We start from the raw sequence: 115,343 nt of genomic DNA, 5'->3' as shown, positions 1-115,343 counted from the left end.
AACCCGCTTCTTCAAGCCGTTTTGGTAACGCACGTTGTCCGCCTAATACCAGAACTGAAGATTCGCCCATTAACAGCCGAATGGCGGTCGCGGGGACGCGCATAATCGCCGGGCGATGCAGTGCATGGCCGAGCGCATGGGAAAATTGTTCATTGCGTACTGGGTAGGGGGCAACCATATTAAATGGCCCGCGCAGATCGTTATCCAGCAGCCAGAGAATCCCGTTGACCATATCATCGATATGAATCCAGGCCAGATACTGCCGACCAGAACCAATCGGGCCACCCAGGCCAAGACGAAACGGCGGCAGCATTTTGCCGAGAATACCGCCATCTGGTGCCAGTACCACACCGGTACGCAGCAGGCACACTCGTGTTCTGTCACTTTGCGCCCGACAGGCAATTTCTTCCCAACGAGCGCAGAGTTTATGGGTAAATTCGTTATGTGGAGGCTCTTCTTCGGTAACCACCACTTCACCTAAATCACCGTAATATCCCGTCGCTGAACCTGAAATAAGGACCGACGGCGGCGTGTCGCTGGCGTTAATTAAATCCACCAGTTTTTGCGTAATATTCCAGCGACTTTGGCACAGTCGGTCTTTTTGCTCGCGAGTCCAGCGTTTGTCGGCAATCGGTTCGCCAGCCAGGTTGATTACCGTGTCAACGCCGTTAAGGTTGCTTTGATTGGCAAGCCCTTGCCATAGTGTCACTTGGGGGCCGAGGATTGAACTGGCTTTCTGCGGGGTACGCGTCACTACGGTGACCTGATGGCCCAACTCCAGCAAACGCGGGATTAAATGGCGACCAATTAATCCTGTCCCTCCGGTGATCACTATATTCATGCAGCCTCCCGATATGGCGGTTAACGCTGCCAGCTCAAGGTCATTGATACCGAATCGGCATAGCGCAGCGCGTGCAGTTTATCGATCTCCACTTCAGCATAGGTTACCCAGTGATGTTCACGTGCGATATCGAGCACATCCTGAGTTAATTTTTCCAGCAAAGAGAAACGGTTATTCTCTACGTGTTGAATGATGTTTTTGGTGATGGTGCGATAGTTCAGCGCGTCATTAATATCTTCACTGGTACGCGCTTTATCGGCGGGGTAGTGGATCGTGACATTGATAACGATGTCCTGACGGTTGTTAATCTCTTCGTCCTTAATTCCGATAAATGTACGTAAACGAAGGTTCTTTATACGAATAATAGCGGCAGGTTGTGACATTGCAGGTTCCCTGTTGTTTTACTTAGACTGGAATAATACACGAGAACCTTTCTCAGTTAACTATCTGAGAGCTCATCATTCAATTGGGCCTTTAATAGTGATTGCCCGGTGGCAGGGCGCGAACGGATCCGCTCATGCCAGTTCTTCGCTGCCGGGTACATAGCAAGGTCAATCCGCTGGCGAGCATATGCATTTACCCACGGCCAACAGGCAATATCCGCAATGCTGTAATCTTCGCCGCCAAGCCAGGGGGAGTTTTCCAGTCGCTTGTTCAGTACATGGTACAGACGCTGAGATTCAACCTGATAGCGTTCAATAGCGTAAGGAATGGTTTGGGGGGCTGCGTGATTAAAATGATGATTTTGCCCAAGCATCGGCCCCAGGCCGCCAACCTGCCAGAATAACCACTGTAAGGTGGTGGCGCGCTCACGCGGGTCGTGACTTAAAAATAGTCCCGTTTTCTCCGCCAGATACAACAAAATTGCACCTGACTCAAAGAGGCTTAACGGTTCGCCGCCATCAGTCGGTGAATGATCAACAATTGCCGGAATTTTATTGTTCGGCGAAATACGCAAAAACTCCGGGCGAAACTGACAGCCTTTCCCCAGGTCAACCTTGATTAAACGATAATCCAGGCCAGCCTCTTCGAGAAACAGCGTAATTTTGTGGCCATTTGGGGTAGGGGCGTAATAGAGATCGATCATTGCAGCTCCGGTTGTCTAATAATCTGAACATCTCAAGTATAGAAACCCCGGAGACTTGCGTGAGTTTTCATCAAGTAACAGTGGCAAAAAGGCTCTATAGTTTGAGAGCAAGCCCCTTTATCGCCGAGGATATAATGAGTAAACCCGCTATCACGCTTTGGTCAGATGCCCATTTTTTCTCCCCCTACGTGTTATCCGCCTGGGTGGCGTTGCAGGAAAAAGGACTACCTTTTCATATAAAGACTATCGACCTTGGCAGCGGTGAACATTTACAGCCGACGTGGCAAGGTTACGGGCAGACACGCCGCGTGCCTTTGTTACAGATTGATGATTTTGAGTTGAGCGAATCCTCTGCCATAGCGGAATATCTGGAAGACCGTTTTGCGCCGCCAACCTGGGAACGCATTTATCCATTGGATCTGCAAAATCGGGCGCGTGCCCGGCAGATTCAGGCATGGCTGAGAAGCGACCTGATGCCTCTGCGTGAAGAGCGTTCGACGGATGTCGTTTTTGCTGGTGCAAAAAAAGCACCGCTAACGGCGGAGGGAAAAGCCAGCGCGGAGAAACTGTTCGCTATGACAGAACATTTATTGATCCATAACCAGCCTAATTTGTTTGGCGAGTGGTGCATTGCTGATACTGATTTAGCGCTAATGATTAATCGTCTGGTGCTGCACGGCGATGATGTGCCGGAGCGTCTGGTGGATTATGCGGCATTCCAGTGGCAGCGGGCTTCAGTTCAGCGCTTTATTGCACTTTCAGCAAAGCAATCTGGCTGATAGCGGTGACAGAATCCAGTATCATAGCTAACGTTTTTTCGACGAGGAGTGAGTGATGAAACTGATGTTTGCATCGGACATTCATGGGTCGTTACCGGCGACGGAACGTGTACTGGAGTTGTTTGCCCAAAGCGGCGCTCAATGGCTGGTGATTCTTGGCGACGTGCTGAATCACGGCCCACGCAATGCTTTACCGGAGGGCTATGCGCCGGCAAAGGTGGCAGAACGGTTGAACGAAGTGGCGCATAAAGTTATCGCAGTACGTGGTAACTGCGACAGTGAAGTGGACCAAATGCTGCTGCATTTCCCAATGACCGCGCCATGGCAACAGGTGTTGCTGGAAAAACAGCGCCTGTTTCTGACACATGGTCATCTGTTTGGTCCGGATAATCTGCCGGCGTTAAACCAGAATGACGTGCTGGTGTATGGTCATACCCATCTGCCGGTGGCGGAGCAGCGGGGGGAGATTTTCCACTTCAACCCCGGTTCGGTTAGCATTCCGAAAGGCGGCAATCTGGCGAGCTACGGCATGCTCGAAGATGACGTACTAAGCGTAATCGCACTCAATGATCAAAGTATCATTGCGCAGGTCGCGATTAATCCGTAATTTACCCAACAACTCAAAATGCGCCGTAAGAGCGCCAGAAAAAGAAGGTTTCCTGATAATGGAACAGCGTCGTTTGGCAAGTACTGAATGGGTGGATATTGTCAATGAAGATAACGAAGTCATTGCACAAGCCAGCCGGGAACAAATGCGGGCACAGTGTCTGCGTCATCGTGCAACTTACATCGTCGTGCATGATGGTATGGGCAAAATTCTGGTCCAGCGTCGTACCGAGACAAAAGACTTTTTACCCGGCATGTTAGATGCGACCGCGGGTGGTGTGGTCCAGGCCGATGAGCAACTGCTGGAATCCGCACGTCGCGAAGCGGAAGAAGAGTTGGGCATTGCCGGTGTCCCCTTTGCCGAGCACGGGCAGTTCTATTTCGAAGACAAAAATTGCCGTGTCTGGGGCGCGTTGTTCAGCTGTGTTTCTCACGGTCCCTTCGCCCTTCAGGAAGATGAAGTCAGTGAGGTTTGCTGGCTGACGCCTGAAGAAATCACCGCTCGTTGCGATGAGTTCACACCAGACTCGCTGAAAGCTCTTGCACTGTGGATGAAGCGCAATGCCAGGAATGAAGTAGAAACTAAAGAAGATCCAGAAGAGGCTTAATAAGTTTCAGCAGCTTTCACGTAAACATAAACTGGGAGCGATGAGTATCTGATCGCTCCAGTTACCTTCTTTAATTCGTTCCAGCAAAGCCTTTCCTGCTTCCAGACCAATTTTCCTGTGAGGAACGGCCATTGTTGTTAATGGCGGTTGGCAAACTTTGCTAACGTCACTGTCACCAAATCCCACTACGGCGAGATCGTCTGGTACTTTGATGCGTCTTCGTTGACATTCGTACAGGACACCGCAAGCCAACTCATCTGACACACATACCAGGACATCCAGTTCCGGCCATGCGAGTAAAAATTCCGGCAATTGTGATGCTCCGGTGGAAAAGACCGGTGGCAGAGCAGCATTAATAACACGGTTGGGAGACATATGATGGCGTAACATGGCTTTATACCATCCCTGTAAATGCTGCTGAAAGATCCACTGTTCCTGGTTGGCGCATAGCAAACCGATATTCTGATAACCACGTTGTACCAGCATATCCGTCAGTTCGAACATTGCTGCGACATTATCAATACCAATGTTCATATCAATCGGATCGGTACGAATGGCACCGATTTCCATAACGGGAATCGAGGCATTTTTGAGCCAGTTACGCACGGTATTATTATGCTCAACACTGAGCAAAATTGCTGCGGCGATATTCGAAGCCAGCAGGGTTTCCAGCAGTTTTTCTTCTTGTTCCAGACGATGGCGTGACTCGGCCAGGATTATCTGATATCCCGCTGGTTGTAGCACATGTTGCAGTCCGGCAAACATTTCCGTGCATCCCGCTTCAGCCAGGTTTGGTACGACCATTGCAATCGTGTGTGACGATGCCGATGCCAGCGCACTTGCAGTGAGGTTGGGCATGTACCCTAATTCATTAACTGCGGCTTCAATCTTCTCCCGCAGTTTATCGGAAACTTGTTCGGGAGTGCGTAACGCTCTGGATACTGTCATTGTGCCAACTCCCGCGAGTTGCGCGACATCGGCGATAGTGACTTTACCTGTACTACGACGTTTTCGGGTTATTGCCATACAAAATCCTGCTCAGCGACTACATATGGAGATCTTTTTTTACTTAACATCAACGGCTTCCTGTTGGTAGCAGAGTATACCTCTTAATTTCTGATAGAAGTTTGGATTTCATCAGTGAAATCCGTTTTGATAGCGCTATCACAAATATGAATGATACATACTGATAGCGCTATCTTTGTGAGATTGATCTCAGATATACCGCCGTTGCTTGCTTAAAGTCTGCTCATTGACACGGAAAATGAGGAGGACAAGTGCTTAATACCTGGCTTTCTGATTCAACAATCGCATTACGAAAGAATGTCGCAACCTGGCAGCAGGCATTAGATATTTGTGCCAGACCGTTACTGGAGGCGGAGATAATTACCACGGATTATCTCAGTGCGATAAAAACACAACATGAAAAACTGGGGCCTTATTATGTCCTGGCGCCTGGGCTGGCCATGCCGCATGCCAGACCAGAAGAAGGAGCAAAAGGATTAGGGTTATCATTATTAAAACTTGAAGAAGGTGTCAGTTTTAATGCAGAGGAATTTGATCCTGTAGATATCATCATTTTACTTGCCGCACCAGACAAACACAGTCATATCGAAATGATATCTGCACTGGCTGAGTTGTTCTCCAGTGAGAAGGATTTACAGGAATTGCATCAGGCTCGCAACCTGGAGGAAATAAAAACGATAATTTCACGATTCTAATTACATTCCAAATTCAGTTTTATCACAACATTACGCCGTTGCGTGATGAGAACTTCTACAACTTAACATGGTGAATATAATGAAAATTATGGCTATTTGTGGCTCCGGGCTTGGTAGTAGTTTTATGGTCGAAATGAATATTAAAAAAGTTCTGAAAAAAATGGAGATAGAAGCGGAAGTGGAACATTCCGATCTCTCATCAGCAACGCCTGGGGCTGCTGATTTATTTGTGATGGCTAAAGATATTGCCGCCAGTGCCAGCGTACCGGAAAGTCAGTTGGTGGTTATCAACAACATCATTGATATTAATGAACTCGAAACGCAACTGCGTAACTGGTTCGCAAAACAATAACCTTAATTGAAGCGAGGTGGATATGTTTATCCTTGAAACGCTGAATTTTGTTGTTGATATACTCAAAGTACCCTCGGTACTGGTCGGTTTGATTGCCTTAATCGGTCTGGTTGCGCAGAAAAAAAACTTTTCAGATGTTGTTAAAGGCACAATTAAAACCATCCTCGGCTTTATTGTACTGGGCGGTGGTGCCACTGTTTTAGTTGGTTCTTTAAATCCGCTGGGGAGTATGTTTGAACATGCCTTTAATATTCAGGGTATCATTCCTAATAATGAGGCTATTGTTTCTATTGCGTTAGAAAAATATGGCGCATCGACGGCGCTTATTATGGCATTTGGTATGGTGGCGAATATTATTGTTGCCCGCTTTACCCGCCTGAAATATATCTTCCTGACCGGGCACCACACATTTTACATGGCCTGCATGATTGGTGTGATTCTGACAGTGGCTGGTTTTGACGGTATATCACTGGTATTTACCGGTTCTCTTATTCTGGGACTGGTGATGGCATTTTTCCCGGCACTAGCACAACGCTATATGAGGCGTATTACCGGGAATGATGACATCGCATTTGGTCACTTTGGCACCCTGGGATATGTACTCTCTGGCTGGATTGGCAGCGTGTGCGGTAAAGGTTCCCGTTCCACCGAAGAGATGAATTTGCCCAAAAATCTGAGCTTCCTGCGCGACAGTTCCATCTCTATTTCCCTGACGATGATGGTGATTTATCTGATCATGGCGATCAGTGCGGGTCGTGAGTACGTTGAAAGCCAGTTCAGTGGCGGTCAAAACTACCTTGTCTACGCCATCATTATGGCCATCACCTTCGCTGCTGGCGTATTTATCATTCTGCAAGGTGTGCGTTTAATCCTTGCTGAAATAGTTCCGGCATTTACCGGGTTCTCAGAAAAGCTGGTGCCGAATGCCCGTCCAGCCCTCGATTGCCCGGTTGTGTATCCGTATGCGCCAAACGCAGTGCTAGTTGGCTTCTTGTTTAGCTTTCTTGGCGGTTTGGTGGGGCTATTTTTGTTGGGGCAGATGAAGCTGGTGCTGATCCTTCCTGGTGTCGTTCCTCACTTCTTCACCGGGGCGACTGCGGGGGTATTTGGTAACGCTACAGGTGGACGCCGCGGCGCGATGATAGGTGCTTTTGCGAATGGCTTATTGATTACCTTCCTGCCAGTGCTGTTATTGCCAGTTCTGGGGGCGATAGGCTTTGCGAATACGACCTTTTCCGATGCAGATTTTGGTGTTGTCGGCATCATTCTCGGAAACCTGGCACGTTATCTCTCACCTTTTGCCATCACCGGACTTGTAGTAGCGCTATTTGTGCTGCTGGTTGCCTGGAACATTTTCGCCAATAACAAACTCGCTGCCAAAGCGCAGGAGAGGAGCGGAGCCAAATCATGAATGTTAAAGAAGTGACGCAATTTGCACGGGATATTCGTATCCAGACGCTGAAATCATTAACCCATCTTGGCTTCGGTCATTATGGTGGCAGCATGTCGGTTGTGGAGACGCTGGCAGTTCTTTATGGCGCGGTAATGAAAATTGATCCTGCTGATCCCGACTGGCCTGAGCGTGACTATTTTGTCTTGTCAAAAGGGCATGCCGGACCTGCGCTCTACAGTACTCTGGCACTGAAAGGTTATTTTCCACTGGAAGAATTAAGCACCTTAAATCAGAACGGAACTCGCTTACCAAGTCATCCGGATCGGCTAAAGACGCGTGGTGTTGATGCCACCACAGGATCGCTGGGGCAGGGGATATCCATTGCCGGAGGGATGGCGCTGTCGCATAAACTGGCGGGGCGCAAGAATCGGGTTTTTTGTATTGTCGGTGACGGTGAACTTAATGAAGGCCAATGTTGGGAAGCCTTCCAGTTTATCGCACATCATCGTTTGAATAATCTCACTGTTTTTGTTGACTGGAACAAACAGCAGCTTGATGGCGAACTGGATGAAATTATTAATCCGTTTGATTTAGAAGGTAAATTCCGCGCTTTCGGTTTTGATGTCGTGACAGTGAAGGGAGATGATATTGAGGGCTTGTTGAATGTAGTTAAACCTGTCCTGCCAGCAGAGGCCAGACCGAGAGTGGTCATTCTCGATAGCATTAAAGGGCAGGGGGTACCGTGTCTCGAGCAACTCAGTAATTCCCATCACTTACGCCTCACGGAAGAAATGAAGGAGACGCTAAACGAAACAATTCGCCAACTGGAGGCCATGCATGATTAAGCTCGCACCGGCAGGACAAAAAGACAGTATCGAAATGCGCAAAGTTTATGCAGGTTTTATCGCGCAACAGAGTGAAAACGGTAATTCTGTCATTGCCCTTGAGGCTGATTTAATGAGTTCTATGGCAATGGACAGCGTGGCGCGGGATTATCCACAGCACGTCATCAATTGCGGCATTATGGAAGCCAATGTTATCGGCACAGCAGCAGGGCTGGCCTTAACCGGGCGCAAGCCATTCGTGCATACCTTTACCGCATTTGCCAGCCGTCGCTGTTTTGATCAGCTCTTTATGTCGCTTGATTACCAGCGTGCTAACGTCAAAGTTATCGCTTCTGATGCGGGTGTTACCGCTTGCCACAATGGCGGAACACATATGTCATTTGAAGATATGGGGATTGTGCGCGGGCTGGCGCATTCGGTGGTGATGGAGATGACCGATGCAGTGATGTTTAGTGATATTTTACGCCAGCTTGTGGTGCTTGATGGGTTTTACTGGGTTCGTACCATCCGTAAGCAAGCAGCGAGTATTTACGCACCAGGTACGACCTTTACGATTGGTAAAGGGCAGGTATTACGTGAAGGTACGGATATCACCTTGATTGCTAATGGCATTATGGTGGCGGAAGCGCTTGAGGCTGCTCGTCAACTTGAGCAGGCTGGGGTAAGTGCAGCGGTCATTGATATGTTTACTCTCAAACCTATTGATCGGATGTTAATTAAAAATTATGCCGAAAAAACAGGGCGGATCGTGACATGTGAAAACCATAGTATTCACAATGGATTAGGTTCAGCAGTTGCTGAAGTACTTGTAGAAACTTGTCCTGTGCCCATGCGTCGGGTGGGGGTTAAAGAGCGTTATGGCCAGGTTGGAACTCAGGACTTTTTACAACGGGAATATGGTTTAACGGCACATGATATTGTGGCAGCCGCCAGAGAGCTATTGTAATCAGTTCCCCTTGCCAGAAAGACTGGCAAGGGGATCCTTGACTTAATGGTAGCCCATCAACTGGGCACCTATCACCACCACGCTGGACATAATAAACAGTAGTCCAAGCAGTGTTGCACCCACTTTTATCCAGTTACGGAAGTCCACACGGCAAACACCGAGCGTTGCCATTAACGAAGCCGAAGTCGGGTAAATGATATGGCTGAAGCCATCGCCAAACTGGAAGGCCAGCACGGTAACCTGACGGTTAACGCCGACCAGATCGCCAAGCGGTGCCAGTAACGGCATGGTTAACGCTGCCTGACCAGACCCGGATGTCACAAAGAAATTGAATACTGCCTGGAAGAGCAGCATAAACCAGGCCGCAACTGCGTTATCCAGACCGCTAATGGCATTGGCAATGCTGTTGAGGATGGTATTCAGCACGCTGGCATCTCCCGCTTCACCATTACCGACCAGCAGCAAAATCCCTTTGGCGAAACCCACCAGCAGGGCGGGGGCTATCATCATTCGCGCGCCTTCGGTAAAGGACGAAGCCATGGTATTTACCGTCATGCCGTTAAGACGGAAAACAACGCCGATGATGCCAATCACCAGACCCATCGTGAAGAACTGGCTGGCAATTTCTGGAATAAACCAGGCATTGACGATAACGCCCCAAATCACCCAGATCATGACGGCGGTTAAAACAATCAATACCAGCCAGTCACCAAAGGTAAACGGACGTTGTTCAACGTCAGCCTGTTTTTCACGGAAGAAGCGATCGGAATCATGCACGCGTGATAACAGAGGATTCTTTTTCACCCGCGAGGCGTACACCATGGTGAAGACCAGGCCAATCAGAGTAGCGATCACCCACACCACAATGCGCAGGCCGGAGCCGGAAAGCACCGGAACGCCAGCAATCCCCTGGGCGACGACCACGCAGAACGGGTTCATCCATGAGCTGGCAAAACCGATTTGCGTAGCGATATAGGTTACCAGGACGGTGGTGATACTGTCATAACCCAGCCGTACCATGAGTGGTGCGATAATGATGGCAAAGGCGACAGCCTCTTCCCCCATGCCAAATACCGCACCGCCGAGTGAAAAGAGAATAAATAACGCCGGAATGAAAAGAATCTCATTCCCTCGTGTGTGGCGGATAAGCGCCAGGATGCCGTTATCAATAGTTCCTGTGCGCATCACGATGCCAAACGCGCCGCCAATTACCAGCATAAACATGATGATGCCAACGGCTGTCCCGTATTTCGAGCCAGAGGTTAGCCCTTCAAATGGGAAGTTCATCAGGCCGGGGCGTTCATCTCCCGTCGTGAACAGTTGTACGCGGTGATACTCTGGTTCGCCCGCCTCGTTGGTCAGAATGCGAAATGAGTGAGGGTCTACAACCTTGCGTGTTTTTGTCTGACCATCAACCTGATACTGCACTTCCTGACTGTCAAACATCCCCACCGGAACTACCCAGGTGGCGAGGCTGGTTAAAATAGCAACAAAAAAGATAATCACCAGCGTATCGGGCATTGCCCATCTTCTGGTTGGTTTGGATTCAGTTATTGCGGACATAGCGCAAATTTTCCCTTGCACAAGACAAAGTGGTAAGTATGCAAAGTGAGATGACGCAATTCATTGATGCAGCGCAGTTAAGCAAGATAATCAGAAAGGAGTAATGCAAATTAAGAGAATAAAAAACCGGAAATAGTGACTATTTCCGGTTCTGATATCCGTAGCAGTAAGGCTGCGGATTATGACGAGATTACTGCTGCTGTGCAGACTGAATCGCAGTCAGCGCGATGGTGTAGACGATATCGTCAACCAGTGCGCCACGGGACAGGTCGTTAACCGGCTTGCGCATACCCTGGAGCATCGGCCCGATGGAGATCAGGTCGGCAGAACGCTGTACCGCTTTGTAGGTGGTGTTACCGGTGTTCAGATCCGGGAAGATGAACACGGTAGCGCGACCTGCAACCGGAGAGTTCGGCGCTTTAGATTTCGCAACGTCAGCCATTACCGCAGCATCGTACTGCAGCGGGCCGTCGATCATCAGGTCAGGACGTTTTTCCTGCGCCAGACGAGTTGCTTCGCGAACTTTCTCTACGTCACTACCTGCACCAGAAGTACCGGTGGAGTAGGAGAGCATAGCCACGCGCGGTTCGATACCGAAGGCTGCAGCGGAATCTGCGGACTGAATCGCGATTTCTGCCAGCTGTTCAGCGGTCGGATCCGGGTTGATCGCACAGTCACCGTAAACATAAACCTGTTCTGGCAGCAGCATGAAGAACACAGAAGATACCAGAGAGCTGCCCGGAGCAGTTTTGATTAACTGCAGCGGCGGACGGATGGTGTTTGCGGTAGTGTGGACAGCACCGGAAACCAGGCCATCAACTTCATCCTGCTCCAGCATCAGCGTACCGAGAACTACGTTGTCTTCCAGCTGTTCGCGGGCAACGGTTTCGGTCATGCCTTTGTTCTTACGCAGTTCGACCAGACGTGCAACATAATTTTCGCGAACCACTTCTGGATCAACGATTTCAATGCCTGCACCCAGTTCTACGCCCTGAGACGCTGCAACGCGGTTGATCTCTGCCGGGTTACCCAGCAGTACGCAAGTTGCGATGCCACGTTCAGCACAGATAGCGGCGGCTTTAACGGTACGCGGTTCGTCGCCTTCCGGCAGAACGATACGTTTGCCCGCTTTGCGCGCCAGTTCGGTCAGCTGATAACGGAACGCTGGCGGAGACAGACGACGGCTGCGCTCGGAAGTGGCAGTCAGAGAGTCAATCCAGTCAGCGTTGATGTAGTTAGCAACATATTCCTGAACTTTCTCGATACGCTCGTGATCGTCAACCGGAACTTCCAGATTGAAGCTCTGCAGGCTCAGAGAAGTCTGCCAGGTGTTAGTATTCACCATGAATACCGGCAGGCCGGTAGCGAAAGCGCGTTCGCACAGTTTAGAAATGCGTGCGTCCATTTCGTAGCCGCCAGTCAGCAGCAGGGCGCCGATTTCTACGCCGTTCATTGCAGCCAGGCAAGCAGCAACCAGTACGTCAGGACGGTCTGCGGAAGTGACCAGCAGAGAACCTGCACGGAAGTGCTCCAGCATGTGCGGAATGCTGCGTGCGCAGAAAGTGACTGATTTCACGCGGCGAGTGTTGATGTCGCCTTCGTTGATGATGGTGGCGTTCAGGTGGCGAGCCATATCGATCGCTCGGGTCGCGATCAGATCAAAGCTCCACGGCACAGCGCCGAGAACCGGCAGCGGGCTGGATTCTTGCAGCTTCGCCGGATCAACATTGTTCACTTTAGCTTTGGTAGAGTCGTCGAAAATCTCGGACAGATCCGGGCGAGTACGACCTTGCTCATCAACCGGAGCGTTCAGTTTGTTAACGATAACGCCAGTGATGTTGGTGTTTTTTTCGCCGCCGAAGCTGTTGCGGGTCAGTTCGATACGCTCTTTCAACTGTTCCGGGGTATCAGTACCCTGAGACATAACGAAGACGATTTCCGCGTTCAGCGTTTTGGCGATTTCGTAGTTCAGGGACTGGGCAAACTGGTGCTTACGTGTCGGGACCAGACCTTCAACCAGAACCACTTCAGCGTCTTTGGTGTTGGCGTGGTAGTTCGCGACGATCTCTTCCATCAGCACATCTTTCTTATTGCTGGAAAGCAGACCTTCAACGTAACTCATTTTCAGCGGTTCAGCGGCTGTCGTGGTGGAAGAGTTCGCACGCACGATAGTCGTTGTCTGATCGGGCGCATCGCCACCGGTACGCGGCTGAGCGATAGGTTTGAAAACGCTCAGACGAACGCCTTTGCGTTCCATTGCACGGATCACGCCAAGGCTGACGCTGGTCAGACCGACGCTGGTTCCGGTAGGGATCAGCATAATAATACGGGACACGGTTTATCCTCTTTCGTTACCGCCGGTTTGGCGGGTTACAAAACAGCACCGCCAGCTGTGCTGGCGGTGTGAAATCAGGCAGTCAGGCGGCTCGCGTCTTGCGCGATAACCAGTTCTTCGTTGGTTGGGATAACCACCGCAGGACGGGTACCTTCTTTGTTGATGAAACCAGATTTGCCGAAACGTGCAGCCAGGTTGCGTTCGTGATCAACTTCAAAGCCCAGCACGCCCAGTTTGCCCAGAGACAGTTCACGAACCATCGCGGCATTTTCACCAATACCACCGGTAAATACAACAGCGTCCAGACGACCATCCATCAGCGCGGTGTATGCACCGATGTATTTTGCCAGGCGGTGGCAGTAAACGTCCATTGCGCGCTTCGCGTCTTCTTTCGTCGCGTAGTTGTCTTCAACATAGCGGCAGTCGCTGGTGACTTCGGTCAGACCCAGCAGGCCAGACTCTTTGGTCAGCATTTTGTTGATTGCGTCAACGCTCATGCCCAGGGTGTCGTGCAGGTGGAAGATGATAGCCGGGTCGATATCGCCAGAGCGAGTACCCATTACCAGACCTTCCAGCGGGGTCAGACCCATAGAGGTATCAACGCATTTACCGTTGCGGATAGCAGAAACGGAACCACCGTTGCCCAGGTGGCAGGTGATGATGTTCAGTTCTTCTACCGGTTTGTTCAGCATTTTTGCCGCTTCCTGGGTTACATAGAAGTGGCTGGTGCCGTGCGCGCCGTAACGACGGATGCCGTGCTCTTTGTACAGGTTGTACGGCAGGGCATAGAGGTAAGACTCTTCCGGCATAGTCTGGTGGAATGCGGTGTCGAACACTGCAACGTTTTTATCTTTCAACTGCGGGAAAGATTTCAGAGCTTCTTCGATACCGATCAGGTGAGCCGGGTTGTGCAGAGGTGCAAAAGAAGCTGCATCTTTGATACCCTGAATAACAGACTCGTCGATCACTACGGAGCTGGTATACTTCTCGCCGCCGTGTACGATACGGTGGCCGATAGCGGTCAGCTGTGCAGAAAGTTCTGGTTTTTGTGCCAGAATAGTATTAACGATAAAGTTGAGCGCTTCGCTGTGAGCGGCGCCTGCACCTAAATCCGCTTCTTGTTTATTGCCGTCCATTTTCCATTTGATACGTGCTTCGGGCAGGTGGAAACATTCGGCTAAACCAGAAAGGTACTCTTCACCATTTACTGCATCGATGATTGCAAATTTCAGTGAAGAACTACCGCAGTTCAGAACCAGTACTAACTTACTCGACATGGAAGTACCTATAATTGATACGTGGCTAAAAAAACGTCAGGGAGCCATAGAGCGTAGCGCATGATGACACCGACATTTATGATTAACATCATGCACTGCAAATTTTTTTTGCATGATGGAAGAAATATCTTGAGTCTATGCCATTTTGCGTAATTTTCAGCCAATGGCATAATGTTTATGAATTTGACGACTCAATGAATATGTACTACTCGGCCATTTCAGGCTGCTAAAGGATACCTGATTGTGGGTATGGAAGACAAAATGTTTTGAACGTTGTCCCGCTGAGTTGTGAATTTGCACAAATTTTTGAATCTTTATATGTGAAGTTGAGGTGAAGCATGTCAACGCCGGATAATCGTTCTGTTAATTTTTTTAGCTTGTTTCGCCGGGGACAGCATTACTCAAAGACGTGGCCGCTGGAAAAACGCCTTGCCCCGGTCTTTGTTGAGAATCGTGTCATTAAGATGACGCGCTATGCGATCCGCTTTATGCCGCCGATCGCCGTGTTTACTCTCTGCTGGCAGATTGCACTGGGCGGTCAGCTTGGTCCGGCAGTCGCCACTGCGTTGTTCGCTCTAAGCTTACCCATGCAGGGACTGTGGTGGCTGGGCAAGCGTTCTGTAACGCCATTACCACCTGCAATCCTCAACTGGTTTTATGAAGTTCGCGGTAAATTGCAGGAGTCTGGACAGGTGCTGGCACCTGTTGAAGGCAAGCCTGATTACCAGGCATTAGCTGACACGCTTAAGCGTGCCTTCAAACAACTGGATAAAACTTTCCTTGATGATTTGTAATTGACCCCTGATTACGCATATAAAAGAAGGCAGACATCGGCCTTCTTTTTTTTCACCGTAGTAGAGTGATACAGGAGTCAACAATGGAAATGACCAACGCGCAACGTCTTATTTTGTCTAACCAGTACAAAATGATGACTATGCTCGATCCGGCAAATGCTGAACGTTACCGTCGCCTGCAAACAATCATTGAACGTGGTTATGGTTTGCAAATGCGCGAGTTGGATCGCGAGTTTGGCGAGCTGAAAGAAGAAACCTGCCGCACTATCATCGACATTATGGAGATGTATCACGCGCTGCATGTTTCCTGGTCTAATTTACAGGACCAGCAATCCATCGATGAACGTCGTGTCACCTTCCTCGGCTTTGACGCCGCCACCGAAGCACGTTATCTCGGTTATGTACGCTTTATGGTTAACGTTGAAGGGCGTTACACCCATTTTGATGCCGGAACTCACGGCTTTAATGCACAGACGCCAATGTGGGAGAAATATCTGCGCATGTTGAATGTCTGGCATGCCTGCCCGCGTCAGTATCACCTGAGCGCTAACGAAATTAACCAAATTATTAACGCCTGAGGAGGCCGCGTGCGGTGTAAAGGTTTTCTGTTTGATCTGGATGGCACGCTGGTGGATTCTCTGCCCGCGGTAGAGCGGGCGTGGAGCAACTGGGCCAGACGTCATGGGTTAGCACCGGAAGATGTGCTGGCTTTCATTCATGGTAAACAGGCGATTACGTCTCTGCGCCATTTTATGGTGGGCAAATCGGAGAAGGAAATTGCCGCCGAGTTTACCCGTCTGGAACAGATTGAGGCCACGGAAACCGAAGGTATTACCGCACTTCCTGGGGCGATAGCTTTGCTCAATCATTTGAATAAAGCGGGGATCCCGTGGGCCATTGTCACTTCTGGTTCCATGCCTGTTGCGCGAGCACGCCACAAAGTCGCCGGACTTCCCGCGCCGGAAGTGTTTGTTACCGCAGAGCGGGTTAAACGTGGAAAACCAGAGCCGGATGCCTATCTGTTAGGTGCACAACTGTTGGGCCTTGCACCGCAGGAATGTGTGGTGGTGGAGGATGCTCCCGCAGGTGTGCTTTCAGGCCTGGCCGCAGGGTGTCATGTCATTGCGGTTAACGCACCGGCTGATACCCCGCGTTTGAATGAGGTGGATTTGGCCCTCCATAGTCTGGAACAAATTACTGTGATCAAACAGCCAAATGGTGACGTTATTATTGCGTGAAACGCCTGATCATGATTTAGCCCCGTCCCGTCGGGGCTTTTTTATGGCAGAATCAGGCCATCCCCCTCAATTAACAAGGATACGTTGTGAACGGTGAATTGATCTGGGTTCTTTCATTACTGGCGGTTGCTATCGTCTTGTTTGCGACGGGCAGAGTGCGTATGGATGCGGTCGCTTTGTTTGTTATTGTTGCGTTTGCATTAAGCGGTACGCTGACCGTCCCTGAAGTGTTTTCCGGCTTTTCCGATCCTAACGTGGTACTGATCGCCGCCTTGTTTATTATTGGTGATGGTTTAGTCCGCACGGGTGTCGCCACCGTAATGGGGACATGGCTGGTTAAAGTGGCAGGCAGCAGTGAGATCAAAATGTTGGTTTTGTTGATGCTGACCGTTGCGGGCCTTGGCGCGTTTATGAGTTCAACCGGCGTCGTCGCTATCTTTATCCCTGTGGTGTTAAGCGTTGCTATGCGCATGCAAACGTCGCCGTCGCGCCTGATGATGCCGTTGAGTTTTGCCGGGCTGATCAGCGGCATGATGACGCTGGTGGCGACGCCACCTAACCTGGTGATTAACAGTGAATTGCTGCGTGAAGGCTATCATGGTTTTAGTTTCTTTAGCGTAACCCCCATCGGCCTGGTTGTATTGGTACTCGGTATCTTATATATGCTGGTGATGCGTTTTATGCTGAAAGGGGATTCCCAGACCCCGCAGCGTGAAGGCTGGACGCGTCGTACCTTCCGCGATCTTATCCGTGAATACCGACTTACCGGGCGCGCGCGCCGCCTGGCTATTCGTCCCGGTTCGCCGATGATTGGCCAGCGACTGGACGATCTCAAATTACGTGAACGTTATGGCGCTAACGTCATCGGTGTTGAACGCTGGCGGCGTTTTCGTCGCGTTATTGTGAACGTGAACGGGGTTTCTGAATTCCGTGCGCGTGACGTTTTGCTTATTGATATGTCTGCGGCTGATGTCGATCTCCGACAATTTTGCAGTGAACAATTGCTGGAGCCAATGGTACTGCGCGGCGAGTATTTTTCCGATCAGGCCCTTGATGTCGGCATGGCGGAGATTTCATTAATTCCTGAATCTGAGTTGATTGGTAAATCGGTGCGCGAAATTGGCTTTCGTACGCGCTACGGACTGAATGTGGTGGGCCTGAAACGCAATGGCGTGGCGCTGGATGGTTCGCTGGCGGATGAGCCTCTGCTGCTGGGCGATATCATCCTGGTTGTCGGTAACTGGAAGCTTATCGGTATGCTGGCAAAACAGGGCCGCGATTTCGTGGCGCTGAACTTACCGGAAGAGGTGAGTGAAGCATCGCCTGCGCACAGCCAGGCACCCCATGCCATTTTCTGTCTGGTGTTGATGGTGGCGTTAATGCTGACCGATGAAATTCCTAATCCTGTTGCGGCCATCATTGCCTGCCTGCTGATGGGGAAATTCCGCTGTATCGATGCCGAAAGCGCTTATAAATCCATTCACTGGCCGAGCATTATTTTGATCGTTGGGATGATGCCGTTCGCAGTGGCGCTACAGAAAACAGGCGGTGTCGCACTGGCGGTAAAAGGGTTAATGGACATCGGCGGCGGTTACGGGCCACATATGATGCTTGGCTGTTTGTTTGTCTTGTCGGCGGTGATTGGTTTGTTTATTTCGAATACGGCAACGGCAGTGCTGATGGCGCCGATTGCGCTGGCTGCGGCCAAAACAATGGGCGTTTCGCCGTATCCATTTGCCATGGTGGTGGCGATGGCAGCATCTGCCGCCTTTATGACGCCAGTTTCCTCACCGGTTAACACGTTGGTTTTAGGGCCAGGAAATTACAGCTTTAGTGATTTTGTGAAGCTGGGAGTACCGTTTACCGTTATTGTGATGGCGGTTTGCGTGGTGATGATTCCGATGCTGTTTCCGTTTTGACGAGAGCCTGATGTCGCATCTGGCGCTTATTGCCAGATGCGGCGCTGGCTCCGGCAACTTACAGCGGTGAATCCTGGCTAATCTCATCGAGCGATAGTTGGAAGCTGGGAACAAAGACTTCCATGAAGTAGTCCATCTCCTGACTGCGGCGCGCTTCAAGCGTCGCTTCCAGTCGCGTCTTTGCAAGTAAAAATTCATTATTACCCGCAGCGAGCTCTTCCAGACATTTCAGATAGGCACAAAGTGCATCAGCCTGTTTCACCAGCGATTTTTCCTCATCGCTATACGCATGCTCATCAATGAGTGGTGCAAAGATATCCCTTAGCTCTTCCGGAACCATATCGACCAGCTTTTGTTGGGCGATTTTTTCAATAGCTTTGTATTCCTGAGCGATTTGCGAATTGAAATATTTCACTGGGGTAGGGAGATCGCCGGTGAGCACTTCAGAGGCATCGTGGTACATCGCCAGCAGAGCGATGCGTTCAGCGTTGACATTTCCGCCAAACTTACGGTTTTTAATGGCAGCCAGCGCATGGGCGACCATCGCCACCTGCAAACTGTGCTCAGACACATTTTCTGTCCGTACGTTGCGCATTAACGGCCAGCGGTTAATTAGTTTCAGACGGGAGAGATGGGCAAAAAAATGGCTCTGCTTCATAACGACCTTGCGTGTGATGACTTCATGAGATCATTGTGGGGGGATAACACTGCCGGATGCAATCTCCGGCAGTGAATTTAAGATTACAGCTGATGATAGCCAGAAAGGAAACGAGCGAATTTACTTAATGACAGTTCGATATCATCAACGCGCGGCAGCGTAACAATGCGGAAGTGATCCGGCCACGGCCAGTTAAAAGCCGTCCCCTGAACCAGCAGAACTTTTTCCTGTAACAGGAAGTCCAGCACCATCTTCTGGTCGTCGTGAATATTAAAACGTTTAGCGTCGATTTTCGGGAACATGTACAGCGCGCCGCGTGGCTTCACGCAGGAAACGCCTGGAATGTCGTTAATCAACTCCCATGCGCGATTACGCTGCTCGTAAAGACGCCCGCCAGGTAAGATAAATTCACTGATACTCTGATAGCCACCCAATGCGGTCTGAATCGCGTGTTGTGCGGGAACGTTGGCGCAAAGTCGCATTGAGGCCAGCATCTCCAGACCTTCGATGTAGCCTTTGGCGTGTTTTTTCGGCCCGTTCAGTACCATCCAGCCTTGACGGAAGCCTGCCACTCGATACGTTTTCGACAGACCGTTAAAGGTAATGGTCAGCAGGTCAGGCGCCATCGCCGCAATCGAGTGATGCTCGGCGTCGTCGTAGAGAATTTTGTCGTAAATTTCATCGGCGAAAATAATGAGATTATGCTGACGCGCAATCTCCACAATTTCCATTAAAAGCTCTTTGGAATAAACCGCGCCGGTTGGGTTGTTCGGGTTGATAATAACGATACCGCGCGTACGAGGCGTAATTTTAGCGCGAATATCATCGAGGTCCGGGAACCAGTCAGAGGACTCGTCGCAAAGGTAGTGCACCGCTTTACCGCTGGAGAGCGAAACCGCCGCGGTCCATAGTGGATAATCAGGTGCAGGAACCAACATTTCATCCCCGCTGTTCAGCAATGCCTGCATTGCCTGAACGATAAGCTCCGATACCCCATTGCCGATGTAAATGTCTTCCACGGTAACATCACGCATGCCTCGCGCCTGATAGTGCTGCATGATGGCCTTACGCGCAGAGTAGAGGCCTTTTGAATCACAATAGCCCTGAGCTGTCGGGAGGTTGCGTATCACATCAACCAGGATCTCATCAGGAGCGTCAAAACCGAACGGGGCTGGGTTGCCGATGTTCAGTTTCAATACTTTGTTACCTTCTTCTTCCAGGCGTTTTGCTTCTTTCAGCACCGGACCACGGATGTCATAACAGACATTCTCTAACTTGCTGGATTTTTCAATGGGTGACATGACTCTTGACCTTTTTTGCTGTTATCGCCACTCCCTGCCGTGGAAGTCAGCTTAGAACAATGTACTCCCCCGAGGCGGTGTTTTGAAGTTCTGCAGAACAAGATTTTGCGAGAGTAAAAAGAGGGAATGTGCTGTTAATAACTTAATAATCATTAAATATTGAGATGCATATGCTTAATGATTTGTGTTTTGTAGTGATTTATTCTATGTATTAATCTAATGCATGGTTTTTTGTCTGGTAGATAAATGTGCGAATTTTCTTTGATTTAAGAAATCACGAACATAACATATTCATGATATTTTCATTATAAGTGAAACATTAACAGAGTACTGATCACCGAAGTGTTGTATAGGTGATGACGTGCGAAATTATTGTTAAGCGGAATTAATGAATGCAAGGTGTGCTAATTAATTATTATTTAATATTCAAAAAGGTTTTGTTGTGCTTATTAATAATAGAAGATTACTTTGCCTAACATAACATAACTTTGCATCAGATAATTCGCAATGGCCCTTATAAATAAATGGGTTTTAGGGTAAAATGTTAGCTTAAATGACGGACCCCCACTGGTGACGCAGACAAATCATCGCCGATTATGCGTGTTTACGCCGGGTTGGCGCCGCTTTGCTAGTAGTGGAACAAGGATCAACATTTACATTTACACAAACACTCGCATGTCATAAATAGAAAAGAGTGAGTAACTTAATAGATATGCGATTCCTGAAGATATATTCTGTGAACTACTTCAGGCATTATAACGGAACAATGTGAGTCGTTCTTATTAGTGCAACTCATATGCATTTTAACTTTCATCCAGACTTCCGGATGAAACTGCCAGGGAGGCACATTACAAATGGAATTGCTTGTTTGTGTGTGCACAGCATTAACCAGCTCAGTATGAGCCGCCAGTAAGTGATAATATATGATAAGTGCAAATCGTCCGATAATTAACCTCGACCTCGATCTGCTGAGAACATTTGTTGCTGTTGCCGATCTGAACACTTTTGCTGCCGCAGCTGCCGCTGTGTGTCGTACTCAGTCCGCTGTTAGTCAGCAAATGCAACGTCTTGAACAACTCGTTGGGAAAGAACTGTTCGCTCGGCATGGTCGTAACAAACTGTTAACTGAACATGGCATTCAGCTTCTTGGCTATGCCAGGAAGATCCTGCGTTTTAATGATGAGGCTTGCTCATCATTGATGTTCAGTAATCTTCAGGGCGTGTTAACAATCGGCGCTTCAGATGAATCTGCTGATACGATCTTACCTTTCCTGCTTAATCGCGTTAGTTCGGTTTATCCGAAACTTGCGCTGGATGTCCGCGTTAAGCGTAATGCCTATATGGCAGATATGCTGAAGTCCCAGGAAGTGGATTTAATGGTTACCACAAATCGTCCTGATACCTTTAAGGCGTTGAACCTGAGAACTTCTCCAACGCACTGGTATTGCGCTGCGGAATACGTATTGCAAAAAGGCGAGCCGATCCCTCTGGTGTTGCTGGATGATCCTAGTCCGTTCCGTGATTTGGTTCTGGCAACACTCAATAAAGCGGATATTCCATGGCGTCTGGCTTATGTCGCCTCCACGTTGCCGGCGGTCCGTGCTGCCGTGAAAGCGGGGTTAGGTGTAACGGCAAGGCCGGTTGAGATGATGAGTCCGGACCTGCGCGTCTTGAGCGCTGTGGACGGTTTACCACCACTGCCAGATACCGAATATTTGCTGTGCTATGATCCGTCCAGCGGTAATGAGCTGGCTCAGGTGATATACCAGGCAATGGAGAGTTATCAGAACCCATGGCAGTTCAGCACGATAGGCGCCCATGAAGGGGATGATTCTCTGTTAATTGAAGGCGATTACGAATAATTGTCTGGTAATAGATAACCACATTTGTAAAAACAAGCCACTGATGTTTTTTTGAACGTCAGTGGCTTTTTTTTACAATAAATGATGACAACGTTTCCTGATATTGAACAAAAGTGTTCATTTTTCAATCGACAGCCCTTCTCTAAACGTGCGAACAAAAAATCGCCTGATAAAAATCTCCTGCTACAATGATGTTAAAAAATACGTGAACTTGTTGCTGTATTTTTGTTATGGATTAACAAAAGCGTGTCACAGATCAAGAAAATACTCTCTTTTGGGGGGAGGAATCGGTACAAATTCCTGTCAAAATAGACCCGTATTTTTTCCATTGCTTCACAACGGACACGATTCAACAACATCTAATTTTCCTGGAGTCGTCAATGATCTGGGATGAAGAGCATTAAATGCAAAAGTTGTTGGTATTATGTAAATTAATGTGAAGAAACTTTTGTTAAAGTTGACAAAAGGTTATAGAAAGGGGTAAAAGACCACATCAATTCACTGTATAAAATTGTTACTACAGTAGTTGTAAGGTTTTTTTTATTCCTCCCCATGAATCGATGTGGCGTCCATCTGCCGTGAAGAGCAGAGAATCAGGCGCTACTTTTGATGAGTAAGCAATGAGTATGTCAACATCCACTGAAGTCATCGCTCATCACTGGGCATTCGCTATCTTTCTTATCGTTGCCATTGGCCTGTGTTGCCTGATGCTGGTAGGCGGTTGGTTTTTAGGCGGTCGCGCGCGCGCGCGGTCGAAAAACGTGCCGTTTGAATCAGGTATCGACTCGGTCGGCTCCGCCCGCTTACGCCTGTCCGCCAAGTTTTATCTGGTGGCCATGTTCTTCGTTATCTTCGACGTTGAAGCGCTGTATCTGTTCGCATGGTCAACCTCTATCCGCGAAAGCGGCTGGGTAGGCTTTGTGGAAGCTGCAATTTTTATTTTTGTGTTACTGGCAGGTCTGGTTTATCTGGTGCGTATTGGCGCGCTGGACTGGACGCCCGCGCGTTCACGCCGCGAGCGTATGAACCCGGAAACGAACAGTATCGCTAATCGTCAACGCTAACCGCGAGGCATTAAGATGGATTATACGCTCACCCGCATAGATCCCAACGGTGAGAACGACCGTTACCCCCTGCAAAAGCAGGAGATCGTAACCGACCCTCTGGAGCAAGAAGTTAACAAAAACGTGTTTATGGGCAAGCTCAATGACATGGTTAACTGGGGTCGTAAAAACTCAATTTGGCCGTATAACTTCGGTCTTTCCTGCTGTTACGTTGAGATGGTGACTTCGTTTACCGCGGTGCATGACGTGGCGCGTTTTGGCGCAGAAGTATTGCGTGCTTCGCCGCGTCAGGCTGACCTGATGGTGGTTGCAGGAACCTGCTTTACCAAAATGGCACCGGTTATTCAGCGTCTGTATGACCAGATGCTGGAACCCAAATGGGTTATCTCAATGGGTGCATGTGCCAACTCCGGCGGTATGTACGATATTTATTCCGTTGTGCAGGGCGTCGATAAATTCATCCCGGTTGATGTGTATATCCCGGGCTGCCCGCCGCGCCCTGAAGCGTACATGCAGGCACTGATGCTGTTGCAGGAATCTATCGGCAAAGAACGCCGTCCGCTCTCCTGGGTGGTTGGCGATCAGGGCGTTTATCGCGCCAATATGCAATCAGAGCGCGAACGCAAGCGCGGTGAACGCATTGCTGTTACCAACCTGCGCACCCCTGACGAGATTTAATTTGCGCCTGTCGGCAAAGGTATTTTTCTTCGCTTATTCTTAAATCTATTGCGCGAAGCCATGCCGACAGTCACCACGGACCATATGCAATGGTGAACAATATGACCGACTTAACCGCGCAAGAACCCGCCTGGCAGACCCGCGATCATCTGGATGATCCGGTTATTGGCGAACTGCGCAACCGTTTTGGGCCGGATGCCTTTACTGTTCAGGCGACTCGCACCGGGGTACCCGTTGTGTGGATCAAGCGTGAACAATTACTGGAAGTAGCCGATTTCTTAAAGAAACTGCCGAAACCTTACGTCATGCTGTTTGATTTACACGGCATGGACGAACGTCTGCGCACCCACCGCGAAGGGCTACCCGCCGCGGATTTTTCCGTTTTCTACCATCTGATTTCTATCGATCGTAACCGCGACATCATGCTGAAGGTGGCGCTGGCAGAAAACGACCTGCACGTACCGACTTTCACCAAACTGTTCCCGAACGCTAACTGGTATGAGCGTGAAACCTGGGATTTGTTTGGCATTACTTTCGACGGCCACCCTAATTTGCGTCGCATCATGATGCCGCAAACCTGGAAAGGTCACCCTCTGCGTAAAGATTACCCGGCGCGCGCTACCGAATTCTCGCCGTTTGAGCTGACCAAAGCCAAACAGGATCTGGAGATGGAAGCCCTGACTTTCAAACCGGAAGAGTGGGGGATGAAGCGCGGCACCGAAAACGAGGACTTTATGTTCCTCAACCTCGGTCCGAACCACCCGTCGGCGCACGGGGCTTTCCGTATCGTACTGCAGCTCGATGGCGAAGAGATTGTCGACTGCGTACCAGACATTGGTTACCACCACCGTGGTGCGGAGAAAATGGGCGAACGCCAGTCCTGGCACAGCTACATTCCGTATACCGATCGTATCGAATACCTCGGCGGCTGCGTTAACGAAATGCCGTACGTACTGGCGGTAGAGAAACTGGCCGGGATCACTGTACCGGATCGCGTTAACGTGATTCGCGTAATGCTTTCCGAACTGTTCCGCATCAACAGCCACCTGCTGTATATCTCGACCTTTATTCAGGACGTCGGCGCGATGACGCCCGTGTTCTTCGCCTTTACCGATCGTCAGAAAATTTACGATCTGGTGGAAGCGATTACTGGTTTCCGTATGCACCCGGCATGGTTCCGTATCGGCGGCGTAGCGCATGACCTGCCGCGTGGCTGGGATCGCCTGCTGCGTGAGTTCCTTGACTGGATGCCGAAACGTCTGGCTTCTTACGAGAAAGCCGCGCTGCGTAACACCATCCTGATTGGCCGTTCCAAAGGCGTTGCCGCCTACGGCGCGAAAGAGGCGCTGGAGTGGGGGACTACTGGTGCTGGCCTGCGTGCCACCGGGATCGACTTCGACGTGCGTAAGGCGCGTCCTTATTCTGGCTATGAAAACTTCGACTTTGAAATTCCGGTTGGCGGTGGAGTTTCTGACTGCTACACCCGCGTAATGCTGAAAGTGGAAGAGCTGCGCCAGAGTCTGCGCATTCTTGAGCAGTGCCTCAACAACATGCCGGAAGGCCCGTTCAAAGCGGATCACCCGCTGACCACGCCGCCGCCGAAAGAGCGCACGCTGCAACATATCGAAACCCTGATCACCCACTTCCTGCAAGTGTCGTGGGGGCCAGTGATGCCTGCCAATGAATCCTTCCAGATGATTGAGGCGACCAAAGGGATCAACAGTTACTACCTGACCAGCGACGGCAGCACCATGAGTTATCGCACCCGTATTCGCACGCCGAGTTATGCGCATTTGCAGCAAATTCCGGCGGCGATCCGCGGCAGCCTGGTGTCTGACCTGATTGTTTATCTGGGCAGTATCGATTTTGTTATGTCAGATGTGGACCGCTAATTATGCACGAGAATCAACAACCACAAACCGAGGCTTTTGAGCTGAGTGCGGCAGAGCGTGAAGCGATTGAGCACGAGATGCACCACTACGAAGACCCGCGTGCGGCGTCCATTGAAGCGCTGAAAATCGTTCAGAAGCAGCGTGGCTGGGTACCGGACGGCGCGATCCACGCGATCGCCGATGTGTTGGGTATTCCGGCGAGCGATGTCGAAGGCGTGGCAACGTTCTACAGCCAGATCTTCCGCCAGCCAGTTGGTCGCCATGTGATCCGTTATTGCGACAGCGTGGTCTGTCACATCAATGGTTACCAGGGCATTCAGGCGGCGCTGGAGAAAAAGCTGAACATCAAACCAGGGCAAACGACATTTGATGGCCGCTTTACGCTGCTGCCAACCTGCTGCCTGGGGAATTGTGATAAAGGGCCAAACATGATGATCGATGAGGATACTCACGCGCATCTGACCCCGGAAGCGATCCCTGAACTGCTGGAGCGGTATAAATGAAAAACATTATCCGTACTCCCGAAACGCATCCGCTGACCTGGCGTCTGCGTGATGACAAACAGCCAGTGTGGCTGGACGAATATCGCAGCAAAAACGGTTACGAAGGGGCGCGTAAGGCGCTGACCGGGCTGTCTCCGGACGAAATCGTTAATCAGGTAAAAGACTCTGGTCTGAAAGGGCGCGGCGGTGCGGGCTTCTCGACTGGCCTGAAGTGGAGCCTGATGCCGAAAGACGAATCCATGAACATCCGTTACCTGCTGTGTAACGCCGATGAAATGGAGCCTGGTACCTATAAAGACCGTCTGCTGATGGAGCAACTGCCGCACCTGCTGGTGGAAGGCATGCTCATCTCCGCGTTTGCGCTGAAAGCGTATCGCGGCTACATCTTCCTGCGTGGCGAATATATTGAAGCGGCAGTGAATCTGCGCCGTGCCATTGCCGAAGCGATCGAAGCAGGTCTGCTTGGCAAAAACATTATGGGAACAGGTTTTGACTTCGAACTGTTTGTCCATACCGGGGCAGGGCGCTACATCTGCGGTGAAGAAACAGCGTTAATCAACTCCCTGGAAGGACGTCGCGCTAACCCACGCTCGAAACCGCCATTCCCGGCAACCTCAGGCGCATGGGGTAAACCGACCTGCGTCAACAACGTCGAAACCCTGTGTAACGTTCCGGCGATCCTCGCTAACGGCGTGGAGTGGTATCAGAACATCTCGAAAAGCAAAGATGCTGGCACCAAGCTGATGGGCTTCTCCGGTCGGGTGAAAAATCCGGGCCTGTGGGAACTGCCGTTCGGTACTACCGCGCGCGAGATACTCGAAGATTATGCCGGTGGTATGCGTGACGGTCTGAAATTCAAAGCCTGGCAGCCAGGCGGCGCGGGTACTGACTTCCTCACCGAAGCGCACCTTGACCTGCCGATGGAGTTCGAAAGCATCGGTAAAGCGGGCAGCCGTCTGGGTACGGCGCTGGCGATGGCGGTTGACCATGAGATCAACATGGTGTCACTGGTGCGTAACCTGGAAGAGTTTTTCGCCCGTGAGTCCTGCGGCTGGTGTACGCCGTGCCGCGACGGCCTGCCGTGGAGCGTGAAAATTCTGCGTGCGCTGGAGCGTGGAGAAGGTCAGCCGGGCGATATCGAAACACTTGAGCAACTGTGTCGATTCTTAGGGCCGGGTAAAACTTTCTGTGCCCACGCACCTGGTGCAGTGGAGCCGTTACAGAGCGCTATCAAATATTTCCGTGAAGAATTTGAGGCGGGAATCAAACAGCCGTTCAGCAATACCCATTTGATTAATGGGATTCAGCCGAACCTGCTGAAAGAGCGCTGGTAACCGAATTTCGATTAACGCTCGGTCCCTGACCGAGAAAACTGGAAGCATGCTAATGGCTACAATTCATGTAGACGGCAAAGAATACGAGGTCAACGGAGCGGACAACCTGCTGGAAGCTTGTCTGTCTCTGGGCCTTGATATTCCTTACTTTTGCTGGCATCCGGCGCTGGGAAGCGTCGGTGCTTGCCGCCAGTGTGCGGTGAAGCAATACCAAAACGCGGAAGACACGCGTGGTCGCCTGGTGATGTCCTGTATGACACCGGCTTCCGATGGCACCTTTATTTCCATTGACGACGAAGAAGCGAAACAGTTCCGTGAAAGCGTAGTCGAGTGGTTAATGACCAACCACCCGCACGACTGTCCGGTGTGTGAAGAAGGCGGTAACTGCCACCTTCAGGATATGACCGTGATGACCGGGCATACCTTCCGTCGCTACCGTTTCACCAAACGTACCCACCGCAATCAGGATTTGGGGCCGTTCATCTCTCACGAAATGAACCGCTGCATCGCCTGCTACCGCTGTGTGCGTTACTACAAAGATTACGCGGACGGCACGGACCTGGGCGTTTATGGCGCGCACGACAACGTCTACTTCGGTCGCCCGGAAGACGGCACTCTGGAAAGCGAATTTTCCGGTAACCTGGTCGAAATTTGCCCGACTGGCGTATTTACCGACAAAACGCACTCCGAGCGTTACAACCGTAAATGGGATATGCAGTTTGCACCGAGCATCTGCCAGCAATGTTCCATCGGCTGTAACATCAGCCCCGGCGAGCGTTATGGCGAACTGCGTCGTATCGAAAACCGTTACAACGGTACGGTAAACCACTACTTCCTCTGCGACCGTGGTCGTTTCGGTTACGGCTACGTCAACCTGAAAGATCGTCCGCGTCAGCCGGTACAGCGTCGTGGCGATGATTTCATTACCCTCAACGCCGAACAGGCAATGCAGGGCGCGGCAGATATTCTGCGTCAGTCGAAGAAAGTCATCGGCATCGGTTCTCCGCGCGCCAGCGTGGAAAGCAACTTTGCGCTGCGTGAATTGGTGGGCGAAGAAAACTTCTATACCGGTATCGCTCACGGTGAGCAGGAACGTCTGCAACTGGCGTTGAAAGTGCTGCGTGAAGGCGGCATTTATACTCCGGCACTGCGCGAAATTGAATCTTACGATGCAGTACTGGTGCTGGGCGAAGATGTTACCCAGACCGGCGCGCGCGTCGCGCTGGCAGTACGTCAGGCGGTAAAAGGCAAAGCTCGCGAAATGGCGGCAGCACAGAAAGTGGCTGACTGGCAGATTGCGGCAATCCTCAACATTGGCCAACGTGCGAAGCATCCGCTGTTTGTCACCAACGTTGATGACACCCGTCTGGATGATATCGCGGCGTGGACTTACCGCGCACCGGTTGAAGATCAGGCGCGTTTAGGTTTTGCCATCGCCCATGCGCTGGATAACTCCGCGCCAGCGGTTGACGGTATCGAGCCTGAGCTGCAAAGCAAAATCGACGTCATCGTGCAGGCACTGGCGGGTGCGAAGAAACCGTTGATTATCTCCGGGACAAACGCTGGTAGCTTAGAGGTGATTCAGGCTGCGGCTAACGTGGCGAAAGCCCTGAAAGGTCGCGGTGCTGACGTAGGTATCACCATGATTGCCCGTTCCGTCAACAGCATGGGGCTGGGCATTATGGGCGGCGGTTCGCTTGAAGAAGCGTTGACCGAACTGGAAACCGGACGCGCCGACGCGGTGGTGGTGCTGGAAAACGATCTGCATCGTCATGCTTCTGCTACCCGCGTGAATGCTGCGCTGGCAAAAGCGCCGCTGGTGATGGTAGTTGATCATCAGCGTACGGCGATCATGGAAAACGCCCATCTGGTACTTTCCGCCGCCAGCTTTGCTGAAAGCGACGGTACGGTAATTAATAACGAAGGCCGCGCCCAACGTTTCTTCCAGGTTTACGACCCGTCCTATTACGACAGCAAAACCGTGATGCTGGAAAGCTGGCGCTGGCTGCACTCGCTGCACAGCACGCTGCTGAGTCGAGAAGTTGACTGGACGCAGCTCGACCACGTGATTGACGCCGTTGTGGCGAAAATCCCGGAACTGGCGGGTATCAAAGATGCCGCGCCGGACGCAACATTCCGCATTCGTGGGCAGAAACTGGCCCGTGAGCCGCACCGTTACAGCGGTCGTACCGCCATGCGCGCCAACATCAGCGTTCATGAGCCACGTCAGCCGCAGGATATTGACACCATGTTCACCTTCTCGATGGAAGGTAACAACCAGCCGACCGCGCACCGTTCACAAGTGCCGTTTGCCTGGGCACCGGGCTGGAACTCCCCGCAGGCGTGGAACAAATTCCAGGACGAAGTGGGCGGAAAACTGCGCTTTGGCGATCCAGGCGTGCGTCTGTTTGAAACCAGCGAAAACGGTCTGGATTACTTCACCAGCGTACCGGCACGCTTCCAGCCGCAGGAAGGGAAATGGCGTATCGCGCCGTACTACCACCTGTTTGGCAGCGATGAATTGTCACAACGTGCTCCGGTCTTCCAGAGCCGTATGCCGCAACCGTACATCAAACTTAACCCGGCAGATGCCGCGAAGTTGGGCGTGAATGCGGGTACACGCGTCTCCTTTAGTTACGATGGCAACACGGTCACGCTGCCGGTTGAAATCGCCGAAGGGCTGACGGCAGGGCAGGTGGGCTTGCCGATGGGTATGTCCGGCATTGCTCCGGTGCTGGCTGGCGCGCATCTTGAGGATCTCAAGGAGGCACAACAATGAGTTGGTTATCACCGGAACTGATTGAGATCCTGCTGACCATCCTCAAAGCGGTGGTGATCCTGCTGGTGGTTGTCACCTGCGGGGCATTCATGAGCTTTGGCGAACGTCGCCTGCTGGGTCTGTTCCAGAACCGTTACGGACCTAACCGTGTTGGCTGGGGCGGTTCGTTCCAGCTGGTCGCGGACATGATCAAAATGTTCTTTAAAGAAGACTGGATCCCGAAATTCTCGGATCGCGTCATCTTTACCCTGGCGCCGATGATCGCCTTTACCTCGCTGCTGCTGGCTTTTGCGATTGTGCCAGTCAGCCCGGGGTGGGTGGTTGCCGACCTGAACATCGGGATTTTGTTCTTCCTGATGATGGCAGGTCTGGCGGTTTATGCGGTGCTGTTTGCGGGCTGGTCAAGTAACAACAAATACTCGCTGCTGGGTGCGATGCGTGCTTCCGCGCAGACCCTGAGCTACGAAGTGTTCCTCGGGCTTTCCCTGATGGGCGTGGTGGCGCAGGCCGGTTCATTCAACATGACCGACATCGTCAACAGCCAGGCGCATGTGTGGAACGTCATCCCGCAATTCTTTGGTTTTATTACCTTTGCCATCGCGGGCGTGGCGGTGTGTCACCGTCATCCGTTTGACCAGCCGGAAGCCGAGCAGGAACTGGCGGATGGTTACCACATTGAATATTCCGGCATGAAGTTCGGTCTGTTCTTCGTGGGCGAATACATCGGGATTGTGACCATCTCTGCACTGATGGTGACGCTGTTCTTCGGTGGCTGGCAAGGCCCGTTGTTACCGCCATTCATCTGGTTCGCGCTGAAAACCGCGTTCTTTATGATGATGTTCATTTTGATTCGTGCGTCGTTACCGCGTCCGCGTTATGACCAGGTAATGTCCTTCGGCTGGAAAATCTGTCTGCCGCTGACGCTGATCAACTTGCTGGTAACGGCGGCTGTCATTCTCTGGCAGGCGCAATAAGGGGCAATAAGACCATGACCTTAAAAGAATTGTTAGTAGGTTTCGGCACCCAGGTTCGTAGTATCTGGATGATCGGCCTGCACGCGTTCGCCAAACGCGAAACGCGAATGTACCCGGAAGAGCCGGTCTATCTGCCGCCCCGTTATCGTGGTCGTATCGTTCTGACCCGCGACCCGGATGGCGAAGAGCGTTGCGTAGCCTGTAACCTCTGCGCGGTAGCCTGCCCGGTCGGCTGTATCTCACTGCAAAAAGCAGAAACCAAAGACGGTCGCTGGTATCCGGAATTTTTCCGCATCAACTTCTCACGCTGCATTTTCTGTGGTCTGTGCGAAGAAGCCTGTCCGACCACGGCGATTCAGTTAACCCCGGATTTCGAGATGGGGGAATACAAGCGCCAGGATCTGGTTTACGAGAAAGAGGATCTGCTGATCTCCGGTCCGGGCAAATACCCGGAATATAACTTCTACCGGATGGCAGGTATGGCAATCGACGGCAAAGATAAGGGCGAAGCAGAGAACGAAGCCAAGCCTATCGACGTCAAGAGCCTGTTACCGTAAGGAGAGGGGCAATGGAGTTCGCTTTTTATATCTGTGGCCTGATAGCCATACTTGCGACCTTGCGAGTGATCACCCATACCAATCCGGTACACGCACTGCTGTACCTGATTATTTCGCTGCTGGCGATTTCCGGGGTGTTCTTCTCACTGGGCGCTTACTTTGCCGGTGCGCTGGAAATTATCGTCTACGCGGGTGCCATTATGGTGCTGTTCGTGTTTGTGGTGATGATGCTCAACCTGGGCGGTTCGGAAATCGAACAGGAACGCCAGTGGCTGAAACCGCAGGTGTGGATTGGTCCGGCAATTTTGTCGGCCATCATGCTGGTGGTGATTGTTTACGCCATTCTCGGTGTTAACGATCAGGGTATCGACGGTACGCCAATCAGTGCTAAAGCCGTAGGTATTACGCTGTTCGGGCCTTACGTACTGGCGGTTGAACTGGCTTCTATGCTGCTGCTGGCTGGTCTGGTTGTGGCCTTCCACGTCGGTCGTGAAGAGCGTGCGGGTGAAGTGCTAAGTAACCGTAAAGACGACAGCGCGAAAAGAAAAACGGAGGAGCACGCATGATCCCCTTACAACATGGACTGATCCTCGCGGCAATCTTATTCGTTCTTGGCTTAACCGGTCTGGTTATCCGTCGTAATCTGCTATTTATGCTGATTGGTCTGGAAATCATGATTAACGCCTCCGCGCTGGCCTTTGTGGTCGCCGGAAGCTACTGGGGCCAGACAGACGGTCAGGTGATGTACATTCTCGCCATCAGCCTCGCGGCGGCGGAAGCGAGTATCGGCCTTGCGCTGCTGCTGCAACTTCACCGTCGTCGCCAGAACCTGAACATCGATTCAGTAAGTGAGATGCGCGGATGAACATGCTTGCCTTAACCATTATTTTGCCATTGATTGGCTTCGTCCTGCTGGCGTTCTCCCGTGGCCGCTGGTCTGAAAACGTCTCAGCGATTGTGGGCGTAGGCTCTGTGGGCCTGGCGGCGCTGGTGACCGCCTTTATCGGCGTCGACTTCTTCGCTAACGGCGAGCAGGCATACAGCCAGCCGCTATGGACGTGGATGTCGGTAGGCGACTTTAACATCGGTTTCAACCTGGTGCTGGATGGCCTGTCGCTGACCATGCTCTCGGTAGTCACTGGTGTGGGTTTCCTGATCCACATGTACGCCTCCTGGTATATGCGTGGTGAAGAGGGGTATTCCCGCTTTTTCGCCTACACCAACCTGTTCATCGCCAGCATGGTGATTCTGGTGCTCGCCGACAACCTGCTGCTGATGTACCTCGGCTGGGAAGGCGTGGGCCTGTGCTCCTATCTGTTGATTGGTTTCTATTACACCGATCCGAAGAATGGCGCTGCGGCAATGAAAGCGTTCGTCGTGACTCGTGTGGGGGACGTGTTCCTCGCATTCGCGCTGTTCATTCTCTACAACGAGCTGGGTACGCTGAACTTCCGCGAAATGGTCGAACTGGCACCAGCGCACTTTGCTGACGGCAATAACATGCTGATGTGGGCGACGCTGATGCTGCTGGGCGGCGCGGTCGGTAAATCTGCGCAGTTGCCATTGCAGACATGGCTTGCCGACGCGATGGCTGGCCCGACGCCTGTCTCTGCGTTGATCCACGCCGCAACCATGGTAACCGCGGGTGTCTACCTGATCGCCCGTACCCACGGCCTGTTCCTGATGACGCCGGAAGTTCTGCATCTGGTGGGTATTGTCGGGGCAGTTACGTTGCTGCTGGCCGGTTTTGCCGCGCTGGTACAAACCGACATTAAACGTGTTCTCGCTTATTCCACCATGAGCCAGATTGGCTACATGTTCCTCGCGCTTGGCGTGCAGGCATGGGATGCGGCGATTTTCCACTTGATGACCCACGCGTTCTTTAAAGCGCTGCTGTTCCTGGCATCCGGTTCTGTCATTCTGGCCTGCCATCACGAACAGAACATCTTCAAGATGGGCGGTCTGCGTAAATCTATTCCGCTGGTTTATCTCTGCTTCCTGGTAGGCGGCGCGGCACTGTCGGCACTGCCGCTGATCACTGCGGGTTTCTTCAGTAAGGATGAGATCCTCGCGGGGGCGATGGCGAATGGCCATATCAATCTGATGGTGGCAGGTCTGGTCGGTGCGTTTATGACCTCGCTCTATACCTTCCGTATGATTTTCATCGTCTTCCACGGAAAAGAACAAATTCACGCTCACGCCGTGAAAGGGGTAACTCACAGCCTGCCGCTGATTGTGCTGCTGATCCTTTCCACCTTCGTTGGCGCACTGATTGTACCGCCGCTGCAGGGCGTGCTTCCGCAAACTACGGAACTGGCGCACGGCAGCATGTTGACCCTGGAAATTACCTCTGGCGTGGTCGCGGTGGTCGGCATTCTGCTGGCAGCCTGGCTGTGGCTGGGTAAACGTACGCTGGTGACTTCCATCGCCAACAGTGCGCCGGGCCGTCTGCTGAGTACCTGGTGGTACAACGCCTGGGGCTTTGACTGGCTGTACGACAAAGTATTCGTCAAGCCGTTCCTGGGTATCGCCTGGTTGCTGAAACGCGATCCGCTGAACGCAATGATGAACATCCCGGCGATCCTCTCGCGCTTTGCGGGTAAAGGTCTGCTGTTCAGTGAGAACGGCTACCTGCGCTGGTATGTTGCATCCATGAGCATCGGTGCGGTCGTGGTGCTGGCATTGTTGATGGTACTGCGTTGAGTTGTTGGCTGAGTGAATATACCCGGCGTTGCGCCGGGTCTGTGAACTAAGAATAAATTTTAGGTAACTGTTCCTGAAGTACAGGCGTCATCGGCGAAGTCAGACCGGATACCGCCAGCGCACAGCAACCGGAGCGTACTTAAGTACGTGAGGATTGCGAGCACTGCCGGGATTCGGGCTGGCGAGTGAGATAGCCTGAGCAGGAGTAAATATAAGGGACATACTTAGCTATGTTATTACCCTGGTTAATACTAATCCCCTTTATTGGCGGCTTCCTGTGCTGGCAGACCGAACGCTTTGGCGTCAAGGTGCCGCGCTGGGTAGCGCTAATCACCATGGGATTGACGCTGGCGCTGTCGCTGCAACTGTGGTTGCAGGGCGGTTATTCACTGACGCAATCCGCCGGAATTCCGCAGTGGCAGTCTGAATTCGACATGCCGTGGATCCCGCGTTTTGGAATCTCTATCCATCTCGCCATTGATGGTCTGTCGCTGCTGATGGTCGTGCTGACCGGTCTGCTCGGCGTGCTGGCGGTACTCTGCTCGTGGAATGAGATCGAAAAATATCAGGGTTTCTTCCACCTCAACCTGATGTGGATCCTGGGCGGCGTTATCGGCGTGTTCCTTGCCATCGACATGTTCCTGTTCTTCTTCTTCTGGGAAATGATGCTGGTGCCGATGTACTTCCTGATCGCGCTGTGGGGGCATAAAGCCTCTGATGGTAAAACGCGTATCACGGCGGCAACCAAGTTCTTCATCTATACCCAGGCGAGTGGTCTGGTGATGTTGATCGCCATCCTGGCGCTGGTCTTCGTTCATTACAATGCGACCGGTATCTGGACCTTCAACTATGAAGAACTGCTGAATACGCCAATGTCTAACGGCGTGGAATACCTGTTGATGCTGGGCTTCTTCATCGCCTTCGCGGTCAAAATGCCTGTGGTTCCGCTGCACGGCTGGCTGCCAGATGCGCACTCTCAGGCACCGACAGCCGGTTCCGTTGACCTTGCGGGGATCTTGCTGAAAACCGCTGCTTACGGTCTGCTGCGCTTCTCGCTGCCGCTGTTCCCGAACGCGTCGGCAGAATTCGCGCCAATCGCTATGTGGCTGGGTGTTATCGGCATCTTCTACGGTGCGTGGATGGCCTTTGCCCAGACTGATATCAAACGTCTGATCGCCTACACCTCGGTTTCCCACATGGGCTTCGTGCTGATTGCTATCTACACCGGCAGCCAGTTGGCCTACCAGGGCGCGGTTATTCAGATGATTGCGCACGGTTTGTCGGCGGCGGGTCTGTTTATTCTCTGCGGTCAGCTCTATGAACGTATCCACACTCGCGACATGCGCATGATGGGCGGTCTGTGGAGCAAGATGAAGTGGCTGCCAGCACTGTCCCTGTTCTTTGCAGTGGCAACGCTTGGGATGCCAGGTACCGGTAACTTCGTCGGCGAATTTATGATTCTGTTCGGCAGCTTCCAGGTTGTCCCGGTGATTACCGTTATCTCTACCTTTGGGCTGGTCTTTGCATCTGTTTATTCGCTGGCGATGCTTCATCGCGCTTACTTCGGTAAAGCGAAAAGCCAGATTGCCAGCCAGGAACTGCCAGGGATGTCGCTGCGTGAGCTGTTTATGATCCTGTTGCTGGTGGTGCTGCTGGTACTGCTGGGCTTCTATCCGCAGCCGATTCTGGATACCTCGCACTCCGCGATTGGCAATATCCAGCAGTGGTTTGTTAATTCCGTTACTACTACAAGGCCGTAAATCGCTCATGACTTTAACTCCACAAAACCTGATCGCACTGCTACCGTTGCTGATCGTCGGCTTGACGGTGGTGGTTGTGATGCTCTCCATTGCGTGGCGACGCAATCATTTCCTCAACGCTACGCTCTCGGTTATTGGGCTTAACGCGGCGCTGGTTTCGCTCTGGTTTGTCGGCCAGGCGGGCGCTATGGACGTTACGCCGCTGATGCGCGTTGATGGTTTCGCCATGCTTTACACCGGGCTGGTACTGTTGGCGAGCCTCGCCACCTGTACTTTTGCCTACCCGTGGCTTGAAGGCTATAACGACAACAAGGACGAGTTCTACCTGTTGGTGTTAATTGCCGCACTCGGTGGGATCCTGCTGGCGAATGCAAACCATCTGGCGTCTCTGTTCCTCGGTATCGAACTGATCTCTCTGCCGCTGTTTGGCCTGGTCGGTTACGCTTTCCGCCAGAAACGTTCGCTGGAAGCCAGTATCAAATACACCATTCTCTCTGCCGCAGCGTCTTCTTTCCTGCTGTTCGGTATGGCGCTGGTGTACGCGCAGTCTGGCGACCTGTCGTTTGTCGCGCTGGGTAAAAATCTCGGCGACGGTATGCTCAACGAGCCGCTGTTGCTGGCAGGTTTCGGCCTGATGATTGTTGGCCTCGGCTTCAAACTCTCTCTGGTGCCGTTCCACCTGTGGACGCCAGACGTATACCAGGGCGCGCCTGCGCCGGTTTCCACTTTCCTGGCGACGGCGAGCAAAATCGCTATCTTCGGCGTGGTGATGCGTCTGTTCCTCTACGCACCGGTGGGGGACAGCGAAGCGATTCGCGTGGTGCTGGCGATTATCGCCTTTGCCTCTATCATCTTCGGTAACCTGATGGCCCTGAGCCAGACCAACATCAAACGTCTGCTCGGTTACTCATCTATCTCTCACCTCGGCTATCTGCTGGTGGCGCTGATTGCGCTGCAAACTGGCGAGATGTCGATGGAAGCAGTAGGGGTTTACCTGGCCGGTTATCTGTTCAGCAGCCTCGGCGCGTTCGGTGTGGTCAGCCTGATGTCCAGCCCTTATCGTGGCCCGGATGCTGATTCCCTGTTCTCTTACCGCGGTCTGTTCTGGCATCGTCCGATCCTCGCGGCAGTGATGACGGTGATGATGCTGTCGCTGGCCGGTATCCCGATGACGCTGGGCTTTATCGGTAAGTTCTACGTGCTGGCGGTCGGTGTTCAGGCACACCTGTGGTGGTTGGTGGGTGCGGTGGTTGTCGGTTCGGCAATCGGCCTCTACTACTACCTGCGCGTGGCGGTGAGTCTGTACCTGCATGCACCGGAAAAACCTGGCCGCGATGCACCGTCTAACTGGCAGTACAGCGCGGGCGGTATCGTGGTGCTCATTTCCGCACTGCTGGTACTGGTGCTGGGTGTATGGCCACAACCGCTGATTAGCATTGTGCGTTTGGCAATGCCGATGATGTAAGTCATCAATTCGTAAGCTGAGAAGGCCGCCGACATGTTCGGCGGTTTTTTTATGGTGCTCTGATACCATCACCCAACAATAACCGTCAGCGCATGATTCCCTTGCCGCAGCATACGCCGATACGCGCTGATCAGCTTTTCCATATCAAGCATGATGGACGCAAAGAGTTGCCCTTCTAACTCTTCTGAAAAGGTCACTCCCGGATAAATCTCCATTTCATTGAGTCGCTTAATGGAAAACTGTTTACGCAGCACATTTCGGTCGAGTGCTTCCAGGCGGTCGATTGTCGCGGCTAACTCCTGATTCCAGGTTAATCCCAGGAAACCATCTATGCCATCTTCGAGACTGTGTTCACCAAGCACTGCGCGACTTAGTGGGTCATTCTTCGCAGGGTCAAATGCAGATGTACCCGTCAGGCCAAAATGTAAAAAATCCCAGCGTTTATCAATATCCAGACGTCGTAAACCTGAAAGCGTGTCGTGAATATTGTCCATCAAAGGCTTTTCTGTAGATTCAAGCAGTTGGTTAACCTTTTCTGAATTAATTTCCGCAAAATAACAAATCATTCCCATCTTATTTCTCCCGTCAGATTTCATTTTGCGCATCTTAAAACAGATGCGGAAAAATAAAATAATCATGCTGTTTTTTCTGGATCCTCCTCGAGAAATTTTTATTATTTACTGTTTTGCAACAAGGTAATAACGCCATCCACGACCTGAGCCATTTTCTGATAATTGAGTCTGTCTGCGGTATCGTCAGGTAATTGATATTATTTATTTTTATAATTGCTCAGGACTTGCGTGTCGGGGCGTTGGCGGTAATACATTGACCCGGGGTTGATAAAAAACAATCAGAGGAAGTGAAAACAGGAACAATATAAAAAAGGAAAAAGTTATTTTTTTCATATGCAAATTATTAATAGGTTTCGTTGTTGAATTATTATTTGTTATGGGTTTCGATACTCTATCTTATTAAGATTGGCAGGGCTATACAAAGAGTCTATTTTATGTCTGGTAACCGAGTTTATTTAAAAAGGATTTTATATGAGAATTAAAAATATAATCATGTTGCTTATTGGTAGCTTGATTTTGTCAGGATGTGGACCGGAATCTGAGGATAAGGAAAGCCAGCAACAACAATCTACTACATCAACAAACCAGCAAGTGCTTGCCGCGCAACAAGAAGCAAGTAAAGTGGCCGAGCAAAGAGCCGCCGTCGCTAAAGCCGCTGCAGACGCGAAAGCAAAAGCCTTAGCCCAGCATGAAGCGCAACAATCTTCAGACAAACAAGCTTTACAGGGGCGATTGCAGGCAGCGCCAACATATGAAAGAGCGGCTAAAGAAAAAGCTACACGTATCTCAAATCCAGGAACCGCTCGTTACCAGCAGTTCGATGACAATCCGGTTGAGCAGGTAGCGCAAAACCCTTTGGCGACGTTTAGCCTTGATGTTGACACCGGCAGTTATGCAAATGTACGCCGTTTTCTCAATCAGGGGCAGTTGCCTCCGCCAGACGCTGTGCGGGTGGAGGAGATGGTGAATTACTTTCCGTTTGACTGGGAGATTACTGACAAAAAATCTATTCCGGCTTCTAAGCCAATACCTTTCGCTATGCGCTACGAACTGGCACCTGCCCCGTGGAATGAACAGCGAACCTTACTGAAAGTGGATATTCTGGCGAAAGACCTCAAAAGTGAAGCGTTGCCTGCTTCTAATCTGGTCTTTCTTATCGACACGTCCGGGTCAATGTATTCTGATGAACGCTTGCCTCTAATTCAGTCCTCTTTGAAATTGCTGGTCAAAAAACTCCGTGATCAGGACAACATTTCTATTGTGACCTATGCTGGTGACTCCCGTATTGCGTTGCCTTCAACCTCCGGGAATCACAAGGCGGAAATTAATGCCGCAATTGATTCGCTGGATGCAGAAGGCAGTACCAATGGCGGAGCCGGGCTGGAGATGGCTTATCAGCAGGCAGCGAAGGGGTTTATTAAAGGTGGCATCAATCGCATTTTATTGGCCACTGACGGTGACTTTAACGTTGGCATTGACGATCCAAAATCGATTGAATCAATGGTCAAAAAACAGCGGGAGTCCGGCGTTACGCTATCGACGCTTGGCGTGGGGGATGACAATTACAACGAGGCAATGATGGTGAGAATTGCCGATGTTGGTAACGGCAACTACAGCTACATTGATACCCTCTCAGAAGCGCAGAAGGTATTGAACAGCGAAATGCATCAGACATTGGTTACCGTGGCAAAAGATGTCAAAGCGCAAATTGAGTTTAACCCCGCGTGGGTGACGGAATACCGTCAGATTGGTTATGAAAAACGTCAGTTACGGGCGGAGGATTTTAATAACGACACCGTTGATGCGGGCGATATTGGCGCAGGTAAACATATAACGTTGTTATTTGAATTAACGCTTAACGGACAAAAGGCGTCAATTGATAAATTACGCTATGCCTCGGATCAGAAATCAGCAGAATCGGACAAAGCGAAAGAACTGGCCTGGTTAAAGATTCGTTGGAAATACCCGCAGGGAAATGAAAGTCAGTTAGTTGAATTCCCGTTGGCACCCACAATAAACGCACCGTCAGAAGATATGCGTTTTCGCGCAGCAGTAGCTGCATTTGGGCAAAAATTGCGCGACTCTGAATACCTGAATAATACATCCTGGCAGCAGATCGAGCAGTGGGCGCTGCAAGCGAAAGGGCAGGATCCACAAGGTTACAGAGCGGAATTTATTCGCCTGATTGGGCTGGTGGAAGGTCTGGACAATTCACAAAACTAAAAATGATAAATCTGTTTGCCGGATATCGACATCAAGCGTATTCGGCAAACAGATGAAAAATATGTCAAATAACTGCGTTGGCATCATTAAATTAATCTGCCAACTAACCACCGCTTTCGACTTAAATGCTAAAAACCGCGAAATCGCTCGCCAGTTCAGTTGCCGGGAAAATCGACCGGCATTCGTGTAACAAGTGCTGACAGCCTTTGTCATCATAGCGCGAACTAACATGGGTAATAATTAGCTTACCGACACCAGCTTCACGGGCCAGAGCTGCCGCCTGGCGTGTGGAGCTGTGGCCGCGGCTGTTGGCTTTGGCTTCCATTTCCATATCCAGAGTAGCTTCGTGAATCATTATGTCGACACCTTTAGCCAGCTCCAGCGCGGCATCGCAAGGGCCAGTATCGCCGAAAATGGCGATCGCTTTTCCTGGTGTAGGCGCGGCTAAGTAATCAGCGCCGTTAATCTGCCGACCGTCTTCCAACGTGACAGTTTTTCCGGCTTTCAAATCCTGAAACAATGGGCCAGGCGGTACGCCTGCGGCCTTTAATGCCTGGGCATTCAGCGCACCTGGCTTATCATGTTCTTCTACGCGATAGCCGTAACATTCCAGTGGATGTTCCATCGGATAAGCTGTCACTTTACGCAAGCCATCATCAAGAATTTCGCCTGCGCTAATTTCAACAATCTCCAGCGGATAATCGGTCCACGAGCCACTAATGCGTAATGCTGTTTCAACGAATTCACGGATACCTTTCGGACCATAAATTGTTAAGGGTTGCACAATGCCTGACATGGAACGACTGCACAGCAAACCAGGCAGGCCGAAAAGATGATCGCCATGAAGATGGCTAATAAAAATCCTGTCCAGTTTTCCAGGGTTAAATGCCGTGTGCAGCATCTGGTGTTGTGTACCTTCACCACAGTCAAATAACCAAAGTCCGGCCTGGGTCGGATGTTGCAGATTGAGCAATATCGCCGTGACATTACGCGCCCGGGTCGGAACTCCCGCCGAAGTACCTAAGAAAATTAATTCCATAAGACCATCACATTTCTAAAAATAATCCGGCTAGTATAAGGCATACAACCAAAAGGAGCGCATCATGATCGACTGGCAGGATCTTCATCACTCTGAATTATCGGTTTCTCAGCTTTATGCCCTATTACAACTGCGTTGTGCGGTATTCGTCGTCGAACAAAACTGTCCTTATCAGGATGTCGATGGTGACGATCTGGTAGGTGAAAATCGTCACATTCTCGGCTGGCAAAACGGGAAACTGGTAGCGTATGCGAGGATTCTGAAAAGCGATGATGATCTCGAACCGGTGGTGATTGGTCGGGTGATTGTCAGCGAAGCTTTGCGGGGCGAAAAAGTGGGGCAACAACTGATGCGTCAAACGCTCGATTCATGCGCGAGTCACTGGCCTGATAAGCCTGTTTACCTTGGTGCGCAGGCACATTTGCAAAACTTTTACCGCAGTTTTGGCTTTATCCCCGTAACGGATATTTACGAGGAAGATGGTATTCCCCACATTGGGATGGCGCGCGAAGTCATTCAGGCGTAATCGATAACCGTTGTCTATAGTTAGTGGCAGGTTTTAAGCAAATGGAGAATGAGAATGTCTAATCAATTTGGTGATACACGCATCGATGACGACCTGACGTTGCTGAGTGAAACACTGGAAGAAGTGCTGCGCTCCTCTGGCGATCCCGCCGATCAGAAATATATTGAGCTGAAGGCGCGAGCAGAGAAGGCGCTGGATGATGTGAAAAAAAGAGTCAGTCAGGCTTCGGACAGCTATTACTATCGGGCGAAGCAAGCGGTTTATCGCGCCGATGACTACGTTCATGAAAAACCGTGGCAGGGGATTGGCGTTGGCGCTGCGGTTGGTTTGGTATTAGGACTGTTGCTGGCACGCCGTTAAAACCTCCCTACACTGGGGTACTGCATTTTTTTTGCAGTACCCCGTATAATGTGAGGCTTTTAACAGGGAGAGGTCCGCGTGCAATCACTCACTACGGCGCTGGAAAATCTATTGCGCCATCTGTCGCAAGAGTTTCCAGCGACGCCCGGCATTCGGGTTTTTGATATTCCTTTCCCATTAAATGACGCCTTTGATGCCTTAAGCTGGCTGGCCAGCCAGAAAATGTATCCACAATTTTACTGGCAACAACGCAATGGTGATGAAGAGGCTGCCGTGCTGGGGACAATAGCCAGCTTTTCGTCGCTGGCGCAGGCGCAGCGTTTTCTCCGACAACACCCGGTTCACACCGACTTACGTATCTGGGGGCTGAATGCGTTTGACCCTTCCCAGGGCAATTTACTTCTCCCGCGGTTGGAATGGCGACGCTGTGCAGGCAAAGCGACCCTTCGACTGACCCTTTTCAGCGAACACTCCCTTCAGCAAGATGCATATCAGGCAAAGGAATTCATTGCTGCTCTGGCAAACATTAAACCGTTGCCAGCCCTGCATTTAACCATCACCCAAGAAAATCACTGGCCGGACAAACCAGGTTGGACGCGGTTAATTAAACTGGCGACCGACACCATTGCTGAAGGTGAACTGGATAAAGTGGTGTTGGCGCGGGCGACCGACCTGCATTTCTCCGATTCAGTTAACGCGGCGGCAATGATGGCTGCCAGCCGTCGGTTGAACCTGAACTGCTATCATTTCTACATGGCCTTTGATGGCGAAACCGCGTTCCTGGGTTCATCTCCTGAGCGGCTTTGGCGGCGGCGTGACAAAGCGTTGCGTACTGAAGCACTGGCGGGGACTGTTGCGAATCATCCTGATGATAAACAGGCGCAGCAACTGGGCGAGTGGCTTATGGCGGATGATAAAAACCAGCGCGAGAACATGCTGGTGGTGGAAGATATCTGCCAGCGATTGCAGGCAGATACCCAGACACTCGATGTATTGCCGCCGCAGGTGCTTCGTCTGCGTAAAGTGCAGCATCTGCGTCGCTGTATCTGGACTTCACTCAACAAAGCGGATGATGTGATCTGTTTACATCAGTTGCAGCCAACGGCAGCGGTGGCAGGCTTACCGCGCGATCTGGCGCGGCAGTTCATCGCCCGGCACGAACCGTTCACCCGTGAATGGTATGCCGGTTCTGCGGGTTATCTCTCATTACAACAAAGCGAATTATGCGTTTCCCTGCGCTCGGCGAAAATCAGTGGCAATGTCGTGCGATTGTATGCCGGAGCGGGTATTGTCCGAGGCTCAGACCCCGATTCAGAGTGGCAGGAAATCGACAACAAAGCGGCAGGACTGCGCACTTTATTACAATTGGAATAGTAATGAGTCGCATCATTACCGATTCATATCAATAATCTATTTTTGTAGCTCCTTATACTTAGCCGCAATATTGATACCGGACAAACTCATGTCAGTAAGCGCATTTAACCGACGCTGGGCGGCGGTCATTCTGGAAGCATTAACACGTCATGGCGTCAGACACGTCTGCATCGCCCCTGGCTCTCGTTCTACGCCATTAACTCTGGCGGCGGCGGAGAATTCCGCATTTATTCACCACACTCATTTTGATGAGCGTGGGCTGGGGCATCTGGCGCTGGGGCTGGCGAAGGTCAGCAAACAGCCAGTGGCGGTGATAGTGACTTCCGGCACGGCGGTAGCGAATCTCTATCCTGCGTTGATTGAAGCGGGGTTAACCGGAGAAAAACTGATCCTGTTAACCGCCGATCGTCCTCCGGAACTGATTGACTGCGGCGCAAATCAGGCAATTCGTCAGCCGGGTATGTTCGCCTCTCATCCTGCGCATAGCATTTCGCTACCGCGCCCGACTCAGGATATTCCCGCCCGTTGGCTGGTTTCTACTATCGACCACGCTTTAGGCACGCTGCATGCGGGCGGAGTCCATATCAACTGCCCGTTTGCCGAACCGTTATATGGTGAGATGGACGATACCGGACTTAGCTGGCAACAACGTCTTGGCGACTGGTGGCAGGGCGACAAACCGTGGCTGCGTGAAGCGCCTCGTCTTGAGAGTGAAAAACAGCGCGACTGGTTCTTCTGGCGGCAAAAGCGCGGCGTGGTGGTTGCCGGGCGCATGAGTGCGGAAGAGGGCAAAAAAGTTGCCCTGTGGGCGCAAACTCTTGGCTGGCCGCTGATTGGCGATGTGCTGTCGCAAACCGGGCAGCCGCTGCCTTGTGCCGATCTCTGGTTAGGCAATGCCAAAGCGGTGAGTGAGTTGAAGCAGGCGCAGATTGTCGTGCAACTTGGGAGCAGCCTGACGGGCAAACGGTTACTGCAATGGCAGGCAAGCTGTGAGCCAGAAGAGTACTGGATTGTTGATAACATCGAAGGGCAGCTTGACCCGGCACACCACCGTGGGCGTCGCCTGGTTGCCAATATTGCCGACTGGCTGGAGCTGCATCCGGCTGAAAAACGTCAGCCCTGGTGTGTGGAGATCCCGCGTCTGGCTGAACAGGCAATGCAGGCAGTTGTTGCCCGCCGCGATGCTTTTGGCGAAGCGCAACTGGCGCACCGCATCAGCGACTATCTGCCACAACAGGGGCAACTGTTTGTCGGTAACAGCCTGGTAGTGCGTTTGATCGATGCTCTCTCGCAACTTCCGGCAGGTTATCCGGTATATAGCAACCGAGGGGCCAGCGGTATCGACGGCCTGATCTCAACGGCTGCAGGCGTTCAGCGGGCCAGTGGTAAACCGACACTGGCGATTGTTGGCGATCTTTCCGCACTTTACGACCTGAACGCGCTGGCCTTGTTACGTCAGGTTTCCGCGCCGCTGGTATTAATTGTGGTGAACAACAACGGCGGGCAAATTTTCTCGCTGCTGCCGACGCCGAAAAGCGAGCGCGAGCGTTTCTATCTGATGCCGCAAAACGTCCATTTTGAGCACGCTGCCGCGATGTTTGAGCTGAAATATCATCGCCCACAAAACTGGGATGAATTTGAATCGGTTCTGGCAGGCGCGTGGCGCATCCCAACCACCACGGTGATTGAAATGGTGGTTAACGACACCGATGGTGCGCAAACCCTCCAGCAATTGCTGGCGCAGGTAAGCCATTTATGATCCTGCACGCGCAGGCAAAACACGGTAAGCCAGGTTTACCCTGGCTGGTGTTTTTGCATGGTTTCTCCGGCGATTGCCTCGAATGGCAGGAAGTCGGCGAGGCGTTTGCTGATTATTCGCGTTTATATATTGATCTCCCCGGACACGGTGGTTCGGCGGCAATTCGTGTCGGTGGTTTTGCTGATGTCACCGACTTACTACGTAAAACCCTTGTTAGTTACAACATACTAAACTACTGGTTGGTGGGATATTCGCTTGGTGGACGGGTGGCGATGATGGCGGCTTGTCAGGGGATGTCGGGACTGAGTGGCGTGATTGTCGAAGGTGGGCATCCTGGGCTGCAAAGTGCTGAACAATGTGCGGAACGCCAGCTTTCCGATCACCGCTGGGCGCAGCGTTTTTGCTCAGAACCGTTAACGGCGGTGTTTACCGACTGGTATCAACAGCCTGTTTTTGCCTCGCTCAATGATGATCAACGCCGGGAGCTGGTGACGCTGCGCAGCAACAATAACGGCGCAACCCTTGCCGCTATGCTGGAGGCCACTTCTCTCGCCGTTCAGCCTGATTTACGTGCTAACCTTAGCGCCCGCACATTTGCGTTTTATTATTTATGTGGTGAACGTGACAGCAAATTCCGCGCTCTGGCGGCGGAACTGGCTGCCGACTGCCATGTCATTCCTCGCGCCGGACATAACGCGCACCGGGAAAATCCCGCTGGCGTAATCGCAAGTCTGGCGCAGATCTTGCGTTTCTGACTAAAGGACACAATATGATTTATCCTGATGAAGCAATGCTTTACGCACCGGTTGAATGGCACGACTGCTCCGAAGGTTTCGAGGACATTCGTTATGAAAAATCCACCGACGGTATCGCAAAAATCACCATTAATCGTCCGCAGGTGCGCAATGCCTTCCGTCCTCTGACGGTAAAAGAGATGATCCAGGCGCTGGCGGATGCACGTTATGACGACAACATTGGCGTGATCATTCTGACTGGTGCAGGCGATAAAGCGTTCTGCTCTGGCGGTGACCAGAAAGTGCGTGGCGACTACGGCGGCTATAAAGATGACTCTGGCGTACATCACCTGAACGTGCTGGACTTCCAGCGCCAGATCCGTACCTGTCCGAAACCGGTCGTCGCGATGGTAGCAGGTTACTCCATCGGCGGCGGTCACGTTCTGCACATGATGTGCGACCTGACCATTGCGGCAGAAAATGCCATCTTCGGTCAGACTGGCCCGAAAGTCGGTTCCTTCGACGGCGGCTGGGGCGCGTCTTATATGGCTCGCATTGTCGGGCAGAAAAAAGCGCGTGAAATCTGGTTCCTGTGCCGTCAGTACGACGCAAAACAGGCGCTGGATATGGGCCTCGTGAACACCGTTGTACCGCTGGCCGATCTGGAAAAAGAAACTGTCCGCTGGTGTCGCGAAATGCTGCAAAACAGCCCGATGGCGCTGCGTTGCCTGAAAGCTGCACTGAACGCCGACTGTGACGGTCAGGCGGGGCTGCAAGAGCTGGCGGGTAACGCCACCATGCTGTTCTACATGACGGAAGAAGGTCAGGAAGGTCGTAATGCTTTCAACCAGAAACGTCAGCCTGATTTCAGCAAATTCAAACGGAATCCGTAATGCGTAGCGCGCAGGTATACCGCTGGCAGATCCCCATGGACGCGGGGGTGGTTCTGCGCGACAGGCGGTTAAAAACCCGCGACGGGCTGTACGTTTGCCTGCGCGAGGGCGAGCGCGAAGGGTGGGGGGAGATCTCCCCACTACCGGGCTTCAGTCAGGAAACCTGGGAAGAGGCGCAAAGCGTGCTACTTGCCTGGGTAAATGACTGGCTGGCAGGCGATTGCGAGCTACCGCAGATGCCTTCCGTCGCCTTTGGCGTAAGCTGTGCATTGGCGGAGCTGGCAGACACGTTGCCGCAGGCGGCAAATTACCGTGCTGCGCCACTGTGTAATGGCGATCCTGACGATCTGATCCTCAAACTTGCCGATATGCCTGGCGAGAAAGTGGCGAAGGTCAAAGTAGGATTGTACGAAGCAGTACGCGACGGAATGGTGGTGAATCTGTTGCTGGAGGCGGTTCCGGATCTGCATTTGCGTCTTGACGCGAATCGCGCATGGACGCCGCTGAAAGGCCAGCAGTTTGCCAAATACGTTAACCCGGATTATCGCGACCGCATCGCTTTTCTCGAAGAACCGTGCAAAACCCGCGATGATTCGCGTGCGTTTGCCCGTGAAACCGGCATTGCCATTGCCTGGGATGAAAGTCTGCGCGAGCCAGATTTTGCCTTTGTGGCGGAAGAAGGCGTACGTGCGGTGGTTATCAAACCCACGCTCACGGGCAGCCTGGAGAAAGTGCGCGAGCAGGTAGAGGCGGCGCATGCGCTGGGGCTGACGGCAGTGATCAGTTCTTCCATCGAATCGAGCTTAGGTCTAACGCAACTGGCGCGGATTGCTGCCTGGTTAACGCCAGACACTATTCCGGGGCTGGACACGCTGGATCTGATGCAGGTGCAGCAGGTTCGTCGCTGGCCGGATAGCCCGCTGCCTGTCGTGGACGTTGATGCACTGGAGCGACTGTTATGATCTTTTCTGACTGGCCGTGGCGTCACTGGCGGCAAGTGCGGGGAGATACCGTTGCCTTACGTCTCAATGACGAGCAACTTAACTGGCGCGAGCTTTGTGCTCGCGTTGATGAGTTAGCTGCGGGCTTTGCCGCACAGGGTGTGGTTGCGGGCAGTGGCGTGATGCTACGGGCGTGGAATACGCCGCAAACGCTGCTGACCTGGCTGGCGTTACTGCAATGTGGTGCGCGAGTGCTGCCCGTGAATCCGCAACTGCCGCAACCATTGCTTGAGGAATTGCTGCCAAATCTCACTCTGCAATTTGCGCTGGTGCCGGAAGGGGAAAACACGTTTCCGGCGTTAACGTCGCTGCATATTCAGGCGATCGAAGACGTATATGCCGCTGCGTGGCAGCCGACACGTCTTTGTTCGATGACATTAACCTCCGGCTCCACTGGCTTGCCAAAAGCCGCTGTTCATACTTATCAGGCCCATCTTGCCAGTGCTGAAGGGGTGTTATCGCTAATTCCGTTTGGTGAGAACGATGACTGGCTGCTTTCTTTGCCACTGTTTCACGTCTCTGGTCAGGGAATTATGTGGCGCTGGTTATACGCTGGTGCGCAGATGACGGTACGCGATAAACAACCGCTAGAGCAAATGCTGGCAGGTTGTACTCACGCCTCGCTGGTGCCGACGCAGCTCTGGCGTTTGCTGGTTAACCGTAGTTCAGTTTCCCTGAAAGCGGTGTTGCTTGGCGGTGCGGCTATCCCGGTCGAGTTGACGGAACAGGCGTGCGAGCAGGGGATTCGTTGCTTTTGCGGCTATGGTCTGACGGAGTTCGCTTCCACGGTTTGCGCGAAAGAAGCGGACGGTCTGGCTGACGTCGGTTCGCCGCTGCCGGGTCGGGAAGTGAAAATCGTTAATGATGAAGTGTGGCTGCGGGCTGCCAGCATGGCAGAAGGTTACTGGCGTAATGGGCAGCTGGTGCCGCTGGTTAATGACGAAGGCTGGTACGCTACGCGCGATCGCGGTGAGATGCATAATGGCAAGCTGACCATTGTCGGACGTTTAGACAATCTGTTCTTCAGCGGTGGCGAAGGCATTCAGCCAGAAGAAGTCGAACGTGTGATTGCCGCGCATCCTGCGGTTTTGCAGGTGTTTATCGTCCCTGTCGCAGACAACGAGTTTGGTCATCGGCCGGTAGCGGTTGTGGAGTATGACCAGCAAAGCGTTGATCTCAGCGAATGGGTGAAAGACAAGCTGGCCCGTTTTCAACAACCGGTGCGTTGGCTAACGCTGCCGCCTGAACTGAAAAACGGCGGCATTAAGATTTCACGTCAGGCGCTAAAAGAGTGGGTGCAACGCCTGCAATAATTAACCATCGGTTTTACTTCTCATTTTTACCATTCCATTGTCATTGATAATGGGTTTACATGTTAATCTGTAAATTAATATGAAAATTCTTATCTAACAGGGAGGTGCAATGGAGTGGTTAGTAAAAAAGACGTGTTGCGGTGCGGCAAAAAATCGCCATGTATTGGTCCTTAGTGATACCAGTGGTGCTCTCAAAATGATTGCCGAAGTGTGCAACGATGTCATTGTTCAGCCTGGTGATTTACTCTCACCGCTACAGGATGCGATGTACTGCATTAACCGGGATACACAACGCACAATTAAAGTTATTGATGCCCGAAGCTACAGTGGCGAAGAGTGGGAGAATGTACGCAAAACATCCAGAAATCGTCAGTGATTTTTATTTCGAACTGGCAGGAAAATCAGCGTTAATCCACCCATAATACTGGCTACTCCAAGCAGTGCCTTCACAGAAAAAGTTCCTTCCCAGCCGGGAAGTACCATTGATGCAATCCATACCAGTACATAACTCATACTCAGTAAGGCGTAGGCTTTGCTGAGTGCCAGCCGATGCAATGCCTTATACCAGCAAAAAACGGAGATCAGATAACCAACCAGGCCGACGATCAGCATCCGGGCACCGAAATCAAAAGCCAAAAGCGCAGCGATAAAATCCCACAACTGCGTCATCGGCGGCAGATGACTCGCCGCAAAACCGAGGCTTAATTGCGCAGCAGAAGCAATAATGACGCTGAATAATCCCCACATCAGGCCCATTACACCGTGCTCCCCAGAATCACAATGCCGCCAATAATGAAGGCCACCCCACACCAGTGACGAAAAGACACAGGTTCGTGCCACAGTTTTACTGCTGCCAGCGTCACCCAGACAAAATTCAGGCTCAACATCGGGTAGGCAATACCCACCGGTATGTTCTGCAATACCAGCAGCCAGAGCAGCATTGCCAGCCCCAGACAAACCAGTGCCAGCCCCAGCCACAGCGCAATATGTTTGCGCCGTTTGTTTATCGCCACAAAGCACGTCGCCTGTTTCTGGCAGAGTTGCCCGGCAACACTAAGCAAGCTGGCAAAGACTAATATCAGCCAGATCATTTAGGCCGATACTGAAAGAGCACCAGACGTCCCTGATGATCGGTGGCGTCAGCAGGTGGAATGGGGAGACTGTTAATGTCTTCATCGTGGTCAACCGAAAGCACGAGAGTAATAATCCCCTCCTGGCGATGTTGAGTAAGCCAGCTGGCGAAATCATCACCGCTGACAAATCTGCCTTTCGCATCCGGATAATTGAGGCCATATTTCAATTCACCCGTTTGGCGATACATGATGATGTCATCGCGTTGCAGGCTCCATGCCAGACCTGCGGCAACACCGACGCTATCAGTAAGAATATAGCGGCTCGGCTGGAGTGACTCTTGCGTCATCTCAACAAAAAACTGCGGATGTTTGCCTTCCATGACTCTGTCGGGGATCGCAATACCCACAAGCAACGCCAGCCCCAACGGACAAAGCGCCGCAAAAGGCCAGTTTTTTTCCACGTTCGTTAATGTATACCAGCCGAAAAATGCCCACAGCGAAAAAATCGACCATGAGCAAAAGACTTTATAGATTTCGAAAGTTTGCCAGACTGGCGTGCTCATTGGTCCCCAGGGAGAGACAACAAACGTGGCAATAATGCCAGTAACGCCAAATGCGATATTGATCCAGCCATTAATCCGCAACGTCAGCGGATTATTTTTTGCTGCCTGCAAAGCGTAATACGCCATCAACATCGCTAAAGGCGCAAAGCAGGAGAGAATATAGGTGGGTAATTTGCCTTTGGCGATGGAGAAAAACAGCAGTGGCATTACCGTCCAGCTCAACAAATAGACGGTTGCGGAATGGCTGCGGTTTTTCCAGCCAGCACGCAGCGCGCCGGGGAGTAATCCCAGCCACGGCAGGCTACCGGCAATGATAATCGGCAAGTAGTACCAGAACGGGGCTTTGTGTTGGGCATCGTCCATCGCAAAGCGTTGAATATGCTCAATCCAGAAAAAATAGTGCCAGAAGTCAGGCTCCCGTTGCGCTATTGCCAGCCCCCAGGGGAGAACCGTCAGTACGCAACTGATGATTGCCAGCCAGCCGTAAATAAAGAGATCTTTCCAGCGTTTTTGCGCTGCTACCCACGGCAGCACACTTAATACCGGCACGGCGAGGGCGAGGAAACCTTTGGTCATCACCCCCATGCCACATGTTAATCCCAGCAGTAAAAATCCCGCGCTTTTGCCTTTCCTGGTTTGTGCGTCCATTGCCAGCCAGAAGCTGCACATTCCCGCCACCAGCCAGAATGCGATGAATGGATCGAGTACAGCATAAGTGCCGATGGCGTAGACAATAAACAGCGAGAGATAAATCACCGCGGCGAGTAGTGCCAGACGTTTATCGCGCCATAAACGGAGAGTAAGCCAGGCCACCAGCGCGGCGGTTAACAGGGTCGCAAAGATAACGCCTGCCCGCACACCAATGTTATTCGCGCCAAATAACCATTGCCCAATACTGTTAATCCAGTATCCGGCAATCGGTTTTTCGAAATAACGTAGCCCTAACAGGTGGGGCACAATCCAGTCGCCGGAGGCCAGCATTTCCCGACTGATTTCCGCATAACGCGTTTCATCAGGTTGCCAAAGCAGACGATAATTAATCGGCAAGAGATAATAGACGGTAATAAACGCAAAGAATGCTGCGTAATAGCGAATGGATTTCATGGACGAGTTCCCGCAGCCTGCTGGCAACCCAGCCAGCCTTCACGTCCGGCAATAGTACCGCGAACAACTTGCCCGACAGGCAATGTCTCTGTTAGCAGCTCGCTTAATGGGCAAAACGTAATGCCTTCACGAGCGGCGCGTTTCAGGAGATCCACAAAATTCTGCTGATAAGCGCCGCCTTCAACTTCGGCATGAATGGTATAAACCGGCGTTCCTTTATCTCGCAGGATGCGGTTGAGTAGCCAGCCGTTAAAATCTTCCGCTTTCACATCCCGGCCAATCACTTCATCCCAGGTGGGTAACGTTACCGGTATTTGTGCAGTGCCGGGGAGCCCTGACTCGAGTAACGGACGAAACGGCATCACCCCGCGACAATCGCTGTTGTAGCGCAAATGGAACACTTCTTTTGCCTCAATCACTTGTTGATCGGCACGCCAGCCCGCGGCGGCGGAACAGGTTACCGGTTGGCCGATTATCTCTTCCAGCGTACGAAGACCGAGGGCGATATCGTTCACCATCGTTTGCCGACTCCAGTTACCGCTATGGGCTTGCCAGGCGTGATGATCCCAGGCGTGCAGGCCGATTTCGTGGTGTTTAGCCGCCTCACGAATGATGTCGGCGTTGGCATGAGCAATCTCTTTTCCTGGCCATGCTGTACCTGCCAGTAAAATATCCCAGCCATAAAGCGATGCCGCGTTTGAGCGCAGCATCTTCCACAAAAACTGTGGTTTCACCAGTCGCCAGAGATGGCGGCCCATATTGTCCGGGCCGACGCTGAAAAAAATGCTGGCCTGAATATTATGCTTACTCATGGTTTCCAGCAGACGCGGTACACCTTCGCGGGTACCGCGAAAGGTATCGACATCAATGCGTAAACCCACTTTGGTCATAATGATTTATCCGTAAGCTCGACAGTGCGCAGGAAGAAATCCAGCGTTTCATCGATGGTTTCCTGCATATCAATTTTCGGTTCCCAGTCCAGGCAGCGACGGGCATTGCGGATACTCGGTTTACGGTGCGCCACGTCCTGATATCCCTTGCCGTAGTAGCTACTGCTTTCTACTACGCGAAAGCCTGCAAACGGCGGGAAGTGGTGGCGCAGCGGATGCTTTTCAAAGCTTGCCAGCAGCATCTCGCCCAGTTCTTCAATACTCGCTTCGTTATCAGGATTGCCAATGTTGATAATCTCACCGTCACAGCGATTTCCCGTATTCTCGATAATGCGGAACAACGCTTCGATACCATCCCGAATATCAGTAAAGCAGCGTTTTTGTTTTCCGCCATCAATAAGCTTAATCGGTGAACCTTCCACCAGATTGAGAATGAGTTGTGTAATCGCGCGTGAGCTACCAATTCGCGCTGCATTAAGGTTATCCAGTCGTGGCCCCATCCAGTTAAACGGGCGGAAGAGGGTGAACTGCAAACCTTCTTTTTCACCATACGTCCAGATCACCCGGTCAAGTAATTGTTTTGACACCGAATAAATCCAGCGTGGTTTATTCACTGGGCCGACGATCAAATTAGAATGGTCTTCATCGAAATATTTATCGCTACACATCCCATAAACTTCTGAAGTCGACGGGAAGATGATTCGCTTACGGTACTTCACGCAGTAACGGATAATGCGCAGATTCTCTTCAAAATCGAGCTCAAATACGCGTAGCGGGTTGCGGGTATATTCAATCGGTGTGGCTATCGCCACCAGCGGCAATACGACGTCACATTTTTTGACGTGATACTCAATCCATTCGGAATGAATGCTGATATCACCTTCGACAAAGTGAAAATTCGGATGATTCAGAAAACGGCTTATCGCGTCACTACCAATATCCAGACCGTAAACTTCATAGTGATCTTCGCGCAGCAAGCGTTCTGTCAAATGGTTACCGATAAAACCATTTACCCCGAGGATCAACACTCGGGTACGGCGCCGCGCGGCGCAGGCAGGCTGGCTATTCAACCGTGAACCTTGCACCAGCCCCAGCGTTTGGGCTAATTGCGAGCCTTGCATGGTAATGCCGTCACCCGTCTGTCCGGTGACGATTTCCAGCGCGCCATCACCACAGGCAATCAGCAACGGAGCGACAGAAATCACGCTTCCCGGCCGTGCTGTGGACGTATGAGGATGTACGCGTGACGACCAGACGGTGAATTTCTGATTACCAACATAGCTGAAGGCGCCAGGCCACGGATCGGCGACGGCGCGCACCATGTTATGCAATACGGCTGCCGGTTTGTGCCACTCGAGGAAACTGTCCTCTGGTGTTCTGCGACCAAAACAGGTGGCTTCGTTCTCGCGTTGGGCGATTTCCAGAATATGACCGTGTTTGATGGCGGGTAACGTCTGTTCCAGTAACTGACGCGCGGCGTGACACAATTTATGATGCAGCGTAATGGCGATATCATCTGGCGCAATGGCAACGCGCAGTTGGGCAACAATGGCCCCGGCATCGGCGCGTTTAACCATTCGATGCAATGTAACACCCGTTTCCGTTTCACCGTTCACCAGCACCCAGTTCAGCGGCGCGCGACCACGATATTTCGGTAGCAGCGAACCATGCAGATTAAATGCGCCTGCGGGAGCGAGTTGCAAAATCTCGTTGCTAATGAGATGGCGATAATAAAAAGAGAAAATCACCTCCGGCGACAGTTGGGCAATGCGTTCCACCCACAGCGGATGATTAACGTCATCTGGCGCGTAAACTTGAATGCCTCTTTCCGCCGCCAGGCGAGCCACCGAACCATAAAAGGCTTTTTCGCCAGGATTATCGGTATGGGTAAAAATGGCGCTAATTTCATAACCGGCAGCAAGTAGGGCTTCAATACCGAGGCAACCCATATCGTGGTAGGCAAAAACAACGGCTTTCATTATTCATTTTCCTTGCGGGATGGACGGATAACTTGCTGAACAAAATAGCGGGGACGGGCGCGGACATCGGTGTAGATCCTGCCGATATATTCACCGAGTAATCCCATGCCAATAAACTGAGCGCCAATAAAGGTAAACAGCACGGCAAACAGCATAAAGACGCCTTCAGCTGCCCATTGCGGTCCGAAGGTCAGGCGTAAAATCACCAGCAGTACCGCAATGCTGAAACCCCCAATCGCAATCACGCTGCCGAGAAGACTCAGCATACGCAACGGCGTAGTTGTAAGGCAGGTTACCAGGTCGTACATCAAATTAATCAGACGCATAAAGCTGTATTTAGATTCGCCATACTCACGCTCGGCATGATGCACCGGAATTTCAATGGCGCGGCGAGCGAAGATATTCGCCAGAATTGGAATAAAGGTGCTGCGCTCATTGCAGTGCAACATGGCATCGATAATATGACGGCGATAGGCGCGTAACATACAGCCATAGTCGCCCATCGCTTTGCCGGTAGTGCGCTGAATAAGCCGGTTAATCATCTTCGATGCCGTTTTACGAAACCAGGTGTCCTGGCGATTCTGGCGCACAGTACCCACCACGTCGTAACCTTCATCGGCTTTTTCTACCAGACGGGGGATCTCCTCCGGCGGATTCTGGAGATCGGCATCAAGGGTAATAATTAAATCACCGGTAACGTGGCTGAAACCTGCCATGATCGCAGAATGCTGTCCGTAATTACGATTAAGCAAAATGGACACGATGTGGCTGCCCTCCGCTTGTGAGGCATCGACGAGCATTTGTGCGGAATTATCGCTACTGCCGTCATCAATCAGCAGGATCTCATACTCTTTCCCCAGTGTTTCGCAGGCTGCGGTGGTGCGCCTGATTAATTCCGGTAAGCTTTCCTGCTCGTTAAAAACAGGAATAACCACCGAGACTTTCTTAACAGGGTGGATTTCAAACATTGCTTATTGTCCTGCGAGTTGATGAAGGGCAGCGATGACGCGTTCGGCGTCAGCGGTGGTCATATCCGGGAACAGCGGCAATGAGCAGATGCGTTCGCTGTTCCATTCGCTATTGGGTAACGAAAGAGCGGGAAAACGTTCGCGATAATATTTTTGCGTGTGGGTGGCGCGGAAATGTAACCCGGTGCCAATGCCTTTTTCTTTTAACGCCTCCATCAATGCATCGCGGTTGATACCGCAACGTTGTTCATCAACACGAATAATAAACAGATGCCATGCGTGAACATGCGGCCATACGGGAAGGCTTAAAGGCTGGAACGGGAGAGCTACCAGTGCTTGTTGATATTGCAGGGCAATTTCCCGACGACGGGTGTTAAGTTGCTCTAATTTATTTAACTGCGTCAGGGCTATAGCGGCGTTAATATCGGTCAGATTGTACTTGTAGCCAGGCGTTAATACTTCTGCCTGCGGTGCACGGCCCCAGGTTTGCCTGTCATATGCATCGACGCCCAGACCATGAAATTTCAGCATACGTAGCTGGCGGGCGAGGTTTTCATCATCAGTAACAATCAGACCGCCTTCCGCACAGGTAATATTTTTGATGGCGTGAAACGAAAAAATAGCAGTACCTTTCGCACCAATATGTTGGCCTTTGTAATACGTACCGACGGCATGGGCGGCATCTTCGATGACTGCGATACCGTGGCGTTCACCAATGGCGCGAATAGCGTCAATATCTGCGGGTGCACCGGCATAATGCACTGGAATGATGGCTTTAGTGTGCGGCGAAATGGCTGCTTCGATTGCTTCAGGCGTAACCATCAGCGTATCGCGATCGACATCTACCATCACCGGCGTAGCGCCCAACAAAGAAATCATATTGAGGGTTGAAACCCAGGTCAGGGAAGGCGTGATCACTTCATCGCCAGCGCCAATCCCCAGCGCCATCAGCGTGATATGCATTCCGGCAGTGGCTGAGTTGACTGCAATGGCATGCTGATTTCCTGTCAACTGGCAAAAGGCGTGTTCCAGTTGCTGATTTTTCGGACCCGTGGTGATCCAACCGGATTCGAGGACCTCTTGAACTGCCGCGAGTTCTTCCGCACCCATTGCCGGGCGTGAGAAAGGCAAAAAATCTGACATTATTTTTCCTTCGGCCATTGAATACTTTCCCCATCTATCCACTAATAATTGTTATAGGGGACGTTATATGTATTTTGCCATTTGGAATGGAATTCTAAGGTTAGAATATTAATTTAACCTTAAGGAATGAATATAAGACTTAAATATTATTTTTTTTGTTTTTTTATCTTATTCGGGCTTTTAATTTGACAAGATTTAAGGCATTTTGCGTGCATCGTAATGTCTTAATATTATCCCAGCCACTATTTGCCGATGAAAATGTCGTTAGTTTTCGTGGTCACTTAGCGGCTAGCTTGTCTACAGGTGGAGCCTACGTGTTAGCCTTTTGCCGGACTTCGTTGAAGTCTAAAAAATATGCCTTAATTTTACTGGCGCTTGCTGCGATTGCAGTGCTGGGTACACATGCAGCCTGGAGTGGTAATGGTTTGCCGCGTATCGACAACAAAACGTTGGCCAGATTGTCGCAACAGCACCCGGTGGTGGTTCTGTTTCGCCATGGAGAACGCTGCGATCGTTCCTCCAATCAATGCTTGTCAGACAAAACAGGTATTACGGTAAATGGCTCTCAGGATGCGCGTGAACTGGGCAAAGCCTTCAGCGCAGATATCCCTGATTTCGATCTTTATTCCAGTAATACCATTCGGACCATTCAATCGGCGACCTGGTTTTCAGCGGGTAAAAAACTGACGGTAGATAAGCGATTTCTACATTGTGGGAACGAGATTTATAGCGCAATTAAGGATTTGCAAACAACATCGCCTGGTAAGAATATTGTTATTTTTACCCATAACCATTGCCTGACGTATATTGCCAAAGACAAACGTAATGCGACATTTAAACCAGATTATCTGGATGGACTGGTAATGCATGTGGAGAAAGGCAAAGTATTTCTGGACGGTGAGTTTGTTAATCGTTGATATTTTTAAGATGACAGCCAGTTATGGCTGTCGTTTCTATGACAGCAGTCCTTTCAAACGTAACGTTTTGCGGGTTGCAACATTCAAATCGTATTGCGCCAGATCTTCGGGTTTTACCCACGCGTATTCCTGAAACTCTTCGTTTATTTTCACTTCACGGTTGGCAGAAACGCAGTCAAAGATCAGATAAATCATATAAATCTCTTCCTTACGACCATCTGCATACGTCTTAGTGCGAATGTCATCGCTGAAAGTCCACGTAGTGATTTCAGTAAGAATCAGTTGCTCGCCCAACTCTTCTCTGATTTCGCGGCGTAATGCTTCTTCAATACGCTCGCCAGGCTCCACTCCACCGCCCGAAAGCGCCCATTGACCCGGGAAAACGCCGCGATCGTCAGCCATTTTACATAGCAGATAAGCACCATCATTTTGAATCAAAGGGCAAACAATAGTCCGTTGTCGCACAGGGATGTTCCTTATAATCGAAAATAAACCAAGAGAATACGGCAACTCATAAATATGCGAAAGTGACATTAGTCTCTTTTGCGATGATAACTACGCTGATTATTATTTTTGTTTATAACGTTAAACCATGTTTATTTTTTCGGCATTAAATTATTTGAGAAGTATTTAGTTACAATAAGTTAGCAGATCACTTTTTTCGCGCATTGAATCCTCTGCGTCAGGCAGTACAATCCCGCAGCTTTGGGGAATATTGATTATCTTGTTGCGGGAAAAGGTAAAAATGAAAAAAATTGCGCTACCAGTTCTGGCTGGAATGCTGTTGGTTTCTGCATCGGTCAATGCGATGAGTATCAGCGGCCAGGCAGGTAAGGAATACACCAATATTGGCGTCGGTTTCGGGACCGAGTCTACGGGACTGGCGTTAAGCGGTAACTGGACACATAACGACGACGACGGTGATGTCGCGGGCGTGGGGCTGGGTCTGAATCTTCCTCTGGGGCCGTTAATGGCAACTGTAGGTGGGAAAGGTGTTTATACCAACCCGAATTACGGCGATGAAGGTTACGCGGCAGCAGTCGGTGGTGGTTTGCAGTGGCAAATTGGCGACAGCTTCCGTCTGTTTGGTGAGTATTATTACTCTCCGGATTCGCTCTCCAGCGGTATTCAAAGTTATGAAGAAGCGAATGCTGGCGCGCGTTACACCATTATGCGTCCAGTCAGCATTGAGGCAGGTTACCGTTATCTGAACCTGTCGGGGAAAGACGGCAACCGCGATAATGCCGTGGCTGACGGCCCTTATGTTGGGGTTAACGCCAGCTTCTGATGCCTTCCGGCGCGGCGTTCTGTCGCGCCATTCAGTTTCTTACTACGCCTTATCTCCCTTTGCGTTATAGTGATTCGATAACAAAAGCAGGAGATAACCATGTTAAAAGTGGAAATACTATCCACCGGGGATGAGGTGTTACACGGGCAAATCGTTGACACGAATGCAGCCTGGCTGTCCGACTTTTTCTTTCATCAGGGCTTGCCGCTATCTCGCCGTAATACCGTAGGCGATAACCTTGAAGATTTAGTCACCATTCTTCGTGAGCGCAGTCAGCATGCCGATGTGCTGATCGTCAACGGCGGGCTGGGGCCAACCAGCGATGATTTAAGCGCGCTCGCTGCTGCGACAGCAAAAGGTGAAAGTCTGGTGCTGCATGAAGCCTGGCTTAAAGAGATGGAACGTTATTTCCGCGAACGTGGTCGCGCGATGGCGCCGAGCAACCGTAAACAGGCAGAACTGCCAGCGAGTGCCGAGTTCATCAATAACCCCGTAGGCACCGCCTGTGGTTTTGCCGTGCAGCTTAACCGTTGCCTGATGTTCTTTACCCCTGGCGTGCCGTCGGAATTTAAAGTGATGGTCGAGCATGAAATCCTGCCGCGCCTGCGCGAGCGATTTGCATTGTCGCAACCGCCGGTTTGCCTGCGTTTGACTACCTTTGGTCGTTCGGAAAGCGATCTGGCGCAAAGCCTGGACTCTCTGCAATTACCGCCGGGCGTAACGATGGGCTATCGCTCCTCGATGCCGATAATTGAACTTAAGCTGACCGGACCGGCAAGCGAGCAACAGGCGATGGAAAAACTGTGGCTGGACGTTAAACGTGTTGCCGGACAGAGCGTGATTTTCGAAGGCACCGAAGGATTGCCAGCGCAGATCAGTCGCGAATTGCAAAATCGCCAGTTCAGTTTGACGTTGAGCGAGCAATTCACCGGCGGTTTATTGGCTTTGCAACTATCTCGCGCAGGTGCTCCATTGCTGGCGTGTGAAGTGGTTCCTTCACAGGAAGAAACCCTGGCGCAAACTGCACACTGGATTACAGAACGGCGGGCCAACCATTTTGCCGGGCTGGCACTGGCTGTTTCTGGTTTCGAGAACGAGTATCTCAACTTTGCGCTCGCCACGCCGGACGGCACTTTCGCCCTGCGCGTACATTTCAGCACCACGCGTTACAGCCTGGCTATTCGTCAGGAAGTGTGCGCAATGATGGCACTTAACATGCTGCGCCGCTGGCTGAACGGCCAGGATATCGCCAGCGACCATGGCTGGATTGAGGTTGTTGAGTCCATGACCTTATCTGTTTGATCGGTCATTCTGTGCCGGTTTACTGCACCGGCACATTACCCTCCCGCAAATTTGTCCAACCTGTTGTACTCAGTAAGAAAAAATCCGTGCGCAGATTCACAATTTTGTACGTAATTTCTCCAGTCCGCTGGACGAGAAACGGGATTTGATGCGCTTCACAATTTTACTCACCCTGAGCGACCAGACTGATTCCAGTATCTAAGACTGGAGTCCAGTATGTTGGAATCAAGCAAAGTACCCGCCCTGACACGGGCTATTGATATTCTCAATCTGATTGCCCGCATTGGCCCCTGTAGTGCTGCGACGATCATCGACACATTGGGGATCCCGAAAAGTACGGCCTATCTGTTGCTTAATGAACTAAGCATCCGGCGGATCCGCGCTGCGGGTAAAGCCGCAGGTTTTCTGGCTGTTGACCCAGATATGGCGCAGCAATGCCTTGCGTGGGGAGCGAACTTTGTCGCCGTAGGCGTTGACACGATGCTCTACAGTCATGCCCTCGATAAGCGACTGGCAATGATTTAAATCAGGCAAAAATGGGCCACGCATAACAGGAAATTATTAATATCAAAGGCCCACAGGGATTGACTGTGGGTCTGTGCGGAGATTAGTGATTTTTCTCTGTTAGATCGGCTTCGTTTAGCTGGGTGGTTGCGAGCACCAGGTCACGAGCGATGCCCTGTTCCAGCATTCGCAAAGCGATTTTAATGGCTTGTTCATGCATGCCTTCTACTTTACCTTTCTGCAAACCTTCTAACTTACCTTGCTGCAAACCTTCCAGTTTACCTTCCTGCCAACCAATTTGATGTCCTTCCTGCCGTAGCCGTTCAGCAATCGTCATTAATCTCTCCTTTTGTAGTGGTGAACGTTCGGCAATCTCCTCGATAAAATGGCTGAAACGGGAGGTATCGCCGCATTGCAGGAGATAATTAAACAGTGTTTGTAATTGGCTGTCATTAGTGAAGCCCCTAACCAAAAGCGTGGTGATCCTGTCGACCAGACCGATTAAATCGCGTTAGCGAATATGTTTCTGAATAAGCTCCAGCAGGGCGATACGGCGATGCTGCATAATCTCATCGTCAGGGACGATGGTGATATCCACCAACGGAAATGCCTCGGTGTAGAGCTGCCGGGCAAGCTGCGGGTCGTCAAATTCATCCAGCCAGTTCAGTGAATATGGGTAGGGTGAGGTTTCGCCGTGATAAAACAGCATTGGCACTACCAGCGGGACTCTGTCATAGCCTTTGTCCAGATGGCGCTGCATGGCGGCAGTGGCATAACGCATCAGTCGAAAGGCCATGTTTTTTTCCGCAGAACTTTGATGCTCAATCACGCAGTAGATATAACCTTCGCCGTCGCTGGTTTCTACCGACCACAAAACATCCGAGTAGTAAGCGCGTAAACTTTTTTCAATAAAACTGGTGGGTTCCAGCCTTAAAGTTTGCAGATTGCAAAGTTTTCTCAGCGGTTCCGGCAGATGTATTTCCAGAAAATCCCGCGCGGTTTCGGGCGAGAACATAAACGTTTTAAACACCGCATCATGCGGGGAGGATGTTGTTGATTCAGTCATGGTTGTCCGTCACCTGATTTTTATGATGACAGGACATTACGGGGATCGCAGGCCGATGACATCTGGCAGTTTTAGCCTTTGCGAGACGTTTTCAGAAGTATTTTTACTGCAATGCAACGCATACATTGGGTACGGAACCGTGCACGCAAAAATGCCCGATAAGCCATGAACTCATCGGGCATCAGAAGGACGTTTAAGCCAGTGCCTGGGCCAGCAGTGTGATCGGGTGTTCGCAGCGAAGGCTTGTGGACATCTCAATCTGCCATTTGCAGGTTTCGCAGTCGGTAACGACCAGATCCGCGCCGCTCTCTTCTATCTGGCGGAACAGTGGCGCACCAATGGCTTGTGAAGTGGGGTAGTTCTCTTTTTTGAAACCATATGTTCCGGCAATACCGCAGCACTGGGAATCCAGCACTGTCAGCTCAAGCCCTGGGATCTTACGCAACAGCTCCAGGGTGTAGAGCGTCCAGCCCATTTTTTCCATATGGCATGGGGTGTGGTAAACAACTTTTAGCGGCAGCGGTTTCAGCGGTAACGTTTTGCCTTCGTCCAGTTTGCGCCATAGCCAGCGAGTCGCCAGTTCGATGTGATCGCGCAAGCCTTTGTTGTCGACATTCAGCACTTCCGGGTACTCGTCGCGCAGAGCAAACGTACAGGTGGAGGAGGTGGCAATCACCGGAATACCTTTTACTCCAACAGCCTCGCGGATCGACTCCACATTCGTCATCGCCTGTTTGCGTGCTTTATCGGTAAAGCCGTTGGCGATTAGCGGCACACCGCAGCATTTTTCTTTGCTGAGTAATTGCACTCCCGTTCCCATCGCGTTGAGCACTTTAATTAAATCTTTACCCAGTTGCGGATGGTTGTAGTTGACGAAGCAACCGTGGAAAAAGGCGACCTGGTCTTTATACTGCGCCTGCTGAGTTGCCACGCTGCGATACCAGCGACGGAACGTGCCGAAGGAGTATTTTGGCAGCGTGCGTCGATGGTCTATTTTTAATGCCACATCAAGCAGTTGCCGCACCGGTTTCAGCGAGGTAGCGGTGTTGACGATGGGCGCGAACGGCGTGGAAACGCTACCCATCAGGTCGGTATGGCTTAAAACAAAGTTACGCAGCGAGGGGCGCGTGGTGTCATATTTCGCTCGTGCACGCTGGATGATATCGCCAATCTTCACATCGGACGGGCAGGCGACTTCACAACGTTTACAGTTAATGCAATATTTCAGTGCCTCGTCATACAGTGCACCATCTTTCAGGCGCAGACGTTCGCCATCCGGCCCGGCCTGTTTTGGCCCGGGATAACCTGGATTTACTCGGCTCACCGGGCAGGCGGTGGTGCAGACGGTGCACTTAATGCAATTTTCGAAGCTGGTATCGTTCATTTTTGGCCTCCTGCGCGTTGGGCAATCTGTTGAGCGGCATGTAAAGCACTGACGGCACAAACGCCGCCGCCGCATCCCTGGGCGATGGGATCAAATCCGCCCAGAACCGAACCGATGGCAAACAAGTTCTCTACCGTTTGACCAGCCTGTGACGGGCGTAGCACCTCGTCAGTGGTCACGCCGAACAGTTGCCACGGTTGCGCAGCAAAAAAGTCACTTCTATACCACTCACCCCGCGTGGCGGTTTGCAGCACATCAAGGTCGAGAATTGGCTCGCGAATGCTGTCACGTTCCGCCACCAGGCCACCGCTAAAGAAACTGCCGCTGGCAAGCACCGCAAAACGCGGACGCAGCGGAATGTCGGCGTGGTTACGGGTCCAGATTTCGCTCACCGCGCCATTTTTGCAGGTCACGCTTTTCACTTCATCGCCCGGCATCCACACGCCGCCCTGGCGCACAAACTGGCGTTGTAACTGGTTTTGCAGACGAATACCCAGCACTGAAGGTGGTAGTGTAGGTAGCAGCATTAATGAACAGGGCAATTGCTCGTTCAGCCACCGCCACAGTTTGTCATCTGCCAGCCCAAAGCAGGCAGGCATCATGATCATTTCGCAGGTATTGGCGACTGGAATAAGTGCGTCAAATAACAGCGGCCAGTTTTCTTCGTTATCAAGGAAGCGGGCGATATTCACCGCGCGAAACTCGGTGGCGTTATTGCGTAGCACATCCAGTTCCGGTAGTTCAATTTCAGCAGTTTCAACCGAAAGATCCAGTTCGCGCAACGAAGCCGCCGCAAGATGCGCCTGAAAATCCATCAGACCGCTAATTCCCACCACACATATCTTCTTCGCGGGTAGCGGCCAGACAGGAACTTCTGGCGAACTTAACCAGGTCGAACGCAAAGTGCCGAGCGGGGTAACGCGCTGATGGGCCAGTTCCACGCTGCCCTGCAATTGCGCGCCGCTTTCCGCAATTAATGCCTGCGCCTGACAAGCGAGATCCAGTACGTGTTGTGGGCCGAGAAGGCTGTAAGGGTGGGCAGGAGCCTGATGGCACAAAGACTCCAGCCCTGCGTGAATGTCTGCCACTGGCTGACCGTCTGGCAGGTGGCTCAGTAAGTCCAGCGATCCTGATGAGAAATGCAGAGCGCTTTGTCCACGAGTGACAATGGCACAGCGCAGGCCGTGTTTTTGCAATTGCAGGCCGCAGAGTAATCCGGCAAGACCGCCGCCCATAATGACAGTATCAAATCGCATCTTTCTGCTCCTTCTCCAGACCACACAGTCCCTGATAAACCCAGCGGGTAAATTCGCTTTCGCGCAGTGCGTCCCCCCATGCAATGGGCTGCACACCTTTCCAGCGTTCGTTAAGGAAGGTGGAAAGTTGTTCGATAGATTGCGCGGACGTGGTGACGTTAAAGCGTTGTAACAATCCGGCTGCGCGGCAGGCACAGAGTTCCCCCTGGCAAGTTCCCATCCCCACACGGGTGCGACGACGTAAATCCAGCAGGCTGTTGACGTTTAAATTTTCTACTGCGTACTGAACTTCGCCAGCGGTAACGGCTTCACATTCACACACCAGACTGCGATGCAAACGGCCTTCACTTAGCCAGGCGGGGGTGCGATCGCCATGACGATAAACAGCAGAACCGCGCAGTGGGGCAGGCAGGGAGATCACTTTGCGCAGTGTGACTTCTGTCGGTTCTTGTGAGCCAGGCAGCGCCAGGTCAGCGGTAGTGCAGGGGCGCGTGTTGCCAAGCTTGCGGCAGACGGCATCCGTAGCCCATTCCGCCATCAGGCGGTAAGTCATCAGTTTACCGCCTGTGATAGTAATAAATCCGTCCAGGCCGTCGCGCTCGGCGTGGTCGAGCAGCACGATGCCGCGACTGACGTTACGACCGCTCGGGTCGTCATCGCTGGCAACCAACGGGCGTACGCCAGAGTAGGCTCGCAGAATGCGCGTTTTCGCCATCACCGGAGCCAGTTTTTCCCCTTCACGTAGCAGAATATCCACTTCTTCTGCTGTCACTCGATTGTCATCAATTTCGTCGTAATCAATACGTAATGAGGTGGTGCCAATCAGCGAAATGGTATCGCCAGGCACCAGAATATCGGCGTCGGAAGGTTTACGGCAGCGGTTGATCACATGCTGGTTAATGCGGTGATCCATGATCAGCAACGATCCTTTAGCCGGGAACATACGAATGCGCAGATCGGCATATTCGGCAATATGTTGCCCCCAGATCCCGGCGGCGTTCACTACTACAGGCGCATGAAGTGCCTGAGTTTCGCCAGTGAGATGGTTCCGTACACGAACGCCACATACCGTCGCGCCTTCACGAATCAGGCCAGTCACTTCGTGGGCGGTGAGGATAACTGCACCGTGTTCTTTCGCATCGAGCATGTTCGCTGCGGTCAGGCGGAATGGGTCAACGGTGCCATCCGGAACTTTTACCGCGCCAATCAATGCCGGGTTAACGGAAGGTTCGATAATGCGTGCTTGCTGTGGATCAATGGCTTCAGCACTGATTCCAGCCTCTTCGCAAGCGCGAATAAAAGTCGCCTGGAAGGAGAGGTCATCTTCCGGCAGGGTGATAAACAGGCCGTTGGTTGGTTCGACACAGTGACGCGCAATGCGTTTTAAAATCTTGTTTTCACTAATACATTCGCGTGCCGATTCCGCATCGGTAACTGCATAGCGTGCGCCGCTGTGCAGCAGACCGTGGTTACGCCCGGTGGCTCCCGTTGCGATGTCGTGGCGTTCAACCAAAATCACTTTCAGCCCGCGCAGAGCACAGTCGCGGGCGATACCGGCTCCTGTTGCGCCGCCGCCAATGATAATCACGTCACTTGTTTGCGAGTCGCGAGTTTTCATTGTTATCCCTTAAAAGTTCGTTTTGTCTCATTTAGCCACAGAAAAAACATGTATTGTTTGATTTCGCGCATAATCGCTCATAATTCGAAAGTGAAGCGTGATTTCATGCGTCATTTTGAACATTTTGTAAATCTTATTTAATAATGTGTGCGGTAATTCACATTCATGAAATGAATGATTAATTAACATCGCGGCGACTCAAGAAACGGCAGGTTCTTCCATTGAATCAGGCTGTTAATCATAAATAAGACCACGGCCACGGAGGCTATAAATGTTGAGTATTTTTAAACCAGCGCCACACAAGGCGCGCTTACCTGCCGCGGAGATCGATCCGACTTATCGTCGGTTGCGCTGGCAAATTTTCCTGGGGATATTCTTTGGCTATGCTGCTTACTATCTGGTTCGTAAGAACTTTGCACTCGCAATGCCCTATCTGGTGGAGCAGGGGTTCTCTCGCGGTGATTTAGGTTTTGCCCTTTCTGGGATCTCAATTGCTTACGGATTTTCGAAATTCATCATGGGTTCGGTGTCTGACCGCTCGAATCCGCGCGTTTTCCTGCCAGCAGGTTTGATCCTGGCGGCGGCAGTCATGCTTTTTATGGGCTTTGTCCCGTGGGCGACATCGAGCATTGCGGTAATGTTTGTGCTGCTATTCCTTTGCGGTTGGTTCCAGGGGATGGGGTGGCCGCCGTGCGGTCGTACTATGGTGCACTGGTGGTCGCAGAAAGAACGTGGCGGCATTGTGTCGGTGTGGAACTGTGCGCATAACGTCGGTGGTGGTATTCCGCCGCTGCTGTTCCTGCTGGGTATGGCCTGGTTCAATGACTGGCACGCGGCGCTTTATATGCCGGCTTTCTGTGCCATTCTGGTGGCGTTGTTCGCATTTGCGATGATGCGCGATACCCCGCAATCTTGTGGCCTGCCGCCGATCGAAGAGTACAAAAATGATTACCCGGACGACTATAACGAAAAAGCGGAACAGGAGCTGACCGCGAAGCAGATTTTCATGCAGTACGTGCTGCCGAATAAACTGCTGTGGTACATCGCCATCGCCAACGTGTTCGTCTATCTGCTGCGCTACGGTATCCTCGACTGGTCACCGACTTACCTGAAAGAGGTGAAACACTTCGCGCTGGATAAATCCTCCTGGGCCTACTTCTTCTATGAGTATGCGGGCATTCCGGGCACTCTGCTGTGCGGCTGGATGTCGGATAAAGTTTTCCGTGGTAACCGTGGGGCAACTGGCGTCTTCTTTATGACTCTGGTGACTATCGCCACCATCGTTTACTGGATGAACCCGGCAGGCAACCCCACTGTCGATATGATTTGTATGATTGTTATTGGCTTCCTGATCTACGGCCCAGTCATGCTGATTGGTCTGCACGCGCTGGAACTGGCGCCGAAGAAAGCAGCAGGTACGGCGGCGGGCTTTACCGGGCTGTTTGGTTATCTTGGTGGCTCCGTAGCGGCAAGCGCGATTGTCGGCTACACCGTTGACTACTTCGGCTGGGATGGCGGCTTTATGGTGATGATTGGCGGCAGCATCCTGGCGGTTATCTTGTTAATTGTCGTGATGATTGGCGAAAAACGTCGCCATCAGGAATTACAGCAAAAACGCAACGGAGGCTAATGGCATGAAATTGACGCTGAAAAACCTTAGCATGGCTATCATGATGAGTGGAATGCTTATGGGAAGCAGTGCAATGGCGGCGGATCACAGCGAGAAAATAGTGATTGCCCATCGCGGCGCCAGCGGTTATTTGCCGGAGCATACGCTGCCTGCAAAGGCGATGGCGTATGCGCAGGGGGCAGATTATCTTGAACAGGATTTGGTGATGACGAAGGACGACCATCTGGTCGTTCTGCATGACCACTATCTTGACCGGGTAACTGATGTCGCCGATCGTTTCCCGGATCGAGCGCGTAAGGATGGCCGTTATTACGCGATAGATTTTACGCTGGATGAAATTAAGTCTTTAAAATTCACTGAAGGCTTCGATATTGAAAACGGTAAAAAAGTGCAGACTTTCCCCGGACGTTTCCCGATGGGTAAATCTGACTTCCGTGTGCACACTTTCGAAGAGGAGATTGAATTTGTTCAGGGGCTAAATCATTCGACCGGGAAAAATATCGGTATCTATCCAGAGATTAAAGCACCGTGGTTCCACCATCAGGAAGGGAAAGATATTGCGGCAAAAACGCTGGAAGTGCTGAAGAAATATGGCTACACCGGTAAGGATGATAAGGTTTATTTGCAATGCTTTGATGCTGATGAACTGAAGCGTATTAAGAATGAGCTGGAGCCCAAAATGGGTATGGACCTCAACCTGGTACAGCTGATTGCCTATACCGACTGGAACGAAACTCAGCAGAAACAACCGGACGGAAGCTGGGTCAATTATAGCTATGACTGGATGTTCAAGCCGGGCGCCATGAAACAGGTAGCGGAATATGCTGATGGTATTGGCCCGGATTACCATATGGTGATTGATGAAAAATCGCAGCTGGGTAATATCAAGCTTTCCGGAATGGTAAAAGATGCACAGCAGAATAAGCTGGTGGTGCATCCTTATACCGTGCGGGCCGACAAGCTACCGGAATATGCCACCGATGTGAATCAGTTGTATGACATTCTGTACAATAAAGCCGGTGTTAATGGGTTATTTACCGACTTCCCTGACAAGGCGGTAAAATTCCTCAACAAAGAGTAACGTTATTACAGGATGGCGTTTTAAACGCCATCCTGTCTTACTTCAAATTTCACCACTCACCACTAAACTCTCCATGCACATCTGCAGTAAAAACAGCGGGCTGCCTTCTACTGGAGTTTCTTTCGCCAGTAATGAAATCTGTCGATAGAAGGTCGGCTCCAGAGGAACGGAACACAATTCACCGGCAGTGGTTTTAAGTGTTAATTCCGGTAATAAAGCAATGCCTAATCCCTGACGAATAAAACTGATTGCTGTATCCGGATGGTTAAATTCATATTTTATCTGCGGTATAATATTTTTTTCTTTAAATAACGCCATAATGCTTAATTCATAGCGCCCTTTACTGATAATTAATGGCTCACCCATCAGCTCTTCTACCGTAATGGTGCTATTGTTTGCCAGTGGATGGTCGGGCGGCAATACTACAGTAAATTTGTCCTGATATATCGGCACGGAGTACATTCCGCTTACGGGGAAATGAACAAAACCAGCATCAATGGTTTCATTCTGGACCGAATCTATAATTTCCGTGGTATTTTCCTCAAAAGGAATAATTTTTACATTCGGATGATGAATTTCAAAGTAGCGAATCACCACTGGTAAAATGCAGGCGCATACACTGGGGAAACAGCCGAGCCTCAGCGTTCTTTGTGGGTTCTGTTTTTCCTGTTCGGCTATCTCTTTCACCGCGTTAACTTCCCTATTAATGGCGCGCAGGTGATGCACAATTCGGTGACCTGCTGCGGTCAGTTGTAAAGCTTTCCGGCGATCGCGTAACAGAATATTCACGCCAAGTTCTTGTTCCAGGGCTGCAATCGCCTGGCTTACCGCCGACTGCGTCATGAACAATCGCTTGCTGGCTTCAGTAAAACCACCGTAATCCAGCACGGCGAGTAAAGAATGTATTTGAGTTAGTGTCATTAGAGTTTACTAATTAATAATATTAAAACGATTAATTTCTTTAATAGAATGCCGCCATTTATACTCCTGTTCTGCAAAGTACATCACAATTTGACGCAACCGCAGTAACGGGAGTGTTGTCTGCGTGCGTCATCCTGACAGGCGGTAGGGTATGAAAGAGAAGTTATGGACGAAGGATTTTTGGGCAATAACTATCATCAGTTTTATTATATTCTTCGTTTTTTATGTTTTATTAACGTTGTTGCCAATTTACATCTCTGACCATTTACATGCCTCGCCTGATAAAGCCGGTTTGTTGGTGACTTTATTTTTAATTGCCGCCATTGTCATTCGTCCTTTTGCAGGCCAATGGGTAGCGAAATATTCTAACAAAGCGATTCTGGTGCTCTCTTCTCTGGCCTTTTTGTTGGTCACTGCGATGTATCCTTTTTGTCAGTCGATTGAATCACTGCTTTTTATTCGGGTGCTTCATGGGATTACCTTCGGGGTTATCACGACAGTAAAAGGAACGATTTCTGCGCGGTTGATCCCGGCCTCCCGACGTGGGGAGGGCATCAGTTTTTTCTCTCTGGCAATGGGGCTGGCGATGGTGGTTGGGCCGTGGATTGGTCTGAATATGGCGCGCCGGGAGGCCTTTGCCCCCGCATTCTGGTTATGCGCGGCGGTGGCCGCGTTAGGCATCGTATTATCGTTGATGATGACCGTGCCATCGATACTGCGCCATGCTGATGGGGTGAAAGCAAAAATGGGCTTCGCAGCGATGTTTGACCGTGCCGCGATACCATTTGCGCTGATTACCTTTTTTATGACTTTTTCTTACGCAGGGGTTTCTGCTTTTCTGGCGCTCTACGCTCGCGAACTTAACCTGATGTCGGCTGCCAGTAACTTCCTGCTTTGCTACGCCGTATTCCTGATGATTTGTCGAACCTTTACTGGCAACATTTGCGATAAAAAAGGGCCAAAATATGTGGTTTTCCCTTGTCTGCTGGCGTTTACCATTGGTCTGGTTGCGCTGGGCTTTAGCCAGGGGAGCGTGATGATGATTGTCTCTGGGGCGCTGATTGGTATTGGTTATGGATCTGTCACGCCAGTATTCCAGACACAAATCATCAGTTCGGTAGAACCACATAAAATTGGTGTCGCAAACTCGTTATTCTTCAATGCGATGGATGCCGGACTGGCGCTGGGGGCGTTTGTGATGGGGATGATGGTTGCGCATACTGGCTACCGGACGATCTATCTGCTGGGTGCGCTGTTAGTGGTAGTGGCTGGCGGAATTTATGCTCTACAAATGAAAGGAAGAAGTGGCGTGAGGCTAGTCTCGGCAAAAGAACTCCATTAATAAACATTTTTTATTAAGTTTTTCTTAAGGTGAACACCTATAGTCATTGTCGTTAAAAATAACAACAGGCGACAGGGTATGGTTGTTTCAGTAAACCGCGACGAATTTAATCACTGGTGGGCAACGGAAGGTGACTGGGTTGAAGAGCCGAATTTCCGCCGCAGCGGCATGAGCGGGGTGCAATGCGTTGAACGAGACGGGCAAAAACTTTATGTGAAGCGCATGACTCAGCACCTGTTTTATTCCCTCCGCTATCCATTTGGTCGCCCGACGATTGTGCGCGAGGTTGCGGTGATAAAAGATCTGGAACGCGCCGGTGTGATTGTGCCGAAAATCGTTTTTGGTGAAGCGGTGAAAATTGATGGCGAATGGCGCGCGTTGCTGGTGACCGAAGATATGGCGGGGTTTATCAGCATTGCTGACTGGTATTCACAACACGCAGTAACTCCTTATTCCGACGATATACGGCAAGCAATGTTGAAAGCGGTGGCGCTGGCATTTAAAAAGATGCATAGCGTTAATCGTCAGCATGGTTGCTGCTATGTTCGCCATATTTATGTGAAAACAGAAGGTAAGGCAGAAGCCGGTTTTCTTGATCTGGAGAAAAGCCGCCGTCGTTTGCGGCGCCATAAAGCGATCAATCATGACTTCCGCCAACTGGAAAAATATCTGGAGCCGATTCCCAAAACCGACTGGGAGCAGGTGAAAGCGTATTACTACGCCATGTAATCGTTGTAGGCCAGATAAGACGCATGAGCGTCGCATCTGGCAACTATTCGCGCATGCCATGTTGGATGCGGCGTAAACGCCTTATCCAACCTACAAAAAGCCGTTGTAGGCCAGATAAGACGTATGAGCATCGCATCTGGCAACTATTCACGCATGCCATGTTGGATGTGGCGTAAACGCCTTATCCAACCTACAAAAAGCCGTTGTAGGCCAGATAAGACGCATGAGCGTCGCATCTGGCACTAGTGCCAGATCACAACTCGATTTCAATATCGCCTTTTGCCCGGCAACAACAGGGCAAAATCTCTCCTGGCTGAATAAAGGCTAACGGTTCGGCAATCCAGTCAACCTGACCTGCAATCAGGCGTGTGCGACAGGAGCCGCAATAGCCTTCGCGGCACTGGTACTCAACCGCCACATTATGGGATTCCAGCGCCGCCAGAAGGGAAGGGTGTTCATCCTGGCACAGCAGTTGTGTGCCAGTGATGCGCAAGGTAACGCGGGTCATCAGAGCTGGAAGTTACTCAAATCGTCGGTGTCCACTTCCGAGTCAATTTGACCGACCAGATAAGAACTCACCTCAACTTCCTGTGGGGCAACCTGTACGTTATCAGACACCAGCCAGGTGTTGATCCACGGGATCGGGTTGGAGCGCGTCTGGAACGGCAGATCCAAACCGACAGCTTGCATACGGATGTTGGTGATGTACTCCACGTACTGGCAGAGAATGTCTTTATTCAGACCAATCATCGAACCGTCACGGAACAGATAATCCGCCCAGTCTTTCTCTTGCTGTGCCGCCTGGACAAACAGGTCATAGCACTCCTGCTTACACTCTTCGGCAATTTCCGCCATTTCCGGATCATCAGCGCCGCTGCGCAGTAGATTCAGCATATGCTGGGTGCCAGTCAGGTGCAGAGCTTCGTCACGGGCAATCAGGCGAATAATCTTAGCATTGCCTTCCATCAGCTCACGTTCAGCGAACGCGAAGGAACAAGCGAAGCTGACGTAGAAGCGAATGGCTTCCAGCGCGTTAACGCTCATCAGGCAGAGATAAAGTTTTTTCTTCAGCTCGCGCAGGCTAACGGTCACGGTTTTACCGTTGACGGTGTGGGTGCCTTCGCCCAGCAAATGCCAATAGCTGGTCATCTCGATCAGCTCATCGTAATAGCGGGAAATACCTTCCGCGCGTTTCTGGATCTGCTCGTTGGTGACGATATCGTCGAATACAACAGACGGATCGTTAACGATATTACGAATGATATGGGTATAGGAACGAGAGTGAATCGTTTCTGAAAATGCCCAGGTTTCGACCCAGGTTTCCAGTTCCGGAATAGAAATTAGCGGCAGCAGTGCCACGTTCGGGCTGCGACCCTGAATTGAATCGAGCAACGTCTGGTATTTCAGGTTGCTGATAAATATGTGCTTTTCGTGTTCAGGCAGCGCCTGATAATCGATACGGTCGCGGGAGACATCAACTTCTTCCGGACGCCAGAAGAAAGAGAGCTGCTTTTCGATCAGCTTTTCGAAGATTTCATATTTTTGCTGATCGTAGCGGGCCACGTTGACCGGCTGACCAAAGAACATTGGCTCTTTGAGCTGATCATTTTTCGTCTGTGAAAAGGTGGTATATGCCATGAATGTGTCCTGTTAGGAGTTTAATGCCGGATAAAGCATTTTACGCGGCATCCGGCATCCTCTGCCTGATGCGACGCTGGTGCGTTTTATCAGGCCTACAAATTCGAGCCGTAGGCCGGATAAGGCGTTTACGCCGCATCCGGCATCTCAATATCAGATCTTACATGCGCCGCTTTCGCAGCCATCGTCCTGGATTGACGGCACCAGATCGTCCTGCGCGTCTTCAGCGCCGTCACGGGTGTTCTGATAATACAGCGTTTTGACCCCGAATTTGTAGGCGGTGAGCAGGTCTTTCAGCAACTGCTGCATCGGCACTTTTCCTGACGGGAAGCGTGACGGATCGTAGTTAGTATTAGCAGAGATCGACTGATCGATAAATTTCTGCATGATACCAACCAGTTGCAGGTAGCCGTCGTTACCCGGCATCTCCCACAGCAACTCGTAGGCGTCGTGCAGATGCTCGTAGTCCGGCACCACCTGACGCAGAATACCGTCTTTCGACGCTTTAATGCTGACATAACCGCGCGGCGGTTCAATACCGTTAGTGGCGTTAGAGATCTGTGAAGACGTCTCGGACGGCATCAGAGCAGAAAGCGTGGAGTTACGCAGACCGTGAGTTTTGATGGACTCACGCAACGCTTCCCAGTCGTAATGCAGGGGTTCATTGGCAATGGCATCCAGATCTTTCTTATAGGTATCGATCGGCAGGATCCCTTTGGCATAGGTGGTTTCGTTAAACCACGGACACGCGCCTTGCTCTTTCGCCAGCTCGTTAGACGCTTTCAGCAGATAATACTGAATCGCTTCGAAGGTTTTGTGCGTCAGGTTGTTTGCGCTGCCGTCGGAGTAGCGTTTACCGTGCTTCGCCAGATAGTAAGCAAAGTTGATCACACCAATACCCAGCGTACGGCGACCCATCGCCCCGCGTTTGGCTGCCAGGATCGGGTAATCCTGATAATCCAGCAGCGCGTCAAGTGCGCGCACCGCCAGAACTGCCAACTCTTCCAGTTCATCCAGGCTGTTAATAGCGCCCAGGTTGAAAGCAGAAAGCGTACACAGCGCGATTTCACCGTTCTCGTCGTTAACGTCATTCAGCGGTTTGGTCGGCAGGGCGATTTCCAGGCACAGGTTAGACTGGCGCACTGGCGCAATAGCCGGATCAAACGGGCTGTGGGTGTTGCAGTGGTCAACGTTCTGAATATAAATACGACCAGTAGACGCACGTTCCTGCATCATCAGCGAGAACAGCTCAACCGCTTTCACGCGCTGTTTGCGGATGCTGTCGTCTTTCTCATATTTGGTGTACAGGCGCTCAAACTCTTCCTGATCGGCGAAGAACGCATCGTACAGTCCCGGTACGTCGGACGGGCTGAACAGAGTAATCTCTTCACCTTTCAGCAGACGGGTATACATCAGTTTGTTGATCTGCACCCCGTAGTCCATATGACGTACGCGGTTGCCTTCTACACCACGGTTGTTTTTCAGCACCAGCAGACTTTCTACTTCCAGATGCCATATTGGGTAGAACAGCGTTGCCGCACCGCCGCGCACGCCGCCCTGGGAGCAGGATTTCACCGCCGTCTGGAAATGTTTGTAGAACGGAATACAACCGGTGTGAAACGCTTCGCCGCCACGAATTGGGCTACCCAGCGCACGAATACGCCCGGCGTTGATGCCGATACCCGCGCGCTGGGAAACGTATTTCACAATCGCGCTGGAGGTCGCGTTAATGGAATCCAGGCTGTCGCCGCACTCGATCAGCACGCAGGAACTGAACTGACGAGTCGGAGTACGCACGCCGGACATGATTGGCGTCGGCAGCGAAATTTTAAATGTGGAAACTGCGTCGTAAAAACGCTTCACATATTGCAGACGTGTTTCACGCGGGTAGTTCGAGAACAGGCACGCAGCAACCAGAATATAGAGGAACTGTGCGCTCTCGTAGATTTCACCGGTCACGCGGTTCTGTACCAGATATTTGCCTTCCAGCTGCTTAACGGCAGCATAAGAGAAGGTCATATCACGGTCGTGAACGATAAACGTGTCCATCTGCTTGAACTCTTCTTCCGTGTAGTCTTCCAGCAGATGATTATCGTATTTGCCCATCTCGACCATTTTAACCACGTGGTCATACAGCGCAGGCGGTTCAAACTGACCGTAGGCTTTTTTACGCAGGTGGAAAATTGCCAGGCGTGCGGCGAGATACTGATAGTCCGGTGCGTCACGGGAGATCAGGTCAGCGGCAGCCTTGATAATGGTTTCGTGGATGTCGGAGGTCTTGATACCGTCATAAAACTGAATATGGGAGCGCAGTTCGACTTGTGAAATAGAAACGTTATGCAGTCCTTCCGCCGCCCAGTCCAGAACGCGATGGATTTTGTCGAGATTGATGCGCTCTGTGCTACCGTCGCGCTTTGTCACCAGCAGATTCTGATTCATGTATGTCGTACCTGTTTTTTTCGCAATAGTTTCGCTCCAACTACCTGTAGTAAGGAAAGTCGCAATGAACACTATATATAGGGGGTCTATTTGGGATTCACTGCAAGATAGTGTGAAAATGGCCCTGTTGCAAGTGCATAACTTTGTGGATAACTCAGGAAGGAAAAAGTGACTTCCGCGTACCTTAGGTCAGACAAGGTGTTCGGGAAAGTCAATGGGAAGAGAAAAATTTGTTAAAAATAACCGTTCGGTGATTTCTTGAACGTTCAATTTAAGATAATTATTGATCCAGGTTATTTATTGCACTTAACTCAATTCAGCAAAAATTGATTTTGCTGCAACAGCATCTGGAGCAATCATTTATTCCATTGTTCACAATGTGAGCATTTGTAACCTGCTGTAAGGTTGGTAACGGTGTTTTTTTATTCAGTTAATGTTAAATAATTACTCTCAATGTTGATTTTTCTTAAGGTTGATAAATGATTTAATTAAATTGATGTCATTTAAGTATTGTTAATTAAAGAATTAATGCGAGTTTAAAAATATTTTCAGTTCTATTTGTTATTATTAACAGCCATATCATAAGGTTAATCTATTTGTGATTTACAATTAATTTTTATTTAAAGGCATAACCTGTTTTTTAATAGACCAATGTTATTTAAGTGGTAACCAGGTCATGCAAAGTAAAAAATGGATTCTTTTTTCTGCTAAAGTGATTATATGGGATATCCCTGCCATGATGGCGGGGTCATTTACAGCTGCAAATGCCTCGCCGCAGGTTTTTGAATCATGTCAGGGAAACTACGTAACCAGTAGTTGCCAGGCCAGCAGGCAAAGCCTTTCAGGCATTACGCAGGGCTGGAGCGTCGCTGATGGACAATGGCTGGTTTTTTCGGATATGACAAATAGCGCCAGCGGCGGAGCAGTATTTTTGCAACAGGGGGCGGGACTTTTACTATCGCCAGAAAATGAAAGCGGTATGACCTTGTTTGCGAATAATACCGTAAATGGCGAATATAATAATGGTGGGGCAATATTTGCCAAAGAAAACTCAACGCTGAATCTTGATAATGTTATTTTTGTGGGTAACGTAGCTGGAGGGTATGGCGGTGCTATCTATTCTTCTGGCACCAACGACTCCGGTGCGATAGATATACGCGTCACTAATACCGTGTTCAGCCAAAATATCGCCAATGACGGCAAAGGTGGTGCAATTTATACTATCAATAATGACGTCTATTTAAGTGATGATATTTTTGATAATAACCAGGCATATACATCAACAAGTTACAGTGATGGCGATGGTGGTGCAATCGATGTCACCGATAATAATAGCGATATTACTCATCCCTCAGGTTTTACAATAATAAACAATACTTCATTTACAAATAACTCAGCGGAAGGTTATGGCGGGGCAATTTATACCAATAGCGTGACCACCCCCTATCTTATTGATATTTCAGTTGATGCCAGTTTCAGCCAGAACGATGGCGTTTTAGTGGATGAGAACAACAGCGCAGCAGGTTATGGCGATGCACCTTCTCCCGCGGCGGGCGGCTTTATGTATGTCAATTCAAGCCTGGTAAGGTTTGATATCGCAGCCAATAAAACCCTGGTTATCGGTGACGTAAGTAACGATGGTGCGATCGATTCCATTGCCGGAACCGGGAGTATCAGCAAAACCGGTGCAGGCGAACTGGTACTCAACGCGGATAATAATAATTTTACCGGCGAGATGCGGATCGAAAACGGTGAAGTGACGCTGGGGCGTAGCAATTCGCTGATGAATGTCGGCGATGACCGTTGCCAGAGTAATGCGCAAAATTGCTATGGCCTGATGGTCGGCAGTATCAGCCATCGGCATGACCAGGCGGAATTGAACGTTGGTGCTACACAGCAGACTTTTGTTCACTCACTGACGGGGTTTCAGAATGGCACCTTAAATATTGATGCTGGGGGTAACGCTATCGTTAATGCAGGCAGTTTTAGCGGAACCATCGAAGGAGAAGGGCAACTCACTATTGCTGAAAACGGCAGCTATGTGCTGGCGGGGGCGCAGTCGATGGCGCTGACCGGCGATATTGTGGTGGAAGATGGCGCAATCCTCTCGCTGGCGGGTAACGCCACGGACCTTGCGGAGATGCAGGACGATCCGCAGTCAATCGTGTTAAACGGCGGCGTATTGGATCTCTCCGATTTCACTACCTGGCAGAGCGGTACGTCAGAGAATGATGGTCTGGAAATCAGTGGCAGTGGCGGTACGGTGATTGGTCAGCAGGATGTTGTCGATCTCTACGGCGGCGACGATCTGCATATTGGCGATGACGGGAATAATGGTGTTTATGTGGTGGTGGATGCAGGTGACGGGCAGGTCAGCCTGGCAAATGACAATCAATACCTCGGCACAACACAAATCGCCTCCGGTACGCTTCTGGTGAGCAACAATTCTCAGCTTGGTGATACCTACTATAACCGCCAGGTTATCTTTACTGGTAATCAACAAGATAGCACGATGGAGATTACCGCCGACGTTGACACGCGCTCAGAGGCGGCAGGCCACGGACGAGATATCGAAATGCGCGCCGATGGTGAAGTGATGGTCGATGCGGGCGTGGATAGTGAGTGGGGGGCTCTGATGGCTGACGGCAGCGGGCAGCATCAGGATGTGGGCAGCACATTTACTAAAACAGGCGCAGGTACGCTGGAACTGACCGCCAGCGGTACGACGCAGTCGGCGGTGAGAGTAGAAGAAGGCATGCTGCAAGGCGATGCTGCGAATATCTTTCCTGATGCTTCTTCGCTGTGGGTTGGTGACGGAGCAACGTTCGAGACTGGCGCGGATCAGGATATTCGCTCTGTTGATGTGACTTCCAGCGGTACTATCGATATCAGCGATGGCACCGTTTTGCGCCTGACCAGTCAGGATACTTCCGCCGCACTGGATGCCTCGCTGTTTAACGGCGACGGTACGCTGGTGAATGCCACCGATGGCGTAATGTTGACAGGTGAGCTTAATACCAACCTGGAAACCGACAGCCTGACTTATCTTCCAGACGTGACGGTCGATGGCGATCTCACTAATACTTCCGGAACGGTCAGCCTGCAAAATGGCGTCGCTGGCGACACACTGACGGTGAATGGCAATTACAGCGGAGGTGGAACACTACTTCTCGACAGTGAATTAGATGGCGATGATTCCATAAGCGATCTGCTGGTGCTTAACGGCAATACATCCGGCAATACCACGGTAGTGATTAACCCGATTACTGGCATTGGCCAGCCGACATCTACAGGGATAAAAGTGGTTGATTTCGCTGCCGATCCTACGCAATTCCAGAACAATGCCCAGTTTAGTCTGGCGGGTAGTGGCTACGTCAATATGGGCGCTTACGACTATACGTTGGTGGAAGATGATAATGACTGGTATCTGCGTTCGCAAAAAGTCACTCCGACGCCACAGCCTGATCCGGAGCCAACTCCCGATCCCACGCCCGATCCAGACCCTACACCGGATCCGATACCCGCTTACCAGCCTGTGCTGAATGCCAAAGTTGGGGGATATCTTAATAACCTGCGGGCGGCAAATCAGGCATTTGTGATGGGGCGGCGCGATCACGCTGGTGGTGATGGTCAGACACTGCATTTGCGTGTTGTCGGCGGACGTTATCATTACACCGCCGCGGGGCAGCTGGCGGAGCACGAAGACACTTCTACAGTGCAACTCAGCGGTAATCTGTTTAGTGGGCGATGGGGCGATGATGGCGAGTGGATGCTTGGGGCCGTAGGTGGCTACAGCGATAACCAGGGCGACACCCGCTCAAACGTGACCGGAACCCGCGCTGATAACCAGAACCACGGTTATGCCGTTGGGTTGACCACAAGCTGGTTTCAGCGCGGTAGCCAAAAACAAGGGGCATGGCTGGATAGCTGGTTGCAGTACGCCTGGTTTACGAATGAAGTTAGCGAACAAAGCGACGGAGCGGATCATTACCACTCATCAGGGATCGTTGCTTCGCTGGAAGCAGGGTATCAGTGGTTGCCGGGGCGTGGTGTGGTAATTGAACCGCAGGCGCAAGTGATTTATCAGGGGGTGCAGCAAAGTGATTTTACTGCTGCTAACCGTGCACGGGTATCACAATCGCAGGATGATGATATTCAGATGCGACTTGGATTACACAGCGAATGGCATACTGCGCTTCATATCACGCCAACGTTGGATTTGAATTATTATCACGATCCGCATTCGGCGGAAATTGAAGAAGATGGTAGCCAAATCAGCGACGATGCGGCGAAGCAGCGTGGTGAAATAAAAGTGGGGATCACAGGCAATATTAGTCAGCGAGTTTCCCTGCGCGGCAGCGTGGCGTGGCAGAAAGGATGCGATGATTTTGCCCAGACGACCGGGTTTTTGTCGATGACGGTGAAATGGTAATTGCTGTCCGCCCGGCACGATTGCCGGATGCGGCGTAAACGCCTTATCCGGCCTACGGGGTATTTGTAGGCCTGATAAGATGCGACAAGCGTCGCATCAGGCATTGGCACGATTGCCGGATATATCCGGCCAACAACCTCACTTATTCTGCGTGTGCAGCATATAGTTCACATCAACGCCGGGGCCGAGCTTAAAGGAGTTAGTGATCGGGTTATAATGCAGCCCAGTGATATGCCGCTCTTTTAGACTGGTCTGATCCACCCAGCCCAGCAATTCTGCTGGTTTAATAAACTTTTTCACGTCATGCGTGCCTTTAGGCACCATGCGCAAAATATATTCTGCACCGACCACCGCCATCAGCCACGATTTGCCATTACGATTAAGTGTGGAGAAAAAGACATCGCCACCCGGTTTTACCAGTTGTGCGCAGGCTCTGACTACTGACTGCGGATCGGGAACATGCTCCAGCATCTCCATGCAGGTCACCACATCATACTGTCCGGCATATTTTGCCGCGTGTTCTTCAACAGTTTCCTGTACGTACTCTACCTGAATGCCGCTTTCCAGGGCGTGAAGCTTTGCCACCTGCAATGGCTCAAAGCCCATATCCAGACCGGTCACCGTCGCACCTTCTCGTGCCATACTCTCGGCCAGAATACCGCCGCCGCAACCAACATCGAGCACCTTTTTGCCAAACAATCCGCCAGCACGCTCGGCAATATAGCCCAGACGCAGCGGGTTAATGCGGTGCAGTGGTTTGAACTCGCCTTCCAGATCCCACCAGCGGGAGGCGACGGCTTCAAATTTAGCGATCTCTTCGTGGTCTACGTTATGGTTTACCGGCGATTTTTCGGCATTCATTGGCACTTCTACTCCGTAATTGGCAAGGCAATCGAGTATATCAGGCATTGGATGTGAATAAAGCGTATTGGTTTACCTCAATCTGCGCGGCTGTGTTATAATTTGCGACCTTTGAATCCGGGATACAGTAGAGGGATAGCGGTTAGATGAGCGACCTTGCGAGAGAAATTACACCGGTCAACATTGAGGAAGAGCTGAAGAGCTCCTATCTGGATTATGCGATGTCGGTCATTGTTGGCCGTGCGCTGCCAGATGTCCGAGATGGCCTGAAGCCGGTACACCGTCGCGTACTTTACGCCATGAACGTACTAGGCAATGACTGGAACAAAGCCTATAAAAAATCTGCCCGTGTCGTTGGTGACGTAATCGGTAAATACCATCCCCATGGTGACTCGGCGGTCTATGACACGATCGTCCGTATGGCGCAGCCATTTTCGCTGCGTTACATGCTGGTAGACGGTCAGGGTAACTTCGGTTCTATCGACGGCGACTCTGCGGCGGCAATGCGTTATACGGAAATCCGTCTGGCGAAAATTGCCCATGAACTGATGGCCGATCTCGAAAAAGAGACGGTCGATTTCGTTGATAACTATGACGGTACGGAAAAAATTCCGGACGTCATGCCGACCAAAATTCCTAACCTGCTGGTGAACGGTTCTTCCGGTATCGCCGTAGGTATGGCAACCAACATCCCGCCACACAACCTGACGGAAGTCATCAACGGTTGTCTGGCGTATATCGATGATGAAGACATCAGCATTGAAGGGCTGATGGAACACATCCCGGGGCCGGACTTCCCAACGGCGGCAATCATTAACGGTCGTCGCGGTATTGAAGAAGCTTACCGTACCGGTCGCGGCAAGGTGTATATCCGCGCTCGTGCCGAAGTGGAAGTTGACGCCAAAACCGGGCGTGAAACCATTATCGTCCACGAAATTCCGTATCAGGTGAACAAAGCGCGCCTGATTGAGAAGATTGCGGAACTGGTAAAAGAAAAACGCGTGGAAGGCATCAGCGCGCTGCGTGACGAGTCTGACAAAGACGGTATGCGCATCGTGATTGAAGTTAAACGCGATGCGGTCGGTGAAGTGGTGCTCAACAACCTCTACTCCCAGACCCAGCTGCAGGTTTCTTTCGGTATCAACATGGTTGCATTGCACCATGGTCAGCCGAAGATCATGAACCTGAAAGACATTATCGCTGCGTTTGTCCGTCACCGTCGCGAAGTGGTGACCCGTCGTACCATTTTCGAACTGCGTAAAGCCCGCGATCGTGCTCATATCCTTGAAGCATTAGCCGTAGCACTGGCGAACATAGACCCGATCATTGAACTGATCCGTCATGCGCCGACGCCTGCAGAAGCGAAAACCGCGCTGGTTGCTAATCCGTGGCAGCTGGGCAACGTTGCCGCGATGCTGGAGCGTGCGGGTGACGATGCTGCGCGTCCGGAATGGCTGGAGCCAGAGTTCGGCGTGCGTGACGGTCTGTACTACCTGACCGAACAGCAAGCTCAGGCAATTCTGGATCTGCGTTTGCAGAAACTGACCGGCCTTGAGCACGAAAAACTGCTCGATGAATACAAAGAGTTGCTGGATCAGATCGCGGAACTGCTGCGTATTCTGGGTAGCGCCGATCGTCTGATGGAAGTGATCCGCGAAGAGCTGGAACTGGTTCGTGAGCAGTTCGGTGACAAACGTCGTACTGAAATCACGGCTAACAGCGCAGACATCAACCTGGAAGATCTGATCACCCAGGAAGATGTGGTCGTCACGCTCTCTCACCAGGGTTACGTGAAGTACCAGCCGCTTTCTGAATACGAAGCGCAGCGTCGTGGCGGGAAAGGCAAATCTGCCGCACGTATTAAAGAAGAAGACTTTATTGACCGACTGCTGGTGGCGAACACTCACGATCATATCCTGTGCTTCTCCAGCCGTGGTCGCGTCTATTCGATGAAGGTCTACCAGTTGCCGGAAGCTTCTCGTGGTGCACGTGGTCGTCCGATCGTCAACCTGCTGCCGCTGGAGCAAGACGAACGTATCACCGCCATCCTGCCAGTGACTGAGTTTGAAGAAGGCGTGAAAGTCTTCATGGCGACCGCTAACGGTACGGTGAAGAAAACCGTCCTCACCGAATTCAACCGTCTGCGTACCGCCGGTAAAGTGGCGATCAAACTGGTTGAAGGCGATGAACTGATCGGCGTTGATCTGACCAGCGGTGAAGACGAAGTGATGCTGTTCTCCGCAGAAGGTAAGGTGGTGCGCTTTAAAGAGTCTTCTGTCCGCGCAATGGGCTGCAACACCACAGGTGTTCGCGGTATCCGTTTAGGCGAAGGCGATAAAGTTGTATCACTGATCGTACCGCGTGGCGATGGCGCAATCCTCACTGCTACGCAAAACGGTTACGGTAAACGTACTGCGGTGGCGGAATACCCAACTAAGTCGCGTGCGACGAAAGGGGTTATCTCCATCAAAGTCACCGAACGTAACGGTTTAGTGGTTGGCGCGGTGCAGGTAGATGACTGCGATCAGATCATGATGATCACCGATGCCGGTACGCTGGTACGTACTCGCGTTTCGGAAATCAGCATCGTGGGCCGTAACACCCAGGGCGTGATCCTCATCCGTACTTCGGAAGATGAAAACGTGGTGGGTCTGCAACGTGTTGCTGAACCGGTTGACGAGGAAGATCTGGATACCATCGACGGCAGTGCTGCGGAAGGGGACGATGAAATCGCTCCGGAAGTGGACGTTGACGACGAGCCAGAAGAAGAATAATTTCATCGCTTCATGACAGAAGGGAGTAAACATCCCTTCTTCGAAATGAAAAGTCCAGGCTGCAGAGTCTGGGCTTTTGTCGTATTAGGGCGCGCTAAAGGGCGGGTTCGTTCGTCAAAAATGACGGTTATACACAAGGAATGTGGCAATGAGCGGTGAAAAAAAGGCAAAAGACTGGCGATTTTATGGCCTTGTAGGTGTCAGTGTTGTTGCGCTCCTTTCCGCGGGCGTCTGGGCACTGCAATACACTGGCCGCGGTCCAGAAAAAACGTTGTCGCCGCTGGTGGTGCACAATAATTTGCAAATCGATCTCAATGAGCCGGACCTTTTTATCGACAGCGACTCTCTAAGCCAGCTTCCCAAAGATCTCCTTACCATTCCTTTTCTCCACGATGTTCTGAGCGAAGATTTCGTTTTCTATTATCAGAACCATGCTGACCGTCTGGGCATTGAAGGCAGTATTCGCCGCATTGTGTACGAACATGATTTAACGCTGAAAGATAAACTCTTTGCCTCACTCTTAGACCAGCCCGCGCAGGCGGCATTGTGGCACGATAAACAAGGCCATCTTTCACATTATATGGTGCTTATCCAGCGTAGTGGCTTGAGCAAGCTACTGGAGCCATTGCTGTTTGCCGCTACCAGCGACAGCCAGTTAAGCAAGACGGAAATCAGTAGCATCAAGCTAAATAATGAAACCATCCCTGTTTATCAGTTGCGCTATAACGGCAATAACACCCTGATGTTCGCGACTTATCAGGACAAGATGGTGGTCTTTTCCAGCACGGATATGCTGTTTAAAGATGACCAGCAGGATACCGAAGCCACGGCGATCGCAAGTGATTTGTTGAGCGGTAAAAAACGCTGGCAGGCCAGCTTTGGCCTGGAAGAGCGTTTACAATCCTCCGCCGAAAAAACGCTCGTCCGTCAGCGCATTGTTGTCAGCGCAAATTTGCTGGGCTTTGGCTACCAGCGATTAATGCCTTCTTTTGCTGGCGTACGCTTCGAAATGGGCAACGACGGCTGGCACAGTTTTCTGGCGTTAAATGATGAATCCGCAAGCGTAGATGCCAGTTTCGATTTTACGCCGGTATGGAACAGTATGCCTGCTGGTGCCAGCTTTTGCGTGGCGGTGCCGTATTCGCACGGTATTGCTGAAGAGATGCTTTCGCACATCAGCCAGGAAAACGTCAAGTTGAATGGGGCATTAGATGGCGCAGCTGGGCTGTGCTGGTATGAAGACTCAAAACTGCAAACCCCACTGTTTGTCGGTCAGTTTGATGGCACTGCCGAACAGGCGCAATTGCCAGGAAAACTGTTTACCCAAAATATTGGCGCTCGTGAAAGCAAAGCGCCAGAAGGCGTATTACCGGTAACTCAAACTCAGCAGGGCAATGCGCAAATCTGGCGTCGCGAAGTCAGTTCCCGATACGGGCAGTATCCAAAAGCGCAGGCGGTGCAACCGGATCAATTAATGTCGGATTATTTTTTCCGTGTGTCGCTGGCCATGCAGAACAAAACGCTGCTTTTCTCTCTCGATGATTCGCTGGTTAATAACGCGCTGCAAGCATTGAATAAAACCCGCCCGGCAATGGTGGATGTGATACCCACTGATGGCGTCGTTCCGGTCTATATCAATCCACAAGGCGTGGCGAAACTGCTGCGTAACGAAACGCTGACCAGTCTGCCGAAGAACCTCGAACCGGTTTTTTATAACGCCGCGCAAACTTTATTAATGCCGAAACTGGACGCTTTATCGCAACAGCCTCGTTATGTGATGAAACTGGACCAGATGAAACCGGGCGCCGCCTGGCAATGGTTACCAATCAACTGGCAGTCATTATGAGGCGTGGACTGCTGGCACTGATTTGCTGGCTGTGTTGTTTTGTTGCTCATAGCGAAATGCTGAATGTCGAACAATCGGGACTCTTTCGTGCCTGGTTTGTGCGCATTGCGCAGGAACAGCTACGCCAGGGGCCAAGTCCACGTTGGTATCAGCAAGATTGCGCTGGCCTGGTGCGCTTTGCAGCGAACGAGGCGCTGAAAGTTCACGACAGCAAATGGCTAAAAAGTAACGGCATAGCAAGTCAGTATTTGCCGCCTGAAATGACGTTAACACCTGAACAGCGTCAACTGGCGCAAAACTGGAATCAGGGGAACGGGAAAAACGGCCCCTATGTGACCGCGATTAATTTGATTCAGTACAACAGCCATTTTATTGGCCAGGACATAAACCAGGCGCTGCCTGGCGATATGATTTTTTTTGATCAGGGCGATGCCCAGCACTTAATGGTCTGGATGGGGCGTTACGTCATCTACCACACCGGAAGCGCCACGAAAACTGACAACGGAATGCGCGCAGTCAGTCTGCAACAACTTATGACATGGAAGGACACCCGATGGATACCAAACGATTCCAATCCCAATTTCATTGGCATTTATCGTTTAAATTTTCTGGCGCAATAGCGGCCTGCCTGTGCCTGTCTCTTGTGGGGACGGGACTTGCTAATGCTGACGATTCGCTTCCTTCCAGCAATTATGCGCCGCCAGCCGGGGGAACGTTCTTTTTGCTTGCTGACAGCAGTTTTAGCAGCAGCGAAGAGGCGAAAGTGCGGCTGGAAGCGCCGGGTCGCGATTATCAACGTTATCAGATGGAAGAGTACGGCGGCGTGGATGTTCGCCTGTATCGTATTCCTGATCCGATGGCATTTCTGCGTCAGCAGAAAAATTTGCACCGCATTGTGGTACAACCGCAGTATCTGGGCGACGGTCTGAACAATACGCTAACCTGGCTGTGGGATAACTGGTACGGAAAATCTCGCCGTGTAATGCAGCGTTCTTTCTCTTATCAGTCACGGCAGAATGTGACCCAGGCATTACCGGAATTGCAGCTCGGCAATGCCATCATCAAACCTTCCCGTTATGTACAAAACAGCCAGTTTTCACCGCTGAAGAAATATCCACTGGTGGAACAGTTCCGTTATCCACTATGGCAGGCAAAACCGGTTGAACCGCAGCAAGGCGTAAGACTGGAAGGCGCATCCAGTAACTTCATCTCGCCGCAGCCTGGCAACATCTATATTCCTCTCGGCAAACAAGAGCCGGGGCTATATCTCGTCGAAGCGATGGTGGGCGGTTATCGGGCAACAACGGTGGTGTTTGTCTCCAATACCGTTGCGTTGAGTAAAGTGTCGGGTAACGAGCTTCTGGTGTGGACCGCTGGCAAAAAGCAGGGGGAAGCGAAGCCGGGATCAGAAATTCTGTGGACTGACGGTCTTGGCGTGATGACCCGAGGCGTCACCAATGACAGCGGCACCTTGCAGTTACAACATATATCGCCTGAACGTTCATATATTCTGGGTAAAGATGCTGAAGGCGGCGTTTTTGTCTCCGAGAACTTCTTCTACGAAAGCGAAATCTACAACACCCGCTTGTATATCTTTACCGATCGCCCTCTATACCGCGCAGGCGACCGTGTTGATGTCAAAGTGATGGGTCGCGAGTTTCACGACCCGCTGCATTCATCCCCCATCGTCAGTGCTCCGGCGAAACTCTCGGTGCTGGACGCCAACGGCAGCCTGTTGCAAACCATCGATGTCACGCTTGATGCGCGTAATGGCGGGCAGGGGAGTTTCCGCTTGCCAGAGAATGCCGTCGCCGGGGGCTATGAGTTACGCCTGGCTTACCGCAAGCAGGTCTATAGCAGCAGTTTTCGCGTGGCAAACTACATCAAACCCCATTTCGAGATTGGTTTAGCTCTCGACAAAAAAGATTTCAAAACTGGCGAAGCGGTAAGCGGCAAACTACAACTGCTCTACCCGGATGGCGAGCCGGTAAAAAATGCCCGCGTGCAGTTAAGTTTGCGTGCCCAACAACTTTCGATGGTCGGTAACGATTTGCGCTATGCCGGGCGTTTCCCGGTGTCGCTTGAAGGCAGTGAAACGGTTTCAGACGCCAGCGGTCATGTGGCGTTAAATCTTCCCGCAGCAGATAAACCGAGCCGCTATTTACTGACTGTCTCCGCCAGCGACGGCGCGGCATATCGTGTCACCACAACCAAAGAGATCCTCATTGAACGTGGCCTGGCGCATTACTCTCTAAGCACCGCCGCACAATACAGTAATAGCGGTGAGTCGGTTGTTTTCCGTTATGCCGCGCTGGAATCTTCAAAGCAGGTTCCTGTTAAGTATGAGTGGTTACGTCTGGAAGACCGAACAAGCCACAGCGGAGATCTGCCGTCTGGTGGCAAATCCTTCACCGTTAATTTCGATAAACCAGGTGACTACAATCTGACGTTACGCGATAAAGACGGCTTAATTCTCGCAGGGTTAAGCCATGCGGTCAGTGGTAAGGGCAGCATGGCGCATGCTGGTACGGTAGATATTGTGGCAGATAAAACGCTGTACCAGCCTGGTGAAACTGCGAAGATGCTGATTACCTTCCCGGAGCCAATTGATGAAGCATTATTGACGCTGGAGCGCGATCGCGTGGAACAGCAGTCGCTGCTATCGCATCCGGCAAACTGGCTGACGTTACAACGTTTAAACGATACCCAGTATGAAGCCAGCGTTCCGGTGAGCAATTCCTTTGCGCCCAACATCACTTTTTCGGTGCTGTATACCCGTAACGGGCAGTACAGTTTTCAGAACGCGGGGATCAAAGTCGCCGTTCCCCAGTTAGATATTCGGGTGAAAACGGATAAAACCCATTACCAGCCGGGCGAACTGGTCAATGTCGAATTAACCTCGTCGCTGAAGGGCAAACCGGTTTCCGCGCAGTTAACGGTTGGCGTTGTCGATGAAATGATCTACGCGCTGCAACCGGAAATCGCGCCGAATATCGGCAAATTTTTCTATCCACTGGGGCGTAACAATGTGCGCACCAGTTCCAGTTTGTCATTTATCAGCTACGACCAGGCGCTCTCCAGCGAGCCTGTTGCGCCTGGCGCGACTAACCGCAGCGAGCGACGAGTGAAAATGCTGGAACGTCCACGGCGTGAAGAAGTTGATACCGCGGCATGGATACCGTCGCTCACCACGGATAAACAAGGCAAAGCGTACTTTACGTTCCTGATGCCGGATTCGTTAACGCGCTGGCGCATTACCGCTCGAGGGATGAACGGCGACGGACTGGTCGGTCAGGGGCGCGCTTATTTGCGCTCGGAAAAAAATCTTTACATGAAGTGGAGTATGCCAACGGTCTATCGCCTTGGCGACAAACCAGCGGCAGGGCTGTTTATCTTCAGTCAGCAGGATAACGAACCGGTAGAGCTGGTGAGTAAATTTGCGGGCGACGAGATGCGCCAGACGCTGACGCTGCATAAAGGGGCGAACTATATTTCGCTGACGCAGAACATTCAGCAATCTGGCTTGTTAAGCGCAGAACTGCAACAAAATGGGCAAGTACAAGACAGCATTAGCACAAAACTGTCTTTTGTTGATAACACCTGGCCCGTTGAACAGCAGAAAAACGTCATGCTCGGCGGTGGAGATAACGCACTCATGTTGCCCGAGCAGGCGCGCGACATCCGGATACAAAGTAGCGAAACGCCGCAGGAGATTTTCCGCAATAACCTCGACGCATTAGTTGATGAGCCGTGGGGGGGCGTGATCAACACGGGTAGTCGTCTGATCCCCCTGAGCCTCGCCTGGCGTGCGCTTGCCGATCATCAGAGTGCTGCCGCAAACGACATTCGCCAGATGATACAGGATAACCGTCTGCGGCTGATGCAACTGGCGGGGCCTGGCGCGCGCTTTACCTGGTGGGGTGAAGATGGCAACGGCGACGCGTTCCTGACGGCATGGGCATGGTACGCCGACTGGCAGGCCAGTCAGGCGCTCGGCGTAACGCAACAACCTGAATACTGGCAGCATATGCTCGACAGTTACGCGGAGCAGGCGGACAACATGCCGTTACTGCATCGGGCGCTGGTGCTGGCGTGGGCGCAGGAGATGAATCTGCCGTGCAAAACATTGTTGAAAGGGTTGGATGAAACTATCGCCCGGCGCGGAACGAAAACTGAAGATGTCTCTCAGGAAGACACCAGCGATATCAATGACAGCTTGATTCTCGATACGCCGGAATCTCCACTGGCTGATGCAGTGGCAAACGTCTTAACCATGACGATGCTGAAAAAAGCGCAGTTGAAGTCCACTGTCATGTCACAGGTCCAGCAATATGCCTGGGATAAAGCGGCAAACAGCAACCAACCGCTGGCGCACACGGTTGTGCTGCTCAATAGCGGTGGCGACACTACCCAGGCGGCAGCCATTTTAAGCGGTTTAACCGCTCAACAATCCAGTATCGAGCGTGCACTGACCATGAACTGGCTGGCGAAATATATGGCGACGACGCCTCCGGTTGTGTTGCCAGCACCGACGGGCGCATGGTCTAAACGGAAGGTTACCGGAGGAGGCGAATACTGGCGTTGGATTGGTCAGGGCGTGCCGGAAATTCTCTCTTTTGGTGACGAATTACCGCCGCAAAACGTGCAGGTCCGCTGGCGAGAACCGGCAAAAACGGCTCAACAAAGTAATATTCCGGTGACTGTTGAACGCCAGTTGTATCGGTTGATCCCATGTGATGAAGAGATGAGCTTTACTCTGCAGCCGGTGACCCGCAATGAGATTGACAGCGATGCGCTGTATCTCGATGAAATCACTCTTACTAACGAGCAGGATGCGCCGCTGCGCTACGGTCAGGTAGAAGTACCGCTGCCGCCGGGAGCCGATGTTGAGCGGACAACGTGGGGAATATCAGTCAATAAACCTAACGCCGGGAAACAGCAGGGGCAATTGCTGGAAAAAGCGCGTAATGAAATGGGCGAACTGGCTTATATGGTGCCGGTGAAAGAACTGACGGGAACGGTCACTTTCCGCCATTTGCTGCGCTTCTCGCAAAAAGGGCAATTCGTTCTACCGCCCGCTCGCTATGTGCGTTCCTATGCGCCTTCACAGCAAAGCGTTGCGGCAGGTAGCGAATGGACCGGGATGCAGGTGAAATAAGTGAACTGGCGCAGAATCGTCTGGCTATTGGCGTTGGTTACTCTGCCAACGGTTGCACAGGAGACGCCGTTACAACTGGCGCTGCGGGGGGCGCAGCACGATCAACTGTATCAGCTGTCGTCATCAGGCGTGACAAATGTCTCGACGTTACCTGACTCGCTCACCACACCGTTAGGGAGTTTATGGAAGCTGTATGTTTACGCCTGGCTGGAGGATACCCATCAACCGGAGCAGCCATACCAGTGTCGCGGCAACTCCCCGGAAGAGGTTTATTGTTGTCAGGCAGGGGAGAGCATAACGCGCGATACCGCACTGGTGCGCTCCTGTGGACTCTATTTTGCGCCGCAGCGGTTGCATATTAGCGCGGATGTATGGGGGCAATACTGGCAACAGCGTCAGGCTCCGGCGTGGTTAGCCTCTCTTTCTACGCTGAAACCCGAAACGTCGGTAACCGTTACGTCGCTGCTTGATTCATTAGCGACTTTACCCGCGCAAAACAAAGCTCAGGAAGTCTTACTGGATGTGGTGCTGGACGATGCGAAAATCGGTGTCACGTCTATGCTCGGTAGTCGAGTGCGGGTGAAAACCTGGAGTTGGTTTGCCGATGATAAACAGGAAATTCGCCAGGGCGGTTTTGCCGGATGGTTAACCGATGGCACGCCTCTGTGGGTTTCAGGTGGCGGCACCAGTAAAACGGTACTGACTCGTTATGCGACGGTACTTAATCAGGTTTTGCCTGTGCCGACGCAAGTTGCCAGCGGGCAATGTGTACTGGTGGATCTGTTTGCTCGTTATCCGGTGAAGAAAGTCACTGCGGAAAAGAGCACGACGGCAGTAAAACCAGGTGTGCTCAATGGGCGCTATCGTGTGACGTTCGCCAATGGTAACCACATTACGTTTGTTAGTCATGGTGAGACGACGCTACTGATGGAGAAGGGCAAACTGAAATTACAGTCGCATCTCGATCGTGAAGAGTATGTTGCCAGAGTTCTGGATCGCGAGGCGAAAAGTACGCCTCCTGAAGCTGCGAAAGCCATGACCGTGGCGATTCGCACGTTTTTACAGCAAAACGCCGACCGGGAAGGCGATTGCCTGACCATTCCGGACAGTAGTGCCACTCAGCGTGTTTCTGCTTCGCCAGCCACCACGGGCGCGCGGACGATGACCGCCTGGACGCAGGATCTCATTTACGCGGGCGATCCGGTTCATTATCACGGCAGCCGTGCTGCCGAAGGCACGCTATCCTGGCGTAAAGCCACTACCCAGGCGGGGCAAGGTGAACGTTACGACCAGATACTCGCCTTTGCCTATCCCGATAACAGCCTTAGCCGCTGGGGAGCACCACGCTCCACTTGCCAGATTCTGCCAAAAGCGAAAGCCTGGCTGGCGAAAAAAATGCCCCAGTGGCGACGCGTGTTACAAGGCGAGACGGGTTACAACGAACCAGATGTGTTTGCGGTTTGCCGTTTAGTCTCGGGGTTCCCCTTTACCGATCGGCAGCAAAAACGACTATTTATTCGTAATTTCTTTACGCTTCAGGATCGGCTTGATTTAACCCATGAGTATCTGCACCTGGCCTTTGATGGTTATCCCACCGGGCTTGATGAGAACTATATCGAAACGCTGACCCGACAATTATTAATGGACTAATGCTATGCGAAAGATTTTTCTTCCATTGTTACTGGTGGCGCTTTCACCGGTTGCCCACAGCGAAGGTGTGCAGGAAGTCGAGATTGATGCGCCGCTCTCTGGCTGGCATCCGGCAGATGGCGAAGATGCCAGTTTTTCACAGTCGATCAATTACCCCGCGTCATCCGTCAACATGGCGGATGATCAAAATATCTCTGCGCAAATCCGCGGCAAAATAAAAAACTATGCTGCGGCGGGCAAAGTCCAGCAGGGCCGGCTGGTGGTCAACGGTGCCAGCATGCCACAGAGAATTGAATCCGATGGTTCTTTTGCGCGCCCTTATATTTTCACGGAAGGCAGTAACAGTGTGCAGGTCATTAGCCCTGATGGGCAAAGCAGACAAAAAATGCAGTTTTACTCTACGCCTGGGGCTGGAGCGATTCGCGCGCGTTTACGGCTGGTTCTCTCGTGGGATACGGACAATACCGACCTCGATCTTCATGTCGTTACGCCTGACGGTGAACATGCCTGGTACGGTAATACGGTGCTGAAAAACAGTGGCGCACTGGATATGGATGTCACGACGGGTTACGGACCAGAGATTTTCGCCATGCCAGCGCCGATTCACGGGCGCTATCAGGTGTATATCAACTACTATGGCGGGCGCAGCGAAACGGAATTAACTACCGCCCAATTGACGCTGATCACCGATGAAGGGTCGGTCAATGAGAAACAGGAAACGTTTATTGTGCCGATGCGCAATGCTGGTGAACTGACGCTGGTGAAAAGTTTTGACTGGTGATCCCTTCATTCACACTTTGCCCGGCACTCTTTTTTCAGATAAGACTGCTGGGCTATCTGCCTACGCCAGGATATAACCATTAACAAGCGTCGGCAGAATGGTCATTTCTCATTGTGCGTTCTGAAATCTGTCCATTTTTTGCGGCTTCCCTGGTTAAGGCAATGGTTTCTAAGCGAACATCGTGTTGCAATGGTGACAGAACATTGCGGTGACACACTTTTACCGCTACCTTAACCACACTCCATCGTTCACCTGAGGCGGAGCTTCGCCCCTTTGAAATACCTGGCTTCTTTTCGCACAACCCTGAAAGTCTCGCGCTACATGTTCAGAGCGCTGGCGTTATTGATCTGGCTGTTGATTGCTTTTTCATCAGTGTTTTACATCGTCAACGCTTTACATCAACGAGAATCTGAGATTCGTCAGGAATTTAATCTAAGCTCCGATCAGGCCCAGCGGTTTATTCAGCGCACCTCTGATGTCATGAAAGAGCTGAAGTACATTGCTGAAAATCGCTTATCCGTGGAAAACGGCGTGCTTTCTACGCGTGGGCGTGAAACGCAAGCGGATGTGCCGGTTTTCGAACCGCTGTTTGCTGATTCCGATTGTTCCGCAATGAGTAACACCTGGCGAGGCTCCCTGGAGTCACTGGCGTGGTTTATGCGCTACTGGCGCGATAATTTCTCTGCGGCTTACGATCTCAACCGCGTGTTTTTAATCGGCAGCGATAACCTCTGTATGGCCAACTTTGGCCTGCGTGATATGCCCGTCGAACGTGACACTGCTCTGAAAGCCCTGCATGAACGCATTAACAAATATCGTAACGCGCCACAGGATGACAGCGGCAGTAACCTTTTCTGGATCAGTGAAGGGCCGCGCCCTGGAGTGGGATATTTCTATGCGCTGACGCCAATTTATCTGGCAAACCGTTTGCAAGCGCTTTTAGGCGTAGAACAGACAATTCGGATGGAGAACTTCTTCCTGCCGGGTACGTTGCCGATGGGCGTCACCATTCTTGATGAAAATGGTCATACCCTGATTTCGCTGACCGGACCGGAAAGTAAGATCAAAGCCGAACCGCGTTGGATGCAGGAGCGATCCTGGTTTGGCTATACGCCAGGTTTCCGTGAGCTGGTGCTGAAGAAAAATCTACCGCCGTCTTCGCTAAGTATTGTCTATTCAGTGCCTGTTGATCAGGTGCTGGAACGTATTCGCATGCTGATACTTAACGCGATTTTGCTGAACGTGATTGCGGGGGCTGCATTATTTACCCTCGCACGGATGTATGAGCGACGTATTTTTATTCCGGCGGAAAGTGACGCCCAGCGACTGGAAGAGCATGAGCAGTTTAACCGCAAGATAGTCGCCTCTGCGCCTGTGGGCATCTGCATTTTGCGAACTGTCGATGGCGTCAATATTTTGAGTAACGAACTGGCGCATACCTATCTCAACATGCTTACACATGAGGATCGCCAACGGCTGACGCAAATTATTTGTGGCCAGCAGGTCAATTTTGTCGATGTCCTTACCAGTAACAATACCAATCTGCAGATCAGCTTTGTTCACTCACGCTATCGTAATGAAAACGTGGCAATTTGCGTACTGGTAGATGTGTCTTCACGCGTGAAGATGGAAGAGTCGCTGCAGGAAATGGCGCAGGCGGCAGAACAGGCGAGCCAGTCAAAATCGATGTTCCTTGCTACCGTCAGCCACGAACTGCGAACGCCGCTGTATGGCATTATCGGTAACCTGGATCTATTACAAACCAAAGAGTTACCAAAAGGTGTTGACCGTCTGGTGACGGCAATGAACAACTCTTCCAGCCTGTTATTGAAAATTATTAGCGACATTCTCGATTTCTCGAAGATTGAATCGGAACAGTTGAAAATCGAACCACGCGAGTTTTCGCCGCGCGAAGTTATGAACCACATCACCGCCAACTATTTGCCGCTGGTGGTACGCAAGCAACTTGGTTTGTACTGTTTTATTGAGCCAGATGTACCGATGGCGCTCAATGGCGATCCAATGCGCTTACAGCAGGTGATCTCCAACCTGTTGAGTAATGCTATTAAATTTACTGATACCGGCTGCATTGTTCTGCATGTTCGCGTTGATGGTGATTATCTTTCTATTCGCGTACGTGATACCGGGGTGGGCATTCCAGCGAAAGAAGTGGTGCGGTTATTTGACCCATTCTTCCAGGTGGGGACGGGTGTACAGCGTAACTTCCAGGGTACTGGTCTGGGGCTGGCGATTTGTGAAAAACTGATCAGTATGATGGACGGTGACATCTCGGTGGATTCTGAACCGGGAATGGGCAGCCAGTTTGCGGTGCGTATTCCACTGTATGGCGCGCAGTACCCGCAGAAAAAAGGTGTCGAAGGATTAACGGGTAAACGTTGCTGGCTGGTGGTTCGCAATGCATCGCTCTGTCAGTTCCTTGAAACCAGTTTGCAGCGTAGCGGCATAGTCGTTGCAACATACGAAGGGCAGGAGCCGATCCCCGAAGATGTGTTGATCACCGATGATGTGGTGAGTAAAAAATGGCAGGGCAGGGCGGTTATAACTTTCTGTCGTCGCCATATTGGCATCCCCCTGGAGAAAAAACCTGGTGAATGGGTACACAGTGTGGCAGCCCCGCACGAGCTACCGGCATTGCTGGCGCGCATCTATTTGATAGAAATGGAGAGTGACGATCCTGCTAACTCTCTGCCGTCGACCGACAAAGTGGTCAGCAATAACGACGATATGATGATTCTGGTTGTGGACGATCATCCGATTAACCGTCGTCTGTTAGCCGATCAGCTTGGATCATTGGGCTATCAGTGTAAGACGGCGAATGATGGTGTTGATGCACTTAATGTTCTTAGTAAGAATCACATTGATATTGTGCTAAGTGATGTCAACATGCCGAATATGGATGGTTACCGGTTAACGCAACGTATCCGCCAGCTGGGACTTACGTTACCGGTAATAGGAGTAACGGCCAATGCGTTGGCCGAAGAGAAACAGCGGTGTCTGGAGTCCGGTATGGATAGCTGCCTGTCTAAGCCAGTGACGTTAGATGTCATAAAGCAGACGCTGACGATGTATGCCGAGAGGGTCAGGAAAGCACGGGAATCGTAGGGGCGTTCGGTGCAAATGCCAGATGCGACGCTGGCGCGTCTTATCTGGCCTACAAAGTAGTAATATATTGAAATATTAGGATTTGTAGGCCGGATAAGACGTTTACGTTGCACCCGGTAATCGGTGCTTATCTGGACTGCGGGAAATTACTCTTTATCCGCCGGACTTAACGTCACAGAAGAGAGATAATTCAACAGCGCGATATCGTTCTCGACACCCAGCTTCATCATTGCGGATTTTTTCTGGCTACTGATGGTTTTAATACTCCGGTTCAGCTTCTTAGCAATCTCGGTAACCAGGAAGCCTTCGGCAAACAGGCGCAGAACTTCACTCTCTTTTGGTGAGAGGCGCTTGTCACCGTAACCGCCAGCGCTGATTTTCTCTAACAGCCGAGAAACGCTTTCCGGAGTAAATTTCTTACCTTTTTGTAGCGCTGCGAGGGCTTTCGGCAGGTCGGTCGGCGCACCTTGTTTCAGAACGATCCCCTCGATATCCAGGTCCAGTACCGCACTAAGAATAGCCGGGTTATTGTTCATGGTCAGAACAATAATCGACAGACTTGGGAAGTGGCGCTTGATGTACTTGATTAAAGTAATGCCATCGCCGTATTTATCGCCAGGCATGGAGAGATCGGTAATCAAAACATGCGCATCCAGCTTCGGCAGATTATTGATCAGTGCTGTAGAGTCCTCAAATTCGCCAACAACATTCACCCACTCGATTTGCTCAAGTGATTTGCGAATACCGAACAAGACTATCGGATGGTCATCAGCAATAATTACGTTCATATTGTTCATGTAATAGGCTACCTTGCTACAGCAAGCTCTTGACATAGCTGTCAATGTCGCTGATGTATTTTTCTATTCCTGGGACATCCTTCTCGCGAATAAGATGTTCCAGCGTTTCACATAACTGCTTGCCGGGTACCAGATTAAGCATGGCAAACACGCCTTTCAGACGATGAGCCGTTTGGGCTAACGCAGCAAAGTCACTGGTTGCTGCCTCAGTATATAGCCTCTTAACATCATCCGGTACTGTGTCTACAAAGAGCGCATAATAGCCGCTGGCATGGAGTTGTGCATTTTCATCTCCGCCCAGAGGCGATTCTGTCACCTCTTCCTGCGCCAGTTGCACTTCGATTAATTGTAAGACCGCTTCCTGCATAGCGTTGCTCATATTGAAGTTGACGCACAATTGACCAGGTCCAATTTCCCGTACGCCAGACTCATCATCGCTTAAAAGCAAGCCAGAGGCAGTAAGATTAGACGGATTATCCGTTAAAAAGATATCATAATCTTGACTAATTAATCTTTCATCCGGTGTGATGCAGGTTGCCCCCCAATTTTCTAACTGGCGAGTGACAATATTCCGAATTTCTGCGGAAGTTATGTCCATCATCACGCTAACATCATCCAGTAAACGCTCTTCTTCCTCTTCCACTTCTGGCTCCGCAGTGGGCATTTTAATATGCACGGAATAACGTGTACCAAGCTCGTCGCGCGTTTTGATGTTTAAATGACCGCCTAGCTTGCGCGCCAGTTGATCGCTCAACCAGAATGCCAACGGGTCTGCTTTGCCGTAGCGATCGCGTTGAGTCTGGTTGATGAACGGGAAGTGCAAATTATCCATTTCATGAATGCTTATGCCATCTCCGGTGTCCAGAATGCGGAAAGTCAGACGTTCTTCGGAAGATTCGTCCTGGTCTACCTCAAGGGTAATTTTCCCCATTTGCGTCGAAGTGACAGCATATTGCATCAGTAACAGCAAAATACGGCGTAAGGCATCGCGATCGCCACAGCGCATATCGTGTGCTTTTAGATGATTGTTAATCAGTAGCTGAAGACCTTTACGCTTGATGGCTGGCAACACGGAAGGCACGACTTCATCAATCAAATCCTGCACGGAGAAAAGCTCGCTCTCGCTTTTCCAGCTATCGTCGGCAAGCATATTCGCTAACTGGATTTCATCAACCAGGCGCACCAGCACATCAGCCTGATTCGCCAGTTGTCTGCTTTCCGGTGTGTTGAGTTTGGCTGCGCTTTCCGCCAGGACGTGTGCAGGTTCTTTTAGTGCGTCGCCAATATTTTTCATAAAGGCCATCCGGCCTTGCTGATTCTTCTCGTACAGACGCTGCGCTTGCTTGAGTTTCTTGTTCACCAGTACTTCGCGATCTTGATCGCGAATAATGAAGATTTGTGTACGCGGCGCGACCTGGCTGCGAAACATACGGATCTCATACAGTTCGTTATTGATCGTCGCCTGAATGATGCCCTGATGCTGTTCTGCCATAGTGGTGATGTTTTGCAGATTCAAATGCGGCAGCAGGTGGTCGGCAATTTTATTGCTTATTACTGTGCGGTTCGATTCCTGATCGTGAACCAGCAGGCCGAGTGGCAGCAGCGACACGATCTCTTCATTGATGGCCCGCAAAACGCGCAGTTCATTGTTCACTGCCGTGCTGGGTACGCTTTCTGTGGTACGGCCAGAGAAATGGCGGAAGGTGGTATAGCCAAACAGCGCCAGCGCCAGCAAACCGATGTTCAGCAGCAGCGGCAGGAGAATGTTTTGCAACGTATCCAGCAGCAATGTGCCGTAAGGAACCTGCCAGACCAGACGCATATCCGTGGAGTTGAGCGCCGAAGAGATTTCAATCTTCGAACTATTAAAGTGGATACTGACGCTATCCGCCGCTTCTTTCTCATTATTATTGGTTCCCGCTGCGGCCGCGTCTGGCTCCAGACGGAAGCTATCCAACGGCATCCCCGGCGGGATCAAATCATTAATAGGCAGATCAAAAGCCACTACCGTCGCCAGATGTCCCGGCTGGTTAAAGGTGGTACGCAGGGTAAAATAATGACCGTTCTGCCAGGCCAGGCGGCGCAGGTTAGAAAAACTTTCACGTTCATCCAGGGCGTTGGCCTGTTGCAACATCTCTGCGCGACGAGAATCAACAATGTCACTGACAGTCGATTCTTTAAATCCCGAGGTCAGATCTTTTAGCGGTAGGGTGGAGATCAAAACCAGGCTGTTATCCTGGCCGTTCAGATAGTACATCGACCAGGGTACATTCTCTGCGCCCCACAATGTATCCAGATAAGTGGACATTCTTTGGGTCATTTCAAGCGTTGAGTTGTCGTGAGAACCAAAGATCAGGGCTTCCGTTTTGCGGCGCGGTTTTTCCAGATAATAGACATCCTGTTTCAGGCGCGTCTCCTGCAACCCTTCGCTGGAGGAGGTAGAGGCCGTCGCGGCAATGTTGTCGTAAATCTGCCAGGTCACATAACGCCAGGTATCGACGCGCTTTTGGATGGCATGGGTAATATCAACAATCTGGTAGCTTTTATCTTTCAGCCAGGCGTTAACGGCGCTTTGTACCATTACACCCATCGTCACTAGTAACACAATGATCAACAGTAAAAAGAAGCGGGTAATGCTCCCCGGTAGGAGTGAAAAGCGGGTCGTGGCCGTTGTCTCTTTCTGACGCATTCGTGTTTATGACCTGTTAAAACTTCGCAAAGTGATAGGGCAGTATAAAGGGTACAGTGTGAAATTCCAGACTCTTACCTGATTGATGTTAAGGCATTCGCCGACGATATTTCACATTTTTCCCTGCGGTAAATAAATGTACAAATGCCTTGTTAATGTACAAATAACCCACAGGCGTGAAGAAAATTATCAGGAAAATAGTGCAGATAGATTTTGTCGGTAATTGTTGTTGGTTTTTTACGAAATGGTTAACGATTGTTATAATTTTGCTACGGTAGTACAAGAAAATAAAAGATGTGTAAAGAAGGGTAAAAAAAACCGGATGCGATGCATCCGGCTGAAATAGGGGTAAACAGACATTCAGAAATGAATGACGGTAATAAATAAAGTTAATGATGATAGCGAGACATATTTTAGTTGCGAGTGAAGAATTTGTTTTAACATTCAGTGCGGTCAATAACTTAAGATTAAGTTATTGTTTTAAAGGTCGAAATAATCTTACTTGATGTTTAGTGCGTTATTTGCTCAAACATCAGAATCTGAAAAAGTTCCATCACATTTACATTTTGAAATACCTATGTGGATATTTGAAACATCTTAAAAGTTTTAGTATCATATTCGTGTTGGATTATTCTGCATTTTTGGGGAGAATGGACCTGCCGACTGATTAATGAGGGTTAATCAGTATGCAGTGGCATAAAAAAGCAAATAAAGGCATATAACAGAGGGTTAATAACATGAAAGTTAAAGTACTGTCCCTCCTGGTCCCAGCTCTGCTGGTAGCAGGCGCAGCAAATGCTGCTGAAGTTTACAACAAAGACGGCAACAAATTAGATCTGTACGGTAAAGTAGACGGCCTGCACTATTTCTCCGACAACGATAAGGTTGATGGCGACAAGACCTACATGCGTCTTGGCTTCAAAGGTGAAACTCAGGTTACTGACCAGCTGACCGGTTACGGCCAGTGGGAATATCAGATCCAGGGCAACGCTCCTGAAAGCGAAAACAACTCCTGGACCCGTGTGGCATTTGCTGGTCTGAAATTCCAGGACGTTGGTTCTTTCGACTACGGTCGTAACTACGGCGTTGTTTACGACGTAACCTCCTGGACCGACGTGCTGCCAGAATTCGGTGGCGACACCTACGGTTCTGACAACTTCATGCAGCAGCGTGGTAACGGCTTCGCGACCTACCGTAACACCGACTTCTTCGGTCTGGTTGACGGCCTGAACTTTGCTGTTCAGTACCAGGGCAAAAACGGTAGCGTAAGCGGCGAAGGCATGACCAACAACGGTCGTGATGCTCTTGAGCAGAACGGTGACGGTGTTGGTGGTTCTATCACTTATGACATCGGTGAAGGCTTCAGCTTCGGTGGTGCGATCTCCAGCTCCAAACGCACCGCAGATCAGAACAACAGTGCTCGTTTCATCGGTAATGGTGATCGTGCAGAAACCTACACTGGTGGTCTGAAATACGACGCTAACAACATCTACCTGGCTGCTCAGTACACCCAGACTTATAACGCAACTCTGGCTGGTGATTTAGGCTGGGCGAACAAAGCCCAGAACTTTGAAGTGGTTGCCCAGTATCAGTTCGACTTCGGTCTGCGTCCTTCTGTTGCTTACCTGCAGTCCAAAGGTAAAAATCTGAATGCCAACATCGCTGGTCGTACTTACGACGACGAAGATCTGGTGAAATATGTTGATGTTGGTGCTACCTACTACTTCAACAAAAACATGTCCACCTATGTTGATTACAAAATCAACCTGCTGGACGACAATAACTTCACCCGCGCTGCTGGCATCAACACTGATGACATCGTAGCTCTGGGTCTGGTTTACCAGTTCTAATCTCGATTGATATCGAACAAAGGGCCTGCGGGCCCTTTTTTCATTGTTTTCAGCGTACAAACGCTTTTTTTTGGTGTACTCTTGCGATTGTTCGCATGAGGATAATCACGTATGGAAATAAGCTTTACCCGCGTGGCACTGCTGGCTGCCGCGCTCTTCTTTGTTGGTTGCGATCAAAAACCACAACCCGCCAAAACCCACGCTACTGAAGTTACCGTTCTTGAAGGCAAAACTATGGGTACCTTCTGGCGTGCCAGCATCCCGGGCATTGACGCCAAACGCAGCGCCGAACTTAAAGAAAAGATTCAGACCCAGCTGGACGCCGACGATCAGCTGCTTTCGACCTATAAAAAAGATTCCGCGCTGATGCGCTTTAACGACTCGCAAAGTTTGTCGCCGTGGCCGGTAAGTGAAGCGATGGCCGATATCGTCACCACCTCGCTGCGCATTGGCGCAAGGACCGATGGTGCGATGGATATAACCGTCGGGCCGCTGGTGAATCTGTGGGGCTTTGGCCCGGAACAACAGCCGGTTCAAATTCCGAGCCAGGAACAGATCGATGCGATGAAAGCCAAAACCGGCTTACAGCACCTGACGGTGATTAATCAGTCCCACCAGCAATATCTGCAAAAAGACCTGCCGGATTTATATGTCGATCTCTCCACCGTCGGTGAAGGTTATGCGGCGGATCACCTGGCACGCTTGATGGAGCAGGAAGGGATTTCCCGCTATCTGGTGTCGGTGGGCGGCGCGCTGAACAGCCGTGGTATGAACGGTGAAGACCTGCCGTGGCGGGTAGCGATTCAAAAACCAACCGATAAAGAAAACGCGGTTCAGGCTGTGGTGGATATCAACGGTCATGGGATTAGCACCTCTGGCAGCTACCGTAACTATTACGAACTGGACGGCAAACGTCTTTCCCATGTTATCGATCCGCAAACCGGGCGTCCCATCGAACACAATCTGGTATCCGTGACGGTGATTGCTCCGACGGCGCTGGAAGCCGATGCCTGGGATACTGGCTTGATGGTACTCGGGCCGGAGAAAGCCAAAGAGGTTGTTCGCCGGGAAGGGCTGGCGGTTTATATGATCACCAAAGAAGGCGATAGCTTTAAAACCTGGATGTCACCACAGTTTAAAAGCTTCCTTGTCAGCGAAAAAAATTAAAGCGCAAGATTGTTGGTTTTTGCGTGATGGTGGCCGGGCAGACTAAAGGCTATCCTTAACCAGGGAGCTGATTATGAAAAACGCCACATGCTTAACTGACGATCAACGCTGGCAATCTGTCTTAGCCCGCGACCCGCACGTCGACGGCGAATTTGTTTTCGCCGTGCGTACCACGGGTATCTTTTGCCGCCCGTCTTGCCGTGCCAGACATGCCTTGCGGGAAAATGTCTCCTTCTATACCAATTCCAGTGAGGCACTCGCCGCTGGGTTTCGCCCCTGCAAACGCTGCCAACCTGATAAAGCCAACGCCCAGCAACATCGGTTGGATAAAATCACCCACGCTTGTCGACTGCTGGAACAGGAATCGCCCATGACGCTGGAAGCCTTAGCCGACCAGGTGGCGATGAGTCCGTTCCATCTACATCGTTTATTTAAAGCCACGACCGGAATGACGCCAAAAGCCTGGCAACAGGCCTGGCGCGCTCGCCGTTTGCGCGAATCGCTGGCGAAAGGGGAGTGCGTCACCCGGGCGATTCTGAACGCTGGATTTCCCGACGGCAGTAGTTATTACCGCAAAGCCGACGAAACGCTGGGCATGACGGCTAAACAGTTTCGCCACGGTGGCGAAAACCTGGCTGTGCGTTATGCACTGGCCGATTGTGAACTGGGGCGTTGCCTGGTGGCGGAAAGCGAGCGGGGGATTTGCGCAATATTACTGGGCGATGATGACGCGACATTAATCAGCGAACTGCAGCAGATGTTTCCTGCCGCTGACAACACTCCCGCTGATCCGACGTTTCAGCAACACGTGCGCGAGGTAATAGTCAGTCTCAATAACCGCGATACGCCGCTGACGTTGCCACTGGATATTCGGGGAACCGCTTTTCAACAACAAGTCTGGCAGGCGCTACGCACTATACCTTGTGGTGAAACGGTGAGTTACCAGCAACTGGCGAACGCGATTGGCAAACCGAAAGCGGTACGTGCCGTAGCCAGCGCCTGCGCCGCCAACAAGTTAGCTATCGTAATACCCTGTCATCGGGTAGTACGCGGTGATGGCGCACTTTCTGGTTACCGCTGGGGCGTGTCGCGCAAAGCGCACCTGCTGCGCCGCGAAGCTGAACATGAGGAGATGTAATGTTGGATCTGTTTGCTGATGCAGAGCCGTGGCAAGAATCGCTGGCTTCCGGCGCGGTGATTTTGCGCCGTTTTGCTTTTAACGCTGCGGAACAACTGATCCGCGATATTAATGACGTTGCCAGCCAGTCGCCGTTTCGCCAGATGGTTACCCCGGGCGGGTATACCATGTCGGTGGCGATGACCAACTGCGGACATATGGGATGGACCACCAATCGACAGGGTTATCTCTATTCGCCCATTGATCCGCAAACGGAACAACCGTGGCCAGCGATACCGCAAAGTTTTCATGATTTATGTCAGCGGGCGGCCACGGCGGCGGGCTATCCAGACTTTCAGCCTGATGTTTGCCTCATCAACCGCTACGCCCCGGGCGCGAAACTGTCGCTGCATCAGGATAAAGACGAACCAGACCTGCGTGCGCCGATTGTTTCTGTTTCTCTGGGCTTACCCGCTATTTTCCAATTTGGCGGCCTGCAACGAAATGATCCGCTAAAACGACTGCTGCTGGAACATGGCGATGTGGTGGTGTGGGGCGGTGAATCGCGGCTGTTTTATCACGGTATTCAACCAATAAAAGCTGGGTTTCATCCACTCACCGCCGACTGCCGCTACAACCTGACATTCCGTCAGGCAGGTAAAAAAGAATAAAAATAAGAATTATTATTGCTGTGCGCGCGGAGATGTTTAAACTGCGGGCTGTAATTCATTGTCCGGGTTTTCTGCATGGAACTTCTTGTACTTGTCTGGCGGCAGTATCGCTGGCCATTTATCAGTGTGATGGCGCTAAGTCTCGCCAGCGCGGCATTAGGTATTGGCTTAATTGCTTTTATCAATCAGCGCCTTATCGAAACGGCGGATACCAGTCTGCTGGTGTTGCCGGAGTTTCTGGGTTTATTGCTGCTGTTGATGGCAGTGACGCTGGGATCGCAACTGGCGCTCACCACACTGGGACATCACTTCGTTTACCGACTGCGTAGCGAATTTATTAAGCGGATTCTGGATACTCACGTCGAGCGTATCGAACAACTCGGCAGCGCCTCGTTGCTGGCGGGGTTAACCAGCGATGTACGCAATATCACCATTGCGTTTGTTCGTCTGCCGGAACTGGTGCAGGGAGTCATTCTCACTATCGGTTCAGCGGCGTATCTGTGGATGCTGTCGGGCAAAATGCTGCTGGTAACGGCTATCTGGATGGCGGTCACCATCTGGGGCGGTTTTGTGCTGGTGGCGCGGGTGTACAAGCATATGGCGACCCTGCGTGAAACCGAAGACAAGCTGTACACGGATTTTCAAACCGTGCTGGAAGGGCGTAAAGAGCTGACCCTGAACCGCGAGCGCGCCGAGTACGTTTTTAAAAACCTCTACATTCCCGATGCACAAGAGTACCGCCATCATATTATTCGCGCTGATACGTTCCATCTTAGTGCCGTGAACTGGTCGAACATTATGATGTTGGGCGCTATTGGTCTGGTGTTCTGGATGGCGAACAGTCTCGGTTGGGCGGATACCAACGTTGCGGCGACCTATTCGCTGACGCTGCTGTTCCTGCGTACGCCGCTGCTTTCGGCGGTTGGTGCGTTGCCGACGCTGCTAACGGCACAGGTGGCGTTTAACAAACTGAACAAATTCGCGCTCGCGCCTTTCAAAGCGGAGTTTCCGCGCCCGCAGGCGTTTCCCAACTGGCAAACGCTGGAGCTGCGTAATGTTACGTTTAGCTATCAGGATAACGCGTTTTCCGTTGGACCGATTAACCTCACCATTAAACGTGGCGAACTGCTGTTTCTGATTGGTGGCAATGGTAGCGGAAAATCGACGCTGGCGATGTTGCTGACAGGTTTGTATCAGCCGCAAAGTGGCGAAATTTTGCTGGATGGCAACCCTATCAGCGGCGAAAAACCGGAAGATTATCGCAAACTGTTTTCGGCAGTCTTTACCGATGTCTGGTTGTTTGATCAACTGCTGGGGCCGGAGGGAAAACCTGCTAACCCGCAACTGGTTGAGAAATGGCTGGCGCAGCTGAAAATGGGTCATAAGCTTGAGTTAAGTAACGGGCGTATTGTTAACCTGAAGTTATCGAAAGGGCAGAAAAAACGTGTGGCACTGTTGCTGGCACTGGCAGAAGAACGCGACATTATCCTGCTGGATGAATGGGCGGCGGATCAGGACCCACACTTCCGCCGCGAGTTTTATCAGGTACTGCTGCCGTTGATGCAGGAGATGGGTAAAACAATCTTTGCTATCAGCCATGATGATCACTACTTTATCCACGCCGACCGCCTGCTGGAGATGCGTAATGGGCAACTTAGCGAACTGACTGGCGAAGAGCGCGACGCAGCTTCGCGTGATGCCGTTGCCCGGACGGCATAATGTTTTGACGCTGACCTGGCGGATCGCTGCCGCCAGGTCAATATTCTAAAAATCCCTTCATTTCCAATAACCCTATAATTAATCAACGAAATTATAATGTTTCTAAAATTAGAATATAATTTATAAACATTATTTAAATATTGTTACTTAAGTGTTACCGTTGATGCCGCGCAAATCTCACCTGCAATAAAGCGACTAAAAGTAAGGCATTAACAAGATGAAAAAAGTGACTGCCATGCTCTTCTCGATGGCCGTGGGGCTTAATGCCGTTTCGATGGCGGCAAAAGCGAAAGCGTCCGAGGAGCAGGAAACTGATGTACTGTTGATTGGCGGCGGCATTATGAGCGCCACGTTGGGGACCTATTTACGGGAGCTGGAACCGGAATGGTCGATGACAATGGTGGAACGCCTGGAGGGTGTTGCGCAGGAGAGTTCGAACGGCTGGAACAACGCCGGAACCGGGCATTCTGCGCTGATGGAACTCAACTACACCCCGCAAAACGCCGATGGTAGCATCAGTATCGAAAAAGCAGTCGCTATTAACGAAGCATTCCAGATTTCCCGCCAGTTCTGGGCGCATCAGGTCGAGCGCGGCGTGCTGCGTACTCCGCGTTCATTTATCAATACCGTTCCGCACATGAGCTTTGTCTGGGGCGAGGATAACGTCAACTTCCTGCGCGCCCGTTACGCGGCCTTGCAACAAAGTTCGCTGTTCCGCGGTATGCGTTACTCCGAAGATCACGCGCAAATCAAAGAGTGGGCGCCGCTCGTGATGGAAGGGCGCGATCCGCAGCAGAAAGTGGCTGCGACACGTACAGAAATTGGCACCGATGTAAACTATGGTGAAATCACTCGCCAGTTAATTGCTTCCTTGCAGAAGAAATCTAACTTCTCGCTGCAACTCAGTAGCGAAGTCCGCAGCCTCAAACGTAATGACGACAACACCTGGACCGTCACCGTTGCGGATCTGAAAAATGGCACTGTACAGAACATCCGCGCAAAATTTGTCTTTATCGGCGCGGGCGGTGCGGCGCTGAAACTGTTGCAAGAATCCGGTATTCCAGAAGCGAAAGACTACGCCGGTTTCCCGGTGGGCGGTCAGTTCCTGGTTTCGGAAAACCCGAATGTGGTTAATCACCATCTGGCGAAGGTTTATGGTAAGGCATCCGTTGGTGCGCCGCCGATGTCAGTTCCGCATATCGATACCCGTGTGCTGGACGGTAAACGCGTAGTGCTGTTCGGGCCATTTGCTACGTTCTCAACCAAATTCCTCAAAAACGGTTCACTGTGGGATCTGATGAGTTCCACCACTACTTCCAACGTGATGCCGATGATGCACGTCGGGCTGGATAATTTCGATCTGGTGAAATATCTGGTGAGTCAGGTGATGTTGAGTGAAGAGGATCGTTTTGAAGCGTTGAAAGAGTACTATCCGCAGGCGAAAAAAGAGGACTGGCGTTTGTGGCAAGCGGGACAGCGCGTGCAGATTATCAAACGTGATGCCGAGAAAGGCGGCGTACTGCGTCTGGGAACAGAAGTGGTCAGCGACCAGCAAGGAACCATTGCCGCGCTGCTGGGGGCATCTCCTGGGGCGTCAACAGCTGCACCAATTATGTTGAATCTACTGGAAAAAGTGTTTGGTGATCGTGTTTCCAGCCCGCAATGGCAGGCCACGCTGAAAGCGATCGTTCCGTCTTATGGCAGCAAGTTGAACGGCGATGTGGCGGCAACAGAACGTGAGTTGCAGTACACCAGCGAAGTGCTGGGTCTGAAATATGATAAGCCGCAGGCGGCAGACAGCACGCCGAAACCGCAGTTAAAACCGCAACCCGTTCAAAAAGAAGTGGCGGATATTGCGTTGTAATGATGCGCCGCATCCTGCATTGAGTGTCGGATGCGGCGTAACCGCCTTATCCGACCTACGGGGTGCAGCACTTCACAGCGGCGTAGGCCTGATAAGACGCGCCAGCGTCGCATCAGGCAATCGGCTCGGGCGTTAGATGTCGGATGCGGCGCAACCGCCTTATCCGCCCTACGGGGCGCAGCACTTCACAGCGGCATAGGGCTGATAAGACGCGCCAGCGTCGCATCAGGCAACCAGCTCGGGCGTTGGATGTCGGATGCGGCGTAACCGCCTTATCCGCCCTACAGGGGGAGCAGTTTACAGCAGTTTAGCGAACGACTGCGTTCTCAATCTTCTCTTCTGCCTTCCAGATGCGGTATTTCACATCCACATTGTCTGGCGTATACACCACGATCGGCAGCTTACTGTTGTAACGCAGCATTCCGGTATCGCCCAAATATGCGGTGACAAATTTCTTCTCTTTTTTGCCGTCCGGGCAGGCCATCATCGTCGAAACTGGCGAGCTAACTTTATCAAAGACATAATAATCATAGCCCCAGCCTTCCAGCGTTTTGCTTTCCAGCTTCCCACCGAGACGATGCAGATTGCAGTCGACTTCCAGCGTCTGACCGATTAACAGTTCTACTTTCAGGGTAGATTCATCTTCTTGCGGAGTTAGCTGAATCACCTGACGCTTCATCCCTTTTTCAGCTTGCGGATAAGGGGCGATTTTTTCCAGTGGCTGGACGCTGTCTGCCGCCCAGGCAGAGGTGGCGGCGAAAGCGGCAAACAACACTGCAGGTAGAATGGTCTTCATTTGTTTTCCTTCTTCATTTATAGGTTTTCATCGTTGATGTCGCTGAAGGTTAACATATTCATCAGATTTATTGATTTGCTTTATGAATAACTTAAGGAATATTCAGACAACTTTACCTTCTCTTTTGGTGTTATATGCTGACGGATGGTGAAGCCTGGAGAAATATCTTTGGTGAATTTATCGCTATGTAAAATTGTTTATAACCGATTGAAATGTGAATAAAAGCCCATTTTTGCCTGCCTTCCCGCCACTCTTTTGATCCTGCTACAGGTTTTACCCCGATCGGGGTATGCATCTTTGACACATCCTTTAATATCTTAGCGCCTATAAAAATGGCTTATTAATTATGCGGTTTATTTGGTCGCTCCAGCTTTGTGGAGCGCGTTAATGATGGAAGGTCAATGTGAAGATTGATGCATCCCGTCGGGGCATACTCACTGGTCGCTGGCGCAAAGCCAGTAACGGTATCCGTCCGCCCTGGTCCGGTGATGAATCTCATTTTCTGACCCATTGTACCCGCTGCGATGCCTGTATTAATGCTTGTGAAAACAACATTCTGCAACGCGGTGCGGGCGGCTATCCGAGCGTTAATTTCAAAAACAACGAGTGCAGCTTCTGTTACGCCTGCGCGCAGGCTTGCCCCGAATCGCTATTTTCTCCGCGCCACACCAGGGCCTGGGATTTGCAGTTCACCATTGGGGACGCGTGCCTGGCATATCAGTCAGTTGAATGCCGCCGCTGTCAGGATAGCTGTGAGCCAATGGCAATTATCTTTCGCCCGACGCTCTCCGGGATCTACCAGCCGCAACTTAATAGCCAACTTTGCAACGGATGTGGTGCATGTGCAGCCAGCTGTCCGGTATCAGCCATAACTGCGGAGTATCTCCATGCACACTAACTGGCAAGTTTGCAGCCTGGTCGTGCAGGCCAAAAGCGAACGAATTTCAGACATCAGCACTCAACTAAACGTCTTTCCTGGCTGTGAAGTCGCTGTCAGCGACGCGCCGAGCGGTCAGTTGATTGTGGTGGTGGAAGCAGAAGACAGCGAAACGCTGATCCAAACCATTGAGTCAGTACGCAACGTAGAGGGCGTGCTGGCGGTGTCGCTGGTTTATCACCAGCAGGAAGAGCAAGGTGAGGAAACACCATGAAAATCAGTCGTCGTAGCTTTATGAAAGCTAACGCCGTTGCGGCCGCTGCGGCGGCTGCCGGTCTCAGCGTGCCGGGCGTTGCCCGCGCCGTTGTTGGTCAGCAGGAAGCCATTAAATGGGATAAAGCGCCGTGCCGTTTCTGCGGTACTGGTTGCGGCGTTCTGGTCGGAACGCAGCAGGGGCGTGTGGTGGCCTGTCAGGGCGACCCGGACGCACCGGTTAACCGTGGCCTGAACTGCATTAAGGGCTATTTCCTGCCCAAAATCATGTACGGTAAAGACCGTTTGACGCAGCCGCTACTGCGTATGAAAAACGGTAAATATGACAAAGAAGGCGAATTTACCCCAATCACCTGGGATCAGGCCTTCGATGTGATGGAAGAGAAATTCAAAACCGCCCTGAAAGAAAAAGGGCCGGAATCGATCGGTATGTTCGGTTCTGGTCAGTGGACTATCTGGGAAGGTTATGCCGCGTCCAAGCTGTTCAAAGCTGGCTTTCGTTCGAACAACATCGACCCGAACGCGCGTCACTGTATGGCGTCGGCGGTTGTTGGCTTTATGCGTACCTTTGGTATGGATGAACCGATGGGCTGCTATGACGACATCGAACAGGCTGACGCGTTTGTGCTGTGGGGCGCGAACATGGCGGAGATGCACCCGATCCTCTGGTCGCGCATCACTAACCGTCGTCTCTCTAACCAGAACGTCACCGTGGCGGTGCTTTCTACCTACCAGCATCGTAGCTTCGAGCTGGCGGATAACGGTATCATCTTTACGCCGCAGTCTGACCTGGTGATCCTGAACTACATCGCCAACTACATCATTCAAAACAATGCGATAAATCAGGACTTCTTCAGCAAGCACGTTAACCTGCGCAAAGGTGCGACGGACATCGGCTACGGTTTACGTCCGACCCATCCGCTGGAAAAAGCAGCGAAGAATCCGGGGTCTGACGCTTCCGAACCGATGAGCTTCGAAGATTACAAAGCCTTCGTTGCTGAATATACGCTGGAAAAAACCGCCGAAATGACCGGCGTGCCGAAAGACCAGTTAGAGCAGCTGGCGCAACTGTATGCCGATCCGAACAAGAAAGTCATCTCCTACTGGACGATGGGCTTCAACCAGCATACCCGCGGCGTGTGGGCCAACAACCTGGTCTACAACCTGCACCTGCTGACCGGAAAAATCTCCCAGCCGGGTTGCGGTCCGTTCTCCCTGACGGGACAGCCTTCTGCGTGTGGTACTGCGCGTGAAGTCGGCACCTTTGCTCACCGTCTGCCTGCGGACATGGTGGTGACTAACGAGAAACACCGTGATATCTGCGAGAAGAAGTGGAATATCCCGAGCGGCACTATTCCTGCGAAAATCGGTCTGCACGCGGTGGCGCAAGACCGTGCGCTGAAAGACGGCAAACTGAATGTTTACTGGACCATGTGTACCAACAACATGCAGGCCGGACCGAACATTAATGAAGAGCGTATGCCGGGCTGGCGCGATCCGCGCAACTTTATCATCGTCTCCGATCCGTATCCGACAGTCAGTGCGCTGGCAGCGGACTTGATCCTGCCAACGGCGATGTGGGTAGAGAAAGAGGGCGCTTACGGTAACGCCGAACGCCGTACTCAGTTCTGGCGTCAGCAGGTACAGGCACCGGGCGAAGCAAAATCGGATCTCTGGCAGTTAGTTCAGTTCTCCCGCCGCTTCAAAACTGAAGAAGTATGGCCGGAAGAGCTGCTGGCGAAGAAACCAGAACTGCGTGGCAAAACGCTGTACGAAGTTCTGTATGCCACCCCGGAAGTGAGCAAATTCCCGGTATCCGAACTGGCGGAAGATCAACTGAACGATGAATCCCGCGAGCTGGGCTTCTATCTGCAAAAAGGGCTGTTCGAAGAGTACGCATGGTTTGGTCGCGGTCACGGTCACGATCTCGCACCGTTCGATGACTACCACAAAGCACGCGGTCTGCGCTGGCCGGTAGTGAACGGTAAAGAAACGCAGTGGCGTTACAGCGAAGGTAACGACCCGTATGTGAAAGCGGGCGAAGGCTACAAGTTCTACGGTAAACCGGATGGCAAAGCGGTGATCTTCGCACTGCCGTTCGAACCGGCGGCGGAAGCACCGGATGAAGAGTACGACCTGTGGCTCTCTACCGGACGCGTACTGGAGCACTGGCACACCGGCAGTATGACTCGCCGTGTACCGGAACTGCACCGCGCCTTCCCGGAAGCGGTCCTGTTTATTCACCCGCTGGATGCGAAAGCGCGTGACCTGCGTCGTGGCGACAAAGTGAAAGTGGTTTCTCGCCGTGGCGAAGTGATCTCGATTGTCGAAACGCGCGGGCGTAACCGTCCGCCGCAGGGCCTGGTGTACATGCCGTTCTTCGACGCCGCACAGCTGGTTAACAAACTGACGCTGGATGCGACCGATCCGCTCTCGAAAGAGACGGACTTCAAGAAGTGCGCAGTCAAACTGGAGAAGGTGTAAGCCATTATGTCCCGGTCAGCGAAACCTCAAAATGGTCGCCGCCGCTTTCTGCGCGATGTTGTTCGCACAGCAGGCGGGCTGGCAGCCGTGGGTGTGGCGCTGGGGTTACAACAGCAAACCGCACGCGCATCTGGCGTGCGGTTGCGCCCGCCCGGAGCCATAAACGAGAACGCCTTTGCCAGTGCCTGCGTACGTTGTGGTCAGTGTGTTCAGGCTTGCCCTTACGACACCTTGAAACTGGCGACGCTGGCCTCAGGCCTGTCGGCAGGTACGCCGTATTTTGTCGCGCGGGACATTCCTTGCGAAATGTGTGAGGACGTTCCGTGCGCCAAAGTATGCCCCAGTGGTGCGCTGGATCGTGAGATCGAATCGATCGACGACGCGCGGATGGGGCTGGCGGTGCTGGTGGACCAGGAGAACTGCCTCAACTTTCAGGGGCTGCGCTGCGATGTCTGTTATCGCGAATGCCCGAAAATTGATGAGGCAATCACCCTGGAACTCGAGCGCAACACGCGTACCGGTAAGCACGCCCGTTTTCTGCCAACAGTTCACAGCGATGCCTGTACTGGCTGCGGTAAGTGCGAAAAAGTGTGCGTGCTGGAACAACCAGCAATCAAGGTGTTACCGCTGTCACTGGCGAAAGGGGAGTTAGGTCACCATTACCGCTTCGGCTGGCTGGAGGGGAACAATGGCAAATCGTAAACGTGACGCCGGGCGCGAGGCACTGGCGAAGAAAGGCTGGTGGCGCAGTCACCGTTGGCTGGTGTTGCGTCGACTTTGTCAGTTCTTCGTGCTGGGAATGTTTTTGAGCGGCCCGTGGTTTGGTGTGTGGATTTTGCATGGCAACTACAGCAGTAGCCTGTTATTCGACACCATTCCGCTGACCGATCCGCTGATGACGCTGCAAAGCCTTGCCAGCGGTCATCTGCCCGCCACGGTGGCGCTGACTGGCGCGGTGATTATCACTGTGCTCTACGCCCTGGCTGGAAAGCGATTATTTTGCAGTTGGGTCTGCCCGCTGAACCCGATTACCGATTTAGCAAATTGGTTACGCAGACGATTTGACCTCAATCAGTCTGCGACGATCCCACGCCACATTCGCTACGTGCTGTTGGTAGTCATTCTGGTGGGATCGGCCTTAACCGGCACGCTCATCTGGGAATGGATCAACCCGGTTTCTCTGATGGGGCGCAGTCTGGTAATGGGATTTGGCAGTGGCGCGCTGCTTATTCTCGCGCTGTTTTTATTTGATCTACTGGTCGTTGAACACGGCTGGTGCGGCCATATTTGTCCGGTCGGCGCGCTGTATGGCGTGCTGGGAAGTAAAGGTGTTGTCACCGTTGCGGCCACCGATCGACAGAAATGTAACCGCTGTATGGATTGTTTTCATGTTTGCCCGGAACCGCATGTACTACGTGCCCCGGTGCTGGATGAACAAAGCCCGGTGCAGGTCACCAGCCGCGATTGCATGACGTGCGGTCGCTGCGTGGATGTCTGTTCTGAGGATGTATTTACAATAACTACACGATGGAGTTCGGGAGCGAAATCATGAAAAGCCATGACCTGAAGAAAGCGCTGTGTCAATGGACGGCGATGCTGGCCCTGGTGGTGAGCGGCGCAGTTTGGGCGGCTAATGGCGTCGATTTTAGCCAGTCGCCGGAAGTATCCGGGACGCAGGAAGGGGCCATTCGGATGCCAAAAGAGCAGGAGCGGATGCCGCTGAACTATGTGAATCAGCCGCCAATGATCCCGCATAGCGTTGAAGGTTATCAGGTAACGACCAATACCAACCGCTGCTTACAGTGCCACGGTGTCGAAAGCTATCGTACCACTGGCGCGCCGCGCATCAGTCCTACTCACTTTATGGACAGCGACGGCAAAGTGGGCGCGGAAGTGGCTCCTCGTCGTTACTTCTGTCTGCAATGTCACGTACCGCAGGCCGATACCGCGC

At 51.5% G+C, this 115,343-nt stretch carries 95 protein-coding genes and 3 pseudogenes (2 of these 98 running past the window's edge); 65 read left to right on the top strand and 33 right to left on the bottom strand.

Features of this window, described 5'->3' with window-relative positions; translation table 11 throughout:
• The 3 genes in view from H9644_RS10610 to yfcG are tightly spaced (at most 56 nt apart) and all read right to left on the bottom strand, a layout consistent with a single transcriptional unit that may run on beyond the window.
• On the bottom strand, positions 1-841 hold the 5' portion of the coding sequence (locus tag H9644_RS10610; RefSeq protein ID WP_191774497.1) for a TIGR01777 family oxidoreductase. It extends 53 nt beyond the left edge of the window; 841 of the gene's 894 nt are visible here — the first part of the coding sequence; it begins with the start codon at positions 839-841; the stop codon falls past the left edge of the window.
• A gap of 20 nt (positions 842-861) precedes the next feature.
• On the bottom strand, positions 862-1,224 hold the full coding sequence (gene folX / locus H9644_RS10605) for a dihydroneopterin triphosphate 2'-epimerase (RefSeq protein WP_064526562.1): 363 nt from the start codon (positions 1,222-1,224) through the stop codon (positions 862-864).
• A gap of 56 nt (positions 1,225-1,280) precedes the next feature.
• Positions 1,281-1,928: a GSH-dependent disulfide bond oxidoreductase gene (gene yfcG / locus H9644_RS10600; protein ID WP_191774495.1), complete on the bottom strand. Its 648-nt coding sequence runs from the start codon at positions 1,926-1,928 to the stop codon at positions 1,281-1,283.
• Between the two features lie 134 nt (positions 1,929-2,062).
• On the opposite strand from yfcG, the gene yfcF reads away from it, so the two are divergent.
• Genes yfcF through yfcD form a run of 3 tightly spaced genes read left to right on the top strand, consistent with a single transcriptional unit; the run spans position 2,063 to position 3,921 of the window.
• A complete protein-coding gene (gene yfcF / locus H9644_RS10595) occupies positions 2,063-2,707 on the top strand; it encodes a glutathione transferase (protein WP_064526567.1) in 645 nt (214 codons plus the stop codon).
• 55 nt (positions 2,708-2,762) lie between these two features.
• Positions 2,763-3,314, top strand: coding sequence for a phosphodiesterase (gene yfcE / locus H9644_RS10590; protein ID WP_064526570.1), 552 nt, complete (start codon positions 2,763-2,765; stop codon positions 3,312-3,314).
• Between the two features lie 58 nt (positions 3,315-3,372).
• Positions 3,373-3,921, top strand: a complete 549-nt coding sequence (gene yfcD / locus H9644_RS10585; RefSeq protein ID WP_064526572.1) for an NUDIX hydrolase YfcD — start codon at positions 3,373-3,375, stop codon at positions 3,919-3,921.
• A 6-nt stretch (positions 3,922-3,927) separates the two neighbouring features.
• On the opposite strand, the gene H9644_RS10580 is transcribed toward yfcD, so the two are convergent.
• Entirely contained in the window at positions 3,928-4,947 is a 1,020-nt protein-coding gene (locus tag H9644_RS10580; RefSeq protein ID WP_191774493.1) for a LacI family DNA-binding transcriptional regulator, read from the bottom strand.
• Positions 4,948-5,198: 251 nt separating this feature from the next.
• Between H9644_RS10580 and H9644_RS10575 the strand changes: the two genes are divergently transcribed.
• From H9644_RS10575 to H9644_RS10555, 5 genes are all read left to right on the top strand, one after another.
• Positions 5,199-5,642: a PTS sugar transporter subunit IIA gene (locus H9644_RS10575; protein WP_191774491.1), complete on the top strand. Its 444-nt coding sequence runs from the start codon at positions 5,199-5,201 to the stop codon at positions 5,640-5,642.
• Between the two features lie 79 nt (positions 5,643-5,721).
• Entirely contained in the window at positions 5,722-5,994 is a 273-nt protein-coding gene (locus H9644_RS10570; protein ID WP_000699821.1) for a PTS sugar transporter subunit IIB, read from the top strand.
• A 22-nt stretch (positions 5,995-6,016) separates the two neighbouring features.
• Complete coding sequence (locus H9644_RS10565) at positions 6,017-7,405, top strand: PTS ascorbate transporter subunit IIC (protein ID WP_191774489.1); 1,389 nt, start codon at positions 6,017-6,019, stop codon at positions 7,403-7,405.
• The gene (locus tag H9644_RS10560) at positions 7,402-8,232 is read left to right on the top strand and encodes a transketolase (RefSeq protein ID WP_191774487.1); all 831 of its coding nucleotides are present in this window, start codon (positions 7,402-7,404) and stop codon (positions 8,230-8,232) included. The genes H9644_RS10565 and H9644_RS10560 overlap by 4 nt, the downstream gene beginning before the upstream one ends.
• Complete coding sequence (locus tag H9644_RS10555; RefSeq protein ID WP_064526588.1) at positions 8,225-9,178, top strand: transketolase family protein; 954 nt, start codon at positions 8,225-8,227, stop codon at positions 9,176-9,178. The genes H9644_RS10560 and H9644_RS10555 overlap by 8 nt, the downstream gene beginning before the upstream one ends.
• Before the next feature lie 42 nt (positions 9,179-9,220).
• On the opposite strand, the gene yfcC is transcribed toward H9644_RS10555, so the two are convergent.
• The 3 genes from yfcC to ackA all read right to left on the bottom strand — a co-directional run bounded on the left by yfcC (position 9,221) and on the right by ackA (position 14,353).
• Positions 9,221-10,741, bottom strand: a complete 1,521-nt coding sequence (gene yfcC, locus H9644_RS10550; protein WP_191774485.1) for a putative basic amino acid antiporter YfcC — start codon at positions 10,739-10,741, stop codon at positions 9,221-9,223.
• 190 nt (positions 10,742-10,931) lie between these two features.
• Positions 10,932-13,076, bottom strand: a complete 2,145-nt coding sequence (gene pta, locus H9644_RS10545; protein WP_064526593.1) for a phosphate acetyltransferase — start codon at positions 13,074-13,076, stop codon at positions 10,932-10,934.
• 74 nt (positions 13,077-13,150) lie between these two features.
• Positions 13,151-14,353 (bottom strand): acetate kinase, encoded by a 1,203-nt coding sequence (gene ackA, locus H9644_RS10540; protein ID WP_064526596.1) that lies wholly within the window; start codon positions 14,351-14,353, stop codon positions 13,151-13,153.
• Positions 14,354-14,691: 338 nt separating this feature from the next.
• Between ackA and yfbV the strand changes: the two genes are divergently transcribed.
• From yfbV to H9644_RS10520, 4 genes are all read left to right on the top strand, one after another.
• Complete coding sequence (gene yfbV, locus H9644_RS10535; protein WP_000106627.1) at positions 14,692-15,147, top strand: terminus macrodomain insulation protein YfbV; 456 nt, start codon at positions 14,692-14,694, stop codon at positions 15,145-15,147.
• 83 nt (positions 15,148-15,230) lie between these two features.
• Complete coding sequence (locus H9644_RS10530; protein ID WP_064526599.1) at positions 15,231-15,725, top strand: YfbU family protein; 495 nt, start codon at positions 15,231-15,233, stop codon at positions 15,723-15,725.
• Between the two features lie 9 nt (positions 15,726-15,734).
• A complete protein-coding gene (gene hxpA, locus H9644_RS10525) occupies positions 15,735-16,385 on the top strand; it encodes a hexitol phosphatase HxpA (RefSeq protein ID WP_064526602.1) in 651 nt (216 codons plus the stop codon).
• 86 nt (positions 16,386-16,471) lie between these two features.
• Positions 16,472-18,304 carry an SLC13 family permease gene (locus H9644_RS10520; protein WP_064526605.1) on the top strand — a complete coding sequence of 611 codons (1,833 nt, stop codon included), beginning with the start codon at positions 16,472-16,474 and terminating at the stop codon, positions 18,302-18,304.
• A gap of 58 nt (positions 18,305-18,362) precedes the next feature.
• On the opposite strand, the gene yfbR is transcribed toward H9644_RS10520, so the two are convergent.
• Both yfbR and alaA read right to left on the bottom strand, forming a co-directional pair.
• Complete coding sequence (yfbR, locus tag H9644_RS10515; protein WP_000813861.1) at positions 18,363-18,962, bottom strand: 5'-deoxynucleotidase; 600 nt, start codon at positions 18,960-18,962, stop codon at positions 18,363-18,365.
• A gap of 83 nt (positions 18,963-19,045) precedes the next feature.
• Entirely contained in the window at positions 19,046-20,263 is a 1,218-nt protein-coding gene (alaA, locus tag H9644_RS10510; protein WP_064526608.1) for an alanine transaminase AlaA, read from the bottom strand.
• Between the two features lie 923 nt (positions 20,264-21,186).
• Here alaA and lrhA point away from each other — a divergent pair.
• From lrhA to nuoN, 14 genes are all read left to right on the top strand, one after another.
• Positions 21,187-22,125: a transcriptional regulator LrhA gene (gene lrhA / locus H9644_RS10505; protein WP_064526611.1), complete on the top strand. Its 939-nt coding sequence runs from the start codon at positions 21,187-21,189 to the stop codon at positions 22,123-22,125.
• Between the two features lie 620 nt (positions 22,126-22,745).
• Positions 22,746-23,189, top strand: a complete 444-nt coding sequence (gene nuoA, locus H9644_RS10500; RefSeq protein WP_000062997.1) for an NADH-quinone oxidoreductase subunit NuoA — start codon at positions 22,746-22,748, stop codon at positions 23,187-23,189.
• A gap of 15 nt (positions 23,190-23,204) precedes the next feature.
• Positions 23,205-23,867, top strand: a complete 663-nt coding sequence (gene nuoB, locus H9644_RS10495; protein ID WP_000386733.1) for an NADH-quinone oxidoreductase subunit NuoB — start codon at positions 23,205-23,207, stop codon at positions 23,865-23,867.
• Positions 23,868-23,956: 89 nt separating this feature from the next.
• A complete protein-coding gene (gene nuoC, locus H9644_RS10490) occupies positions 23,957-25,759 on the top strand; it encodes an NADH-quinone oxidoreductase subunit C/D (protein WP_191774483.1) in 1,803 nt (600 codons plus the stop codon).
• A 2-nt stretch (positions 25,760-25,761) separates the two neighbouring features.
• A complete protein-coding gene (nuoE, locus tag H9644_RS10485) occupies positions 25,762-26,262 on the top strand; it encodes an NADH-quinone oxidoreductase subunit NuoE (RefSeq protein WP_000545042.1) in 501 nt (166 codons plus the stop codon).
• Complete coding sequence (gene nuoF / locus H9644_RS10480) at positions 26,259-27,596, top strand: NADH-quinone oxidoreductase subunit NuoF (protein ID WP_191774481.1); 1,338 nt, start codon at positions 26,259-26,261, stop codon at positions 27,594-27,596. The genes nuoE and nuoF overlap by 4 nt, the downstream gene beginning before the upstream one ends.
• 52 nt (positions 27,597-27,648) lie before the next feature.
• Positions 27,649-30,375, top strand: coding sequence for an NADH-quinone oxidoreductase subunit NuoG (nuoG, locus tag H9644_RS10475; RefSeq protein ID WP_191774479.1), 2,727 nt, complete (start codon positions 27,649-27,651; stop codon positions 30,373-30,375).
• The gene (gene nuoH, locus H9644_RS10470) at positions 30,372-31,349 is read left to right on the top strand and encodes an NADH-quinone oxidoreductase subunit NuoH (protein ID WP_191774477.1); all 978 of its coding nucleotides are present in this window, start codon (positions 30,372-30,374) and stop codon (positions 31,347-31,349) included. Before nuoG ends, nuoH begins: the two co-directional genes overlap by 4 nt.
• A gap of 14 nt (positions 31,350-31,363) precedes the next feature.
• The gene (gene nuoI, locus H9644_RS10465) at positions 31,364-31,906 is read left to right on the top strand and encodes an NADH-quinone oxidoreductase subunit NuoI (protein ID WP_000172749.1); all 543 of its coding nucleotides are present in this window, start codon (positions 31,364-31,366) and stop codon (positions 31,904-31,906) included.
• Positions 31,907-31,917: 11 nt separating this feature from the next.
• On the top strand, positions 31,918-32,472 hold the full coding sequence (gene nuoJ, locus H9644_RS10460) for an NADH-quinone oxidoreductase subunit J (protein WP_000393511.1): 555 nt from the start codon (positions 31,918-31,920) through the stop codon (positions 32,470-32,472).
• Positions 32,469-32,771 (top strand): NADH-quinone oxidoreductase subunit NuoK, encoded by a 303-nt coding sequence (nuoK, locus tag H9644_RS10455; protein WP_000612644.1) that lies wholly within the window; start codon positions 32,469-32,471, stop codon positions 32,769-32,771. The genes nuoJ and nuoK overlap by 4 nt, the downstream gene beginning before the upstream one ends.
• Positions 32,768-34,609: an NADH-quinone oxidoreductase subunit L gene (gene nuoL / locus H9644_RS10450; protein WP_191774475.1), complete on the top strand. Its 1,842-nt coding sequence runs from the start codon at positions 32,768-32,770 to the stop codon at positions 34,607-34,609. The genes nuoK and nuoL overlap by 4 nt, the downstream gene beginning before the upstream one ends.
• 230 nt (positions 34,610-34,839) lie before the next feature.
• Positions 34,840-36,369 (top strand): NADH-quinone oxidoreductase subunit M, encoded by a 1,530-nt coding sequence (nuoM, locus tag H9644_RS10445; protein WP_064526626.1) that lies wholly within the window; start codon positions 34,840-34,842, stop codon positions 36,367-36,369.
• 7 nt (positions 36,370-36,376) lie between these two features.
• Positions 36,377-37,834 (top strand): NADH-quinone oxidoreductase subunit NuoN, encoded by a 1,458-nt coding sequence (gene nuoN, locus H9644_RS10440; protein WP_064526628.1) that lies wholly within the window; start codon positions 36,377-36,379, stop codon positions 37,832-37,834.
• Between the two features lie 68 nt (positions 37,835-37,902).
• On the opposite strand, the gene H9644_RS10435 is transcribed toward nuoN, so the two are convergent.
• Complete coding sequence (locus H9644_RS10435) at positions 37,903-38,406, bottom strand: YfbM family protein (RefSeq protein WP_064526631.1); 504 nt, start codon at positions 38,404-38,406, stop codon at positions 37,903-37,905.
• Between the two features lie 101 nt (positions 38,407-38,507).
• Positions 38,508-38,603 (bottom strand): annotated as a pseudogene (locus H9644_RS21940) (aminopeptidase); the annotation flags it as partial.
• Between the two features lie 274 nt (positions 38,604-38,877).
• Here H9644_RS21940 and H9644_RS10430 point away from each other — a divergent pair.
• On the top strand, positions 38,878-40,629 hold the full coding sequence (locus H9644_RS10430) for a vWA domain-containing protein (protein ID WP_191774474.1): 1,752 nt from the start codon (positions 38,878-38,880) through the stop codon (positions 40,627-40,629).
• Between the two features lie 121 nt (positions 40,630-40,750).
• Here H9644_RS10430 and rbn read toward each other — a convergent pair whose 3' ends face one another.
• The gene (gene rbn, locus H9644_RS10425) at positions 40,751-41,668 is read right to left on the bottom strand and encodes a ribonuclease BN (RefSeq protein WP_191774472.1); all 918 of its coding nucleotides are present in this window, start codon (positions 41,666-41,668) and stop codon (positions 40,751-40,753) included.
• A 64-nt stretch (positions 41,669-41,732) separates the two neighbouring features.
• On the opposite strand from rbn, the gene H9644_RS10420 reads away from it, so the two are divergent.
• The 9 genes from H9644_RS10420 to pmrD all read left to right on the top strand — a co-directional run bounded on the left by H9644_RS10420 (position 41,733) and on the right by pmrD (position 50,004).
• Positions 41,733-42,194, top strand: coding sequence for a GNAT family N-acetyltransferase (locus H9644_RS10420; protein ID WP_191774470.1), 462 nt, complete (start codon positions 41,733-41,735; stop codon positions 42,192-42,194).
• Positions 42,195-42,248: 54 nt separating this feature from the next.
• On the top strand, positions 42,249-42,554 hold the full coding sequence (gene elaB / locus H9644_RS10415; protein ID WP_064526644.1) for a stress response protein ElaB: 306 nt from the start codon (positions 42,249-42,251) through the stop codon (positions 42,552-42,554).
• 78 nt (positions 42,555-42,632) lie between these two features.
• Positions 42,633-43,928 (top strand): isochorismate synthase MenF, encoded by a 1,296-nt coding sequence (menF, locus tag H9644_RS10410; protein WP_191774468.1) that lies wholly within the window; start codon positions 42,633-42,635, stop codon positions 43,926-43,928.
• An 88-nt stretch (positions 43,929-44,016) separates the two neighbouring features.
• Complete coding sequence (gene menD / locus H9644_RS10405; protein WP_191774466.1) at positions 44,017-45,687, top strand: 2-succinyl-5-enolpyruvyl-6-hydroxy-3-cyclohexene-1-carboxylic-acid synthase; 1,671 nt, start codon at positions 44,017-44,019, stop codon at positions 45,685-45,687.
• On the top strand, positions 45,684-46,442 hold the full coding sequence (gene menH, locus H9644_RS10400) for a 2-succinyl-6-hydroxy-2,4-cyclohexadiene-1-carboxylate synthase (protein ID WP_191774464.1): 759 nt from the start codon (positions 45,684-45,686) through the stop codon (positions 46,440-46,442). Before menD ends, menH begins: the two co-directional genes overlap by 4 nt.
• Positions 46,443-46,456: 14 nt before the next feature.
• Positions 46,457-47,314: a 1,4-dihydroxy-2-naphthoyl-CoA synthase gene (menB, locus tag H9644_RS10395; RefSeq protein ID WP_000640000.1), complete on the top strand. Its 858-nt coding sequence runs from the start codon at positions 46,457-46,459 to the stop codon at positions 47,312-47,314.
• Positions 47,314-48,276 carry an o-succinylbenzoate synthase gene (gene menC, locus H9644_RS10390; protein WP_191774462.1) on the top strand — a complete coding sequence of 321 codons (963 nt, stop codon included), beginning with the start codon at positions 47,314-47,316 and terminating at the stop codon, positions 48,274-48,276. The genes menB and menC overlap by 1 nt, the downstream gene beginning before the upstream one ends.
• A complete protein-coding gene (menE, locus tag H9644_RS10385) occupies positions 48,273-49,628 on the top strand; it encodes an o-succinylbenzoate--CoA ligase (RefSeq protein ID WP_191774459.1) in 1,356 nt (451 codons plus the stop codon). Before menC ends, menE begins: the two co-directional genes overlap by 4 nt.
• Positions 49,629-49,737: 109 nt before the next feature.
• Complete coding sequence (gene pmrD, locus H9644_RS10380) at positions 49,738-50,004, top strand: signal transduction protein PmrD (protein ID WP_064526664.1); 267 nt, start codon at positions 49,738-49,740, stop codon at positions 50,002-50,004.
• Here pmrD and arnF read toward each other — a convergent pair.
• The 7 genes from arnF to arnB are packed head-to-tail and all read right to left on the bottom strand — an operon-like array spanning position 49,998 to position 57,348.
• On the bottom strand, positions 49,998-50,384 hold the full coding sequence (arnF, locus tag H9644_RS10375) for a 4-amino-4-deoxy-L-arabinose-phosphoundecaprenol flippase subunit ArnF (RefSeq protein WP_191774457.1): 387 nt from the start codon (positions 50,382-50,384) through the stop codon (positions 49,998-50,000). The two genes, pmrD and arnF, sit on opposite strands and share 7 nt — an antisense overlap.
• Positions 50,384-50,719, bottom strand: coding sequence for a 4-amino-4-deoxy-L-arabinose-phosphoundecaprenol flippase subunit ArnE (gene arnE, locus H9644_RS10370; protein WP_064526670.1), 336 nt, complete (start codon positions 50,717-50,719; stop codon positions 50,384-50,386). The genes arnF and arnE overlap by 1 nt, the downstream gene beginning before the upstream one ends.
• Entirely contained in the window at positions 50,716-52,368 is a 1,653-nt protein-coding gene (gene arnT, locus H9644_RS10365; protein WP_191774455.1) for a lipid IV(A) 4-amino-4-deoxy-L-arabinosyltransferase, read from the bottom strand. The genes arnE and arnT overlap by 4 nt, the downstream gene beginning before the upstream one ends.
• The gene (gene arnD, locus H9644_RS10360) at positions 52,365-53,258 is read right to left on the bottom strand and encodes a 4-deoxy-4-formamido-L-arabinose-phosphoundecaprenol deformylase (RefSeq protein WP_064526676.1); all 894 of its coding nucleotides are present in this window, start codon (positions 53,256-53,258) and stop codon (positions 52,365-52,367) included. Before arnD ends, arnT begins: the two co-directional genes overlap by 4 nt.
• Positions 53,255-55,237, bottom strand: coding sequence for a bifunctional UDP-4-amino-4-deoxy-L-arabinose formyltransferase/UDP-glucuronic acid oxidase ArnA (gene arnA, locus H9644_RS10355; RefSeq protein ID WP_191774453.1), 1,983 nt, complete (start codon positions 55,235-55,237; stop codon positions 53,255-53,257). The genes arnD and arnA overlap by 4 nt, the downstream gene beginning before the upstream one ends.
• Positions 55,237-56,205, bottom strand: a complete 969-nt coding sequence (gene arnC / locus H9644_RS10350; RefSeq protein ID WP_191774451.1) for an undecaprenyl-phosphate 4-deoxy-4-formamido-L-arabinose transferase — start codon at positions 56,203-56,205, stop codon at positions 55,237-55,239. Before arnC ends, arnA begins: the two co-directional genes overlap by 1 nt.
• A 3-nt stretch (positions 56,206-56,208) precedes the next feature.
• On the bottom strand, positions 56,209-57,348 hold the full coding sequence (arnB, locus tag H9644_RS10345; RefSeq protein ID WP_191774449.1) for a UDP-4-amino-4-deoxy-L-arabinose aminotransferase: 1,140 nt from the start codon (positions 57,346-57,348) through the stop codon (positions 56,209-56,211).
• Between the two features lie 314 nt (positions 57,349-57,662).
• Here arnB and ais point away from each other — a divergent pair, with 314 nt between their 5' ends.
• Complete coding sequence (gene ais / locus H9644_RS10340; RefSeq protein WP_064526683.1) at positions 57,663-58,265, top strand: lipopolysaccharide core heptose(II)-phosphate phosphatase Ais; 603 nt, start codon at positions 57,663-57,665, stop codon at positions 58,263-58,265.
• Between the two features lie 36 nt (positions 58,266-58,301).
• Here ais and nudI read toward each other — a convergent pair whose 3' ends face one another.
• A complete protein-coding gene (gene nudI / locus H9644_RS10335; protein ID WP_191774447.1) occupies positions 58,302-58,730 on the bottom strand; it encodes a nucleoside triphosphatase NudI in 429 nt (142 codons plus the stop codon).
• 280 nt (positions 58,731-59,010) lie between these two features.
• Between nudI and H9644_RS10330 the strand changes: the two genes are divergently transcribed.
• The 4 genes and pseudogenes from H9644_RS10330 (at position 59,011) to H9644_RS21725 (ending at position 61,380) form a co-directional block, all read left to right on the top strand.
• The gene (locus H9644_RS10330) at positions 59,011-59,553 is read left to right on the top strand and encodes a YfaZ family outer membrane protein (RefSeq protein ID WP_191774445.1); all 543 of its coding nucleotides are present in this window, start codon (positions 59,011-59,013) and stop codon (positions 59,551-59,553) included.
• 99 nt (positions 59,554-59,652) lie between these two features.
• On the top strand, positions 59,653-60,855 hold the full coding sequence (locus tag H9644_RS10325; protein WP_191774443.1) for a nicotinamide mononucleotide deamidase-related protein YfaY: 1,203 nt from the start codon (positions 59,653-59,655) through the stop codon (positions 60,853-60,855).
• 216 nt (positions 60,856-61,071) lie between these two features.
• Positions 61,072-61,230: pseudogene (locus H9644_RS21730) on the top strand (helix-turn-helix domain-containing protein); the annotation flags it as partial.
• A complete protein-coding gene (locus tag H9644_RS21725) occupies positions 61,204-61,380 on the top strand; it encodes an aldolase/citrate lyase family protein (protein ID WP_404825875.1) in 177 nt (58 codons plus the stop codon). The pseudogene H9644_RS21730 and the gene H9644_RS21725, both read left to right, overlap by 27 nt.
• Before the next feature lie 82 nt (positions 61,381-61,462).
• On the opposite strand, the pseudogene H9644_RS10315 reads toward H9644_RS21725, so the two are convergent.
• The 4 genes and pseudogenes from H9644_RS10315 to glpA form a co-directional block, all read right to left on the bottom strand.
• A pseudogene (locus H9644_RS10315) lies at positions 61,463-62,425 on the bottom strand (ISNCY family transposase).
• Positions 62,426-62,618: 193 nt separating this feature from the next.
• A complete protein-coding gene (gene glpC, locus H9644_RS10310) occupies positions 62,619-63,809 on the bottom strand; it encodes an anaerobic glycerol-3-phosphate dehydrogenase subunit GlpC (protein ID WP_191774441.1) in 1,191 nt (396 codons plus the stop codon).
• Entirely contained in the window at positions 63,806-65,065 is a 1,260-nt protein-coding gene (gene glpB / locus H9644_RS10305; protein WP_191774439.1) for a glycerol-3-phosphate dehydrogenase subunit GlpB, read from the bottom strand. The genes glpC and glpB overlap by 4 nt, the downstream gene beginning before the upstream one ends.
• Positions 65,055-66,683 (bottom strand): anaerobic glycerol-3-phosphate dehydrogenase subunit A, encoded by a 1,629-nt coding sequence (gene glpA / locus H9644_RS10300; RefSeq protein ID WP_064526702.1) that lies wholly within the window; start codon positions 66,681-66,683, stop codon positions 65,055-65,057. The genes glpB and glpA overlap by 11 nt, the downstream gene beginning before the upstream one ends.
• Positions 66,684-66,954: 271 nt before the next feature.
• Between glpA and glpT the strand changes: the two genes are divergently transcribed.
• Positions 66,955-68,313, top strand: coding sequence for a glycerol-3-phosphate transporter (gene glpT, locus H9644_RS10295; RefSeq protein ID WP_064526704.1), 1,359 nt, complete (start codon positions 66,955-66,957; stop codon positions 68,311-68,313).
• A 4-nt stretch (positions 68,314-68,317) separates the two neighbouring features.
• The gene (gene glpQ / locus H9644_RS10290; RefSeq protein ID WP_191774437.1) at positions 68,318-69,394 is read left to right on the top strand and encodes a glycerophosphodiester phosphodiesterase; all 1,077 of its coding nucleotides are present in this window, start codon (positions 68,318-68,320) and stop codon (positions 69,392-69,394) included.
• Positions 69,395-69,436: 42 nt separating this feature from the next.
• On the opposite strand, the gene H9644_RS10285 is transcribed toward glpQ, so the two are convergent.
• Positions 69,437-70,315 carry a LysR family transcriptional regulator gene (locus H9644_RS10285; protein ID WP_191774435.1) on the bottom strand — a complete coding sequence of 293 codons (879 nt, stop codon included), beginning with the start codon at positions 70,313-70,315 and terminating at the stop codon, positions 69,437-69,439.
• Positions 70,316-70,466: 151 nt separating this feature from the next.
• Between H9644_RS10285 and H9644_RS10280 the strand changes: the two genes are divergently transcribed.
• Both H9644_RS10280 and inaA read left to right on the top strand, forming a co-directional pair.
• On the top strand, positions 70,467-71,657 hold the full coding sequence (locus H9644_RS10280; protein WP_064526711.1) for an MFS transporter: 1,191 nt from the start codon (positions 70,467-70,469) through the stop codon (positions 71,655-71,657).
• Between the two features lie 78 nt (positions 71,658-71,735).
• Positions 71,736-72,386: a lipopolysaccharide kinase InaA gene (gene inaA / locus H9644_RS10275; protein ID WP_191774433.1), complete on the top strand. Its 651-nt coding sequence runs from the start codon at positions 71,736-71,738 to the stop codon at positions 72,384-72,386.
• Between the two features lie 253 nt (positions 72,387-72,639).
• Here inaA and yfaE read toward each other — a convergent pair whose 3' ends face one another.
• The 3 genes from yfaE to nrdA all read right to left on the bottom strand — a co-directional run bounded on the left by yfaE (position 72,640) and on the right by nrdA (position 76,463).
• Entirely contained in the window at positions 72,640-72,894 is a 255-nt protein-coding gene (yfaE, locus tag H9644_RS10270) for a ferredoxin-like diferric-tyrosyl radical cofactor maintenance protein YfaE (protein WP_064526716.1), read from the bottom strand.
• Positions 72,894-74,024 carry a class Ia ribonucleoside-diphosphate reductase subunit beta gene (gene nrdB / locus H9644_RS10265; protein ID WP_064526718.1) on the bottom strand — a complete coding sequence of 377 codons (1,131 nt, stop codon included), beginning with the start codon at positions 74,022-74,024 and terminating at the stop codon, positions 72,894-72,896. The genes yfaE and nrdB overlap by 1 nt, the downstream gene beginning before the upstream one ends.
• A 153-nt stretch (positions 74,025-74,177) precedes the next feature.
• A complete protein-coding gene (gene nrdA / locus H9644_RS10260; RefSeq protein WP_064526720.1) occupies positions 74,178-76,463 on the bottom strand; it encodes a class 1a ribonucleoside-diphosphate reductase subunit alpha in 2,286 nt (761 codons plus the stop codon).
• Between the two features lie 676 nt (positions 76,464-77,139).
• Here nrdA and yfaL point away from each other — a divergent pair.
• Positions 77,140-80,895 (top strand): AIDA-I family autotransporter adhesin YfaL/EhaC, encoded by a 3,756-nt coding sequence (gene yfaL / locus H9644_RS10255; protein ID WP_191774431.1) that lies wholly within the window; start codon positions 77,140-77,142, stop codon positions 80,893-80,895.
• Positions 80,896-81,033: 138 nt separating this feature from the next.
• On the opposite strand, the gene ubiG is transcribed toward yfaL, so the two are convergent.
• A complete protein-coding gene (gene ubiG / locus H9644_RS10250) occupies positions 81,034-81,756 on the bottom strand; it encodes a bifunctional 2-polyprenyl-6-hydroxyphenol methylase/3-demethylubiquinol 3-O-methyltransferase UbiG (protein WP_191774561.1) in 723 nt (240 codons plus the stop codon).
• Between the two features lie 146 nt (positions 81,757-81,902).
• On the opposite strand from ubiG, the gene gyrA reads away from it, so the two are divergent.
• From gyrA to rcsC, 7 genes are all read left to right on the top strand, one after another.
• Positions 81,903-84,530 (top strand): DNA topoisomerase (ATP-hydrolyzing) subunit A, encoded by a 2,628-nt coding sequence (gene gyrA / locus H9644_RS10245; protein ID WP_064526726.1) that lies wholly within the window; start codon positions 81,903-81,905, stop codon positions 84,528-84,530.
• A 148-nt stretch (positions 84,531-84,678) separates the two neighbouring features.
• A complete protein-coding gene (locus tag H9644_RS10240) occupies positions 84,679-86,376 on the top strand; it encodes a DUF2138 domain-containing protein (protein ID WP_064526728.1) in 1,698 nt (565 codons plus the stop codon).
• Positions 86,373-86,996, top strand: a complete 624-nt coding sequence (locus H9644_RS10235) for a DUF1175 domain-containing protein (RefSeq protein ID WP_064526730.1) — start codon at positions 86,373-86,375, stop codon at positions 86,994-86,996. Before H9644_RS10240 ends, H9644_RS10235 begins: the two co-directional genes overlap by 4 nt.
• Before the next feature lie 23 nt (positions 86,997-87,019).
• On the top strand, positions 87,020-91,534 hold the full coding sequence (locus tag H9644_RS10230) for an alpha-2-macroglobulin family protein (RefSeq protein ID WP_191774559.1): 4,515 nt from the start codon (positions 87,020-87,022) through the stop codon (positions 91,532-91,534).
• Complete coding sequence (locus H9644_RS10225; protein ID WP_191774429.1) at positions 91,535-93,184, top strand: YfaQ family protein; 1,650 nt, start codon at positions 91,535-91,537, stop codon at positions 93,182-93,184. It begins immediately after the preceding gene.
• Positions 93,185-93,188: 4 nt separating this feature from the next.
• Complete coding sequence (locus tag H9644_RS10220) at positions 93,189-93,965, top strand: YfaP family protein (RefSeq protein ID WP_130236889.1); 777 nt, start codon at positions 93,189-93,191, stop codon at positions 93,963-93,965.
• A gap of 273 nt (positions 93,966-94,238) precedes the next feature.
• Complete coding sequence (gene rcsC / locus H9644_RS10215; protein ID WP_191774428.1) at positions 94,239-97,088, top strand: two-component system sensor histidine kinase RcsC; 2,850 nt, start codon at positions 94,239-94,241, stop codon at positions 97,086-97,088.
• Between the two features lie 146 nt (positions 97,089-97,234).
• On the opposite strand, the gene rcsB is transcribed toward rcsC, so the two are convergent.
• Together rcsB and rcsD are read right to left on the bottom strand one after the other, a co-directional pair.
• The gene (rcsB, locus tag H9644_RS10210) at positions 97,235-97,885 is read right to left on the bottom strand and encodes a response regulator transcription factor RcsB (RefSeq protein ID WP_042290573.1); all 651 of its coding nucleotides are present in this window, start codon (positions 97,883-97,885) and stop codon (positions 97,235-97,237) included.
• Between the two features lie 16 nt (positions 97,886-97,901).
• On the bottom strand, positions 97,902-100,574 hold the full coding sequence (gene rcsD, locus H9644_RS10205) for a phosphotransferase RcsD (protein WP_064526740.1): 2,673 nt from the start codon (positions 100,572-100,574) through the stop codon (positions 97,902-97,904).
• Between the two features lie 737 nt (positions 100,575-101,311).
• On the opposite strand from rcsD, the gene H9644_RS10200 reads away from it, so the two are divergent.
• The 6 genes from H9644_RS10200 to mqo all read left to right on the top strand — a co-directional run bounded on the left by H9644_RS10200 (position 101,312) and on the right by mqo (position 108,962).
• Positions 101,312-102,424 carry a porin OmpC gene (locus H9644_RS10200; protein ID WP_064526741.1) on the top strand — a complete coding sequence of 371 codons (1,113 nt, stop codon included), beginning with the start codon at positions 101,312-101,314 and terminating at the stop codon, positions 102,422-102,424.
• 111 nt (positions 102,425-102,535) lie between these two features.
• Positions 102,536-103,591 (top strand): FAD:protein FMN transferase ApbE, encoded by a 1,056-nt coding sequence (gene apbE, locus H9644_RS10195; RefSeq protein WP_064526742.1) that lies wholly within the window; start codon positions 102,536-102,538, stop codon positions 103,589-103,591.
• Between the two features lie 73 nt (positions 103,592-103,664).
• Complete coding sequence (gene ada, locus H9644_RS10190) at positions 103,665-104,729, top strand: bifunctional DNA-binding transcriptional regulator/O6-methylguanine-DNA methyltransferase Ada (RefSeq protein WP_064526744.1); 1,065 nt, start codon at positions 103,665-103,667, stop codon at positions 104,727-104,729.
• Complete coding sequence (gene alkB / locus H9644_RS10185) at positions 104,729-105,379, top strand: DNA oxidative demethylase AlkB (protein WP_064526745.1); 651 nt, start codon at positions 104,729-104,731, stop codon at positions 105,377-105,379. The genes ada and alkB overlap by 1 nt, the downstream gene beginning before the upstream one ends.
• Before the next feature lie 75 nt (positions 105,380-105,454).
• The gene (gene yojI / locus H9644_RS10180) at positions 105,455-107,098 is read left to right on the top strand and encodes a microcin J25 efflux ABC transporter YojI (RefSeq protein ID WP_064526747.1); all 1,644 of its coding nucleotides are present in this window, start codon (positions 105,455-105,457) and stop codon (positions 107,096-107,098) included.
• Between the two features lie 217 nt (positions 107,099-107,315).
• Positions 107,316-108,962, top strand: a complete 1,647-nt coding sequence (gene mqo / locus H9644_RS10175) for a malate dehydrogenase (quinone) (protein WP_064526752.1) — start codon at positions 107,316-107,318, stop codon at positions 108,960-108,962.
• Positions 108,963-109,269: 307 nt separating this feature from the next.
• On the opposite strand, the gene eco is transcribed toward mqo, so the two are convergent.
• Positions 109,270-109,758 (bottom strand): serine protease inhibitor ecotin, encoded by a 489-nt coding sequence (gene eco, locus H9644_RS10170; protein WP_064526754.1) that lies wholly within the window; start codon positions 109,756-109,758, stop codon positions 109,270-109,272.
• A gap of 130 nt (positions 109,759-109,888) precedes the next feature.
• The gene (locus H9644_RS21815; protein ID WP_064526755.1) at positions 109,889-110,053 is read right to left on the bottom strand and encodes a hypothetical protein; all 165 of its coding nucleotides are present in this window, start codon (positions 110,051-110,053) and stop codon (positions 109,889-109,891) included.
• Between the two features lie 108 nt (positions 110,054-110,161).
• Here H9644_RS21815 and napF point away from each other — a divergent pair, with 108 nt between their 5' ends.
• The 6 genes in view from napF to napB are tightly spaced (at most 6 nt apart) and all read left to right on the top strand, a layout consistent with a single transcriptional unit that may run on beyond the window.
• Positions 110,162-110,656, top strand: a complete 495-nt coding sequence (gene napF, locus H9644_RS10165) for a ferredoxin-type protein NapF (RefSeq protein WP_000686723.1) — start codon at positions 110,162-110,164, stop codon at positions 110,654-110,656.
• The gene (gene napD, locus H9644_RS10160) at positions 110,646-110,909 is read left to right on the top strand and encodes a chaperone NapD (RefSeq protein WP_064526756.1); all 264 of its coding nucleotides are present in this window, start codon (positions 110,646-110,648) and stop codon (positions 110,907-110,909) included. The genes napF and napD overlap by 11 nt, the downstream gene beginning before the upstream one ends.
• The gene (gene napA / locus H9644_RS10155) at positions 110,906-113,392 is read left to right on the top strand and encodes a periplasmic nitrate reductase subunit alpha (RefSeq protein WP_064526758.1); all 2,487 of its coding nucleotides are present in this window, start codon (positions 110,906-110,908) and stop codon (positions 113,390-113,392) included. The genes napD and napA overlap by 4 nt, the downstream gene beginning before the upstream one ends.
• Before the next feature lie 6 nt (positions 113,393-113,398).
• The gene (napG, locus tag H9644_RS10150) at positions 113,399-114,094 is read left to right on the top strand and encodes a ferredoxin-type protein NapG (protein WP_000091300.1); all 696 of its coding nucleotides are present in this window, start codon (positions 113,399-113,401) and stop codon (positions 114,092-114,094) included.
• On the top strand, positions 114,081-114,944 hold the full coding sequence (gene napH, locus H9644_RS10145; protein WP_064526762.1) for a quinol dehydrogenase ferredoxin subunit NapH: 864 nt from the start codon (positions 114,081-114,083) through the stop codon (positions 114,942-114,944). The genes napG and napH overlap by 14 nt, the downstream gene beginning before the upstream one ends.
• A protein-coding gene (gene napB, locus H9644_RS10140) for a nitrate reductase cytochrome c-type subunit (protein WP_000835177.1) crosses the window boundary here: on the top strand, positions 114,941-115,343 show its 5' portion. 47 nt of this gene lie beyond the right edge of the window; 403 of the gene's 450 nt are visible here — the first part of the coding sequence; the start codon lies at positions 114,941-114,943; its stop codon lies off the right edge, out of view. The genes napH and napB overlap by 4 nt, the downstream gene beginning before the upstream one ends.

Origin of the sequence: Escherichia whittamii (assembly GCF_014836715.1) — a bacterium.
In the GTDB taxonomy this organism is placed as follows: Bacteria; Pseudomonadota; Gammaproteobacteria; order Enterobacterales; family Enterobacteriaceae; genus Escherichia; species Escherichia whittamii.
This window is presented reverse-complemented; position numbering and strand designations above follow the sequence as displayed.

Coding starts and splice junctions, on each gene's coding strand:
- yojI (WP_064526747.1), top strand. CDS start 105,455: ATGGAACTTCTTGTACTTGTCTGGCGGCAGTATCGCTGGCCATTTATC.
- H9644_RS10220 (WP_130236889.1), top strand. CDS start 93,189: ATGCGAAAGATTTTTCTTCCATTGTTACTGGTGGCGCTTTCACCGGTT.
- menD (WP_191774466.1), top strand. CDS start 44,017: ATGTCAGTAAGCGCATTTAACCGACGCTGGGCGGCGGTCATTCTGGAA.
- nuoJ (WP_000393511.1), top strand. CDS start 31,918: ATGGAGTTCGCTTTTTATATCTGTGGCCTGATAGCCATACTTGCGACC.
- glpT (WP_064526704.1), top strand. CDS start 66,955: ATGTTGAGTATTTTTAAACCAGCGCCACACAAGGCGCGCTTACCTGCC.
- arnD (WP_064526676.1), bottom strand. CDS start 53,258: ATGACCAAAGTGGGTTTACGCATTGATGTCGATACCTTTCGCGGTACC.
- glpC (WP_191774441.1), bottom strand. CDS start 63,809: ATGAACGATACCAGCTTCGAAAATTGCATTAAGTGCACCGTCTGCACC.
- H9644_RS10555 (WP_064526588.1), top strand. CDS start 8,225: ATGATTAAGCTCGCACCGGCAGGACAAAAAGACAGTATCGAAATGCGC.
- glpB (WP_191774439.1), bottom strand. CDS start 65,065: ATGCGATTTGATACTGTCATTATGGGCGGCGGTCTTGCCGGATTACTC.
- yfaL (WP_191774431.1), top strand. CDS start 77,140: ATGCAAAGTAAAAAATGGATTCTTTTTTCTGCTAAAGTGATTATATGG.
- nuoK (WP_000612644.1), top strand. CDS start 32,469: ATGATCCCCTTACAACATGGACTGATCCTCGCGGCAATCTTATTCGTT.
- alkB (WP_064526745.1), top strand. CDS start 104,729: ATGTTGGATCTGTTTGCTGATGCAGAGCCGTGGCAAGAATCGCTGGCT.
- folX (WP_064526562.1), bottom strand. CDS start 1,224: ATGTCACAACCTGCCGCTATTATTCGTATAAAGAACCTTCGTTTACGT.
- menB (WP_000640000.1), top strand. CDS start 46,457: ATGATTTATCCTGATGAAGCAATGCTTTACGCACCGGTTGAATGGCAC.
- H9644_RS10580 (WP_191774493.1), bottom strand. CDS start 4,947: ATGGCAATAACCCGAAAACGTCGTAGTACAGGTAAAGTCACTATCGCC.
- rcsB (WP_042290573.1), bottom strand. CDS start 97,885: ATGAACAATATGAACGTAATTATTGCTGATGACCATCCGATAGTCTTG.
- nrdB (WP_064526718.1), bottom strand. CDS start 74,024: ATGGCATATACCACCTTTTCACAGACGAAAAATGATCAGCTCAAAGAG.
- yfcF (WP_064526567.1), top strand. CDS start 2,063: ATGAGTAAACCCGCTATCACGCTTTGGTCAGATGCCCATTTTTTCTCC.
- glpA (WP_064526702.1), bottom strand. CDS start 66,683: ATGAAAACTCGCGACTCGCAAACAAGTGACGTGATTATCATTGGCGGC.
- apbE (WP_064526742.1), top strand. CDS start 102,536: ATGGAAATAAGCTTTACCCGCGTGGCACTGCTGGCTGCCGCGCTCTTC.
- napG (WP_000091300.1), top strand. CDS start 113,399: ATGTCCCGGTCAGCGAAACCTCAAAATGGTCGCCGCCGCTTTCTGCGC.
- napA (WP_064526758.1), top strand. CDS start 110,906: ATGAAAATCAGTCGTCGTAGCTTTATGAAAGCTAACGCCGTTGCGGCC.
- arnT (WP_191774455.1), bottom strand. CDS start 52,368: ATGAAATCCATTCGCTATTACGCAGCATTCTTTGCGTTTATTACCGTC.
- yfcD (WP_064526572.1), top strand. CDS start 3,373: ATGGAACAGCGTCGTTTGGCAAGTACTGAATGGGTGGATATTGTCAAT.
- menH (WP_191774464.1), top strand. CDS start 45,684: ATGATCCTGCACGCGCAGGCAAAACACGGTAAGCCAGGTTTACCCTGG.
- H9644_RS10280 (WP_064526711.1), top strand. CDS start 70,467: ATGAAAGAGAAGTTATGGACGAAGGATTTTTGGGCAATAACTATCATC.
- arnF (WP_191774457.1), bottom strand. CDS start 50,384: ATGGGCCTGATGTGGGGATTATTCAGCGTCATTATTGCTTCTGCTGCG.
- H9644_RS10325 (WP_191774443.1), top strand. CDS start 59,653: ATGTTAAAAGTGGAAATACTATCCACCGGGGATGAGGTGTTACACGGG.
- H9644_RS10565 (WP_191774489.1), top strand. CDS start 6,017: ATGTTTATCCTTGAAACGCTGAATTTTGTTGTTGATATACTCAAAGTA.
- rcsD (WP_064526740.1), bottom strand. CDS start 100,574: ATGCGTCAGAAAGAGACAACGGCCACGACCCGCTTTTCACTCCTACCG.
- H9644_RS10530 (WP_064526599.1), top strand. CDS start 15,231: ATGGAAATGACCAACGCGCAACGTCTTATTTTGTCTAACCAGTACAAA.
- nuoE (WP_000545042.1), top strand. CDS start 25,762: ATGCACGAGAATCAACAACCACAAACCGAGGCTTTTGAGCTGAGTGCG.
- nuoM (WP_064526626.1), top strand. CDS start 34,840: ATGTTATTACCCTGGTTAATACTAATCCCCTTTATTGGCGGCTTCCTG.
- napH (WP_064526762.1), top strand. CDS start 114,081: ATGGCAAATCGTAAACGTGACGCCGGGCGCGAGGCACTGGCGAAGAAA.
- yfbV (WP_000106627.1), top strand. CDS start 14,692: ATGTCAACGCCGGATAATCGTTCTGTTAATTTTTTTAGCTTGTTTCGC.
- H9644_RS21815 (WP_064526755.1), bottom strand. CDS start 110,053: ATGCATACCCCGATCGGGGTAAAACCTGTAGCAGGATCAAAAGAGTGG.
- yfcG (WP_191774495.1), bottom strand. CDS start 1,928: ATGATCGATCTCTATTACGCCCCTACCCCAAATGGCCACAAAATTACG.
- nuoL (WP_191774475.1), top strand. CDS start 32,768: ATGAACATGCTTGCCTTAACCATTATTTTGCCATTGATTGGCTTCGTC.
- H9644_RS10560 (WP_191774487.1), top strand. CDS start 7,402: ATGAATGTTAAAGAAGTGACGCAATTTGCACGGGATATTCGTATCCAG.
- ada (WP_064526744.1), top strand. CDS start 103,665: ATGAAAAACGCCACATGCTTAACTGACGATCAACGCTGGCAATCTGTC.
- mqo (WP_064526752.1), top strand. CDS start 107,316: ATGAAAAAAGTGACTGCCATGCTCTTCTCGATGGCCGTGGGGCTTAAT.
- nrdA (WP_064526720.1), bottom strand. CDS start 76,463: ATGAATCAGAATCTGCTGGTGACAAAGCGCGACGGTAGCACAGAGCGC.
- rbn (WP_191774472.1), bottom strand. CDS start 41,668: ATGGAATTAATTTTCTTAGGTACTTCGGCGGGAGTTCCGACCCGGGCG.
- nuoF (WP_191774481.1), top strand. CDS start 26,259: ATGAAAAACATTATCCGTACTCCCGAAACGCATCCGCTGACCTGGCGT.
- menC (WP_191774462.1), top strand. CDS start 47,314: ATGCGTAGCGCGCAGGTATACCGCTGGCAGATCCCCATGGACGCGGGG.
- nuoA (WP_000062997.1), top strand. CDS start 22,746: ATGAGTATGTCAACATCCACTGAAGTCATCGCTCATCACTGGGCATTC.
- nuoH (WP_191774477.1), top strand. CDS start 30,372: ATGAGTTGGTTATCACCGGAACTGATTGAGATCCTGCTGACCATCCTC.
- H9644_RS10285 (WP_191774435.1), bottom strand. CDS start 70,315: ATGACACTAACTCAAATACATTCTTTACTCGCCGTGCTGGATTACGGT.
- lrhA (WP_064526611.1), top strand. CDS start 21,187: ATGATAAGTGCAAATCGTCCGATAATTAACCTCGACCTCGATCTGCTG.
- H9644_RS10200 (WP_064526741.1), top strand. CDS start 101,312: ATGAAAGTTAAAGTACTGTCCCTCCTGGTCCCAGCTCTGCTGGTAGCA.
- H9644_RS10235 (WP_064526730.1), top strand. CDS start 86,373: ATGAGGCGTGGACTGCTGGCACTGATTTGCTGGCTGTGTTGTTTTGTT.
- gyrA (WP_064526726.1), top strand. CDS start 81,903: ATGAGCGACCTTGCGAGAGAAATTACACCGGTCAACATTGAGGAAGAG.
- alaA (WP_064526608.1), bottom strand. CDS start 20,263: ATGTCACCCATTGAAAAATCCAGCAAGTTAGAGAATGTCTGTTATGAC.
- yfaE (WP_064526716.1), bottom strand. CDS start 72,894: ATGACCCGCGTTACCTTGCGCATCACTGGCACACAACTGCTGTGCCAG.
- yfbR (WP_000813861.1), bottom strand. CDS start 18,962: ATGAAGCAGAGCCATTTTTTTGCCCATCTCTCCCGTCTGAAACTAATT.
- arnE (WP_064526670.1), bottom strand. CDS start 50,719: ATGATCTGGCTGATATTAGTCTTTGCCAGCTTGCTTAGTGTTGCCGGG.
- H9644_RS10435 (WP_064526631.1), bottom strand. CDS start 38,406: ATGGGAATGATTTGTTATTTTGCGGAAATTAATTCAGAAAAGGTTAAC.
- nuoB (WP_000386733.1), top strand. CDS start 23,205: ATGGATTATACGCTCACCCGCATAGATCCCAACGGTGAGAACGACCGT.
- elaB (WP_064526644.1), top strand. CDS start 42,249: ATGTCTAATCAATTTGGTGATACACGCATCGATGACGACCTGACGTTG.
- menE (WP_191774459.1), top strand. CDS start 48,273: ATGATCTTTTCTGACTGGCCGTGGCGTCACTGGCGGCAAGTGCGGGGA.
- nuoC (WP_191774483.1), top strand. CDS start 23,957: ATGGTGAACAATATGACCGACTTAACCGCGCAAGAACCCGCCTGGCAG.
- nuoN (WP_064526628.1), top strand. CDS start 36,377: ATGACTTTAACTCCACAAAACCTGATCGCACTGCTACCGTTGCTGATC.
- H9644_RS10330 (WP_191774445.1), top strand. CDS start 59,011: ATGAAAAAAATTGCGCTACCAGTTCTGGCTGGAATGCTGTTGGTTTCT.
- arnB (WP_191774449.1), bottom strand. CDS start 57,348: ATGTCAGATTTTTTGCCTTTCTCACGCCCGGCAATGGGTGCGGAAGAA.
- arnC (WP_191774451.1), bottom strand. CDS start 56,205: ATGTTTGAAATCCACCCTGTTAAGAAAGTCTCGGTGGTTATTCCTGTT.
- nuoI (WP_000172749.1), top strand. CDS start 31,364: ATGACCTTAAAAGAATTGTTAGTAGGTTTCGGCACCCAGGTTCGTAGT.
- nuoG (WP_191774479.1), top strand. CDS start 27,649: ATGGCTACAATTCATGTAGACGGCAAAGAATACGAGGTCAACGGAGCG.
- H9644_RS10420 (WP_191774470.1), top strand. CDS start 41,733: ATGATCGACTGGCAGGATCTTCATCACTCTGAATTATCGGTTTCTCAG.
- H9644_RS10240 (WP_064526728.1), top strand. CDS start 84,679: ATGAGCGGTGAAAAAAAGGCAAAAGACTGGCGATTTTATGGCCTTGTA.
- ackA (WP_064526596.1), bottom strand. CDS start 14,353: ATGTCGAGTAAGTTAGTACTGGTTCTGAACTGCGGTAGTTCTTCACTG.
- H9644_RS10430 (WP_191774474.1), top strand. CDS start 38,878: ATGAGAATTAAAAATATAATCATGTTGCTTATTGGTAGCTTGATTTTG.
- napD (WP_064526756.1), top strand. CDS start 110,646: ATGCACACTAACTGGCAAGTTTGCAGCCTGGTCGTGCAGGCCAAAAGC.
- yfcE (WP_064526570.1), top strand. CDS start 2,763: ATGAAACTGATGTTTGCATCGGACATTCATGGGTCGTTACCGGCGACG.
- arnA (WP_191774453.1), bottom strand. CDS start 55,237: ATGAAAGCCGTTGTTTTTGCCTACCACGATATGGGTTGCCTCGGTATT.
- inaA (WP_191774433.1), top strand. CDS start 71,736: ATGGTTGTTTCAGTAAACCGCGACGAATTTAATCACTGGTGGGCAACG.
- ubiG (WP_191774561.1), bottom strand. CDS start 81,756: ATGAATGCCGAAAAATCGCCGGTAAACCATAACGTAGACCACGAAGAG.
- yfcC (WP_191774485.1), bottom strand. CDS start 10,741: ATGTCCGCAATAACTGAATCCAAACCAACCAGAAGATGGGCAATGCCC.
- H9644_RS10570 (WP_000699821.1), top strand. CDS start 5,722: ATGAAAATTATGGCTATTTGTGGCTCCGGGCTTGGTAGTAGTTTTATG.
- pmrD (WP_064526664.1), top strand. CDS start 49,738: ATGGAGTGGTTAGTAAAAAAGACGTGTTGCGGTGCGGCAAAAAATCGC.
- glpQ (WP_191774437.1), top strand. CDS start 68,318: ATGAAATTGACGCTGAAAAACCTTAGCATGGCTATCATGATGAGTGGA.
- eco (WP_064526754.1), bottom strand. CDS start 109,758: ATGAAGACCATTCTACCTGCAGTGTTGTTTGCCGCTTTCGCCGCCACC.